At 70.6% G+C, this 95356-nt stretch carries 132 protein-coding genes and 1 tRNA gene; 108 read left to right on the top strand and 25 right to left on the bottom strand.

Annotated features, from left to right (window positions below):
• The first annotated feature begins 96 nt into the window (after positions 1–96).
• The 30 genes from ABZ374_RS30510 to ABZ374_RS30365 all read left to right on the top strand — a co-directional run bounded on the left by ABZ374_RS30510 (position 97) and on the right by ABZ374_RS30365 (position 17799).
• On the top strand, positions 97–780 hold the full coding sequence (locus ABZ374_RS30510) for a hypothetical protein (RefSeq protein WP_360317030.1): 684 nt from the start codon (positions 97–99) through the stop codon (positions 778–780).
• Complete coding sequence (locus ABZ374_RS30505; protein WP_360317027.1) at positions 777–1121, top strand: HIT domain-containing protein; 345 nt, start codon at positions 777–779, stop codon at positions 1119–1121. Before ABZ374_RS30510 ends, ABZ374_RS30505 begins: the two co-directional genes overlap by 4 nt.
• Before the next feature lie 179 nt (positions 1122–1300).
• Positions 1301–1843, top strand: a complete 543-nt coding sequence (locus ABZ374_RS30500; protein WP_360317024.1) for a single-stranded DNA-binding protein — start codon at positions 1301–1303, stop codon at positions 1841–1843.
• A 129-nt stretch (positions 1844–1972) separates the two neighbouring features.
• Positions 1973–2269 (top strand): hypothetical protein, encoded by a 297-nt coding sequence (locus tag ABZ374_RS30495; RefSeq protein ID WP_360317021.1) that lies wholly within the window; start codon positions 1973–1975, stop codon positions 2267–2269.
• Complete coding sequence (locus ABZ374_RS30490; RefSeq protein ID WP_360317018.1) at positions 2269–3015, top strand: hypothetical protein; 747 nt, start codon at positions 2269–2271, stop codon at positions 3013–3015. The genes ABZ374_RS30495 and ABZ374_RS30490 overlap by 1 nt, the downstream gene beginning before the upstream one ends.
• Positions 3012–3413: a hypothetical protein gene (locus tag ABZ374_RS30485; protein ID WP_360317016.1), complete on the top strand. Its 402-nt coding sequence runs from the start codon at positions 3012–3014 to the stop codon at positions 3411–3413. Before ABZ374_RS30490 ends, ABZ374_RS30485 begins: the two co-directional genes overlap by 4 nt.
• A gap of 32 nt (positions 3414–3445) precedes the next feature.
• On the top strand, positions 3446–3631 hold the full coding sequence (locus ABZ374_RS30480) for a hypothetical protein (protein ID WP_360317014.1): 186 nt from the start codon (positions 3446–3448) through the stop codon (positions 3629–3631).
• Positions 3601–4122: an SLOG family protein gene (locus ABZ374_RS30475; RefSeq protein WP_360317011.1), complete on the top strand. Its 522-nt coding sequence runs from the start codon at positions 3601–3603 to the stop codon at positions 4120–4122. Before ABZ374_RS30480 ends, ABZ374_RS30475 begins: the two co-directional genes overlap by 31 nt.
• Entirely contained in the window at positions 4119–4304 is a 186-nt protein-coding gene (locus ABZ374_RS30470; protein ID WP_360317008.1) for a hypothetical protein, read from the top strand. The genes ABZ374_RS30475 and ABZ374_RS30470 overlap by 4 nt, the downstream gene beginning before the upstream one ends.
• Positions 4305–4527: 223 nt before the next feature.
• Complete coding sequence (locus ABZ374_RS30465) at positions 4528–5187, top strand: hypothetical protein (RefSeq protein ID WP_360317006.1); 660 nt, start codon at positions 4528–4530, stop codon at positions 5185–5187.
• Entirely contained in the window at positions 5184–5591 is a 408-nt protein-coding gene (locus ABZ374_RS30460) for a hypothetical protein (protein WP_360317004.1), read from the top strand. Before ABZ374_RS30465 ends, ABZ374_RS30460 begins: the two co-directional genes overlap by 4 nt.
• Positions 5588–6229, top strand: a complete 642-nt coding sequence (locus ABZ374_RS30455) for a vWA domain-containing protein (RefSeq protein ID WP_360317001.1) — start codon at positions 5588–5590, stop codon at positions 6227–6229. The genes ABZ374_RS30460 and ABZ374_RS30455 overlap by 4 nt, the downstream gene beginning before the upstream one ends.
• Positions 6226–6831, top strand: a complete 606-nt coding sequence (locus ABZ374_RS30450) for a hypothetical protein (protein ID WP_360316998.1) — start codon at positions 6226–6228, stop codon at positions 6829–6831. Before ABZ374_RS30455 ends, ABZ374_RS30450 begins: the two co-directional genes overlap by 4 nt.
• A complete protein-coding gene (locus ABZ374_RS30445) occupies positions 6828–7394 on the top strand; it encodes a 3'-5' exoribonuclease (protein WP_360316995.1) in 567 nt (188 codons plus the stop codon). The genes ABZ374_RS30450 and ABZ374_RS30445 overlap by 4 nt, the downstream gene beginning before the upstream one ends.
• Before the next feature lie 35 nt (positions 7395–7429).
• Positions 7430–8212, top strand: a complete 783-nt coding sequence (locus ABZ374_RS30440) for a LuxR C-terminal-related transcriptional regulator (RefSeq protein ID WP_360316992.1) — start codon at positions 7430–7432, stop codon at positions 8210–8212.
• A 41-nt stretch (positions 8213–8253) separates the two neighbouring features.
• Positions 8254–9030, top strand: coding sequence for a VWA domain-containing protein (locus tag ABZ374_RS30435; RefSeq protein ID WP_360316990.1), 777 nt, complete (start codon positions 8254–8256; stop codon positions 9028–9030).
• 302 nt (positions 9031–9332) lie between these two features.
• The gene (locus tag ABZ374_RS30430) at positions 9333–9548 is read left to right on the top strand and encodes a hypothetical protein (protein ID WP_360316988.1); all 216 of its coding nucleotides are present in this window, start codon (positions 9333–9335) and stop codon (positions 9546–9548) included.
• Between the two features lie 22 nt (positions 9549–9570).
• Complete coding sequence (locus ABZ374_RS30425; RefSeq protein ID WP_360316985.1) at positions 9571–10656, top strand: RNA ligase (ATP); 1086 nt, start codon at positions 9571–9573, stop codon at positions 10654–10656.
• On the top strand, positions 10653–11249 hold the full coding sequence (locus tag ABZ374_RS30420) for a hypothetical protein (RefSeq protein WP_360316983.1): 597 nt from the start codon (positions 10653–10655) through the stop codon (positions 11247–11249). The genes ABZ374_RS30425 and ABZ374_RS30420 overlap by 4 nt, the downstream gene beginning before the upstream one ends.
• A complete protein-coding gene (locus ABZ374_RS30415; RefSeq protein ID WP_360316980.1) occupies positions 11239–11439 on the top strand; it encodes a hypothetical protein in 201 nt (66 codons plus the stop codon). The genes ABZ374_RS30420 and ABZ374_RS30415 overlap by 11 nt, the downstream gene beginning before the upstream one ends.
• 89 nt (positions 11440–11528) lie before the next feature.
• The gene (locus tag ABZ374_RS30410) at positions 11529–11702 is read left to right on the top strand and encodes a hypothetical protein (protein ID WP_360316978.1); all 174 of its coding nucleotides are present in this window, start codon (positions 11529–11531) and stop codon (positions 11700–11702) included.
• The gene (locus ABZ374_RS30405; RefSeq protein ID WP_360316976.1) at positions 11699–12514 is read left to right on the top strand and encodes a tRNA(His) guanylyltransferase Thg1 family protein; all 816 of its coding nucleotides are present in this window, start codon (positions 11699–11701) and stop codon (positions 12512–12514) included. Before ABZ374_RS30410 ends, ABZ374_RS30405 begins: the two co-directional genes overlap by 4 nt.
• Positions 12511–13716, top strand: a complete 1206-nt coding sequence (locus tag ABZ374_RS30400) for an RNA ligase (RefSeq protein ID WP_360316973.1) — start codon at positions 12511–12513, stop codon at positions 13714–13716. Before ABZ374_RS30405 ends, ABZ374_RS30400 begins: the two co-directional genes overlap by 4 nt.
• Before the next feature lie 5 nt (positions 13717–13721).
• Positions 13722–14606: an AAA family ATPase gene (locus ABZ374_RS30395; protein WP_360316971.1), complete on the top strand. Its 885-nt coding sequence runs from the start codon at positions 13722–13724 to the stop codon at positions 14604–14606.
• Complete coding sequence (locus tag ABZ374_RS30390; RefSeq protein ID WP_360316969.1) at positions 14593–15261, top strand: hypothetical protein; 669 nt, start codon at positions 14593–14595, stop codon at positions 15259–15261. Before ABZ374_RS30395 ends, ABZ374_RS30390 begins: the two co-directional genes overlap by 14 nt.
• Positions 15258–16202, top strand: a complete 945-nt coding sequence (locus ABZ374_RS30385; RefSeq protein ID WP_360316966.1) for a hypothetical protein — start codon at positions 15258–15260, stop codon at positions 16200–16202. The genes ABZ374_RS30390 and ABZ374_RS30385 overlap by 4 nt, the downstream gene beginning before the upstream one ends.
• Positions 16199–16981, top strand: coding sequence for a hypothetical protein (locus ABZ374_RS30380; RefSeq protein ID WP_360316963.1), 783 nt, complete (start codon positions 16199–16201; stop codon positions 16979–16981). The genes ABZ374_RS30385 and ABZ374_RS30380 overlap by 4 nt, the downstream gene beginning before the upstream one ends.
• Positions 16978–17220 (top strand): hypothetical protein, encoded by a 243-nt coding sequence (locus ABZ374_RS30375; RefSeq protein WP_360316960.1) that lies wholly within the window; start codon positions 16978–16980, stop codon positions 17218–17220. The genes ABZ374_RS30380 and ABZ374_RS30375 overlap by 4 nt, the downstream gene beginning before the upstream one ends.
• 46 nt (positions 17221–17266) lie before the next feature.
• Positions 17267–17554, top strand: a complete 288-nt coding sequence (locus ABZ374_RS30370; RefSeq protein WP_360316957.1) for a hypothetical protein — start codon at positions 17267–17269, stop codon at positions 17552–17554.
• A gap of 8 nt (positions 17555–17562) precedes the next feature.
• Positions 17563–17799 carry a hypothetical protein gene (locus tag ABZ374_RS30365; RefSeq protein WP_360316954.1) on the top strand — a complete coding sequence of 79 codons (237 nt, stop codon included), beginning with the start codon at positions 17563–17565 and terminating at the stop codon, positions 17797–17799.
• Between the two features lie 699 nt (positions 17800–18498).
• Here ABZ374_RS30365 and ABZ374_RS30360 read toward each other — a convergent pair.
• The 5 genes from ABZ374_RS30360 to ABZ374_RS30340 form a co-directional block, all read right to left on the bottom strand.
• Positions 18499–19326, bottom strand: coding sequence for a DUF4238 domain-containing protein (locus ABZ374_RS30360; RefSeq protein ID WP_360316951.1), 828 nt, complete (start codon positions 19324–19326; stop codon positions 18499–18501).
• 103 nt (positions 19327–19429) lie between these two features.
• On the bottom strand, positions 19430–19615 hold the full coding sequence (locus tag ABZ374_RS30355; RefSeq protein WP_360316948.1) for a DUF397 domain-containing protein: 186 nt from the start codon (positions 19613–19615) through the stop codon (positions 19430–19432).
• Positions 19543–20487, bottom strand: coding sequence for a DUF5753 domain-containing protein (locus ABZ374_RS30350; protein WP_360316946.1), 945 nt, complete (start codon positions 20485–20487; stop codon positions 19543–19545). The genes ABZ374_RS30355 and ABZ374_RS30350 overlap by 73 nt, the downstream gene beginning before the upstream one ends.
• A complete protein-coding gene (locus ABZ374_RS30345; protein WP_360316944.1) occupies positions 20484–21029 on the bottom strand; it encodes a GIY-YIG nuclease family protein in 546 nt (181 codons plus the stop codon). The genes ABZ374_RS30350 and ABZ374_RS30345 overlap by 4 nt, the downstream gene beginning before the upstream one ends.
• A gap of 14 nt (positions 21030–21043) precedes the next feature.
• Positions 21044–21400 carry a hypothetical protein gene (locus ABZ374_RS30340; protein ID WP_360316941.1) on the bottom strand — a complete coding sequence of 119 codons (357 nt, stop codon included), beginning with the start codon at positions 21398–21400 and terminating at the stop codon, positions 21044–21046.
• Between the two features lie 101 nt (positions 21401–21501).
• On the opposite strand from ABZ374_RS30340, the gene ABZ374_RS30335 reads away from it, so the two are divergent.
• The 12 genes from ABZ374_RS30335 (at position 21502) to ABZ374_RS30280 (ending at position 27866) form a co-directional block, all read left to right on the top strand.
• Complete coding sequence (locus tag ABZ374_RS30335; RefSeq protein WP_360316939.1) at positions 21502–21744, top strand: hypothetical protein; 243 nt, start codon at positions 21502–21504, stop codon at positions 21742–21744.
• 77 nt (positions 21745–21821) lie between these two features.
• Entirely contained in the window at positions 21822–22184 is a 363-nt protein-coding gene (locus ABZ374_RS30330; RefSeq protein ID WP_360316936.1) for a hypothetical protein, read from the top strand.
• Positions 22185–22230: 46 nt separating this feature from the next.
• Positions 22231–22653 carry a hypothetical protein gene (locus ABZ374_RS30325; protein WP_360316934.1) on the top strand — a complete coding sequence of 141 codons (423 nt, stop codon included), beginning with the start codon at positions 22231–22233 and terminating at the stop codon, positions 22651–22653.
• A gap of 40 nt (positions 22654–22693) precedes the next feature.
• Entirely contained in the window at positions 22694–23029 is a 336-nt protein-coding gene (locus tag ABZ374_RS30320) for a hypothetical protein (protein ID WP_360316931.1), read from the top strand.
• A gap of 53 nt (positions 23030–23082) precedes the next feature.
• Entirely contained in the window at positions 23083–23412 is a 330-nt protein-coding gene (locus tag ABZ374_RS30315) for a hypothetical protein (RefSeq protein ID WP_360316928.1), read from the top strand.
• A gap of 162 nt (positions 23413–23574) precedes the next feature.
• On the top strand, positions 23575–24942 hold the full coding sequence (locus tag ABZ374_RS30310; protein ID WP_360316926.1) for a DUF2637 domain-containing protein: 1368 nt from the start codon (positions 23575–23577) through the stop codon (positions 24940–24942).
• Positions 24943–25010: 68 nt separating this feature from the next.
• Positions 25011–25235 carry a hypothetical protein gene (locus tag ABZ374_RS30305; protein WP_360316923.1) on the top strand — a complete coding sequence of 75 codons (225 nt, stop codon included), beginning with the start codon at positions 25011–25013 and terminating at the stop codon, positions 25233–25235.
• A gap of 138 nt (positions 25236–25373) precedes the next feature.
• Positions 25374–25766, top strand: a complete 393-nt coding sequence (locus tag ABZ374_RS30300) for a hypothetical protein (RefSeq protein WP_360316920.1) — start codon at positions 25374–25376, stop codon at positions 25764–25766.
• Positions 25767–25931: 165 nt separating this feature from the next.
• The gene (locus ABZ374_RS30295) at positions 25932–26327 is read left to right on the top strand and encodes a hypothetical protein (protein ID WP_360316918.1); all 396 of its coding nucleotides are present in this window, start codon (positions 25932–25934) and stop codon (positions 26325–26327) included.
• Between the two features lie 164 nt (positions 26328–26491).
• Positions 26492–26884, top strand: coding sequence for a hypothetical protein (locus tag ABZ374_RS30290; RefSeq protein ID WP_360316915.1), 393 nt, complete (start codon positions 26492–26494; stop codon positions 26882–26884).
• Between the two features lie 173 nt (positions 26885–27057).
• Positions 27058–27441 carry a hypothetical protein gene (locus ABZ374_RS30285; protein WP_360316913.1) on the top strand — a complete coding sequence of 128 codons (384 nt, stop codon included), beginning with the start codon at positions 27058–27060 and terminating at the stop codon, positions 27439–27441.
• Between the two features lie 131 nt (positions 27442–27572).
• The gene (locus ABZ374_RS30280; RefSeq protein WP_360316911.1) at positions 27573–27866 is read left to right on the top strand and encodes a hypothetical protein; all 294 of its coding nucleotides are present in this window, start codon (positions 27573–27575) and stop codon (positions 27864–27866) included.
• A gap of 37 nt (positions 27867–27903) precedes the next feature.
• Here the strand turns inward: ABZ374_RS30280 and ABZ374_RS30275 are convergent, their stop codons facing one another.
• Complete coding sequence (locus ABZ374_RS30275) at positions 27904–28095, bottom strand: hypothetical protein (protein ID WP_360316908.1); 192 nt, start codon at positions 28093–28095, stop codon at positions 27904–27906.
• Positions 28096–28300: 205 nt separating this feature from the next.
• On the opposite strand from ABZ374_RS30275, the gene ABZ374_RS30270 reads away from it, so the two are divergent.
• The 5 genes from ABZ374_RS30270 (at position 28301) to ABZ374_RS30250 (ending at position 32046) form a co-directional block, all read left to right on the top strand.
• Entirely contained in the window at positions 28301–28750 is a 450-nt protein-coding gene (locus ABZ374_RS30270) for a hypothetical protein (RefSeq protein ID WP_360316905.1), read from the top strand.
• A 693-nt stretch (positions 28751–29443) separates the two neighbouring features.
• Positions 29444–29590: transfer RNA gene (locus tag ABZ374_RS30265), tRNA-OTHER, on the top strand.
• A 109-nt stretch (positions 29591–29699) separates the two neighbouring features.
• Positions 29700–31292, top strand: a complete 1593-nt coding sequence (locus ABZ374_RS30260) for a TROVE domain-containing protein (protein WP_360316902.1) — start codon at positions 29700–29702, stop codon at positions 31290–31292.
• 94 nt (positions 31293–31386) lie between these two features.
• Complete coding sequence (locus tag ABZ374_RS30255) at positions 31387–31716, top strand: hypothetical protein (RefSeq protein WP_360316900.1); 330 nt, start codon at positions 31387–31389, stop codon at positions 31714–31716.
• A 111-nt stretch (positions 31717–31827) separates the two neighbouring features.
• On the top strand, positions 31828–32046 hold the full coding sequence (locus ABZ374_RS30250; protein WP_360316897.1) for a DNA-binding protein: 219 nt from the start codon (positions 31828–31830) through the stop codon (positions 32044–32046).
• 156 nt (positions 32047–32202) lie between these two features.
• On the opposite strand, the gene ABZ374_RS30245 is transcribed toward ABZ374_RS30250, so the two are convergent.
• Positions 32203–32748, bottom strand: a complete 546-nt coding sequence (locus ABZ374_RS30245) for a hypothetical protein (protein ID WP_360316894.1) — start codon at positions 32746–32748, stop codon at positions 32203–32205.
• Positions 32749–32807: 59 nt separating this feature from the next.
• On the opposite strand from ABZ374_RS30245, the gene ABZ374_RS30240 reads away from it, so the two are divergent.
• The 20 genes from ABZ374_RS30240 (at position 32808) to ABZ374_RS30145 (ending at position 43441) form a co-directional block, all read left to right on the top strand.
• On the top strand, positions 32808–33212 hold the full coding sequence (locus ABZ374_RS30240) for a hypothetical protein (protein ID WP_360316891.1): 405 nt from the start codon (positions 32808–32810) through the stop codon (positions 33210–33212).
• A 408-nt stretch (positions 33213–33620) separates the two neighbouring features.
• Positions 33621–33899 carry an HNH endonuclease gene (locus ABZ374_RS30235; RefSeq protein ID WP_360316888.1) on the top strand — a complete coding sequence of 93 codons (279 nt, stop codon included), beginning with the start codon at positions 33621–33623 and terminating at the stop codon, positions 33897–33899.
• 31 nt (positions 33900–33930) lie between these two features.
• Positions 33931–35217 (top strand): DUF4082 domain-containing protein, encoded by a 1287-nt coding sequence (locus tag ABZ374_RS30230; RefSeq protein WP_360316885.1) that lies wholly within the window; start codon positions 33931–33933, stop codon positions 35215–35217.
• A 10-nt stretch (positions 35218–35227) separates the two neighbouring features.
• Complete coding sequence (locus ABZ374_RS30225; RefSeq protein WP_360316882.1) at positions 35228–35530, top strand: hypothetical protein; 303 nt, start codon at positions 35228–35230, stop codon at positions 35528–35530.
• Between the two features lie 12 nt (positions 35531–35542).
• A complete protein-coding gene (locus ABZ374_RS30220) occupies positions 35543–35806 on the top strand; it encodes a hypothetical protein (RefSeq protein ID WP_360316879.1) in 264 nt (87 codons plus the stop codon).
• Complete coding sequence (locus ABZ374_RS30215) at positions 35803–36105, top strand: hypothetical protein (protein WP_360316877.1); 303 nt, start codon at positions 35803–35805, stop codon at positions 36103–36105. The genes ABZ374_RS30220 and ABZ374_RS30215 overlap by 4 nt, the downstream gene beginning before the upstream one ends.
• 43 nt (positions 36106–36148) lie before the next feature.
• The gene (locus ABZ374_RS30210; RefSeq protein ID WP_360316874.1) at positions 36149–36850 is read left to right on the top strand and encodes a hypothetical protein; all 702 of its coding nucleotides are present in this window, start codon (positions 36149–36151) and stop codon (positions 36848–36850) included.
• Positions 36847–37086 carry a hypothetical protein gene (locus ABZ374_RS30205; protein ID WP_360316871.1) on the top strand — a complete coding sequence of 80 codons (240 nt, stop codon included), beginning with the start codon at positions 36847–36849 and terminating at the stop codon, positions 37084–37086. The genes ABZ374_RS30210 and ABZ374_RS30205 overlap by 4 nt, the downstream gene beginning before the upstream one ends.
• Complete coding sequence (locus ABZ374_RS30200; protein WP_360316869.1) at positions 37083–37670, top strand: methyltransferase domain-containing protein; 588 nt, start codon at positions 37083–37085, stop codon at positions 37668–37670. The genes ABZ374_RS30205 and ABZ374_RS30200 overlap by 4 nt, the downstream gene beginning before the upstream one ends.
• A gap of 50 nt (positions 37671–37720) precedes the next feature.
• Positions 37721–37879, top strand: a complete 159-nt coding sequence (locus ABZ374_RS30195) for a hypothetical protein (protein ID WP_360316866.1) — start codon at positions 37721–37723, stop codon at positions 37877–37879.
• Positions 37876–38781, top strand: a complete 906-nt coding sequence (locus tag ABZ374_RS30190) for an NAD-dependent epimerase/dehydratase family protein (RefSeq protein ID WP_360316863.1) — start codon at positions 37876–37878, stop codon at positions 38779–38781. Before ABZ374_RS30195 ends, ABZ374_RS30190 begins: the two co-directional genes overlap by 4 nt.
• Before the next feature lie 104 nt (positions 38782–38885).
• Positions 38886–39338: a hypothetical protein gene (locus tag ABZ374_RS30185; RefSeq protein WP_360316860.1), complete on the top strand. Its 453-nt coding sequence runs from the start codon at positions 38886–38888 to the stop codon at positions 39336–39338.
• Positions 39335–40033: a galactosyltransferase-related protein gene (locus ABZ374_RS30180; RefSeq protein WP_360316858.1), complete on the top strand. Its 699-nt coding sequence runs from the start codon at positions 39335–39337 to the stop codon at positions 40031–40033. Before ABZ374_RS30185 ends, ABZ374_RS30180 begins: the two co-directional genes overlap by 4 nt.
• The gene (locus tag ABZ374_RS30175) at positions 40018–40686 is read left to right on the top strand and encodes a hypothetical protein (protein WP_360316855.1); all 669 of its coding nucleotides are present in this window, start codon (positions 40018–40020) and stop codon (positions 40684–40686) included. The genes ABZ374_RS30180 and ABZ374_RS30175 overlap by 16 nt, the downstream gene beginning before the upstream one ends.
• 27 nt (positions 40687–40713) lie before the next feature.
• Entirely contained in the window at positions 40714–40887 is a 174-nt protein-coding gene (locus ABZ374_RS30170; protein ID WP_360316853.1) for a hypothetical protein, read from the top strand.
• 3 nt (positions 40888–40890) lie between these two features.
• Positions 40891–41082: a hypothetical protein gene (locus ABZ374_RS30165; RefSeq protein WP_360316851.1), complete on the top strand. Its 192-nt coding sequence runs from the start codon at positions 40891–40893 to the stop codon at positions 41080–41082.
• 91 nt (positions 41083–41173) lie between these two features.
• A complete protein-coding gene (locus ABZ374_RS30160; RefSeq protein WP_360316848.1) occupies positions 41174–42217 on the top strand; it encodes a hypothetical protein in 1044 nt (347 codons plus the stop codon).
• Positions 42214–42900 (top strand): hypothetical protein, encoded by a 687-nt coding sequence (locus tag ABZ374_RS30155; RefSeq protein WP_360316846.1) that lies wholly within the window; start codon positions 42214–42216, stop codon positions 42898–42900. The genes ABZ374_RS30160 and ABZ374_RS30155 overlap by 4 nt, the downstream gene beginning before the upstream one ends.
• Positions 42897–43151 (top strand): hypothetical protein, encoded by a 255-nt coding sequence (locus ABZ374_RS30150; protein WP_360316843.1) that lies wholly within the window; start codon positions 42897–42899, stop codon positions 43149–43151. Before ABZ374_RS30155 ends, ABZ374_RS30150 begins: the two co-directional genes overlap by 4 nt.
• Before the next feature lie 50 nt (positions 43152–43201).
• On the top strand, positions 43202–43441 hold the full coding sequence (locus ABZ374_RS30145) for a hypothetical protein (RefSeq protein WP_360316841.1): 240 nt from the start codon (positions 43202–43204) through the stop codon (positions 43439–43441).
• 19 nt (positions 43442–43460) lie between these two features.
• Here the strand turns inward: ABZ374_RS30145 and ABZ374_RS30140 are convergent, their stop codons facing one another.
• Together ABZ374_RS30140 and ABZ374_RS30135 are read right to left on the bottom strand one after the other, a co-directional pair.
• Positions 43461–43700, bottom strand: a complete 240-nt coding sequence (locus ABZ374_RS30140; RefSeq protein WP_360316838.1) for a hypothetical protein — start codon at positions 43698–43700, stop codon at positions 43461–43463.
• A gap of 101 nt (positions 43701–43801) precedes the next feature.
• Positions 43802–44212, bottom strand: a complete 411-nt coding sequence (locus tag ABZ374_RS30135; protein WP_360316835.1) for a hypothetical protein — start codon at positions 44210–44212, stop codon at positions 43802–43804.
• Positions 44213–44317: 105 nt separating this feature from the next.
• Here ABZ374_RS30135 and ABZ374_RS30130 point away from each other — a divergent pair, with 105 nt between their 5' ends.
• The 32 genes from ABZ374_RS30130 (at position 44318) to ABZ374_RS29975 (ending at position 70768) form a co-directional block, all read left to right on the top strand.
• Complete coding sequence (locus tag ABZ374_RS30130) at positions 44318–44485, top strand: hypothetical protein (protein ID WP_360316833.1); 168 nt, start codon at positions 44318–44320, stop codon at positions 44483–44485.
• A gap of 11 nt (positions 44486–44496) precedes the next feature.
• Positions 44497–44793 carry an HNH endonuclease gene (locus tag ABZ374_RS30125; RefSeq protein WP_360316831.1) on the top strand — a complete coding sequence of 99 codons (297 nt, stop codon included), beginning with the start codon at positions 44497–44499 and terminating at the stop codon, positions 44791–44793.
• Between the two features lies 1 nt (position 44794).
• Entirely contained in the window at positions 44795–44995 is a 201-nt protein-coding gene (locus tag ABZ374_RS30120) for a hypothetical protein (RefSeq protein ID WP_360316828.1), read from the top strand.
• Positions 44996–45024: 29 nt separating this feature from the next.
• Positions 45025–45279: a hypothetical protein gene (locus tag ABZ374_RS30115; RefSeq protein WP_360316825.1), complete on the top strand. Its 255-nt coding sequence runs from the start codon at positions 45025–45027 to the stop codon at positions 45277–45279.
• Positions 45276–45671 (top strand): hypothetical protein, encoded by a 396-nt coding sequence (locus ABZ374_RS30110; protein ID WP_360316823.1) that lies wholly within the window; start codon positions 45276–45278, stop codon positions 45669–45671. Before ABZ374_RS30115 ends, ABZ374_RS30110 begins: the two co-directional genes overlap by 4 nt.
• Positions 45668–45871, top strand: coding sequence for a hypothetical protein (locus ABZ374_RS30105; RefSeq protein ID WP_360316820.1), 204 nt, complete (start codon positions 45668–45670; stop codon positions 45869–45871). Before ABZ374_RS30110 ends, ABZ374_RS30105 begins: the two co-directional genes overlap by 4 nt.
• A gap of 479 nt (positions 45872–46350) precedes the next feature.
• Positions 46351–46977 carry a bifunctional DNA primase/polymerase gene (locus ABZ374_RS30100; protein ID WP_360316817.1) on the top strand — a complete coding sequence of 209 codons (627 nt, stop codon included), beginning with the start codon at positions 46351–46353 and terminating at the stop codon, positions 46975–46977.
• A gap of 80 nt (positions 46978–47057) precedes the next feature.
• Positions 47058–47489 carry a hypothetical protein gene (locus tag ABZ374_RS30095; protein ID WP_360316814.1) on the top strand — a complete coding sequence of 144 codons (432 nt, stop codon included), beginning with the start codon at positions 47058–47060 and terminating at the stop codon, positions 47487–47489.
• 267 nt (positions 47490–47756) lie between these two features.
• A complete protein-coding gene (locus tag ABZ374_RS30090; protein WP_360316813.1) occupies positions 47757–48083 on the top strand; it encodes a hypothetical protein in 327 nt (108 codons plus the stop codon).
• A gap of 441 nt (positions 48084–48524) precedes the next feature.
• On the top strand, positions 48525–50183 hold the full coding sequence (locus ABZ374_RS30085; protein WP_360316811.1) for a terminase: 1659 nt from the start codon (positions 48525–48527) through the stop codon (positions 50181–50183).
• Between the two features lie 28 nt (positions 50184–50211).
• Positions 50212–51642: a phage portal protein gene (locus tag ABZ374_RS30080; protein WP_360316808.1), complete on the top strand. Its 1431-nt coding sequence runs from the start codon at positions 50212–50214 to the stop codon at positions 51640–51642.
• Positions 51623–52468 (top strand): hypothetical protein, encoded by an 846-nt coding sequence (locus tag ABZ374_RS30075; protein ID WP_360316805.1) that lies wholly within the window; start codon positions 51623–51625, stop codon positions 52466–52468. The genes ABZ374_RS30080 and ABZ374_RS30075 overlap by 20 nt, the downstream gene beginning before the upstream one ends.
• 92 nt (positions 52469–52560) lie before the next feature.
• The gene (locus ABZ374_RS30070) at positions 52561–53211 is read left to right on the top strand and encodes a hypothetical protein (protein WP_360316802.1); all 651 of its coding nucleotides are present in this window, start codon (positions 52561–52563) and stop codon (positions 53209–53211) included.
• A 13-nt stretch (positions 53212–53224) separates the two neighbouring features.
• The gene (locus tag ABZ374_RS30065) at positions 53225–54181 is read left to right on the top strand and encodes a phage major capsid protein (protein ID WP_360316799.1); all 957 of its coding nucleotides are present in this window, start codon (positions 53225–53227) and stop codon (positions 54179–54181) included.
• Entirely contained in the window at positions 54178–55194 is a 1017-nt protein-coding gene (locus tag ABZ374_RS30060; protein WP_360316796.1) for a glycosyltransferase family 4 protein, read from the top strand. Before ABZ374_RS30065 ends, ABZ374_RS30060 begins: the two co-directional genes overlap by 4 nt.
• A gap of 13 nt (positions 55195–55207) precedes the next feature.
• Positions 55208–55618 (top strand): hypothetical protein, encoded by a 411-nt coding sequence (locus ABZ374_RS30055; RefSeq protein ID WP_360316793.1) that lies wholly within the window; start codon positions 55208–55210, stop codon positions 55616–55618.
• Positions 55618–55980, top strand: a complete 363-nt coding sequence (locus ABZ374_RS30050) for a hypothetical protein (protein ID WP_360316790.1) — start codon at positions 55618–55620, stop codon at positions 55978–55980. Before ABZ374_RS30055 ends, ABZ374_RS30050 begins: the two co-directional genes overlap by 1 nt.
• Before the next feature lie 16 nt (positions 55981–55996).
• Positions 55997–56335, top strand: a complete 339-nt coding sequence (locus ABZ374_RS30045) for an HK97 gp10 family phage protein (RefSeq protein ID WP_360316788.1) — start codon at positions 55997–55999, stop codon at positions 56333–56335.
• A complete protein-coding gene (locus ABZ374_RS30040; protein WP_360316785.1) occupies positions 56332–56721 on the top strand; it encodes a hypothetical protein in 390 nt (129 codons plus the stop codon). Before ABZ374_RS30045 ends, ABZ374_RS30040 begins: the two co-directional genes overlap by 4 nt.
• 68 nt (positions 56722–56789) lie before the next feature.
• Positions 56790–57380, top strand: coding sequence for a phage tail protein (locus ABZ374_RS30035; RefSeq protein WP_360316782.1), 591 nt, complete (start codon positions 56790–56792; stop codon positions 57378–57380).
• Between the two features lie 106 nt (positions 57381–57486).
• Positions 57487–57939 (top strand): hypothetical protein, encoded by a 453-nt coding sequence (locus ABZ374_RS30030; protein WP_360316779.1) that lies wholly within the window; start codon positions 57487–57489, stop codon positions 57937–57939.
• Between the two features lie 80 nt (positions 57940–58019).
• Positions 58020–58346 carry a hypothetical protein gene (locus tag ABZ374_RS30025; RefSeq protein ID WP_360316776.1) on the top strand — a complete coding sequence of 109 codons (327 nt, stop codon included), beginning with the start codon at positions 58020–58022 and terminating at the stop codon, positions 58344–58346.
• Positions 58347–58381: 35 nt separating this feature from the next.
• Positions 58382–63631 carry an NlpC/P60 family protein gene (locus tag ABZ374_RS30020; RefSeq protein WP_360316774.1) on the top strand — a complete coding sequence of 1750 codons (5250 nt, stop codon included), beginning with the start codon at positions 58382–58384 and terminating at the stop codon, positions 63629–63631.
• Positions 63632–63634: 3 nt separating this feature from the next.
• Complete coding sequence (locus ABZ374_RS30015; protein ID WP_360316772.1) at positions 63635–65860, top strand: hypothetical protein; 2226 nt, start codon at positions 63635–63637, stop codon at positions 65858–65860.
• 1 nt (position 65861) lies between these two features.
• On the top strand, positions 65862–66971 hold the full coding sequence (locus ABZ374_RS30010; protein ID WP_360316770.1) for a DUF5047 domain-containing protein: 1110 nt from the start codon (positions 65862–65864) through the stop codon (positions 66969–66971).
• The gene (locus tag ABZ374_RS30005) at positions 66971–67222 is read left to right on the top strand and encodes a hypothetical protein (RefSeq protein WP_360316768.1); all 252 of its coding nucleotides are present in this window, start codon (positions 66971–66973) and stop codon (positions 67220–67222) included. The genes ABZ374_RS30010 and ABZ374_RS30005 overlap by 1 nt, the downstream gene beginning before the upstream one ends.
• 57 nt (positions 67223–67279) lie before the next feature.
• Entirely contained in the window at positions 67280–67861 is a 582-nt protein-coding gene (locus ABZ374_RS30000; RefSeq protein ID WP_360316766.1) for a hypothetical protein, read from the top strand.
• A gap of 56 nt (positions 67862–67917) precedes the next feature.
• A complete protein-coding gene (locus ABZ374_RS29995; RefSeq protein ID WP_360316764.1) occupies positions 67918–68157 on the top strand; it encodes a hypothetical protein in 240 nt (79 codons plus the stop codon).
• Positions 68154–69317: a peptidoglycan-binding protein gene (locus ABZ374_RS29990; RefSeq protein ID WP_360316762.1), complete on the top strand. Its 1164-nt coding sequence runs from the start codon at positions 68154–68156 to the stop codon at positions 69315–69317. Before ABZ374_RS29995 ends, ABZ374_RS29990 begins: the two co-directional genes overlap by 4 nt.
• Positions 69314–69781, top strand: a complete 468-nt coding sequence (locus tag ABZ374_RS29985; RefSeq protein ID WP_360316760.1) for a hypothetical protein — start codon at positions 69314–69316, stop codon at positions 69779–69781. The genes ABZ374_RS29990 and ABZ374_RS29985 overlap by 4 nt, the downstream gene beginning before the upstream one ends.
• Before the next feature lie 16 nt (positions 69782–69797).
• Positions 69798–70145, top strand: a complete 348-nt coding sequence (locus ABZ374_RS29980; protein ID WP_360316757.1) for a hypothetical protein — start codon at positions 69798–69800, stop codon at positions 70143–70145.
• Positions 70142–70768, top strand: a complete 627-nt coding sequence (locus ABZ374_RS29975; protein WP_360316755.1) for a collagen-like protein — start codon at positions 70142–70144, stop codon at positions 70766–70768. Before ABZ374_RS29980 ends, ABZ374_RS29975 begins: the two co-directional genes overlap by 4 nt.
• 58 nt (positions 70769–70826) lie before the next feature.
• Here ABZ374_RS29975 and ABZ374_RS29970 read toward each other — a convergent pair whose 3' ends face one another.
• The 4 genes from ABZ374_RS29970 to ABZ374_RS29955 all read right to left on the bottom strand — a co-directional run bounded on the left by ABZ374_RS29970 (position 70827) and on the right by ABZ374_RS29955 (position 73574).
• Positions 70827–71081: a hypothetical protein gene (locus tag ABZ374_RS29970; RefSeq protein ID WP_360316752.1), complete on the bottom strand. Its 255-nt coding sequence runs from the start codon at positions 71079–71081 to the stop codon at positions 70827–70829.
• 65 nt (positions 71082–71146) lie between these two features.
• Entirely contained in the window at positions 71147–72358 is a 1212-nt protein-coding gene (gene tgmC, locus ABZ374_RS29965) for an ATP-grasp peptide maturase system methyltransferase (protein ID WP_360316749.1), read from the bottom strand.
• Positions 72359–73306: an ATP-grasp ribosomal peptide maturase gene (gene tgmB / locus ABZ374_RS29960; RefSeq protein WP_360316746.1), complete on the bottom strand. Its 948-nt coding sequence runs from the start codon at positions 73304–73306 to the stop codon at positions 72359–72361.
• A 7-nt stretch (positions 73307–73313) separates the two neighbouring features.
• A complete protein-coding gene (locus ABZ374_RS29955; protein WP_360316744.1) occupies positions 73314–73574 on the bottom strand; it encodes a putative ATP-grasp-modified RiPP in 261 nt (86 codons plus the stop codon).
• Between the two features lie 182 nt (positions 73575–73756).
• Here ABZ374_RS29955 and ABZ374_RS29950 point away from each other — a divergent pair, with 182 nt between their 5' ends.
• Positions 73757–74512 (top strand): GntR family transcriptional regulator, encoded by a 756-nt coding sequence (locus ABZ374_RS29950; RefSeq protein WP_360316741.1) that lies wholly within the window; start codon positions 73757–73759, stop codon positions 74510–74512.
• A gap of 16 nt (positions 74513–74528) precedes the next feature.
• Here ABZ374_RS29950 and ABZ374_RS29945 read toward each other — a convergent pair whose 3' ends face one another.
• Positions 74529–75125: a hypothetical protein gene (locus ABZ374_RS29945; protein ID WP_360316738.1), complete on the bottom strand. Its 597-nt coding sequence runs from the start codon at positions 75123–75125 to the stop codon at positions 74529–74531.
• A 153-nt stretch (positions 75126–75278) separates the two neighbouring features.
• Between ABZ374_RS29945 and ABZ374_RS29940 the strand changes: the two genes are divergently transcribed.
• On the top strand, positions 75279–75680 hold the full coding sequence (locus ABZ374_RS29940) for a hypothetical protein (protein WP_360316735.1): 402 nt from the start codon (positions 75279–75281) through the stop codon (positions 75678–75680).
• A gap of 60 nt (positions 75681–75740) precedes the next feature.
• Here ABZ374_RS29940 and ABZ374_RS29935 read toward each other — a convergent pair whose 3' ends face one another.
• The 6 genes from ABZ374_RS29935 to ABZ374_RS29910 all read right to left on the bottom strand — a co-directional run bounded on the left by ABZ374_RS29935 (position 75741) and on the right by ABZ374_RS29910 (position 80979).
• Positions 75741–76547 carry a zinc-dependent metalloprotease gene (locus ABZ374_RS29935; RefSeq protein ID WP_360317033.1) on the bottom strand — a complete coding sequence of 269 codons (807 nt, stop codon included), beginning with the start codon at positions 76545–76547 and terminating at the stop codon, positions 75741–75743.
• 160 nt (positions 76548–76707) lie between these two features.
• Positions 76708–77715: a hypothetical protein gene (locus ABZ374_RS29930; RefSeq protein ID WP_360316732.1), complete on the bottom strand. Its 1008-nt coding sequence runs from the start codon at positions 77713–77715 to the stop codon at positions 76708–76710.
• Entirely contained in the window at positions 77712–78143 is a 432-nt protein-coding gene (locus ABZ374_RS29925; protein WP_360316729.1) for a transcriptional regulator, read from the bottom strand. The genes ABZ374_RS29930 and ABZ374_RS29925 overlap by 4 nt, the downstream gene beginning before the upstream one ends.
• A gap of 70 nt (positions 78144–78213) precedes the next feature.
• Complete coding sequence (locus ABZ374_RS29920) at positions 78214–79119, bottom strand: hypothetical protein (RefSeq protein ID WP_360316728.1); 906 nt, start codon at positions 79117–79119, stop codon at positions 78214–78216.
• A 39-nt stretch (positions 79120–79158) separates the two neighbouring features.
• Positions 79159–79686, bottom strand: coding sequence for a helix-turn-helix domain-containing protein (locus ABZ374_RS29915; RefSeq protein ID WP_360316725.1), 528 nt, complete (start codon positions 79684–79686; stop codon positions 79159–79161).
• 603 nt (positions 79687–80289) lie between these two features.
• A complete protein-coding gene (locus ABZ374_RS29910; protein WP_360316722.1) occupies positions 80290–80979 on the bottom strand; it encodes a haloacid dehalogenase-like hydrolase in 690 nt (229 codons plus the stop codon).
• 98 nt (positions 80980–81077) lie between these two features.
• Between ABZ374_RS29910 and ABZ374_RS29905 the strand changes: the two genes are divergently transcribed.
• The 3 genes from ABZ374_RS29905 to ABZ374_RS29895 all read left to right on the top strand — a co-directional run bounded on the left by ABZ374_RS29905 (position 81078) and on the right by ABZ374_RS29895 (position 83460).
• Positions 81078–82289, top strand: a complete 1212-nt coding sequence (locus ABZ374_RS29905) for a helix-turn-helix transcriptional regulator (RefSeq protein ID WP_360316719.1) — start codon at positions 81078–81080, stop codon at positions 82287–82289.
• Positions 82290–82382: 93 nt separating this feature from the next.
• Positions 82383–82886 carry a hypothetical protein gene (locus ABZ374_RS29900; RefSeq protein ID WP_360316716.1) on the top strand — a complete coding sequence of 168 codons (504 nt, stop codon included), beginning with the start codon at positions 82383–82385 and terminating at the stop codon, positions 82884–82886.
• A gap of 265 nt (positions 82887–83151) precedes the next feature.
• Positions 83152–83460, top strand: a complete 309-nt coding sequence (locus ABZ374_RS29895) for a hypothetical protein (protein ID WP_360316713.1) — start codon at positions 83152–83154, stop codon at positions 83458–83460.
• 789 nt (positions 83461–84249) lie between these two features.
• On the opposite strand, the gene hpnH is transcribed toward ABZ374_RS29895, so the two are convergent.
• Positions 84250–85254: an adenosyl-hopene transferase HpnH gene (hpnH, locus tag ABZ374_RS29890; protein ID WP_360316710.1), complete on the bottom strand. Its 1005-nt coding sequence runs from the start codon at positions 85252–85254 to the stop codon at positions 84250–84252.
• Between the two features lie 138 nt (positions 85255–85392).
• On the opposite strand from hpnH, the gene ABZ374_RS29885 reads away from it, so the two are divergent.
• Positions 85393–86001, top strand: a complete 609-nt coding sequence (locus tag ABZ374_RS29885) for a TetR/AcrR family transcriptional regulator (RefSeq protein ID WP_360316707.1) — start codon at positions 85393–85395, stop codon at positions 85999–86001.
• A 39-nt stretch (positions 86002–86040) separates the two neighbouring features.
• Here ABZ374_RS29885 and ABZ374_RS29880 read toward each other — a convergent pair whose 3' ends face one another.
• The 4 genes from ABZ374_RS29880 to ABZ374_RS29865 are packed head-to-tail and all read right to left on the bottom strand — an operon-like array spanning position 86041 to position 90451.
• The gene (locus tag ABZ374_RS29880) at positions 86041–87513 is read right to left on the bottom strand and encodes a penicillin-binding transpeptidase domain-containing protein (protein WP_360316704.1); all 1473 of its coding nucleotides are present in this window, start codon (positions 87511–87513) and stop codon (positions 86041–86043) included.
• Positions 87510–88892: an FtsW/RodA/SpoVE family cell cycle protein gene (locus ABZ374_RS29875; RefSeq protein WP_360316702.1), complete on the bottom strand. Its 1383-nt coding sequence runs from the start codon at positions 88890–88892 to the stop codon at positions 87510–87512. The genes ABZ374_RS29880 and ABZ374_RS29875 overlap by 4 nt, the downstream gene beginning before the upstream one ends.
• 54 nt (positions 88893–88946) lie before the next feature.
• Entirely contained in the window at positions 88947–89729 is a 783-nt protein-coding gene (locus ABZ374_RS29870; protein ID WP_360316699.1) for an ABC transporter permease, read from the bottom strand.
• Complete coding sequence (locus ABZ374_RS29865) at positions 89726–90451, bottom strand: ABC transporter ATP-binding protein (protein WP_360316696.1); 726 nt, start codon at positions 90449–90451, stop codon at positions 89726–89728. Before ABZ374_RS29865 ends, ABZ374_RS29870 begins: the two co-directional genes overlap by 4 nt.
• Positions 90452–90610: 159 nt before the next feature.
• Between ABZ374_RS29865 and ABZ374_RS29860 the strand changes: the two genes are divergently transcribed.
• The 3 genes from ABZ374_RS29860 to ABZ374_RS29850 all read left to right on the top strand — a co-directional run bounded on the left by ABZ374_RS29860 (position 90611) and on the right by ABZ374_RS29850 (position 94850).
• Positions 90611–91864, top strand: a complete 1254-nt coding sequence (locus tag ABZ374_RS29860) for a histidine kinase (protein WP_360316694.1) — start codon at positions 90611–90613, stop codon at positions 91862–91864.
• Complete coding sequence (locus ABZ374_RS29855) at positions 91861–92511, top strand: response regulator transcription factor (protein ID WP_360316691.1); 651 nt, start codon at positions 91861–91863, stop codon at positions 92509–92511. The genes ABZ374_RS29860 and ABZ374_RS29855 overlap by 4 nt, the downstream gene beginning before the upstream one ends.
• A 218-nt stretch (positions 92512–92729) precedes the next feature.
• Entirely contained in the window at positions 92730–94850 is a 2121-nt protein-coding gene (locus ABZ374_RS29850) for a hypothetical protein (RefSeq protein WP_360316689.1), read from the top strand.
• Positions 94851–95356: the final 506 nt, after the last annotated feature.

Genomic DNA, 95356 nt, shown 5'->3' with positions numbered 1-95356 from the left:
CGTCACCACCCGCGACGGCCTCATCGTCATCGGCTACCAGGCCGACCAGCCCCCGACCGCCCAGCGCTCGGCCTTCATCGGCGAGGAGCCGCAGCAATGACCGAGCCCACCGCCGACCCGCACCGCCGCCGCCTCGACGCCATCGCCGGCAACGCCGTCGGCACCGCACTCAACACGGCGACCCCCGAAACCGGGGAGCGCTGGTGGTTCTCCCTCAGCCTCCGCGAGCACGTCGGCCGCGCCGTCGTCCAGGCCCTCGTCGACGCCGGCGCCATCCCGCCCCCGCCCGCCGACCTCGACACGCCGCGGCACACCGCCGGTGCCATCACCGACGACCAACTCGCTGCGCTGTACGGGGAGATCGACTGGTTGCACGCCGACCTGATCGCCGAGCAGAACCACAACGGGGAGACCTGCGAGGCCGTCCAACGGGCCGACCGGTTCGAGGCCGCCGTGCAGCGCGTGCGGGACGCGCTGGAGTCCGTGGGCAGCACCATGGCGAGCGACTCTCGCGACTGGGGAGTCGACCGCCGTGACGCCTGGCTGTGGGGCATCCTCCTCGGCTGGGACTGCGACGACGTGCACGCCCACGACGAGACCTGCATCAACGCCCTCGACGAGGTCGCGGCCAAGGCGCGCTTCAGCCCCGAGCTGGTCGCCACGATCCGCCGCCATCGTGCGGCCGTTCGCGCTGTCACCGCCCTGGATGCCCAGCCCGAGCCGGCGGCGGACACCGACACCGCGCCCCTCACCGACCACCGGCCCAAGGAGCAGAAGTGACCTGCGTGTTCTGCGAGATCGCCAGCGGTGCCGCGCCCGCCACCTTCATTCGTGAATGGCGCGATGCCTTCGCGATCGTCCCCCTTGACCCGGTCGCTCCCGGACACGTCCTCGTCATCCCCCGCGAGCACGTCGCCGACATTGCCGAGGACCAGTTCGTCAGTGGCGCGACCATGCAGCGCGCGGCCGAACTCGCCGACGAGGTGGGCGACTGCAACGTGATCACCAGCCGGGGCCGGGCGGCGACCCAGACGGTGTTCCACCTCCACCTCCACGTCGTCCCCAGGACTGCCGGAGACGGCCTGACGTTGCCGTGGACCGGCCAGGCGCGCACATCCTGATGCGCCGAGGGCCCGCGCTCGACCCAACCTGGACGGGGAACGCGGGCCCGGCACCGGTCGGAGGGGGCCGACCGGAGCAGGGACGCTACGCCCGACCTGCGCCGATCGCCATAGAAAGATCCTTTCGAGATCCGACCGAAATCGGACAGAAACCAACCGAACACCAGGAGGGCCGCCTGATGGCAGGCGAAGTAGTGATCACCGTCGTGGGCAATCTGACCGCCGATCCGGAGCTCCGGTTCACTCCGAGCGGTGCGGCTGTCGCGAACTTCACGGTGGCGTCCACGCCGCGCACGTTCGACCGTCAGACGAACGAGTGGAAGGACGGCGAAGCGCTGTTCCTCCGTTGTTCGGCCTGGAAGCAACTCGCGGAGAACGTCGCGGAATCCCTCCAGCGCGGCACGGGCGTCATCGTCCAGGGCCGGTTGAAGCAGCGGTCGTTCGAGACCAAGGAGGGCGAGAAGCGGACCGTCGTCGAGTTGGAGGTCGACGAGATCGGGCCGTCCCTGAAGTGGGCGACCGTCACGGTCATGAAGGCCGGTCGCGGTGGTGCCGGTCAGGGTGGGTACAGCGCCGGCCGGCAGCAGGGCGGCGGCGGATACGCCGGGACGAGCACGCAGTCGACGCCTCCGGCGGACGACGCGTGGGCGACGCCTGCGGGCCCCGGTGCCGCGCCTTGGGGCAACCCGGCCGGCGGCTACTCGGACGAACCGCCTTTCTGACAGCGGTGGTTCCCGGTGGGGCGACCATCACCGCCCCGCTCCGATTCGAATCCAAGGAGTAACCCGTTGACGAAGCATTTGGTACTTGAAGATCGGGCTCAGCCCGACAGGACCGTGCGTATGGGTCCGATGGCGCTCACTCCTCTGATCACGGAGGACTACTGGATGTTCCGCGTGCGGCTCAGTCCCTCCCAGGCGATCGTGGCGTTCCCCAAGTTCGGCACAATCGGGATCGGCTTCGCGGTCGAGGAGTCGAGCTGGAACACGAACCTGCCGTACACGTGCGAGACGGAGCGGATCTACGAGCACATCGCCCGCAACAAGGGCGACGAGTCCATCACCTGTGAGGACTGTGTCGCCGCGATCCGCCTGATCCAGGACGCAGTCGAGGACGCCGTTGCGGCCGAGTCGGGCGGTGCCGCGTGATGCACGACGACATTGCCGAGCGGTTCAAGCGCGAGACGGCAAAACACGAGATGACGATCCTGCACGACGCCGGTTTGTACCGGCACCTGCACTTTGCGAAGCCGGCGCCGGAAGGCTCCATGTTCTGGTGGGAGTTGGTCACCTGGCCTGGTTGCCTCGCGGTACGGGGCGACATGGGCGGCGAGTGGATCTTCACACGGCACTCGGACATGTTCCCGTTCTTCCGAAGCGACGGCGGCCGGATCAATCCGCATTACTGGTCCCAGAAGACCGAGGCCGGCCGGCTCTCGTGCCAGGTGTACGACGAGGCGGTGTTCCGGCAGGTCGTGACCGAGCACTTCGTGGACGCGGTCCGTTTCGGCGAGGTTCCGCGTGGCATGGGCAAGGCGCTTCGTGTCGAGGTTCTGGATCAGGACCTGAGCAACGAGGCGGAAGCGCGGTCGCTGCTGGAGGAGTTCGAGTTCGGTGCCGTGTTCAAGGCGTCGTGCCTGTGCGGGGAATCGACCGAGTTCGCCGAGCGGAGGAGCGCCGAGCTTTGGCGCTGCTGGCATATTCGCGACGAGAACGCTCGGCGTGCGCACGTGTCGTCCGTCGACCGGGTGGAGGGATATCGTTTCTCGGACGTGTGGGAGTGGTCGTTCCGCGACTACGACCCGTCTTTCCTGTGGGCGTGCCATGCGATCGTGGCCGGCATCGCCCGGTACGACGCCCACCGGTCGGCGTCCGTCGGTGAGGCTGCCGCGTGACCCCCGACGACTACGGCGCTTTGGAGGCCGAGGCCACCGACGAGCCAGCGTTCTCCAACTCCGACGAGGGCTACGGGTGGATGGATGCGAACTGCGCGTCGTGCGTGCACGAGCGGCCGACGCGCGAGGGACGGGACGGGGACGGCTGCCCGCTGATCCTGCTCGCCTTGGTGGGCAGGCGGCCGAGGCAGTGGGCGGACGGGCCGCGCACGCCCGACGGGCTGTACACGATGGCGACGCAGTACGTGTGTGCCGAGCGGCGCGAGGAGGCGGCGCCGGGCGAGACCGAGCCGGGTACGGCGCGACGGCCCATCCCGGAAATGGCCGGCCAGGTGGCGCTATTGCCGCGTGAGGCGTGCGCCGGGCCCGTCTCGAATGCGGTCGGTGGTGCGTCGTGACCGGGACCGCGGTGGTTGTGAAAGCGTCACCGGTGCCGTCCGTCACGGGCAGCGAACTGGTGCACTGGTGTTGCTGTGATCCGGATGTCGGCCTGTGCGGTGCGGATCTGCGTGGCATGGGTTGGGCCGCGGACGACGTGGACGTCGACTGCGTCGTGTGCATCGACCTGGCGGAGGTGGATCTTCCGTGCGGATCGAACTGCCCGCTCGCATCGTGACCCCGGCCGCGCCCGTCGGGGTCGTCCGCGTGATCGTGACGGGCTCCCGCGACCACGCGGACTGCGACATGGTGATCCGCGGCCTCGTGCGCGTGCGGTACGCCCATCCCGGGGCGCGGTTGGTCGTGATGCAGGGGGAGTGCCCCACCGGGGCGGATCGTTGCGCCCGGCATTTCGTGACCCAGGCCCGTGCGCGGTTCGGCTGGGACGTGGTGGCTGAGCCGTACCCGGCGGACTGGGACTCGTGCGGCGACGACTGTCCGCCGAGACCGCACCGGGTGCGCCGCCGGCCCGGGGACACCATGCACCCGGGCGTGCTCGCCGACTACTGCCCGGGAGCCGGGCCCAGGAGGAACGCCCACATGGTCGCGGCCGGCGCCGACGTCGTGCACGCCTACCCGTCGCGGCGCTCACGGGGGACCCGCAACTGCATGCGCCTGGCCGGGGCCGCAGGCATCTTGGTGGTGGAGTTCGCGGGAGCGCGGACGTGATCGCCGTCGTGATCCTGGCCGTGGTCTACGGGCTCGGCCTGTGTGCCTGGGTGGCGCTGTTCGGCACGGCGGCACAAGCCAACCCGCAGGCGCTCGCTCTCGCCGGCGCCGTCTGCGCCGTGGCGTGGCCGGCCGCGCTCATCGCGGCGGTTCTGGTCCGGGCCGCGCAGCCCCGGCGCTGACCGTCGGGCGGCGAGCCGGCTCCCGGAGCGATTGTGCGAATCACTCGCCCAAATTGTGCGATCAATTGGGCTTGAGTACTTGTGTGCGCACAAATTTGGGCGTCTACTAGTACCCGTGACGCCCAACGAGGCGAAGCGAACGCCACTCCGCCGGCGAACCGCCGGCCCGATCCCCGACGGTGCCGCGCCACGGCCCCGGGATCGCCTCATCAAGGGGATGCCCATGGGAACTCGCGTCTTCGGTGACGGCACCGCGGCCCACAGACACGCCAGGCCGCCCATCCCCATCGTGCTCGAACACCTGTCCCGGCAGGGTGGGTACGCCGTTCCCTGGATCAGCCTGCGGCACCGTGACGGCACGGCGATCCTGGGCGTGGTCGACCACGACCGTGTTCGCACGGCCCTGGTCGACCGCTGGTGCCAGACGTGCGGGCGCCCGCTGCGGGACCGCATCGTGGTTCTCGCCCGGCACCAGGATTTCGCCTTCGGGTGGGTGTCGGAGCCGGGAATGCACCCCGAATGTGCGTTCTATTCGACTTCGTCATGCCCGATGTTGACGGGCGTGCTGCCCCGGCACCGCAGCCACGCCCCGGCCGCGATGCGGGAGCCTTGCGGCAACCCGCTCTGCGACTGCCGCGCATGGGGGCCGCCGGACGACTTCCCGGGACGCGCGGAGCAACCGGCGGAACGCTGGTTCGCGATCTGGCTCGACCCCGCCGGATACAGGATCGACACGGACCCGGTGACCGGCCGGCCGGCGGTGAGTCTCGCGGGCATCCGCCCCCTGACCATCCGCCCGCTCCCGGCCACCGGCGCCACGGCCGACGAAGCTCGGACGCTCAAGGCCGGCTTCGCCTCGCTGGCGTTCCTGGCGGGCTTGTGACGCGCGGCGCCGGGCGCACCCGCGGCTACAGGCCCGGCGATTCCGAGCTTCGGCCCGGCAAGACCGTCATCGCATTCGGCGAACGCACCACCATCTGCGGTGCGTGCCGCGCGCACCGACACCAGGCGTGCTGGGCGCACACCGCGGCCCTGGGCCTCGGCGGGGAGGCCGGCTGCCCGTGCGGCTGCCACGTCCCCGTCGACGACCCGATCGTCACCGACGAGGCCGTCACCGACATGGAACGCCACGGCACCCTCGCCGAGTTCGTCCGGACCCAGCAGGCGTGGTGGCACGGCAGCGGGCCCCTGCACATGGGCGACCTGTGCTCGCGCTGCCTGGCCAGGCGCGCGGCCCGAACCGGCAATCAGACCGCACTATCCATCGACACGGGAGAGTCCTCGTGAGCAAACCCCACCGGCGGCACATCGTGCTAATCGTGGACCGCTCCGGATCCATGGACCAAACGCGCACCGACGCGGAAGGCGGCCTCCGGGCCTTTCTCAAGGAGCAGGCGAAGGCGCCCGGCGACACCACGGTGACGCTCGTCCAGTTCGACACCCTGATCGAGACCGTCTACGAACACCGCCCCCTGGCCGAAGTGCCCGACTACAGGCTCGAACCTCGCAGTTCGACGGCGCTCCTCGACGCGATCGGCATCACCGTCGCCCGCGAGTCCGGGCGCATCCGGAGCGCGCCCGAGGAGGAGCGGCCCGACGAGGTAGTCGTCGTCATCCAGACCGACGGCCACGAGAACGCGTCGCGCGAATACACCCCCGACGGCATCCGGGCGCTGATCGAACGCATGCAACAGCCCGACCCCGGCTGGGTGTTCGTGTTCCTGGGGGCCGACCAGGACGCCATCAAAGCGGGCGGGCGCATGGGATTCCGCGCCGACACCTCGATGAGCTACAGCGGCCGGAACACGGTCGACTCCCTCAAGCGCGCCGGAACCATGGTCGCGCGCGGCAGCGAGACCGGCCTGTACGGCTTCACCGACGACGAACGCAGGCAGGCCATGCCGGAAGGCGAGTCCGACCAGTGAGCCCCGACCTCACCAAGTGGCCGCTGCTCCTGGTCGACGGCAACGACGTCACCCCGGAGCAGGCCGACGAGATCCTCATCCGCACCGCCAACCCCTACTACCTGCGCACCAACGACCGCGAATGGGATCGACAGGTCGGTGACGTCCTCGGCAGGGAGGTGCGCGGCCACGGACTCGCGGAACTCGTGGCGGCAATCGAGCGCATGCGAACGATCCCTCTTGAGTACCTCTACAACTCCCGGATCTCGTCGTCCTGGGTGGGAGGACCGCACGGCTGGTGCGACTGGGACGGGCGGATCGGCTGCTGCACCTACAACATCGGAAAGTGGCCCTCGTTCGAGCAGGTCACCGACGAGTGGACGCTGATCGCCCAGGCGTTCCCCTACCTGAAGTTGACGGCGCAACTGGTCGCCGACGAGGGCACCGGCGACCTTGTCGCCGAATGGCGCGTCGCGGACGGCAGGGTCGAGGTTCGCAACCCGCAGGAACGCATTCCGGGGAACGCCCTCGTCGACATCGGCGCCTTCCTGAGGCCCGGCTACGAGCGGGGCGTCGACATCGACCGCCTCCGTAGTGCGCTTGCCAGGGTGGCCGACCGGTGACCGCCGTCGACTACGACTTCGAGTTCATCGAGGACGGGCGCACGATCCGCTCGATCAGCATCGGCATGGCCGCCGACGACGGCCGCGAGTACTACGCCGTCGTTCGCGACATGGACACCATGTACGCCGCCGTCCGACACCCCTGGCTGCGGGCGAACGTCCTCCCCTCGCTGCCGATCGCATCCGTCTACGTGGACGAATGCCCGGACGTATGGGACTGGGACGACGAACACCCGGACAAGCCTCGGGTCAAGCCGGTCGAAACGATCGCCGACGAGGTCCGCGCATTCCTCCAGGCCACACCCGACCTCGAACTGTGGGCCTACTACGGCGCCTACGACCACGTGTGCTTGGCCCAGCTCTTCGGAACCATGGTGCAGCTTCCCGGCGGGATCCCGATGTTCACCAACGACATCGCGCAGGAGGCACATCGCCTCGGGCTGTCGACGGAGGACCTGCCCCGACAGCCGGCCGGCCTGCACCACGCGCTCGCCGACGCGCGCCACAACCGCGTCCGACGCGAGTTCCTGCGCCGCTACGCCGCCGAGCACTTCGACAACTGACCACCACACGTTCGACCGCCCGAGGGGAGCGGACCATGACCACACCACCGCCGCGACTGAGGGATCACGTGCGCGCCCGGCTCCTGGACGAGGCGGATCGCCGCGACATGCGGGTCAGCGTGGCCGAGATCGACCGCCTTGCGCTCGCCGCGTTCGGCGCCGTCCTGGAGTCCGCACCGGCACGCCTGGAGAACCGGACCTCCGTCGCCGACCTGCACTGGCGCGAGGCCCAGGTACTGGAGGGCGTGGGGCGCAGCCTGAGCAACGCCCGCATCGCGGCGGGTCTCGGCGTGAGCGAGGAGACCGTCAAGGCATATCTCCGCAGCCTGATGGCCAAACTCGGAGCGCACACCCGAATGCACGTCGTGCTGATCGCCCTCACCAGGGGCCTCCTGCGCCTGGAGGATCTCATCGAGCCGGCCGCGGCGACCGTCGCCGCCGACACCGCAGGCGGGCGGATCGAGCACGGCACCCTCGCCGGCCACGAGGCCCACCTCGCCAACGGCACCGCGCCGTGCACCCGTTGCCACGCCGCGCACTCCTACCGGCCGTCGGCGCCGCCGCGCCGGCACCCGGGGGCCGCCGAGGTCATCGCACGGCACAGCGTTCGCGACGGCGACCACGTGGTGTGGCTCGGCCCAGCGAAAACCGTCGCCATCAACGGCCGGCAACACGGCCCGGCGCGAGCCTCGTGGCTGGTCCACGTCGAACGCGTCCCGCACGGCCGGGTGCAGGCCGCGTGCGAGATGCCGGCCTGTATCCGCCCGGCCCACCTGATGGACGCGGCCGACCGCCAGCGATCCAAGACGCCCGCCTGAACCGCCACACCCCACCGCCTTCATCGTCAAAGGAGTTCCCCATGTCGTTGTTCACCCGCAAACCCAAGAGCCCGACCCCATCACCGGTTGCGGACACCGCGGCCGTCCACCGCACTTCGACCGGGCCGGCCGTCGACCTCGCCAAGATGGAGGCCACCGCGCCCGGCTTGGTGAGCCTGTACAAGAGCGCCGGCGTGTCTCTGTGCAAGCAGGGCCTCGAAGGTTCCCGCGCCGCCGTCTACCTCGTCCTCGACTACTCCGGCAGCATGCAGGGCTTCTACGCGGACGGCAGCGTGCAGGCGTTCGCCGAGCGCGTTTTGGCCGCCGCGGCCCACTTCGACGACGACGGCATCGTCCCCGTTGTCTTCTTCGGATGGGACGCCCACCGCCCCGAGAGCATCGCCCTGGACTCGTACCAGGGCCGGATCGCCGCACTCATGCGGGGCCGTGAGTGGGGCAGCACGAACTACGTCGCGGCCATGGAGGCCGTCTGCGCGCACTACCGCGCGTCCGGGGCCACCGACCCGGCGCTCGTGATCTTCCAGACGGACGGCGCGCCGGACCATATTCGCGACACCGAAGCCGCCCTGCGGGACATGTCGAGCCTGCCGATCTTTTGGCAGTTCGTCGGCTTCGGCCGGGACGACTTCCGGTTCCTGCGCAACCTCGACACCCTGAGCGGCCGACTGGTCGACAACGCCGGTTTCTTCGCCGCCGGGGCGGCTCCCCGGGCCATGCCCGACGGGGAGCTGTACGACAACCTCATGGGCGAGTTCCCCCAGTGGCTGCGGGACGCGCGAACCGCGGGTGTCCTGTGAAGGAACCGCGCAGGCGCAATCCGCGACGCGGGCATCACGCGTGGAAGGCGATCGTCGGCGGGGCCCTGTCGGGTGCGGTCGCACTCATCTTGTTTCGACTTTCCCCGGCCTTCCTTGTGGTTGCTGTGTGCCTGATGATCGGCGGCTTCCTTTGGGGAGGGTGGCACGACCGGAGCGCCTGCGACATCTGCGTCCGTCACGCCCCGGTGAACGGCGCAGTCGAGGCATACGAACTGCGCCCGGTCCTGGCCGTCTTCCACGCCCTCCGAAGGCCGTGGGTCGTGGGTCCGTACATGGCCTCCATGTTTGCCGGACTCATCGTCGTGGCGCTGGTCGCCGAGTCCTGGGCGCGCTGGTTCTATCCGGTACCGCTGCTCGTCGTGGCGATGACCGAAACCCTCGCGCGACTCCACGCACCGGTGCGCCCGTGGTGCTACCGGTGTCACCCGAACGGCGACGGAGGCGGCCACGACGACCTCGCCGACGCCCCCACACCCACGTCGCCGCCGACCCGCTGACCCCATCCGCCGAAGGGTGCCCATGTCCACGCTCCGCGTCACCGCCGAACGGCTGACCGTCCACCCCCACCCCAACGCCGACGCCCTGGAGCTGGCCCAGGTCGGCCTCTATCGCGCGGTCGTCCCGAAGGGCGTCTACGCCACCGGCGACGTGGCGCTGTACATCCCCGAGCAGGCGATCGTCCCCGAACCGCTGATCGAGGAGCTCGGCCTGACCGGGCGCCTGGCGGGCCCCGAGCACAACCGGGTCCGGGCGATCCGGCTGCGCGGCGAACTGTCGCAGGGCATCGTGTGCCGCCCGGCCGCGCTGATCGACACGGACCTGGAGACCGCGGCGCTCGACGACACCGACTTCGCCGACCGGCTGGGGATCACCAAGTGGGTGCCGCCGATCCCCGTGCACATGAGCGGCGAGGTGGCCCCGGCTGCGGACCTCCTGCCGTGGATCGAGATCGAGAACATCCGGCGCCACCCGGACCTGTTCACGCCCGGGGAGCGGGTGATCGCAACCGAAAAGGTCCACGGCACGGCGTGCCTGTACACCTACGTGGCCGCCACCGGCGAGAGCTTCGTGTCCTCCAAGGGCTTCGGCTCCAAGTCCCTGGCGCTCGTGCGCAACGACGACAACCTGTACTGGCGAACCGTCCTCGCCCACCGGGTGCCCGAGATGGCCGCCCGGATCGCGGGCGGCTTCGGCGCCACGCGGGTGGGGATCTTCGGCGAGGTGTACGGCGCCGGCGTCCAGGACCTGGCCTACGGCGCCAACGCGAAGAAGACTCCCGGCTACGCGGTCTTCGACGTCGTCATCGCCCACGAGGACGGGCCGCCGCAGTGGTTCAACGCCTGCATGCTGCCCGCGGTCGTCGACTGGAACGGCACTGCGCTGCCCGTGGTGCCCCGCCTGTACGACGGCCCCTACGACGAGGCCGTCCTGCTGGCTCTCGCCGAAGGGACGGAGACCGTCTCGGGCACCTCGGCCCACGTGCGGGAGGGCATCGTCGTGCGGCCCTACCGCGAGCGGCACAGCCCGATCCTGAACGGCCGCGCCATCGGCAAGATCGTGTCGCAGGCGTACCTGACCCGCAAGGGCGGGACGGAGTACGAATGAGCGAGCCGGCCGAGCTCTACGCAGCCGTCCGCGAGGCGATCATCGACACGGTCGGTGACCGCTCGCTGCCGATCACGGCCTACGACGTCTCCTGCCTGGTTCAGGCGGTGACCACCGCGATCGGACACCACTACCGACCCCCGACCAACGCCACCACGCCGGCCCCACGAGAGGCAACGGGCAAGGTTCTCGGGCCGATTCCGCACGGAACCGCCGCGGGCTACCGCCGAGAGGCATACCGCAAGCTTCCCCATTGCGACCCGTGCCGAAAGGCCATGGCTGCGGCCCGGGCCGAACGGCGCGCCCGGCCACCGGAGGAACGCACCGGCCGCAAGGCCGCCACGACCCTCGCCGAAATCGTCGCCGAGTGCACCACAGCCGAGGGCGACCACCTCGTGTGGTCGGGCGGCCAGGTGCGCTGGCAAGGGGAGAGGCTGACCGGCGCCCAGGCAGCCTGGAAGGTCCACCGTTCGCGCCCCTACGTCGGATACATCCGGCGGAACTGCAAGCGGCCCGACTGTGTGGCCCACCAAACCGATCAGCGGGACCGGGAGTTCGAGGACGCCGTCATGGGGGCCGGTCATGCCGGCTGATCCCATCACCGAATTGAGACGAGCCGCCGAACTCCTCGCGGCCGACGGCGATCCGGTGAGCGGTGCCGTCGCGGCCTGGCTCGACGGAGTGGCGGAACGCATGGTCGCCGGCGGCTGGGTGCTGATCCCCGACCGCAACCATGCGCTCAAGATCGCCCGCGCCGTTTCCCGCCGGACGCCTGCGCCCTGACGCAACGGGGCCCGCCTCACTGGGGAGAGGCGGGCCGCCGCCCACGCTACCCCCGACACCCGAACCCTTTGTCCGCATTGGAGAAACCCGTGCTGCGCTTCGCACTCGGCGCCTTGGTCGGCACCCTCACCGGCGCGATCGTCGTCCACCTCACCGACCGGCCCACCCTGGCCGCCTTGGCGGGTCTGGGCGCGGCCTGCCTGATCTGGTCGTGGCGCCTGCTGATCGACGCGATCGACGACGTCCTGGATGTGCTGACGTGAGCGACTCCACCGGCCTGGGCGACCGGATGAAACGCTACGAGACCGCGACCCGCGCCGTACTTCCTCCGCGCACCTACACCGTGCTGCGGGTCGACATCCGCAGCGGGCACTCGTACCTGCGCGGCGCAGACCGGCCGTTCGACGAGCAGTTCATGCGCCACATGGATACCGTCGCCGAGGCCCTGTGCGCCGAGGTCTCCGGCGCCGTCCTCGCCTACACCCAGTCCGACGAAATCTCCGTCCTGTACACCGACTTCGGCTCCGAGCACACGCAGCCCTGGTTCGGGGGAGTCCTCGCCAAGCAGGTCTCCATCGCCGCCGCGTGCGCCACCGCGGCGCTGAACGCCGCCCGACCCGGGAAGCGGGTCATGTTCGACGCCCGCGTATTCACGCTGCCGAACGCCGTCGAAGTGGCGAACTACCTGATCTGGCGCCAACGCGACGCGGTCCGCAACAGCATCTCCATGGCCGCGCAGGCCCGGATCCCGCACAAGCAGCTCCACGGCGTCAACGCCAAGCAGATGCAGGAACTCCTGTGGTCCCGGCACGGCATCAACTGGACCGACTACCCCGACGGGGCGAAACGCGGCCGTCTGACCGACCGCCACACGGGAGAGCGCGAGGTCACCTGGACGCACAAGCGGACCGGCGAGACACACACCGAGACCGCGGCGCACTCCTGGTGGGAGACGGCCGCCGCGCCGCACTTCACCACCGAGCCGAACGGGTTCCTCGCCGAGGCCATTCCCGAGGCACCGCGGTTCGACCCGAGCGCCCCGGCGCAGAACACGACGACGGAGGTACGACAGTGAGCTCGCGACACGATCCCGCCGACGTGTTCGTCGGCCCGGCCCAGGCGTTCGGGAAGGCGGGAGCACCGACCCCGGTGACCCTGTCGCCTCTGCACCTGTCCGACCTGTTCCCGCTCGCGGACCTCGAAGCGGAGATCGCCAGCGGGTACGTCACGCGCAAGCCCCACCCGGAACTTCCCCTCGCCATCTACACCTACGCTCCGACGTGCCAGTTCGAGAACCGTTGGAACCCGGTCACGATGCGCTGCCGCGGACTGGTCGCCGACGACGACGGGCGAATCGTCGCCCTCCCGTTCCCGAAGATTTTTCTCGTGTCGATGCACGGCCAGGGCCATGAGTTCGCCCCGCCGCTTCCCGCCGGCCGGCCGTTCGAGGTCTACGACAAAGCGGATGGTTCACTCGCGATCACCTTCCACTACGCCGGGCGCTGGCACGTCGCCACGAAGGGCTCGTTCGCATCGACACAAGCCCTGTGGGCACAGGCCCACATCGACACCGCCGACACCTGCGACCTCGACCCCGACATCACCTACCTCGCCGAGATCATCTATCCGGAGAACCGCATCGTCGTCGACTACGGCGACCGCAAGGACCTGGTTCTCCTCGGCGCCTACCGGCCGACGGACGGCACCGAACCGGCCCTTGCGGACGTCGCGCCGCACTGGGCACGCATCGGCTCCGTCGTGCGGTCCTGGGGCACCACCGGCTACCTCGGCGGCCTGGAGGCGATGGCCGCCGCCAACCAGACCGTTAAGGGCGATGTCGTGTCCGGCATCGCAGCAGAGGGCTTCGTCGTCCGGTTCGCGTCCGGCCTGCGCGCGAAGATCAAGTTCGCGGACTACCTGGCCCTGCACAAGCTGTACACCGGCACCAGCGAACGCACGATCTGGGAAGCCCTCGCCGCCGGCCGCGACATCGGCGAACTCTTCGACCGCATCCCCGACGAGTTCCGCGACTGGGTGCACGGCGTGGCCGACCGGCTGACCGCCCAGGCCGACGCCTGGATCCGCAACGCGGTCGCGGCCTACACGGCCATCGGAACCTGCCCCGACCGCCGGACCTTCGCCGACCGCGCCAAGGACTCCCCCTACCGCGCGGCCCTGTTCATGCTCCTCGACGACCGGGACATCCGCCCGCTCGCCTGGAAACAGGTGCGCCCCAGCGGCGCACTCCCGTTCACCGCGGCCGACCCGCAGGAGTGACCCTCGTGCCCACCGTTCACCTCACGACCGGTCTACCCGCCTCGGGCAAGACCACCCTCGCCCGCACCCTCGACGGGCTGCGGTTCAACCTCGACGACTACCGGGCCATGATGGGCATCACCGGCGGCGCCTGGACCCGCGACGTGGAGAAGCACGCCGTCGCGGCGATGATCGCCTCGGCCGGCGCCGCTCTCGCCGCCGGCGAAGACGTCATCCTGGACAACACCCACCTCACCCCGTACCTGCCCACCCGCTACAAGAACACATTCCATACGGCCGCGTTCGTCGTGCACGACCTGGACGTGCCCCTCGTGGACTGCATCCGACGCGACGCCGAACGCGAGGCGCCCGTCGGTGAGTACGTCATCCGTCGCCTCTACGCCGCGCACATCAAAGCCACCCGCAACGGCTGGCGGCTCACCGACGAGTGGATGAACGACCACGTCGTGCCCGCCCCGTACATCCGCGACGACCGCCTCCCGACAGCGGTCATGTGCGACATCGACGGCACCCTCGCCCTCAACGAGGGCAACCGCGGCCCCTACGACTTCAGCCGGTGTGGAGAAGACGCCCTCAACAAGGCGGTCGCCGACGAACTCGCCCTGCATGACCGGGCCAATCACATCGTCGTCCTGCTTTCCGGGCGCGGCTCCGAGTACCGCCCGGAGACCGTCGCGTGGCTCGCCGCCCACGGAGTCGCCTACGACGAGTTGTGGATGCGGCCGGTGGGCGACACGCGGCGGGACGACATCGTCAAAGCCGAGCTGTTCGACAAGCACGTGCGCAACCGGTTCGCCGTGCGCTTCACCCTGGATGACCGCGATCGCGTGGTGGCGCTGTGGCGGCGCATGGGCATCCCCACCTGGCAGGTCAACTATGGATCCTTCTGATGCACCCACCTGCGCCGTCTGTGGCTACGCCTTGCACGGCGACCAGCTCGACCGCGTGGCCTGCCGCCGCTGCGAACTCCGGCTCGACGGGCAACTCGAATCCCTCCCCGGCCACTACGACGCACTCGCCGACGCTCTCCTCCCCGGGGCCCAGGCCGACAGCACGCCGGTGTCCGGAACGCGCACCCCGCCGCTGCCCGTCCGGCTCGAAGCGCTGAACCTCCGGGCGCCCGGAGGCATGGTCACGATCCTCACCGACTGGGAGGACGACTGGCGCCGCCTCTACGGCTGGCAACCCGCCCGCGCCCGCGGCCGTGCCGAGGAAACCCTGGACGGGGCCGTGCGGTTCCTGCGCAACAACCTCGGGTGGGCGTGCCGTCAACACCCGGCCATCGGCGAGTTCGCGGGCGAGATCGGCGAACTCGTCGCACGCTGCAAGGCCGCCTGCGGCGCGCGCAGCGACGCCAAGTACATCGGCGACTGCCCCGGGCCCGACGACGACCAGGAGTGCGGCACGCGCCTGTACGCCGACCCCTGGATGGACTTCATCCGATGCCGCCGATGCCGATCCGAATGGCCGCGATCCGAATGGATCGGCCTCGGCACACGCATGCACGGCGGCACACCACCCACCCCGAACAGGATCGCCTCATGAGTCGCGAAGTACGCCGCGTTCCGCTCGACTTCGACTGGCCGCTGGAGAAGGTGTGGGGCGGCTACATCACCCCCGAAAGGCTCGTGGAGGACTCCTGCCCGGACTGCAAGAGCGGCCGATCACCGCACGCCGAATACCTCTACGGCCTGTGGTACGGCCACGTGCCGTTCGATCCGACGAGCACCGGCTCGACTCCGCTGCGCCCCGACACCCCGGCGGTGCGGGCATTCGCCGAACGCAACATCGCCCAATCGCCCTCCTACTACGGCACCGGCGAGTTCGCCGTGGTCCGTGAGGCGCAACGGCTCGCGGACCTGTGGAACGGCATGTGGAGCCACCACCTGTCACAGACCGACGTCGACCTGTTGATCGAGGGCGGTCGACTGATGGATCTGACGCACACGTGGGATCCCGAGGCGCGTCGGCAAAGGAGGATCGAACCCCCGGTGAGGCCGACCGCCGAACAGGTCAACGAATGGTCCCTGATCGGTTTCGGACACGACGGCATCAACGCCCACATCGTGATCGGCGCCCGCTGTGAACGCGACGGCTTCGACGACACCTGCCGCACGTGCGAAGGCCACGCCACGATGGAGAAGTACCCCGGGCAGCGCGCCGAGGCCGAAGCGTGGGAGTGGACCGAGCCGCCCCAGGGCGATGGCTGGCAGTTGTGGGAGACCGTATCCGAAGGGTCGCCCATATCACCCGTGTTCGTGTCGGCCGACGAGTTGGCCGAGTGGATGACGCTGCCCGAACGCGGCTGGAAGAGGCTCTCCCGCGACGTCGCCAGACGGTTCGTCGGCGAGGGCTGGGCCCCGACGTTCATGGGCGTGTCCGGAGTCGGAGTCGTATCGGGCGAGGCATATGTCGGCGGGTTCGTGAACCCCGGCACGGTTCCCGACGACGCATCCGACCTGACGGTCGACGGGGGTGGACAGTGAGCCGCGTCTACTTCCACAGCCCCTCGGGCGAAGCCGAGTTGTACGGAACCGAGAGGGCATGGTGCGCCGGCCTCGTCGAGCACATCGCCCTCGGCGCCCTGAACACGCGCTTCAACCGCGAGCACCTCACCACCCTCCTGCCCACAGGGCACTATCTGCACAACGTTGCCACACGGAGCTGGGAGTCGTCCTACGCAACGGCATTCGCTGTCGGGGACGACGCGGTCGAGTACGAGGGCCACCCGATCAGCACCTTCTCGCTCGCCCTCAACACCGCAATCGCGCTGGGCAACGAGCAGGTGCGCCTGGCCGCGCGCATCCACGGGCAGTGCGAACTCCACGCCTGGGTCGACGGGCCCAATCGCGCATGGCTGGCGGAAATCGTGCAAGGCGGCCTCGAAGCGGATCTCTACCGGCCGGGGGCGGGATGGGAAGACGTCGCCGGCCTGCTCCTGGCGCGGAACGACGAACCCGTCGTGATGTCGTTCTCCGTCAGCGACTCGTTTCCGAACTTGTACATCGCCGGCTGGGAGCCGCCTCCCGAGCGGGCCGAGGACGACGACGCAGGGGAAGCCTGGTACGACCTGCCGGACGAGGAGCAGTGGGCCGCCGCCATGAGGGGCCTCAGGGCCCAGAAGGGTCACCTTGAGGTGCTTCCCGAGAACCCGCGTGCCTGGAGGTTCGGCCACGGACTCTCCGTCTTGGACATCGTCGCCCCCGACTGGGAGCAGCGGATCCGCAAGGCCCTCCGTCTCGATGAGCAGGAAGGCACACGGTGACTGAGCGCCACGCCGGCTACCTGATCACCCTTGACCGCGACATCCGCGAGGACGACGCCGAGGACGGCGTCCTGGTGGCACTGCGCATGATCAAAGGCGTTGCGTCCGTGACGCCGGTGCAGGCCGACCCAGCCCTCCACATTGCCGAAGAGCGGGTACGGGGAGCGATCCGGTCGCAACTCGTCGAGGCCGTATCGGCAGTACTGGACAAGCCCACCGAGGTGAGGGGCCGTCGATGACCCCGACCGAACACACCGACCACGACGACTCGGAGACTCGAATCACATGAGCAGCACCAACCCGCCCCTCGACCACGGCAACGACATGCAGGACGGCTACGCCTACCCGTCACACGGCCCCGGAGTCCGCGTCGACCTGATCGAGGCCGTCCTCGCGGCCTGGGCCCGCATCTCGCCGACGGGCGACCCGGCGACCACGCTGCGGTCCGTGAACGACGGCGCCCTCAACAGGATCGACAACCTCGCCCGGATCACCGCGACCGCAGTGGCGGTGGCCATCGAACGAAACTCCGGGCCGAGCCACTCAGCCCCCGACGCCTCGCCGAGCGTATGACTGTCCTCGTGACGGCCGCCGTCGTGGTCGGCTCGATCACCACGTACATCCTCGTGGCGATCTGTGTGGCACGCTTCCGATACAGACGAGAACTCGCCTCCGGGATCTACCCCTACGCCCTGGACGACGCGCTCGCGTTCGGGTTCTTCTGGCCCATCACCGTGACCGTGTCCGTGCTGTTCTGGCTACCCCGGGTGGCTCGGAAGGTCGTCAGCCACGGTATCGAACCGAAGAGCGACGCGTGACCGGGCGGCCCGCTCGCGCCGCAGGGCGGCCCCGACCCTGGATCTTCAAGGATGAGCCCGAGAACGGTGATTGGGCGAGTGCTCCGTGGGAGTGGACGATCCCCGGGCGCCGGTGCGATATCGACGGCGGGGACCTCAGGAACCGCCTCTGGATCATCGTCTACGCGAACGCGCTGATCCACGCCGCGCGCTGCCCGGTCGCGCGCCGGGCGACCATCGAGACACCCGTAAACCCGCCAGAGCAATCGTGACGGACGTGGCCTTCGACGCCCTCGGACGGCTCCAAATCGCCTGTCGACGCCATGGATTCGGCTGCCGCGTGCCCTGGGGCTACGACGAGGAGCACGCCGACCAGGACCACCCCTACTCCCTCGATCAGCTCGCCGAGCGCAGCACAGGGCCGGACCGGTACGCGTACCCCGACCACGACGCCTACCTCGCCGGCTGGGCGCTGTGGCTGGCGATCCGACGAGACGGCGTTCCTCACGCGCGAGGAGCGGCGCGCGAGGAACGCCGTCCGGATGGCGCCAGCGCGGGCCCGGATCATTGCCTGGGGTCGGGAGTCGGACATCGACGTCACCGAACTGCTCGCGGTCGTCGATGAGATGTGACGGACGTCAGGAGGTGAGTGGCGTCCTCGGCTTGGGTCGGGACATCCCTTTGACGCACCTGGGAAGGTCCGATCGGGGCGGTCGCTCGTCAGGTGTCGTCGAACAGTGACTGCTCGGATCCGAGGAACGCACTCGCAGTGAATGGTTGGGCTCGGGCGGGCGAGCGCTGCCCGCGCAGCATCGCGGCATCGTCGGGGTGGGCCACGACGAACCTCCGCGAGTGGGCCCAGGTGACGGCATTGAGCGATCGGACCCAGTTCGGCCGCAGGTACCGATGATCGAACCCGCCGGCACTCGGGGCGATCCAACCCAGAAGCGCAAGGCGCGGATGCAGCGGCAGAAAAGTACCGCCGTGCTGACGTCCCGCGTCGTCGACAACGAACACCTGCCCGTATCCACGATCGTTCAGGATGAACCGGCGCGCCTGGGGCGGACTGTGCAGGAATCGCCACCGGTGCATGCGCAGGGCTCGCTGGTTATGCAACAACTGATGGATGCGGGCCGCGTGGACCAGGTCGCCATGGAGCGGCGGCAGGCCCCGTGCGGTGCGGACTGCGTTGTTCGACGCCTCGAACCCGGGGTGACGCACACCCAGGGCGGCGGCGTGCTCGACGAGGACACGTCGATCCTGTTCCGTTTCGCAGCCCGAGGCCGCTCGTTCGATCGCCTTCGGAAGGTACGGCTCGACAATGCGCCACACGTGCTCGACCCGATCGGGATCCATCCCGGGCGCAGGCTGCTTGAGTCGATACATACGTTTGCTGTAGCCGATGCCGGAGGCAGAGGACTCCAAGACCTCGGACCCGTCCTGCGTTCGATACACGACGACCGCGTTGCGCGCCCTGCGGTCCGGGCCCAGGCGGCCGAACCCGCCGATGAGTGCGGCCGGCAGGTAGTGCTGCTTCTTGCCCGACATGATCGGACGATCCCACGAGCAGAGCGCGAGTGTGGGTGAATTCCTTGAGGGGCACATGCGGAAGGGCCTCCGCAACTCGGCCGCGGAGGCCCCTTCGAAACACTCAGCCCAGGCGGCTGGCAAGCATCGCCCATGCAACCGCCGGTACAGCAATCACCGGCGACCGCATGTCCTTGCTGTCCCGCACACCCACCTCGGCACCCAGGCGCGCTACCTCTACACAGGCGTCGTTCCCGCTGTGGCTGGACTTCCGCCACCCCGGTACGCGCTCATCTCCAGTGCCGTACATACGTCCCGCCTCCGCAAATCGACCAACTCCAGGGACGCCTCCGGCGACAGCGCAGCCTCCACCAGCCGATCGAACGACGCCCGGAACACGCCGATGTCGTCGGGCCCGTCGACCAACTGAGACCCCGTCAACTGCTCCAGCCACGCCGCGAAGTACCCCGGCTCAGTCTCCATCATCATCATCGGAGACGACACCGTGAACGGCGACGTCAACGGCAACACCTGAAACCGGAGCAGCGGCCACCGCGACGCCATCGACAGTACGTGCCCGAGCTGCTCCGCCAACACCGGCAGACCACCGATCGGATGGTAGAGCGCCGCCTCCGACACCACGAACCAGGCCGGCACGCCCCGCTCCGCGAAGTCCGCCGCGCGTGCCAGACGAATCCGCAACCGCTCCGCAGCCACCGCCGGCGACAGGCCCGGCTCGTGCATGTGGATCGTTGCCAGCGCGCACCGCGGCGACTGGAGCACGCCCGGGAACCGGAGCGTCTCGTAGCCGAACACGCTCAACGCGCTCTCCTCCAGGCGCATGAGCCGGCGCAACCGGTCCGGCACGCCGTTCAGGAGGTCCCGCATACCCTCACCGCGGTCGCCCTCCTCGGCCTCCGTCTCGAAGTCCAACGGCCGGAAGCCGAGTTCGGCGAGCCTGCGCCCGAACATCGCCTCCAGGACGTGCTGGTAGACCGCGGTGGGCCGAGGCGGGTTCGCCGACTCCCACCGGCGGATGTTCCGCACCGAGAGACCGACGGGGTGACCGAGGACGCTCGCAGCCTCCTCGAACGCCGCGGCGAACTCGGCCTGCGAGTACCAGCCCATGGCCAGCCGCGCGGCGACCAGGGCGGGATTGCCGGGGGTGTGGGTGCGGGTCATGACGTGGCCTCCGTCCGGGGTGCGCGGAGCGACTTGACCGTTGGCTTTCGCTGACGCGGAACCTTCTTGTCTCCGGCCAGGTTGCGGAGGGTTTGGCTGGACCAGGGCGTGTGCGGCGCCACGCGGTCAGCGGACACTCCCGCCCTGATCTCGTCGATGATCACGGCTTCGAGATCGGCCCGAATCTCGGTGAAGTCGCGTTCGACGGCTCGGAATGCGGCGACCTGCTCGATCAGGCGTGTCGGAGGTACCCACTGTCGGGCCGCCCGAGCCGGGAGTACGACCGGTGCCTGAGGGGAGTGCCCGCAGGTGGCGTTCCACAGCGGCGACTCGCTACTGATGGCTGCGACTTCGGCATCCCGTGCCGCCTCGCGGGTGGGGAGCCACTCGACCTCGCGCATCGCCACTGTGGACCACCAGGGCTGGTCGCTGGCGTGCTGAGCCCAACGTGCCGTGAGGTTGTTCGTGATGCCGACGTACAGGAGCCTGCTCTTCCCGTCGGAGAGGCGGTAGACCGCTGTGCGGCCCTGGTGGACGACCATGGACATCCTTCCGGTCAGCCGGAGGGTGGGTCCCCGGCTGGGTCTGCTTTGATCGATTTGACGGTTGCGGCGCGCTTGAGTGGGACGCCGTACTCGTTGGCGATGCCGCGCAGGGTCTCGTAGGACCACGGCACGAACTGCTCCACGTCGCGGGTTGTGACGTCCGGCAGTCTCAGGTCCTCGGCGCAGGCGGCCCGCAGGTGTTCACGCGCCTGGTCGAACACCTTCTGGGCCTTCTCGAAGTTGCGCAGTGCGGCCTGCAACTCGGGTGAGGGGCTGTAGTCGCGTTTCATGCAGGTGATCTTCGCATGGGCAACTTGTTCAATCTCGTTGTCCATGCCGCCCTCTGTTGTGCCGACGCTACGCTTCACGGGTTCTCCTGACAAGTCGTGTGAACAATCTAGCTTGAACAAGCTACTTGTCATAGACTGGGATCCGAAGCACCCGGTGATGCCGACCGAAGGGGCCCGCCATGTCCGACACCCTGTTCCGCTCCGCCGACCTGATCGAGCCTTACGACTTGGTCGTGTATGCGGGTTCGAAGCCGGAGTTCCACGGCTTCTACGAGGCCGTCCCGTGCTACTGCCGTTCCTGCCTCCGGCACTTCGCGCGGGGTGGTAGCGACACGCGGTACGAGCTGGTGGACCCGTGGGGCGAGTCGGCGCAGTTGCGCTGCGTGCGCAGGGAGTCCATTCGGCCGGCGCACCTCGGCTGACCGACCCCGCCCGGGGCGGTACGACCGCCCCGGGCTTCCGAGTCCTCGTCCGATCCGCATTCTCGAAGGGGAAGCACATGTCCTACGACCTGTTGATGGTGGAGCCGGCCGGGCGTTCGGACGAGGGCTGGTTCAGCATGGCGGGCGAGAACATGGCCGCCGTGCGCGGCGCCATGTCGGACCTGGGCATGGTCGTGCCGTCCCCGGACGGCGTGGACGAGTGGGGCGAGGCGCCCCTGCCCGTGGGCATCCCCGCGCACAAGCTGTCGGCGAACGGCGGCTGGTTGGTGACGCCGCGCGAGATCTCGGCGGCGCTGCTGGCCTACTCGATGGCGTCGCCCATGGACCGGGCGTCCGCGCGCGGTGTGTACGGGCGTTGGGACGAGTGGGTGTTGTTCCTGGTGGATGCGTGCGAGGTGGGTGGGTTCCGTGTCGAGTGAGTGCATCATCCGGACGACGTTCCGGTATGTAGTGGGGCGTTCCTTCGTGGTCATCGAGACCCGGGGGAACGGCCCGAAGATCCAGGCCGTGCACACGAAGAAGTACCTGGCCGCGATCCACGCCGAACAGGCCGCCTACGCCGACGAGTTGGAGGCGAACGACGGCTACCCGCCGGCGATCGAGGCCCTCCGCGCGAAGAAGTGGCGCCTTACGCACGGCCACACGGCGAGCGGGGGCCGGCCGACGGTCCCGCGTCCGTCGGCCACGGCGTTCGCGCCGGCGTCGTGGGTGGAGTGGACCGACGCCGGCACGGGTGCGCTTCGGCGCGGCGTGGTGGTGGGTCCGGTCGAGAAGAGCGCCGTGTCGATCGTGCCGGCGGACGGCGGGGAGATCGTCACGGCCGATCGGCTTCGTGACGGGGTGTTCGTGGAGGGCGCGGCCGTGGCGCCGATTCCTGCGCCGAAGTGAACCGGGGCGTACAACCGTTCGGGAGATGGAGGAGAGGGTGATGGGGCGGATTCTGAGGACGCTGGGCCTGGTGTTGGGGGCTCTGGCGGACGGGTTGTTGGGGGAGCCGGGTTGTCCGCCGGGCATGGTGACGGTGGACGCGTACCTGCGTGCGGCTGGCGCGTCGGGGGAGTGGCGGGCGCGGTGGTCGCCGACGGTGGGCCGGCTTGCGGCGGACGCCTACCGGGCGCGGACGGGTGCGGAGCCGGAGTGCGTGAGGGAGTGGCACAACGGGGCGTGGCGGTCGGTGTACGCCTATCCGTTGACGCACGTGGCGCGGATCGAGGCGGCGTGGGCGGACTGTGCGTTCCTGCCTGCGGCGGGGGGCCGGGTGTGAGCGGGCCGAGTGTCGGTGCCATGGACGTTGCTTGGCGAGGAGGGGAGGACGAGATGGGGCACACGGACGACTACACCGGTCGGATCACGATCGACCCGCCGTTGAGTGCGCGTGAGACCGCGCGGGTTCGTCGGGTGGACGGTGTGGGTGCGGACGAGGTGCGGGTGGTGGTCGACGAGGGTGTGGGGGTGGGCTTCGAGTCCGCCGGCGCCGAGCACGGCTACTACGTGACCGAGGGTCTGGCGCTGATGGTCGAGGCGTGCGCCGTTCCCGGCCGCACCTTCGGCGGCTACCTGGAGGGTCTGAACTACATGGGTGTGTGGCGGTTGGTCGTCCGTGGCGGTCGGGTCGTCCGGATCGCGCCGGCGTGGCCCGACGCGTAGGTCGCGTCGTTCGAGAGTCGTCCTGTTGCCCGCCCCGTTCGGGGCCGTGCCACGGTCCGTGGCGTGGGTGCCCGGGGGGATCACAGACATGAGCAGGGCCCCGGGTCGGTCGAATTCGAGGTCGCCGGCCGGGGCCCCAAAGACACGGGAGTGTGCACTCCGATGTCCCAAGAACAAGACCCTAGCCACACCGATGGCGCGGGCGCCACGCGTGCAGGGCGGTGGCGCCACGGGCAGTGGCTTCCCGTTGCCGCGGCGTGTGCCGCCGATGCCTTCCTGGGGTTCCTGGCGTTCCGGTTGTCGTTCGCGGCGTTGACTGCGATCGCGACGGAGCACGGTGTGGGGGCCGATATCGCGTGGATGTTCGCGGTGATGGTGGACGGTGGCGCGATGACCGGCACGGTGGGTGTGGTGATGGCGAAGCGGTCCGGTCGCGCGGTCGGGCCGTATTGGTGCGTGGTCGCGGGGTCCGCCGGCGTGAGCCTGGCGTTCAACGTGGCGCACAGCGACGGTACGGGCCTGGGTGTGGCGATCGCGGTGACCCCGCCGCTCGCCCAACTGGTGGCGACCGAGCTTCTGGTGCGGTTGTTGCCGGAGCCCGATGCCGTGCCCACCGGCGCGCAGCTCGCCTCGGTCGAGCGTGCGGTGGCGTTGGCGGTGGGGGCGGCGGACCGGGCCCGGGAGAGCCTCGCCCTGGTCGAGCGGGCCCGGGAGGCGGTCGGCGTCGATGTGAAGGCCGTGGCGAAGGAGGCGGCCGGCGTGGCAGCCCTCGAAGTGGGCGCGGTCGTGGAGCGGGCGGAGCGCGCGGCCGATACCGCGTTGGGGGCGGCGGAGCGCGCGGCCCAGGTGGTGGCGTCGGCGCACGCGGAGGCGGCCGACGTGCTCGATCGTGTGGGGACGGCTGCGAAGCACGTGGCGCGTGACGCCACGGTCGTGGCGCAGGCCCGTGAGGGTGTGGCGGTCGAGGCCGCCGAGGTGGCGCGGTGCGCGCGGGAGGTGGGCGGACACGTGGCGCGGGCGGAACACCTCGCGGACGGGGCCGTGGCGGCGGTGGCCGAGGCGGCCGAGGTCGCCGCTCGTGATGCCACGGTCGTGGCGCGGCGGGCGGCGGACGCTGCCGCCGGTGCGGTCGACCGGGTCTCCGGGCACCTGGTCGACGTCGGCGCGGCGAAACGGCTGGAGGTCGAGGAACGTGCCGCCGCGGCGCGGGAGGTGGAGCGGCTGGTGGCCGCGGCCCTGTCGCACGCGCGGACCGCGGAGGCCGCCGCCGAGGTGGCCGCGGAGGCCGCGACCCGTCCTGCCGCGGATGCCGGCCCGTATCCGGTGGGCACGCCGGAGCGGGTGGTGTACGACCTGTGGTCGGCCGGCGGGCGGTGGCCGGAGGAGAGCGAGATCCAGGTCGCGTTGCGCGCGGTGGGTCTGGGGGCGAGTCGGCAGCAGGCGCAGAAGAAGCGGACGCTGGTCGGCCGGGACTTTCCGAAGCTTCCGCGCAAGCGGGAGCAGTTGGAGTTGGCCGGCGCCGGGCGTTGACGCCCGGTGTCGGATGAGGGGCCGGCGCGGCCGTCGTGGCCGCGCCGGGTCGACGAGATGGAGGAATCGTGTTCGAGACCGTGCGCATGCCCGTGACGGTGTTGCTGGTGGTGGGGGATCGGGTGGAGTTCACGACGCCCGATCGTGACCACAAGGACCCCATGACGGAGCCGCTCGCGAGGGTGCTGCCGCTGGTGGAGCACTTGGGGCTGAACGTGCGGACGCTGCCGGGTACGAGGCTGGTGGCGTTGATCGACGGGGCGGGGGACCTGGTGGGCTTGGAGCGCCCGTGAGTGGACGAGTGACGGCCGAGCCGGATCACTCACGAAAGACTGTTGCACTTCTCTAAATAAGTGTGTCATACTTGAGGTGTCGGAGGGGGTCGCAAGCCCCCACCGACAGGGATGGTTGACAACTCGAAAGGGGAAGTCGTGGACAACGACGACTACATGGGGGAGGAGGCCCAGAACCTGGGCCTCGAACTCCTGCGGGTGTACGAGATCATCGTCACCGTTCTGGGGATGCTGCCCCTGCCGATCGTGGCGCCCAGCCTCGTCGAGGGTGAGGCGCCGCGCATCGAGGACATGGTCGCCGCGACCGAAAGGGCGTGGATGATCGTTCCGGAGCAGGTGTTGACCCCGGAGATCGTCAGGGCGGCGTTGCAGACCGCGATCACCCACTGGCTGGTGGCCATGGACCTGATCGCCAGGTTCACCCACACCGGTGACAGGTGGACGGTCGCGGGAACGCTGCTCAACCTCGGATCCGCCGAAAGGGCCGCCGACTTCGCGGCGGAGGCCCTGATGGACCTGGCTGACGAGTAGTCCACTCGCCGCCCCGGCAGCCGGCCGGGGCGGCGAACCCTCCCAGGATTCATCCATCCCGATGTGTTGCACTTCCCTAAATAAGTGTGTCATACTTGAGGTGTCGGAGGGGGTCGCAAGCCCCCACCGGCGCCGGATGGTTGACAACTCGAAAGGGGAAGTCCGATGGACGAGAACGACAACTCGCGGGAGTACCTGCGCCTCCTGGCGCGGGTACTGGGGGTGTACCGGGTGATCGAGCTGGCGGCTTCGCTGCTCCCGATCCCGATCACCCTGCCGGACGTCGACGGGGACCCGCAGCCGCCGCTGGAGGACGTGATGTTCTCCGTGCGCCGGGCCTGGGTGCTCCTCCCGGAGCAGATCGGGGCCTCGGAGATCGCGCAGGCCGCCTTGCAGTCGGCCCTCACCCACTGGCTGGTCGCGGTGGACATGCTGGCGCTGCACGCCAACGACGACGAGGGGGAGGAGTGGCGCCTCACCGGCGCGCTGTTGAACCTTCGATACGCAATGGCGGGGGCCCGGTTGGCCGTTGAGGAGCTGAGCGAACTCGCGGACGAGTAGTCCACAAGCCGCCCCGGCAGCCGGCCGGGGCGGCTTCCCCATGCTGCGATCCACCCTGAATCGAGTGTTGCGCTTCTCTAAATGAGCGTGTCATACTTGGGATGTCGGAAGGGGGTCGCAAGCCCCACCGGCAGGGATGGTTGACAACTCGAAAGGGGAACACCGTGGACGACAGCGGATTCGGTGAACTGGAGGCCGACGCGGCGGTACGCCTGCGCCGCGTCTACGTCCTGTGGATCGCGGTCATGGCCGCACTGCCGATCCCGATCATGCTGCCCCGCGCGGAACCGCACTTCGTGGACGCGTGGCACACCGCCCTCGGGCGGGCCTGGGAACTGGTCGCCGACCAGCCCCTGGAGGACGGCGGGAAGGCGCTCGCGCAGACCGGGATCGCCCACTGGCTGGTCGCTCACGAGCAGCTCGCCGGCTTCCTACGCAGCCGGGACGAGCTGTGGCGGATCACCGCCGTCACGACCAACATCCACTACTCCGGAGTGACAGCCCTGTCCCTGGGCGAGTCGCTCGGCATCGACATCGAGGAGGACGACGACAACTGATCCGAACCCCGCCGCCCCGGCCGCGAGCCGGGGCGGCGGGGGCCCGCGAACGCGAAGAGCCGGCGGGGGTGGGCCGAAGCCCACGGACCGAGGTCCGTCGCAAACCCCCACCGGCTCGGGATGGCCACAACCCACGGGGTCGTCTGGGACGACCGGAAGGATGCAACGCCACCATGGTAGACAACGCCCGCCTCACCACGACAGAGATCGCCACGAAGTACGGCCGATCGCTGAGTACCGTGCAGACCGACTGGACCCAGCACTCCGAGTGGCCCGAGCCCGTGGGCAAGCGCGGCAAGTGGTTCGTGTACGACGCCGAAGCGGTCGAGCGCGTCGTGCGCGAGCACCTCGGCCGGCCGGCGACCACCGGCCTGGACCCCGGCACGCTGTACACGCTCCAGGAGGCCGCCGACGCCCTCGGCACCACCTACGGCGCACTGCGGTCGCACAAGTCCCGCAACAAGGCCCTGTACGAGCCGGCCGACGACGACGAGAACGGCGTGGACCGCTGGTACGGCGCGAGGTTGGAGAGGATCCACGCCAAGCGCCGCCGCTAAGCGCGACCCACACCCCGCCCACCCCGGCGCCCCGGGCAACGCGGGCGCATTACTCCGACGTGAGATCGCCTCGCCGCGATTGCACGGCTTGCCCATTCGATTGCCCAACCCGAAGACGAATGAGGACCAGGATGACCTTCGAGAAGCACGAGGCCGCAGCCATCGCCAAGATCGCCCTCCAGTACCACAAGCTCAGCGCGGAGGGAGTGATGTATTCGGGCGGCCCGGTCAACGCCGAGACGATCAAGGTGGTGGCCGGCGCCGTATCGGACAGCCTGGACGTCGACCAGATGCTGAGTGGACTGGCCAAGAGCGGGAATCCGGCTCGACTCCTGCGCAGTCTGCTGGCGATCTCGTGGGCCCAGGGGTTCAACACCGGCAGCATGTACGCGGAGGGCCGCGACGCCCCGAACTCGTCCGGTTGAGCAGACTGTTCTTCGACGACGCCGTCCGCAGAACCGACTACTCGCCCAACTGCGCCCGCAGATCCGCCGCCTCCCGCTGCGCCGCGGCGAGGTCGGCCATCATCCGGCGGGTGCCCTCCGCCACGCCTGCGTCCCACGCCTGTCGAACCAGGGCCTCGGCTTCCGCCTGACCCAGGCCGGTGGCCCGCATGACTCGTTCGGTCAGTCGCACGATCGGATGCTCTCCCATCCCTCCAGCACAGGTCCACGGGCGCCCGCCGGCCACACAGGAGCCGGACCGCACGCCCGAACGGGTGACCCCGTGCCGGGCCGTGGTCATACACCTGCCGACGACGAAGATGCGAGGGAACCGCATAAATGCGGTTCCCTCGCCTGCTCGGCATGGCTGCGCCGATCATGGTGCTCGCCGGTCCGCTCACGCTCCGAGGAGACCCGTGACCACCACTGCCGCCATCCGCTTCGGCGCCGTCGCCGCCGTCCTTTTGGGCGCTCACCAGGTCGGCGACTACTGGATCCAGACCCACGGCCAGGCCATGGCCAAGGGCAAGCCCGGCCGCGAGGGAGCCACGGCCTGCGCCGCGCACGTGGCCACCTACACCCTCGGCCAGGCCGCCGCACTCGCCGCCGCCGACCGCTACCTCCGCCTCGGCCTGACCTGTCGCCGGGCGGCGGCCGGGCTCGCCGTGTCGGCCGCCACGCACTATTACGCGGACAGGCGAACGCCACTCGCCGCCCTCGCAAACCGATTGGGCAAAGGGGAGTTCCATCGGCTCGGGCAGAGCGCCGGCTGCCTCGGCACCGGCGCCGGTGCCCTCGACCAGTCTTGGCACCTCGGTTGGTGCACCCTCGCCGCGGCCGTCGTCGCCGGCCCCGGCCGCCGCTGATCCCCCTACGTTCCGTCCAACTCGGCACACACGTCCCGCATGCGGCGTTTACCGACCACTGCGCCGACGCCGTCGTCCAGGTACTCGGCCGCAGAGTCGTCACGCCGTAGGCCACCGGAGGCCGATCGGGACCGCCCTGCGCAACCCGCTGCGCAGCCCCCTCGGGAACCCCCTGCCGAGGCCCCTCCGCAGCCCCCTCCCGAACCCCCTCACATCTGCGGCGGCCCACCGGGCACCCGATTCCTTCCACAGGACGTCCGCCCAGGTCACATGCCGTCCGCCCCATTCGGCTCGAACGAGGCGAGCCCCCTCCGCAGCCCCCTGGGCAGGGGGCTGCGGAGGGGGCTGCCCAGGGGGTCAGGGGTAACGCGCGATTCCCCTGCCCCTTCCCCTGCCCCTGCCCCGGGCCCCAGCCCCCGCCCCGCGCACGCGCGCGAACCGCCGCCGCTGCGTCGGACGGGCCGCCCCCAACGCACCGCTCGGGCACGGAAATTGCGTGTCCGCCCCTCCGGACAGCGGTTAGGGTGGTGAACGTCCAGGTGCGCAGGCCGCCGGCTACTTCTTTCGGTGAAACCGCCGCAGGCCGTCTCCGATCTCTGGACCTCGACAACTTCACACGCACCTCCCGGTGCGCAGGCAACGGATACTTCATTTGCAAGTCGCGGGTTCGAGTCCCGCTCGGCCGCCCCAGGGCAGTCGGTAGCTCAGTTGGTAGAGCAGCAACCCAACACCGTTGCCGTCTTCGATCTCGGGAGGACGACGTCGCGGGTGCCCGGTGCGCAGGCCGGGAATTCTTCCGCTGATAACGGGGTGGTTCCGGGTTCGAATCCCGGTCGGTGACTCTCGGGTCGCCGGTAGCTCAACGGCAGAGCACCTTGAACGCCCAGCCGCCTTGATCTCGGGCACCCACGCGACGCACGACCTCCCCCCACCCTCCGGGGAACGCCACATGTCTCGCTTCAACACCCGCACCGCACGACCTGCCGTGCTCTCACCCGTGACCACGACCGGGCGCACCACGACGAACCACCAGGGCGCCGTCGGCCACCTCCGCGACGCGCGCAGCGAACTGTTCCTGCTCGCCGTCGCCAACTTCGTCGGCACCGACACGTTCTACGAGACCGGCGGCACCCGCGACGACCGCTACACCCGGCTGATCCACACCGTCGCGGTCGAGGACCCCACCTGGCTCCTGGGCCTGCTCAGGTGGCTGCGCACCGACGCCAACATGCGTACCGCGGCGATCGTCGGCGCCGCCGAGATGACCCGGGCCCGCCTCGACGCCGGCGCACACGGCCACTCGCGCCAGGCGATCGACGCCGTACTGCTGCGCGCCGACGAGCCCGGCGAACTGCTGGCCTACTGGACCGCGCGCTACGGCCGCAACATCCCCAAGCCGATCAAGCGGGGCGTCGCGGACGCGGTTCGGCGCCTGTACGGCGAGCGTTCGCTCCTCAAGTACGACACCGAGTCCAAGGGCTATCGCTTCGGCGACGTCCTCGAACTCGTCCACGCCTCGCCGAGCGCACCGTGGCAGGGCGACCTGTTCCGACACGCCATCGACCGCCGCCACCGCGCTGACGCCGAGATCCCCGGCCACCTCGACGTCCTCGCACGCAACGTCCACCTGCGACACGCGGCGCGCCTGAACCCTGCGGCGCTCCTGGACGCGGACGCCCTCGCGGCGGCAGGCATGACGTGGGAGGACACGCTGTCCCTCGCGGGCGACCGGGTCGACAAGGCCGCCCTGTGGTCGGGCCTGTGGCCGTCAATGGGCTACATGGCCCTGCTGCGGAACCTGCGGAACATGGACCGGGCCGGAGTCCCGGACGACGTCGCCGAGGCCGTAGCGGCCCGGCTGGCGGACCCGGAACAGGTCGCCCGGTCCCGCCAGTTCCCGTTCCGGTTCTACGCGGCGCACACCGCCGTACAGTCGCTGCGCTGGGGCCACGCCCTGGAGAAGGCGCTGCGGGCCTCGCTGGCGAACGTGCCGGCCCTGCCCGGCCGCACCCTCGTCCTGGTCGACCAGTCGCCGTCGATGTTCCCCGGCTACCACTTCTCGACCCCGAACACGAGCGACATCACCCCCGCCGACCAGGCGAAGCTGTTCGGTTCGGCGCTGGCGCTGCGCGCGGCCGACGCCGACCTGGTGGGCTACGGGATCGAGAACTACGCCGTGCCGTTCCACCGGGGCGACGCCGTCCTGACCGTCATGGGTCGCTTCCGCATGGAGGACGGCACCGACACCCCGGCCGCCGTCCGTGACCACTTCAAGGGCCATGACCGCGTCGTCATCGTCACCGACGAACAGACCGGCAACATGTGGACCCGGACCCCCGGGCTCACGGTCGACTCGACCGTCCCGGCCCACGTGCCCGTCTACACCTGGAACCTCGCCGGCTACCGGGCCGGGCACGCCCCCTCGGGGGCGGCGAACAGGCACACCTTCGGCGGCCTGACCGACGCGGCGTTCCGGATGATCCCGTTGCTGGAGTCCGGGCGAAGCGCGACCTGGCCCTGGGAGCAGCGCGCGGCGGCGTGATCGGGGGGTGGGTGGATCTTGGATTCCGCCCACCCCGCCGGCACCATGGCAGGCCCGTGCCGCGAGCGCGCAGCCGATCGGCGAAGGAGCCACCATGGCGGAGTTGTCAGGCAGATACACCGGGATCCTCGCCCCTGGCGGCGAGAACTACACGATCGCGCACACCGCCGAGATGGGCGGCCTGGACGCCATGGACCTCACGGCGGTCGATGACCTGCACACACGCATTCGCGAGCAGGTACCGGGATATGCCCCCCTGGTGTTGTCCGGCCGCTATTTCGGGCGCGCGCTCGGTCCTGCCGGTGACAGACAGCTCTACGTCGTTTCCGACGCGCCTTTGATCGATGAACAGAACGCCGTCCTCGACCGCTTCGCCGAGACCGGCGAATGGCCGTGGTTCGAGCGCGGGCACGCGGATTCCTGACGGGCGACTTGCGCCCGACGCCGAGTGAACATACTCTCTGCTCTACTGGTGATCTTGCACTCACAGGGCCGTCCGCAAGGGCGGCCTTTTCGCATGTCCGGGGGTGGTTCGATGCCTCCCGAGATGTACCTGGTCGACGACCAGGTCGCCTCCGACTGGACCGGTCGACCGGTGGGCACCATTCGCCGCTGGGGCCTGGAAGGCCGCTTGACGAAGCACGTGATCGGCCCCCACAAGGTCCGCTACGACATCCGCGAGTTGACACCCTGGGATTCGAGTAACGGGCCGATGAAGGCCCCGCCGAAACCCCAACACGCCGCGGCGGCCTGACCGTTCACCAACGCCGCACCGCGGCATCCCCGAACTCGACGCCCCGCCCGAACTCCCGGGGCGTCGACCCCTCTCGCGGGCGGCGGAGGCCGCTCCGACACCGCTGGTTGTGGCGCAGCCTGGTGTCGTCGAGCAGGCCCCCGCCCGCGAGTTCACCTACGGCGCAGACGCCGGCCGCACGTGGTTGTGCTGGTCGGTCTCCCACGTGGTGCCGTCTACGCCGACGAACGTCACGGTGGGCGGCGATGCTTCGAGCGTCGCCTCCGAAAGCGACGGCGAGTCCAGGAACGCCGTGCGTCCGGGACCCAGGAACGCGACGGGAACCCCCATCCGGATCTCCCGCTCGTTCGCCGTGCCGGTGACGAGCGCCTCGGCTGTCGGATATCCCTCGCCGAAGCGCGCGTTCACCTCGCTGATCGGCTGATCGCTGTTGTTGACGACGCACACGCGCCAGGTGTACCCGCGCATGCGCGCCTGCACCCTGACCATGCGGGCCTGCGCAGTGCGCCGGTCCTCGGCGTCCTGGATCAAAGCGGCCCGTTGCAGCGCCAGGACATCGGACTGTTCCTCGATGAACGCCTGTTGGGCGGCGATCTGCCGGCGCTGACTGTTCAGCGTCCAGAAGGCGGCCCAGGCCGCAAGGGACGCGCCGATGGCGCCGATCCACGTGGGCGCATCGCCCCACTCGATGTCGTTGATCACCGGCGCAGCGTAGGGCTCCGCCGCACGGAAGTCCCGGTTTCCCGGATACGGAGGGCCCCATGGCCAACTCGCTCTACCCCTCGGCCAAGCAGGCGTTCCTGTCCGCCGGCATCAACCTGACCTCCGACACCGTCAAGGCCGTTCTGGTCGACACCGGCGCCTACACCTACAGCGCGGCCCACGCCAACCTGTCCGACGTGCCCGCCCCCGCGCGCATCGCCACCTCCGGCGCCCTCGCCTCCAAGACGATCACCAACGGCGTGTTCGACGCAGCCGACGTGACCATCACCGGCGTCACCGGCACCACCGTCGAGGCGATCGTCGTCTACAAAGACACCGGCACCGCGTCCACAAGCAGCCTCATCGCCTACATCGATTCGGGCACGGGACTCCCATACACGCCCAACGGAGCGGACGTAACGATTTCATGGGACAACGGGTCCAGTCGGATCCTAGCCTTGTGAATTCGATAGAATGACCCCGTGAAAACCTGCATCGAATGCGGTTCGATATTCAAACCGAATAGCAATAGACAGACGTATTGCTCGGCGCGATGTCGGAACGGGTCGACCGAGTGTGCCGGGTGCGGCTCGATATTCCAGCGGACCGGAACCACGGGGCGTGGTCAGCGATACTGCACCACAACGTGTTGGTATCGCCATGGTGCGGTGAAGCCACGGCCGGCATGTCTCATCTGTGCGGCAGCGATTCAGCCGGGCCGTCGCAAGTACTGTTCCACCAAGTGCGCATCCGAGGCATTGCGTGCGCGTCGGACTTCGTTCACCTGTGCGACGTGTCAAGGCACGTTCATTGCCAAGCAGTCGTCCGGGCGGAGATATTGCTCACGGTCGTGCGGGGCCATCGGCAAGAACATGACGGGTGTTCGAGTTTGCCCGGAGGGCACCCGACGGGCCACCAGCAGCGGCTACGTAATCATCAAGGTGCAAGGCCACTGGGTATTGGAACATCGGCTCGTCCTAGCCCAATTGCTTGGCCGCGATCTGCTTCCTGCCGAGCGCGTCCATCACAAGAATGGACGACGTGACGATAATCGCCCAGAAAATCTGGAGCTTTGGCGGATCAAGACCAAGGATCCGGCGGGCATTCGGGCGAGCGACTACCACTGCGCCGGGTGTCGCTGCCACGAGTGAGCCTCGGGGAATTGCCAGCCGGGGGTGAACCGTGGCCGACCTCAGCATCTGGAACCACGCGACCGTCACGGGCCCGGCCACCTCCGAGGCCGAGGAGACCCCGGTCTCCCTGGGGACCGAGTTCATGCTCTCCGCAACCGGCTGGGTCAAGGCGCTCCACTACTGGCGGGCCACCGTCGCCGAGACCGGAACTGTCACCGGCTCCGTCTACCTCGCCGCGACCGGCGTCGAAGTCGCGGGAACCGTCGTGACGTTCACGCCGACCGGCACCGGTTGGCAGACCGCGACGATCACCACGCCCGTCCAACTCACGGCCGGCGTCCGGTACATCCTCTCGATCCACCACCCCTCCCGCTACGCCGCCGGCGTCGCCGCCTACTGGTCCACCGGACCCGGAGCGAGCGGACACACCAACGGCATCCTCACCGCCCCGTCCAACGCCGCCATCGCCGGCGCACCGCTGGGCCAGGGCCGCTACGAGTACGGGCCGACCCGCCAGGCGCCCGCGAGCACGTTCAACGCGAACAACTACTACAGCGACGTGACCGTCACCGACGTCGACCCCAACGGCACCACCCTGGGGCCCACCGGCATCGCCTCGACCGCGACCCCGGGCACTCCCACGCTCACCCCGAGAACCGTCACCCTCGGCCCGACGGCCATCGCCTCGACCACCGCGGCCGGGACACCCACCGTCACGCCGAACACGGTCACCCTTGCGCCCCAGGGCATCCCGCAGACCTCCGCAGTCGGAACGCCGACGGTCACCGCGGCCACGCTCACCCTGGGCCCGACGGGCATCGTCCCCGCCGCCGCCCTCGGTGCTCCCGGCGTCACCGCGCGGGCCGTTCTCGGCCCCACCGCGACCGACACCACCGCGATGGTCGGCGAACCCGCCGTCACTCGCGAGAGCATAACCATCTCGCCCTCCGGCACACCGGCCACGACCGCGACGGGCACGCCCGGACTCACCGCCGCGGCGACCCTGGCCCCTGCCGGCACCCCCGCCGATTCCGACGCCGGCGCACCCACGCTCACCCCGGGAACCGTCACTCTCGGCCCCACCGGCATCCCCGGCGGAACCTCCACCGGGACGCCCACGCTCACCGGCACCGTCGTCCTGCACCCGTCCGGCATCCCGGCCACCGCAACGGTCGGAACCCCCACCGCCGCCCCGGCGCCGGTCACCCTGCACCCGACCGGCATCCCGACCGGCACGACCTTCGGCAGCCCCACCGTCCGCGCGGCCGGCGACCACAGCCACGACATCAGCCTGGGCGCGCTCGCGGACCCGTGGAACCTCGGCGCCCTCGCATGAGAGGCACCGCGTGATCACCCTCGTAGAAGTCCGGCGCAACCGCCTCACCCGCAAGCACCTTGCCGTCCCCGTCGCCCGCGCCGGCGCCGCACCCGACCACGGCTGGGGCGTCGAGTTCGCGTTCGTCGACCGCGACACCCGACCCGCCGAAGCCGACTGGACCTCGGGGGAGTGGGACGGCCCCAGGGCGCAGATCCTCGTCGGACCCGAGGGCACCGTCACCCCTGCCGTCGGAACCCACGTCGTGTGGCTGCGCATCGACGCACCACCCGAACTCGTCGTCGAACCCGTCGGCATCCTCGCCATCACCTGACGGAGCCACACCGTGCCCGACACCGCCCCTCGCCGCATCCGCTGCCGGATCCCCTACACCGTCCAGGCCCATCCCGACGGCCTGCCCGTACCCCTCATCGAGGACCTGGCCCGCAAGAGCTTCGCTCGCGCCGGCGTCACCCTCCCCGAACACCCGGCCCTCGACGTGCGCACCGCCGACGAGGACGAACTCGCGGTCATGTTCCTCGGCCGCACCCACGAGGGACTGGGCGCCCACCTCGTCGAGTACGCCATCGACACCGCGGAACAGCCGTGACGCGCCTGCCCGAGAAGCTTGTCGACCTGGCGGTCCATCGCGATGTTGTGGTCGAAGCCCTGACCTGTCTCAAGCTTCTCGACGCCGTCGTCGTCGATGCACGCGTCGAGGCCGACGAAACGGTCCGCATGTGCCTCCGCATGCGCAACGTGCCCGAGGGTGCGGAGGTCCTGTCTCCCTATTTCACCGTGACATGGCCGTCGTTCGACTTGACGGATCCGTCGCCGGGAGAGGTCCGCCTCGCCGGCGTCACCTGGTACCGCGCCGACGGCACGCAGTTGACGACCATCGAACGCTGACCCACCCGCCGCGCCCCGGCGCCCGCCACCCGACGGAGCAGCAGTGACCCGCGACCTCCTCGTCATCGTCCCCACCCGCGGCCGACCCCACGCGATCGCCGACCTCCTCGACACCTGGGACGTCGCGGACGGCACCGACCTCCTCCTGGGCGTGGACGACGACGACCCCGAACTCCCCGCCTACCGCGCCCTCGTCGACGCCCACAACGAACCCGCCGTGTTCCTGGCGGTCGGCCCCCGGCTGCGCCTGGGCGGCACCCTCAACGCCCTTGCCGCCGACCACGCCCCCGGGTACCGGGCGATCGCGTTCATGGGCGACGACCACCGGCCCCGCACCACCGGCTGGGACGCCGCGATGCTCGCCGAGCTCGACCGCCTGCGCGCCGAGCGCGGCGCAGGGATCGTCTACGGCGACGACGGCCTCATGCACGAACGCCTGCCCACCGCGGTCGCCATGACGAGCAACATCGTCACCACCCTCGGCCGCATGGTCCCGCCCGGCCTGATCCACCTGTATCTGGACAACTACTGGCTCGACCTCGGCCGCGCCCTCGACGCCATCACCTACATGCCGCACGTCCTCGTCGAGCACCTGCACCCCAGCGCCGGCAAAGCAGCCTGGGACGAGCGGTACGACGAGGTCAACGCGCCCGCGATGTACGACGCCGACAAGACCACCTACGAGGCGTTCGACGCGGGCGGCGGCATCGAGAACGACGCGGCCCGGATCCGGAGTCGCACGTGAGCATCATGACGTGCCGAGGCTGCGGTGCGACCAAGCCGGGACCTGATGGCACGCCGACCGACTGCTTCCCCTCGGAGCACTGCGGCCAATGCCCACCATGGCGGTGCGAGACCTGCGGCGACATGTGCTCGGCTTCGGACTTGTGCGGCTGCTGGATCACGTTCGAGGGCATGGCCTTCGCCGACGTCAAGGCCCACCTGGCCGCGGCCGGCTTCGACGTCGGGGTCCCGTCGTGACCGAGCACCGCCTGTTCTCCGAAGGCACCATCCCCGAGCACACCCGACCGGACTGGTACGCCGACCGCGACCGGGCGCCCCACCTCGAACAGGCCGCCCACGGCCTGCGCCTGCGCACCGCCGCCGACTTCGTCGTCCGAGCCGGCGTCCGAGCCGGCGTCACGACCGTCGTCGACCTCGGGGCGGGCGACGGCGGCCTCCTCAGCCTCCTGCCCGAGCCGTTCATCGGCTGGGGCTACGACCTCCAACCCACTAACGTCACTGCGGCTTGCGACGAACGCCGTGTCGACGTGCGCCTGGGCGACGTCGTCGAAGGCGACATCGAGTGGGGCGACATCGCCGTCGCCACCGAGATGCTCGAACACCTCGTGGATCCGCATGCGTTCGTCCGTCGCATCGCCGAACACTCACCGATCCTCATCGCCTCCTCGCCGTGGGGCGAAACCTCGGACGACCACTACGAGTTCCACACCTGGGCCTGGGACCGGGGCGGCTACGCCGCCCTCCTGGAACAGGCCGGCTACGCGATCCGCGCGCACACCCTTGTCGGTCCGTTCCAGGTCGTCGCCGGAGTCAGGGCGTAGACCCACCCGCATCACCCGCATCACTGCCGCCCGCCCTCTCGGAGGTACGCATGCCCGCCGATCTCGGCACCGTCGTCGTCCGCTGCCCCACCTGCCACCAAGACGTCGATGTCCTCCTGCGGGTGGTCGAGTTCAGTCCCGCTACCAGCATCGAAGTCGCCCCGGAGTTGGACCACACCTGCGCCGGGCCCGCAGAGGAGACCGCGTGAGGGTCCTCCTGACCGGCTCGGAGGGCTTCGTCGGCCGCCACCTGCGCCGCGCCCTGGAGGACCGCGGCGACGACGTCACCGGCATCGACCTCGGCCGCGGCGGCATGGACTGCCTCCACCTCTTCCGCCGCGGCGACCACGGGGCCGTAGACGGCTACGCCGCCCTGCCGACCCACTACGATCTCGCCATTCACTGCGCCGCGATCGTCGGCGGGCGCCGATCGATCGACGGCAGCCCCCTGTCGATCGCCACCAACCTCGCCCTGGACGCCTGGTTCTTCCGCTGGCTGGTCGACCGCCACGGGGCCCGCCGCGCCGTCTACTTCAGCTCCTCGGCCGCCTACCCCATCGCCCTCCAGGGGCCCGATGGCCGCGTCCTGGTCGAGTCCGACATCGACCTTGCCCACCCCGAACTCCCGGACCAGACCTACGGATGGGCCAAGCTGACGGGGGAGCAGCTCGCCGCCCACGCCGAAGCCGCCGGCGCCCGCGTCCACGTGTTCCGGCCGTTCTCCGGCTACGGCACCGACCAGGACGCCGCGTATCCGTTCCGGGCTTTCGTCGACCGCGCGCGCCGGCAGGCCGACCCCTTCGAGATCTGGGGCGACGGCAACCAGGTCCGCGACTGGATCTACATCGACGACATCGTCGCCGCGGTCCTCACGGCCGTCGACCAGGACGTGCCCGGCCCGGTCAACCTCGCCACCGGACGCGCCACCTCGTTCAACGAGTTCGCCGACATGGTCACTGCCGAAGCCGGCTACCGGCCCGCGATCCGGCACGAACACGCCGCGCCGCGCGGCGTCGCGTACCGGGTCGGCGACCCGACCCGCATGAAGTCGTTCCACGTCCCGCAGATCACCCTGGAGGAGGGCATCCGCCGGGCCCTCGCGGATCGATGACGCCGCTCCCGCTCAAACGTCTTGTCTGCCGCACGGCCGGACACCGCCCGGTAGTCGCCGGCGCCGCCCCCGCCTTCCCGAGTGGTCGTCACGAGCGGTGGGTCGTGTGCGCACGCTGCGCGGGACACCCCGAACCGCGCGGCACCCTCGACCCCGACCACTGGCCGATCGGGAATCCCTACGCCGGACGCTTCGACGAGGCCCAGGAGGTCGGCGGCCTCGGATGGCAGGCGATAGCCGAGGACGGCCGGTACTTGCTGGACCCGCGCAACCCCGGCCGATGGCCGGGCGGCCCGAACCGGTGTGGCCTGCGGCGGCTCGCGCTCGCCGCGCTCCTCGACCGGATGGGCGCGCGGCCCGTCGCCATCACCCTCCGCATCGGCGGCATGCGGGCCAAGTGGGCCCACGGCGCCGCCGACACGCCGCTGCTCCTGGACGAAGTGGACGCCTACCTGAACGCGCTCCGAGAGGCGGCATCGCCCCGCCGGCGCCGCGTCCGGGTCAAGGCACGCGCCGCGCTCGCGACGCATGGGGTGATCGATACCGACTGGTGGTGAACGTGAACACCGTCGTCGTCCTTCCCTGGCGCGCCGTCGGCCCCGCCCGGGTCCGCAATCACGGCCACGTCCGCGCCTACCTGCGGGACCACCTCCCGCACGCCACGCACCTCGACGCCGACAGCGGACACGAGCCGTTCAGCCGGGCCGGTTCACGCAACCTGGGCATCCGGGTCGCTGCCGACCACGGCGCCGACATCGTCGTCCTGTGCGACGCCGACACCCTCCCCGACCCCGACGCCCTCCACGCCGCGATTGAGGGAGCAGCCGACGGCCGCCTCCACCTCCCGTACACCTGGTACCGGGGTCTCTCCGAGGACGGCACCGCGGCCTACCTGTCCGGAGCGCCGCTCGCCGACTGCGCCACCGAGCTCACGATGACCGGCTCCACCGGCGGCGTCCTGGTTGCCCGACCCGACGCCTGGGCCCTGGCGGGCGGCATGGACGAACGCTTCACCGGCTGGGGATGCGAGGACACCGCGTTCCTCGCCGCTGCGGACACCCTCCTCGGGCATTCCGTTCGTCACCCCGCGCAGATCGTCCACCTGTGGCACCCCAAAGCCGACGGCCCGAGCGCCGGGCGCGACGCCAACTACGCCCTCCTGGGCCGCTACCGCGCCGCCGAGGGCGACCCGCCGGCGATGCGCGCCCTCATCGACGAGCGACGGGAGGCGCAGCGATGCCCGTCCCCCTGATCGTCCTCACGAACGGCCGCCGCGACTGCCTGGAGCAGACCATGCGCGCCGTCCGCCGGCACCTCCACGGAGTCGCCCACGTCACGATCGTCGACGACACCGGCGACGCCGACCACCGCGCGTGGCTCAGCGACACCTTCACCGCCGACGTCGTCCCCGTCGACCCGGACGCGCCCGCCGGCTACTGGCGCGCCATGCGCACCGTCTGGGGCATCGCCGCGGGGGAGCGGGCGATCGCCTTCTGGGAGGACGACTTCGTCCTGGAGACCCACGTCGACCTCGACGCGCTCACCGCGGTGCTCGACACCCACCCGTACCTGACGCAGATCGCCCTGCTGCGCCAACCCTGGTTCGGCAACGAGCGCACCGCCGGCGGCCTCATCGAAGCCCTGGAAGCCCAGGGCAACGAATTCGTCGAGCGCATCGACGGCGAGCGCGCGTGGATCGAGCACCGGGCCTGCTTCACCGGCAACCCGAGCGTCATCCCCGCCGCCACACTCGCCCACCCCTGGCCGGACGGCGCATGGTCCGAATCCCGCTTCGGACGCGACCTGTTCGCCGACCCCACCACCCGCGGCGCCTACTGGGGCCGCCGCGCCGACCCGCCCCGCGTGCGCCACATCGGCCACCAACGCGCCGGCACCGACTACTGACCGCCACAGCACCGGAGAACGCGCCACATGACCTGGTTCCTGTACGTCCTCATCGGCTATTTCATCCTGGGCGCCATGGTCACCATGGCCATAGTCGGCAAGCCCCGCTTGCCGATCACCAACGGTGCGGCGATGTTCGTCGTCCTCGCGAACGCCGTCATCACCGTCGGCCTCGTAATGACCCTCGCCGAGCTTCGCTGACCCATGACCGAGCCCACCCCAGGCGCCCGCCGCGAACTCCGCCCACCGACCATCGACGAGGCCCTCACCAACGCCGCGCGCCTCCTGGACGGCGCCGAGTTCGCGATCGGCAACCCCGCCACGGCGCAGCGCCTGGACGAACTCGCGTGCACCTGGCTCAACATCGCCCGGTTCCTCCACGACCGCGAGTCCTGACCGCCACACCACCGACGCCCGCGGCCTGATCACCGCGGGCAGGGCGCCCCGACGACCGAGCGTCGGGGCCCCACACCCCTCGGGAGCACCCATGCACTGGCACACCATCGACTACCGCAAGCGCGACGGTGGCACGCCACCACATACCCTCCTCCACCGAGGCTTCTGGCTGCACCTCCCCCGCGCCACCCCCGTGTGTCGCCTGCTCGGCCACAGGCCGGTCGTCGACGGCACCACCGGTGTCCTGCCCGGCGAACGCGGCAGCAGGTGGGTGTGCTGCGACCGCTGCGGCATCCGCTGCAACCCCCAAGGGCACCTCGACCCGCTCCGCTGGGACATCGGCGACCCCTACGACGGTGACCACCACGCACCCGCCGGCGCACCCTCGTTCGCCGCGCTGCCGACGCGCGTCCCCGCCGACCAACTCCCCGGCCCCTGGGCCGCCGACCCCACCGGCGTCATCGGCGGAGAACTCGTCGTCGGCACAGGCATCCTCGGGACCGGCTTCGACCTCAAGCTGGGCAACGGCGGCAGCGAGCAGACCCTCGCCGCGAGCATCAGCCTCTACCCCCTCGGCTCCCTCTACCTCCACACCGAGGGATACGGCACCTGGCTGCAACGCCGCCTCAACCCCACCGGGTACAACTCCAAGGTCGTCAGCCTCCACGCCTACATGGGCAAGCTCTGCTGGAAGCTCGGCACCAACCGCAACGAATGGTCAAAGGACACCCCGCGCTGGCGCGACGGCCACATCGTCATCGACCCCCGCGACCGCATCCTCGGCCCGCGCCGCCACACCTACGACAGGGTCGGCGCCCCCGTCACCGCCACGGTCCGCATGCCCCACGGCGACGACCACCAGGTCACCCTCCAACTCGAACGCTGCACCACCGGCCGCAACAAGGGCCGCAAGACCACCTCGTGGTCGGTCGACTGGGACTGCCACGGCATCCCCTCGCGGCCCGACGGCACCGGACGGTACATGGGCTCCGCCGTCACCGTCTCCGACCGCTCCGTCGAAGCCGGCACCTGGCCCCACCACGCCACGGCCGCCATCGCCGCCTCGATCACCACCAGCCGCGACCGCCACGGCTGGCCGGCCCCGACCCCCGCACCCGCCAGGGAGGCAGCATGAACATCACCGTCGCCATCCCCTGGCGCGACACCAGCCCCGCCCGCGCCCGCGCCCACGAGCTCGTCCTCGACCACTGGGAGCGGCTGCTCCCCGAGGCCGACCTGATCGACATCGATACCGACCACGAACCGTTCTGCCTCAGCGCGTGCCGCAACGCCGGAGTCGCCCTGGCCGAGGAGCGCGGCGCCGACGTCGTCATCCTCGCCGACGCCGACACCCTCGCCGAGGAACAGCCCGTCCGCGCCGCGGCCACCGCGGCGCGGACCTCCGGCCTGGTCCACCTGCCCTACACCGAGTACCGCTCGCTCCGCGGCGACGGCACCGCCCAGTACCTGGCGTCGGTGCCCCTGCCCGACTGCAACGCCTTCGTCGTGGGCGGTGCCTGCTCCGGCATCTACGTCACCACCCCCGCCACCTGGTGGGCCCACGGCGGACAGGACGTACTCTTCCGTGGCTGGGGCTTCGAAGACGCCGCCTGGTTCACCGCACACACCACCCTGCTCGGCGCCGAACCCGTCCGCCACGACGGACGCGTCTACTCGCTCACCCACCCCAGCGCGGTCAAGGAAGGCGAGCAGTACACGGCTAACGCCGCACGCTGCCACCGCTACCACCAGGCCGCCGGCGACCCGGACGCCATGCGCGCCCTCATCGCCGAACCCCTCGCCACGGAGACCGCGTGAACACGGGCACCCCCGTCACCTACACCTGGACCGTCACCTACCTCGGCGACACCACGACAGCCCCCTACACCGCCACCGTCGAAGCGGTCGACGCCGTGGACGGCGGGACCACCGGGTGGATGCGCTTCCGCGACGCCTCCGACGACTACGTCCTGATCGTCCGCACCTCCGAGATCCGCAGCATCCGCCGCGGCGCACCGGTGAGCGGCGCGGGCGGGGGAGCGGGCGGCATCGCGCCGGGGGAGGGCTGACCCGTGCGCATCCGCCACGACACCCGGACCGGCCTCGCGCAGGAACACCGATGACCACCTTCCCCGCCGGGCCCATCCTCGACGGCCTCGGCGTCACCGTCGACCTGGAGGACGGCGACCTGCCCGCGGGCGCGGTGGTCCTCCTCAAGGTGGTCGACCGCGACGGCGAGGTCAGCGTCGGCATCGCCGACAGCGAGGGCAGCACCTGGCTCGACCAGCTCGCCCTCGTCACCGCCGCCCGCGACATCATCGGCCAGGCCCGCTACAGCGGCCCCGAGTTCGACGACTGACCCCAGGGGGCCGGGTGGGTCACTCGGAGCCGTCAGGCGCCCCCTCAGGGTCGCGCAGGGCGCGCCTCCTCAACTCGTTGATGTACGCCCTGGTCTTCCCCAGCTCGCGACCCATCGCCGCGGCGTTCCCGCCGAACTCGGTGACCAGGCCCTCGTGGATCGCCTCCGCCCGCCGCTGCGCCGACTTCTCGGCCAGCACCCGCAGCCGCTCCTGCTCCCGGTCCTCGTCCGCCACGCGCTCGCGCCATGTCCCGCCCATCACGTCCTCCGTACCTCCGGCCCCTCGGCCGGCCTCGTCCGCTCCCGTACCGGCAGGGCGGGCGAACCGCCGGCGGGGGATCGGCCCGCCGGCCCCGGCGGTCAGGCCGCCAGCACCTCGAACACCTCGTCCGGCCCGCACGAGGTGCCGATCTCGCCCCCGAAGGCGTCCACCAGGGTCAGCCGCACCCAGGTCGGGAAGGCCACCGCGCCGGCCACCCGCACCTCGCTCGTCCCGCCCATGCCGTCGTCCTCCAGCATCCGCATCCCGACCTTCAGGTCCCGACCCTCGACCGGGCGCATCACCCGCGCCGGCGCGGCCACCGGGGCGGCCGGCGCGCCGGCCTTCGCGGTGCGGCGGGCGCAGGTCTTGCAGGTCGCCCGGCCGTGGCCCGCCTCCAGCGCCGCGTTCACCGGGCGACCGCACTCGGTGCGGCCGTCGAGGCGAGCGTCGTGGGCTACCTTGCCGCGGCCGACGGTGACCTGGGCGGTGGTGGCGGTGGTGGGGTTCATCGTGGGCTCCTCGGTTCGCTGCTTCCCTGCCGGTTCCACCAAGGTAAGCCCCGGGGTGTACGTGTGTCAACCCCGGGGTTTACATCATCTCGACGGGAACCCCGAATGACCACGCCCACCCCCGCCCAGCCCGCCGGCCACGACCACATCGCCGCCGCCGAAGCCCAGCTCACGGCAGCGATCACCGCCCAACTCGCCGCCCAAGAGGCCCTCCTCCAGGCCCGCGCCCAGGCCATGCCGCCCGACCTCGGACCGGACCGGACTCCGCACTGAACGGAGGCGCCATGCCCGGCGGATGGACCGACAGCACCAGGCGCACCCGCCTCCCCTCCGACTGGCCCGCCCGCTGCGCCGCCGTCTACGCCCGCAACGGCCGCACCTGCCACGTCTGCGGCCTGGACGGCGCGAACCAGATCGACCACATCGAACCCGGCGACGACCACTCGCTCGACAACCTCGCGCCCATCCACGACGACCCCTGCCACCGCGCCAAGTCCAGCGCCGAAGGCCGCCGCGCCGCCGCGGCACGCCGAGCCGAAGGCCGCTACCCCGAAGAACCACACCCCAGCCACAGGACCTGACATGCCCCGCTACGTCATCAACGCGTCCGTTCCCGAAGCCTGCGTCATCATCGAGAGCGACGACTTGCAGCTCGCGGAACTCACCGACTGGGCCGTCTTCGAGGACGGCAAGGGCACCCTCTTGGCGGTGCCCCGCGACCAGGTCCACTCGATCCAACGCATCGACCCCGAAGGCACCCCACCGCCGACACCGGAGCCCTGACGCTCGCCCCACCCGGAGGTGACACCACCATGGCCACACGCAGCCGAAGCCGCGGCACACCCGGCAACGCCGCCACCCTGCGCGCCTACTGGACCGCCGGCCAGGGAGGCACCGCCGAGATTCGCTGGAACACCCCCGGCGATCACACCAGGTGCACCCGGCAACTCCGCAAGTACCTCGGCCCCCGCGCCGCGGCCTACTGCGCCCGACTCCACCGCGACATGACCGGCGTGTGGCCCGGAGACCGGCGCAACATCGGGCGGCGCCCCGGCCGGCGACGGTGATCAAACTCCCCCGCCTCCTTCGCCGGCGGCACCCCCGCGCGGACGACACCGCCCGGGCCCTGCTCTCCCCGGCCTACGTCCTGTGCTCCCACTGCGGCGCAGCACGCGGCGGCGACCTCACGATCGAAGCGATCGCCTGGGCCGGAACCCACTGCCCGGCGGACGCCGACCGACACCGCCTCGCCCTCGACGGCAACCCCGCATACACCGACACCTGGCTGCACCGCCGCGGCTACCGCATCGACCCGCAGGGCGCACCGCTGCACCTCGACCCCTCGCGGATCCCGATCCGACGCGCACGCGAGCCCGTTCTCGTGGCGCGCGTCGGCAACACCCTGGTCTGGGACGGCGAGCGCATCACCGTGGCGACCGAGCGGGAGGCGCAGGCATGACCGACGACCGCGTCCTCCACGTCACCCCGACCGCCGACCTGGTCGACCACGCGCTCGACGACGACTGCGTGTGCGGGCCCAGGGCGGAGCGGGTCGTGCGCGCCGACGGCACCGACGGATGGGTGATCGTCCATCACTCACTCGACGGACGCGAGCCCGCCGAGCAGGCGACCGACCCAACCGACCCGAAGGCACCCTGAGTCCGCCCACCCAGGTGGGCTGCGGGTGGTCGGTCGGCAGTCCACCCGACACCGGGTCGAGCCCATCCCAACCGTGGTGTCGGGAGCGTGACACCAGCGACCTGGACGATCAAGGTCGAGCCAACCAACCGATGTGGTCGATGACTGACGCGACGGTTGGGTTGGCTCGGCTGCAACCAACCGGGTCGACCGGGCGATGCCAACTCGGTTGGCCTGGCGAATGCCAACCGAGTTGGCATGATCGAGCCACCCGAGGTGGCCAACAGTGTTGGCCTACCGAGGTGGGGGGATACCCCCCTGGCCCAAGATCGCTTCATCGGGCCGTTTAGCACCTGACCGTCTGTACGGGTTATCGGGCCCGTGACCTGCGGAAATGCAGAGAGGTCTAGACCACTCTGGGAGGGTCGCATTGCGAAAGATCATGGAACATGCAGGTCAAAGCCTAGATAGCCGTTAACACGACCTGCTAGCCTGATTGCATGCCCCAGACCACCTGCGTCCACTGCTCGGGCCCGCTGCCCCTGCCGCGCCGGTCGGACATGCGGTACTGCTCCGGCAGTTGCCGCGTCCTGGCCACCCGCAGGCGAAAGGCCGCCGAGGCCGCACGAATCCGGGCCGAGCGAGCCGGGGGAGTGCCCGCCGAACTGCGCGCCAAGGCCCGCTGGGTGCGCCACGTCAACAAGCGCCCCACCCGCTGTGACCTGCCCCGATGGGCGTCCGTCACGGACCCCTCCACCTGGTCCGACCACGCCGCCGCAGTGGACTCCACCGTCGGCGACGGCATCGGCTTCGTCCTCACCCGCAGCGACAACATCGTCGTGATCGACCTGGACCACGCCGTCGAGGACGGCCGACTCCTGCCCTGGGCGCAGCGCATCGTCGACGCCCTGCCCGCGACCTACACCGAGCGCGGCCGGTCCGGTACCGGCCTGCACCTGTGGTTCCGCGGCACCGTCCCCGCCGGCCGGCGCATCCGCCGCGGCGAGATGGCCGTCGAGGTGTACGCCGACGGCCGCTACATCATCCTCGGCGACCGCGTGTCCGGTACGCCGCTCGACCTCGCCGAACTGCCCGACGCGGCAGCGGTGATCGCCTCGCTCGTGTAGCGCCCCGGTGGCGCGCCGGTCGGGGCACTTCCTGTCTCCGACCGCCCGCCCAGGAGGCGGGCACGACCCCGGAGGTCACCATGGCCGCTTCCCGTGGGCCGGTTCCCAAGCGCTCCGAGGAGCGCCGCCGGCGTAACAAGTCCGACACCCCGATCGCCAGGGTCGAGACCTCGACCGAGCCGCTTCCGGCCCCCGAGCCGGATCCGGGTTGGCACCCGATTGCCCGCGACTGGTTCCTGTCCCTGTCCGAGTCCGGGCAGGCCGTGTTTTATCAGCCGTCCGACTGGCAGACGGCGCGCTACGTGGCCGAGGCCATGCATACGAACCTCTCCCAGGGCCGTTTCTCCGCGCAGTTGTTCGCCGCCGTTACCGCCGCGATGTCGAACCTCCTCGTGACCGAGGGGGACCGGCGCCGCGTCCGCGTCGAGCTGGCGCGCCGCACGTCCGGCGCGCCTGAGCAGCCGGCCGGCGTGACCGCCATCGCCGACTACCGCGCTTCGATCGGGGGTTGAGATGAGGCACACCTTCGTTCCCGACTGCCGCCCCCGAGGCCCGCTTGCCGAGGCCGCCGTTGTCGGCTTCGGGACGATGGCTGCCGCGCGTCGCCCGATCCCGGTTCAGCCGGAGTTGCAGAAGGCGAGGCAGGTGCGGGAGTTCGTAGCGTTTTTTGCGGACGAGCCGGTGGGGGACTGATGGATGCCCGAGCGGCCATACGCCGACATGTGGCACGGGCATTGGCGCCCTCCGAGTCGGAAGAACACCCTGTTTGTGATGAGCGGATGATCACCCGCCTCGAAGACGGCGCACAGCTTCCCGACAGCCGCGACATCGCACGCTTGACGGAAGCGCTGGGCGGCCACGTCCTCGTTGACCACGACGGCCTCATCGACCGGAAGAGACTGGACGAACTCAACGCCGAGGCCGAGCGTTCGCGCGCGGAGGAGACGCACTACTGGGACGCCGAGGACATGCTCTCGGCCGAACGACTCCTCGCAGTGGTGAATACGCGTCCGACCCTCACGACCACCAACGCCTACGAAGACCTGCGGGCGGCGTGGGACAAGCTCGCCGCCGACCCCTACAACTGGGGCGGTCCTCCACGATGACGAGGCTCCTGATCTGCGCGGCCGACTCCAGGGAAGCGTTGCGCTGGGCCCGCTCGCGGCGCCTTGAGCCCGGCTCCTACCGGACGACGATCGGTCAGCGGGCCGAGCACGGTCTGCGGGGTTACAGCGATGTCGTGTATGTAGTGCTCCCTGGCTACTGGCGTTCCGTCCCCCGCGGTGACGCCTTGTACGTGAGCCAAGTCCTTGACCACAGGGTCGCGCGCGAGCCGGACCCGATCACACGGACTGTGGGCGACGGCGACGAGAGGGTGTTCGTCGCCGGCGCAAGGGCCAAGGTCGAGCCCCTTCTGTGCGTTCTCGAAGCCGGAGGCCATCGTGCCCCGGCCCGCGGCTGACCTCGCGGCCCTCGAACTTCCCCCGGACAGAATCGAACCGGTCTGCATCGGCCCCACGTGGAAGCGCGGACCGGACGGCAAGTTCGTGCTGCCTGAGTTCACCCTCGGGTGGCACGCGCTGTCGTGGACGGCGACGAGCCTCCAGCACGGCGGCGGCAAACCGTGGCGGTACACGCCCGAGCAGGCCCGGCTGACGCTTTGGTGGTACGCGGTCGACCCGGAGACGAGCCAGTTCGTCTACCGCGACGGCGTCCTCCAGCGCCTCAAGGGCTGGGGCAAGGACCCGATGGTCGCCACCTGGGCGGCGTTCGAGTTCATCGGGCCGTGCCGCCCGTCCGGGGAGATCGCCGAGGAGGGTAACCCGCTGGGCGTTCCGGCGGGGCAACCCGTCGGGATGCAGCACCCCGAGGCGTGGGTGCAGCTCGCGGCGGTGTCCCAGGACCAGACCCGCAACACGATGACCCTGTTCCCGGGCCTGTTCACGAAGGCGACCATCGAGGCGCACCGGATCGACCTCGGCAAGGAGATCATCTACGCCGACAAGGGCCGCGCGCGGATCGAGGCCGTGACCTCCTCGCCGCGCGCCCTCGAAGGTGGGCGGCCGACGGCCACGTACCCCAACGAGACGCACCACTGGATCCAGGCGAACGAGGGCCACGAGATGGCCGCGGTGATCGAGCGCAACGGGACCAAGTCGCCCGACGGCATGAGCCGCAACTGTGCGATCACCAACGCTTTCAACCCGGGCGAGGACTCGGTGGCCGAGCGCACGCGCGACGCCTTCGAGTCGATGTCCGCCGAGGAGGCGATCGAGGCCGGGATCTTCTACGACTCGCTGGAGGCGCCGCCGGAGGCCAAGCTCTCCGCAGACTGGGCGCCGAAGGTCCTGGAGGCGGTGCGCGGCGACTCCACGTGGCTGTCGATCCCGCGCATCGTGAAGTCCATCCTCGACAAGCGGAACCCGCCGAGCAGGTCGCGCCGGTACTGGTACAACCAGGTCGTCGCGGCCGAGGACGCGTGGTTGTCCCGGCAGGAATGGGACGCGTGCAAACGCGAGGACATCGAAGTCCTCGGCGGTGAACGCGTCGTCATGTTTTTCGATGGCAGCAAAAGCGACGACGCCACCGGGTTGGTGGGTTGCCGCGTGTCCGACGGGCACGTGTTCACGGTCGGGGTGTGGCAACGGCCCTCGGGCCTGCCGGCCGACGAGCGCTGGACCGTACCCCGCGAGGCGGTGGACGGCGTCGTGGACGCCGCGTTCGCCCGCTGGCGGGTCGTCGCCTTCTGGGCGGACCCGGGAAGCGGCGAGGACGACACCGGCCAGCTCTACTGGGACGGCTACATCGACGACTGGGCGCAGCGGTACGGGAAGAAGCTCCTGCTGCACGCCGTGGCGTCCGGCCCCAAGCGACACGCGGTGCGGTGGGACATGGGCGGCTCGACGTCCGCGAACCAGGAGGCGTTCACCGGCGCGGTCAAGCGCACGCGCGCGGACATCCTGGAGCGGTCCCTGACCCACGACGGGAATCGGCGGCTGCGTCAGCACGTCGTCAACGCCCGCCGTCGCACCAACCGTTGGGGCTACACGATCGGCAAGGAACACCGCGAGTCGGCCCGCAAGATCGACCTCGCGGTGTGTGCGGTCGGAGCCAGACACATGCGCCGGATGTTGATGAACAGCCCGGCCTGGACCAAGACGACCAAGCGCACACCCGGCAAGGGCCGGGTCATCGTGCTGCGCTGACGACCCACACGCGGATTGGCGGTGATCCATGGCCGCCGACATCGTCTCCCTGCCGTCGACGTACCTGACGGACGATCAGAAGCAGCTCATGGCCGTGATGCGGCAGGAGCTGCACATGAACCGGTTCAAGCTGAAACTGCGCGACGCCTACTACGAGGGCCAGCAGTTGATCCGGGACCTGGGCATCAGCATCCCCCCGCAACTCAAGGGCCTGCACACCGTCATCGGGTGGCCGCGCATCGGCGTCGACGCGTTGGAGCAGCGCCTCGACCTTGAGGCGATGCGGTGGTCAGACGGCTCCGACTCCTCCGAGCTGGAGGAGATCGCCGAGGCGAACGACCTGTACGACGAGTCGAGCCTGGGGCACACCGACGCGCTGATCTACGGGCGCGGGTACATCACCGGCGGTTCGTCGTGCGAGTGCGGCGGCGCCGCGTGTGACGACTGCCCGCCGCTGCTGACCGTCGAGTCGCCGCTCGACATGACGATGCTGTGGGATCCGCGGTTGCGGATGGGCCTGTCGGCGCTGCGGGAGTGCGTGCAGGACGAGGAGCGGATGTCCGTCCTCATGCTCCCGGACACGACGATCTGGACGATCCCCACCGAGAACGGGGACGAGATCGTCGACCGCGACGACCACGGCCTGGGCATGCTGCCGGTGCTGCGCCTGGCGAACCGGCAGCGCACCGGCGACCGGATCGGCAAGTCCGAGATCACCCCGGACGTCATGTCGATCACGGATGCGGCGTGCCGGCGTTTGCTCGGTATCGAGGTGGCGGCGGAGTTCCACGGTGCTCCGCAGCGGTACATCCTCGGTGCGTCGGAGTCGGCGTTCCAGGACGCCGAGGGTCGTGCGATGTCGGCGTGGGAGACGTACATCGGTCGCATGCTCGCGTTGGAGCGCGACGAGGACGGCAACATCCCCGAGGTCGGCCAGTTCAGCGCGCACGACCCCAGCGGCCAGACGAAGATCATTGACTTGTATGCGCGGATCATGGCGACCCAGCTCGGTCTGCCGCCGCACATGCTCGGCTACACCTCGGACAACCCGGCCTCCGCCGACGCGATCCGCTCCGCCGAGTCGATGCTCGTGAAGAAGGCCGAACGCCGCATCCGCCGGTTCGGCCGAACCTGGGCCCAGGCGATGCGCCTGGCGCTGTGGATCCGCGACGGCGAACCCCCGGACAAGTCCCGGCGGATCGAGACCGTGTGGCGCAACCCCGCCACCCCGACGGTGGCGGCCTCCACGGACGCCGCCGTCAAGCTGGTCCAGGCCGGCGTGCTGCCGCCGGACTCGGACGTCGTCCTGGAGATGGTCGGCCTGACCCAGTCCCAGCAGCAGCGGGTGCGTGCCGACCGGCGCCGCCGCGGCGCGTCGCTGCTCCTGGAACAACTGGGTCGGGACCTGCCGGGCGTCCCCGTCGGCGCGGGAGTGGCCGATGGCCCGCCGGATCTCTGACGGCTCCTCGGCCGCGCGCCGGTTGCGCACCCAGCAACGCGGCATGCTGCGGCTGCTGTTCCGCGACATTCGGGCCCGCATGCGTGTGCTCGATCCGGCGCGGCCCGCCACGGCGCGGCCGTGGATCCAGGGCATCGCCGTCGAGGTCGACCGGTACGCGCAGATCGCGGCCGAACTCGCGGCGCGCGCCTACGAGGCCGAACGCGAGGCCGCCGCACTGCGGTCGACGTTCCGGCCCGAACTCGCCGACAGCCCACCGACGGAACAGATCGAGGCGACGCTGAGATGGGCCGCCCACGACGTGTGGACGCCCCCGGACCCGGAGCCGTCGGGCCCCGACGACGGCAGACCCCACTCGGCGCGCATCGCCGAACGCCTCCTCGCCCGCGTGCAACAGCGCACCGAGGCCGCGGCCGGGCGCCTCGCCCTGGACGCCGGGCGGCGCACGATCGTCGAAGCAGTGGAGCAGGACCCGGACGCGCGCGGCTGGTACCGCTCGGCGCAACCCACCGCGTGCGCGTTCTGCCGGCTGATGGCTTCCAGGGGAGCCGTCTACAAGACGCGCGGAACAGCCGGCGCCGACGCCAACGACGGCTTCGAGGGCGGCGGCCGGTTCAAATATCACAACGACTGCGCGTGCGTCGCGATGCCCGTGCTGCGCGGCGACGTGTTCGCCCTGTCGCCCGAGGCGACCGAGTGGGACCGCATCTACTACGAGTTCGCGGCCCCCCACCCCGGCGACCAGCTCCGGCGGTACCGCATCGCGATGCGCCTGATCGACGAGGGACGCACCCCCACGCCCGAGGACTTCGGCGACCGTCCCTGACCCCCTATGCCCGCCGTGCGTGAGCACGGCGTTCTCCAAAGCCCGCCCCGGTGGCGGGCTTTCGCATTTCCCGCCCCAGGAGGGCCCACCGCATGAGCACCCCCATCGAGCCGACCCCCGCCCCCGAGCAGGACCCGGTCGAGCCCGTGACCCCTCAGGACCCGGCCGTCGAGCCGGTCGAGCCCGTCACCCCCGAGCCCCAGGCGGGCCCGACGGACCCGTGGGTCGACCCGGACGCCGCGCGCAGGGAGATCGAGAAGCTGCGACGCGAGAACGCGGCCAGCCGGACCAAGGCCAAGGACCGCGACACCCTCGCGGCGAGGGTCGCCGAGTTCGAGCGGGCCCAACTCTCCGACCAGGAACGCCTCCAGGCGCAACTGGCCGAGGAGCAGAAGCGGTCACAGGCCCTTCAGGACCGCACGGTGCGAGCCGAACTGCGCGTCGCGGCCTCGGGGTTCGCCGATCCGGAGGACGCGGTCGCGTACCTCAAGGACCGGCTCGACACCTATGTCGACGCGCAAGGCGACGTCGACGAAGCACAGATCGCGGCCGATCTGGCGGACCTCCTGGAGCGCAAGCCGCACCTGGCCAAGGCCGCCCCGGCCGCGACGCCCGCAGAGCCCGTGTCCCCGCGCCGTCCGGCGCCGGACCGCACGCAGGCCGCGGGAGCCAACCCCACCCGCACCTCCACCCCCGGCGACGAGTTCGCCGAGTGGTTCAACAGCGCGGCCTTCGGCCGCTGAAAGCAGGGCCCCGATGGTGGCTACGCCCCCGATCAAGCTCTCCAATGTCGACGCGGCACTCCTGCCCCGCATCCTGACGGGGCCGATCTTCGAGAAGAGCGTCGAGCAGTCCGCGGTGATGCAGCTCTCGAACCAGATCCCCCTGGCCATGGACGCGACCACGAGCATCCCGGTGCCGCTGGACGTGCCCACCGCCGACTGGGTCGGTGAGGCCCAGAGCAAGCCGATCTCCACCGGCGCGGTGGCGATCAAGACCATGTCCGCCAAGAAGATCGCCGTCCTCATCCCGGTCTCCATGGAGGTCGCGAAGACCAACGCCGGCGGCCTGTGGACGCAGCTCCAGAAGGACCTGCCCACGGCCTTCGCGCGCGCCTTCGACCACGCGACGATCCACGGCAAGACCATGCGCGGCGCGCCCGGCCCGTTCCCGGACTACCTGGCCCGCACCACCGCCTCGGTCACGCTCGGTACGGCCGCCCAGAACAAGGGCGGCATCTGGGCCGACTTCGTGGCCGGCATGGAGAAGGTCGTCGACAACGACTACGACCTGACCGGTTTCGTCGCCGACCACCGGCTCAAGCCGAAGATGCTGCTGGCCACCGACGTCAACGGCCGTCCGATCTTCGTGGACACCCTGACGCCGGGGACGAACACCGCGCTGGGCGGGTCGCTCCTGGGCGAGCCGCTGGCCTACTCCCGCGCGATCAGCGGCAAGCAGCGCCGCCAGTCCGCCAGCGTCGACACCGGCCTGCGGATGATCGGCGGCGACTTCACCCAGACCGCCTACGGCGTCGGCATGGACATCACCGTGCGCATCTCCAACGAGGCGACCTACATCGACGAAGAGGGCGCCGTCCACAGCGCGTTCCAGGAGAACCTGGTCCTGCTGCTCGCGGAGGCGTACTACGGCTACGTCCAGGGCGACGACGACGCGTTCGTGAAGTACGTCGGCACCCCGTCCGGTTCGTGACGACGCAGGCGGCGAGGCCGCTGCGCATCGTCGCCCGCATGGGCCAGTACCCGCCCGACCACAACGCCGGCGGCGAGATCGCGACCCACGCCATGCTGCGCGCCCTGGTGGCGCGCGGCCACGACGTGTCGGTGTGGCTCGCCCGCTACGGCACCACCGCGCGGCCCTACGAGGTCGACGGAGTGCGGGTCGTGCCGTTCCAGGCCCGGGAGGATTTCGACGCCGCGCTGCGCAGGTCGCACGCGGTCCTGGGCCAGTACGAACTGGTCCCGGCGACACGAGCGTTGGCGAACGGCTACGGCAAACCGCTGATCGTTCCCGTGCACACCTCGCGTCAGCCCACCCTGCGGAACCTGGTGACGGGCACCACCGCGCTGGCCGTGCACAACTCGCAATGGGTCAGGCGGGAAGCCGACGCGCTCCTCGCCGAGCAGGCGGACGCGACGCGCCCGAACGTCTCGATCGTGGTGCGGCCCCCGGTGGCCGCCGCGGACTACGCGACGACACCGGGGGACCGGGTCACCCTGGTCAACCGCTGCCACGAGAAAGGCGGCATGGTCCTGCGGGCGCTCGCCCAACGCATGCCCGACACACGGTTCCTCGCGGTCACCGGCGCCTACGGCGAGCAGGTCTCCTACGCGGGCCAGGGCAACGTCGAGGTCCTCGACCAGGTGTCGGGAGCCGCCGCGATGCGCGATCTCGTCTACGCCCGCTCCCGGGTGGTGATCATGCCCTCGACCTACGAGTCGTGGGGCCGCGTCGCCGTCGAGGCGATGGCCTCGGGCATCCCCGTCGTCGCCTCACCCACGCCCGGCCTGCACGAAGCCCTCGGCTCCGCCGGAATCTTCGCCGACCCGGCCGACATCGACGCGTGGGAGACGGCGCTCCGCGGCCTGGACGATCCGGCCGCCTGGCGGACCGCGTCCCGCAGGGCGCTCGCCCGCTCGGCCGAACTCGACCCCACCGAGGACCTCGCCGCGTTCGTAACGGCCGTGGAGGCCATGACCCCCTGAGCGGAGGTACACCGTGGCGTTCACGCCTCCCACCGCCGAGGACCTGGGCCTGTACCTGAACCTCGGCGAGATCGAGGGCGCCCGCGCCGACCTGATGATCCGTCAGGCCGTGCTCCTGTGCGAGTCGATCGTCAAACCCCTGCCCGACGCGGCCTCGGTCGTCGTGCTGTCCGCCGCAGGCCGCGCCTACGCGAACCCCCAAGGGGTCAGCTACGAGACGATCGGCCCGATCAGCGTGCAACGGCCCCAGGCGGGCCTGTACCTGACCAAGGCCGAGAAGTCCGCGCTCAAGGCCATGGCCGGGCGCGGCGGCGCGTTCACGATCGACCCGACACCCGAGGACGCAACCCCCGTCCCGACCTTCCCGATCGACGACGACGGCTGGTGGGGCCTCGACTGGGAGCCCGGCTGGGGGTGGATCTGATGGTCTTCCCCGTCCCGCACGGCGTGACCCTGACGCGGATCCGCACCGGCCCGTCGTCCGGCCGCGACCCCTACGGCAAACCGATCCCCGGCCCCGACGTCGAAACCGACCTGCACGGCTGCGTCGTGACACCCCGTCAAGCCGCCCCGTCCCCCGGAGGGACGGAGCAGCAGGCGCGCGACACCGTCATCAAAGGGCTCACCGTCTACGCCCCGCCCGGCTCCGACGTCCGCACCACCGACCGGTTCCGCCACCGCGGCCAGGTCTACGAGGTGACGGGCGAGGCAGGCGACTGGGGTCCCTCGCCGTTCACCGGCACCGAGGGCTGCGTGCAGTTCCTCCTCGACCGCATCACCGGCTGACGACGGGAGGCGCACCGTGCCCACACGCTTCAGGGGCGACATGAAGGGCGTCGGGGAACTCCTGCGCTCGCAGATGATGCTCCGCGAGATGATCCGCCGTGCGCAGGCGATCAGGAGCGCCGCCGAGGCCATGGCCCCGGTCAGCACGCGCATGGACGACCACCACACGGGCCTGTACAAGGCTTCGTTCAAGGTCATCGTCACGGACCGCGGCGCCCGCAGACACGACCGCGCACAGGCCACCGTCCACAACTCCGCGTGGTACGCGGCGTGGGTGGAATACGGCGCCGAGGGCGGTCGCGGCGGCGGACATCACGTCCTGCTGCGCGCGGCGCTGGCGGCAGGTGGCGGATGAGCGCGTTCCCGGACGTCGAGGTCCTGCTGATCGCCTGGCTGGTCGCCGCCCGGCCCGACACGGTCTGGGCCGCCGAACTCGACAACGACCTCCTCGCGGACCTGCCGTGCGGCCAGGTGGTGCGCGTGGGCGGCGACGACGACGGGGTTCGGCTCGATCGGGCCCTGGTCGACGTCGACGTGTACGCGGCCACCCGGGCCCAGGCCGCGGGCATCGCCGCGTGGACTCGTGCATCCCTCACCCGGGACCTTCCCGGGCAGGTGGTCGCGGGGGCGGTCCTGGGGCGCGTCTCCACCGTGTCGGCGCCCGGGTGGCGGCCCTACGAGAACACCGCGTTGCGCAGGATCGGCGCCACCTACGAGGTGTTTTTCCACCCCGCCGCCTGACGCGGCCCCACTTCCCCTCCTTCCGGCCCCGCCGCGCGCGGGGCTCTTGCATGTCTGGAGACACCCCGATGCCATCCCTTGTGATCCCCCGTGACGCCGACGTGACGATGGCGGGCACCAACGGCGGGGGCTGGGTCGCCCCGCTGGGCACGACCAAGCCGGCCAGCCCCCTCGCCACGCCCCCGGGCCCCTGGGCGGCCCTGGGCCGCCTCACCGAGGACGGTCTCGTCCGCGGTTTCGACGAGGACTCCACCGAGTTCCGGTCCTGGGGGCAGACGAGCCCGTTCCGGACGATCATCACCAAGTCCAACCGCACGTTCAAGGTCGCGTGCCAGGAGATCAACCGGCCCGCGGTGATGAGCCTGTGGAACCGGATTCCCGAGGGCTCGCTGACGCCGGACGGCGACGGGCTGATCAACTTCGCGGAGACCGCGACGCCGACCCCCGACCGGCGCGCCTGGTGGTTCGTCGTTTTGGACGGCGCCACGTTCCGCGGGTTTTACATCCCGCAGGGCGAGATCTCCAACCGCGAGGACGAGACCTACAAGAACGACGAGTTGGCGATCTACAACATGACGATCACCGCCTACCCGGACGACGCCGGGAACACCGTCTACCACACCATCAAGGCCGCCGTCGTGGACAGCCCCAGTAGCTGACCGGACGTCACCGACCGGTGGGCGGACGGCACTTCGCGGGACCGCCCGCCCACCGCACACACCTCCCGCGACCCGCGACCCGCGAACACCCCTCAGGAGTACACCCATGAGCGACAGCCCCATGCAGCCGTATGTCAACCTCGACCGCCCCCAGTCTTTGCCGGCACCGGAACCGCGGTACGAGTCCGTCCGCGAGCCCCTCGCCGCCGAGGGCGCGAGCCCCGCGGCCCTGGCCCAGGAGGTCGAGGCCCTCAACCCCACCGGCTACCTGCGCACGGAACTCGCCGGCACCGTCGACGGCGAGACCGTCGTGCACGAGGTCGTCGCGCTCATGCCCGGCAAGTGGAAGGCGTCGACCATGCGCGTCCTGCAACAGGGCGACATGGACGCGTTCATGGCGGCCATCCTCACCCCGGACAGCCTCGACGCGTACTTCGACCTGGACCCCGACCAGGACCAGATCGGCGACTTCATGGCAGACCTGTCCGCGAAGGCCGGCGAGTCGGTGGGAAAGTCCGGTGGACGACGGAAGTCTGTGACGCGTATGCGGAGGAAGTAGAAGCCGACCTGAGCTTCTACAACCGAGTGGACCTCCTCGACGTCCACCGGGGTCTCCTGACATGGCGTCAGGTCCGGGTGATGATCGAGAAGCTCCCGCCGGAATCCGCGACGTGGACGGCGATCCGCAACGACGCCCCCGAGCCCACCGCGGACGACGAGCCCGCCCGCCTACCGGAGCAAGGCCGCTGGTCCCAGGCCGAGATGCTCCTCGCGGGCGTGCTGGAAGCGATCAGGGACCTGCATCACCACGAGATCTGCGTGAACTGGGACACCAAGAGGGCCCCCCGTCCGCCGGCGCCGCCGCGTATCCGCCGGCCCGGTTGGCGTCCCCCCGCGACGACGCTCGCTCCATCTCCCGCATGGATGAGCGCACACCTCGACGCGATGCTCGACGGCCTCGCGTGACCCACATCTGAACCAGCGCGAGGAGGTGACTCCTCGTGCCGATCACGGTGGGCACCGTCGAAGTGCACGTGATTCCCAACACCCAGGGGATCCTGAACCGGTTGCGTGCGGGCATCCTGCCCGCGGCGAACACGGTCGGCACCGAAGCCGGCCAGCAGATGGGCAACCGTCTCACCCAGGCGCTGCAAGTACAGGTCGTCGGCGCGGGCATCCGCATCGGCACCCAACTCGGTGAGGAGATCTCCCGCGAACTGCGCCGCACCGTGCGCGACGCGCTGCCGGACACCATTCGCACCAGTGGAAAACTCGCCGCCGCGCAGGGCGGTCGCGCCGGCGCCGAGACCGGCGGCGCGTTCTCCCGCGAGCTGAAGACACGCGTCGAGGCCGCGGTCCGCAGCCTGCCCAACATCAAGGTCGGTGCGAACACCAGCGAGGCCGAGTCCGACCTCCAGGCGCTGCGCGTGCGGATGGAGTCGCTGCGCGACAAGCGCATCGGCATCGACATCGGCGCCGACGAAGCCCGCATCGAGGCCGAGAGCCTCGAAGCCGAGCTGCGCCGGCTCGGCGCGATCAGCCCCAATGTGCGTGTCCAGGTCGACACCGCGCGGGCGATTGCCGAGCTGGAGGCGATGCGCGAGCAGATCCGGCTCGCGACCCTCAAGCCGTGGGAGGTTCGGCTCGAAGTCGACGGCGGCTTCGGTGCGCGGCTCCGCGCGGCCGTGCAGGCCGCGCAGGCGTCGCTGCCGAACATCAACATCGACGCCAGCACCGCGCCCGCACGCGCCCGACTCCAGGGCCTGCGCGCGGAGTTGGAGCAGCTCCGGGACGTGCGGATCGGCATCGACATCGATGCCGCCGCAGCCCAGGCCAAGATCGACTACATCCGGGCGGAGCTGGCCAAGCTCGGGATGAACGAGAACATCGATCTCGACGTGCGGGTCGACGCGACGCGGGCGCGCAACGAACTCAGGGCCGTCCAGGTCCAGGCCGACATCCTGGACCGCAAGCGGATCGACATCCCGATCCACACCGGCTCGGCCATGAGCAACATCCTGCAATTCGCGGCCCTGCTGGCCACGTTGACCGTGCCTCCGGCCATCGGCGTCCTTGCCGCGGGCCTGGGCGCGATCACCTCGGCCGCGTTCGCCGCGGCCGTCGGCCTGGGCGCGGTCGCCCTGGTCGCCGTGCCCGGCATCATGAAGATCGCTGGCGCGTTGCAGGCGCAGAAGGCCGCCAACGAGGCGGCGGCCACCGCATCCGGCAAGTCCGGTGCGGCGGCGGCACAGCAGGCGATCCAGGCGCAGCAGCAGGCGCTCCAGATGGAGGGCGCGCAGCAGTCCCTGACGCAGGCGTACCGGCAGGCCGCGCAGCAGCGCGAGCAGGGCCTGCGGCAGGTGGCCGCGGCGCAGCGCGCCGTTGTCGACGCGCAGGCGCAGGCCGTACAGCGCACCAGGCAGGCCGAGCAGCAGCTCGTCGACGCGCAACGCGACTCTCTGCGTGCGCAGGTCGCGCTCACCGACGCCCGCAAGGCGGCGCGCCTGGAGCTGGAGGACATGAACTCCCGGCTCGCCGGGGCGGCGCTGGACGAGCGCAGCGCGGTCATTGCGGTCGAACGGGCGCAGCAGCGCCTCGCGGCGACCCGCGAGGCCGGCGCGGTGGTGTCGAAGCTGGACCGGGAGGAGGCGCAGCTCGCCTACGACGAGGCGGTCCAGCGGCTGGAGGACCAGCGGCGCGACACCGGGCGTTTGCAGGAGACGGCTTCGGCGGCGGCCAAGGCCGGCGTGGAGGGCTCCGAGCGGGTCGTCCAGGCCAAGGAGGCCGTGGCCCAGGCCGATCGGCGCACCGCCGAGGCCGCGGCAGGGGCGCAGGCAGCGCAGACCGAAGGCGCGCGGGCCGTTGCCGACGCGCAGCAGCAACTCGCGGACGCGCAGCGCCAGGTCGCCGAGGCCGCGCAGCAGTCGGCCGACCAGATCACGTCGGCCCAGCGCGGCATCCAGTCCGCGCAACTCGCCGCAGCCGCGGCGGCGCAGCAGGCCGGTGCCGGCATGGATGCGGCGGCGACGGCCGCGCAGAAGTACCAGGACGCGCTCGCGAAGATGAACCCGTCGCAGCGGGCGACCTACGACGCGGTCCTGCGGCTCAAGGATGCCTTCAAGCAGTGGTCCGACGCGCTGTCGCCGGCGGTGTTCCCCCTTCTCACGCGGTTCGTCGACGGGCTGACCAGGACCCTGCCGACCTTGACGCCGATGGTCCTGGCGGCGGCGGACGGCATCGGCCGCCTGATGGATCGGGCGTCGCGCTCGTTCGCGCGCGACCCGTTCTGGGCGAGTTTCAAGGCCGACCTGACGGTCGCGATGCCGCGGGCGATCGAGGGTGTCGGCGTCTCTTTCGGCAACCTCTTCCGGGGGATCGCCGGGATTTTCGACGCCTTCAATCCGCACATGGATTCGATCGCCACCCGCATGGAGCGGGCGACGGGTCGGTTCGCGAACTGGGGCACCAAGCTCAAGGGATCCCCCGAGTTCGAGCGGTTTCTGGCGAACGCCGCCGCGAACGCCCCCCTGTTGAAGGAGGCGCTCGCGGCCATGGGCCGGGCGCTCGCGGACGTGAGCAACGCCCTCGACCCGCTGCGCGGCCCGTTCCTGGAAATCCTCACGGCCGTCTCGAAGTTCATCGGATTCCTGGCCGAACACATGCCGGGACTCGTGCAGTTCCTCGTGCTCTACGCGATCGCGTGGCGCGCGATCAACACGGCCATGGCCATCAACGCGGCCCTGAGCGCGGCGACACCCATGGGCCTGATCGTGACCGCCATCGCCGCGGTGATCGCGCTCATCGTGCTGCTCATCCTGCACTGGGACAAGGTCGAAGCGGCCTTCGTGTGGGTGTGGGAGAAGGCCCTCCGGCCCGTGTTCGGCTGGATCGCGGACGCCGCCACGGCCATGTGGCGCGACGGCATCAAGCCGGCCGTCGACGGGATCGTCGAGGGCTGGAACGCCGTGGCCGCCGGAGCGGACTGGCTCTGGCGGAAAGTCCTTTCGCCCGTGTTCGACGCCATCGTCACCGGCGTCAAGATCCTCGCGGCGATCATCGCGGTGATCCTCATCGCACCGCTCCTCATCGCCTGGCGCATCCTGGGCGCGCTCACGATGTGGCTGTGGCGGGACATCTTCGAGCCGGCGTTCACCGGCATCGGGATCGCCGCCTCCTGGGTGTGGACGAAATTCCTCAAGCCCACGTTCGACGCGATCGTCACCGGGCTCGGCTGGGTCGGCGACCGGCTCGCGGAGCTGTGGCACGGCGTGTTCGAGCCCGCGTGGGCCGGCATGTCCCTGGCCGCCTCCTGGGTGTGGGCCAACATCCTCAAGCCGATCCTCGACGGGCTCGGCGCCGGATTCGGCTGGGTCGGCGACCGGCTTGCGGAGCTGTGGCACGGCGTGTTCGAACCCGCGTGGTCGGGCATTGCCGCCGCCGTGGACTGGGCGTGGAACCGGATGATCTCGCCCGCGTTCGATGCGGTCGTCGGCGGCATGAAATCCGTCGGCTACTGGGCGCAGGATCTCTACCAGACCGGAATCAAGCCCTGGTTCGACAAGATCGGTTCGATCGTCGACAGCACGATGACCAACGTCCAGAAGGCGTTCCGGGTCGCCGTCGACGGAATCTCCATTCTCTGGTCGCTGTTCAAGGAAATCGTCGCGGCACCGGTTCGGTTCGTGGTGAACCAGGTCTACGACAACGGAATCAAGCGCGTCTGGAACTGGGTCGCCGACAAGGTCGGTCTCCCGTCGCTTCCCGACGGGACAGCCGGGTTTGCGAGCGGCGGCATCTACCCGGGATACACCCCCGGGCGGGACATCGGCCTCGCCGCGGTATCCGGTGGCGAGGCCATCATGCGTCCGGAATGGACGCGTGCGGTCGGCCCCGGATTCGTGAACAGCATGAATGCCGCCGCGCGTTCCGGCGGCGTGTCCGGCGTGCGTTCCGCGCTCGCGGACACCCCGATCGTGGGCGCCTATTCGTGGGGCGGAATCGTCGGCAGCGTCGTCGACACCGTCACGAGCGGAATCGACGCGATCCCGGGGGCGTCCTGGGTCCTCGACAAGGCCGCGTCCCTTTCCCGGGGATTCCTGGCCGCGTCCGTCGACGTGGCGATGGAGCCGGTGCGGGCCATGATCGGCCGACTCCCGGGCGACAGCGCCTGGTCGAAGATCTCTCGGGCCGTGCCCAACAAGGCGATCGACGGGGTCGTCGACTGGATCCGCGAGGACGACCGCAAGCAGTCTTCCTCGGGGGTGGGGATCGCGGCCATGGCGCTGCGTGACGCGATGACGTATGCGGGCGTGCCCTACCTCTGGGGCGGTACCACCCGCGCGGGCATCGACTGTTCCGGTTTGACCCAGGCCGCCTACGACGCGGTGGGCGTCCAGATCGGCCGCACCACCTACGACCAGGTCAAGCGCGGACGGCACATCGACATGAAGGATGCCGTCCCCGGCGACCTGGTGTTCGAACAGTTCGTGGGTCCGAGCCCGTCGCACGTCGGCATGTACATGGGCCCGGGGCGGCTGTGGAACGCGCCTCGGCCGGGGCTGGGCGTCAGCGAGTCGCCGATCGTGAACGTGGTCGACGTCCGCCGTATGGCCTCCGACGTGATGGCCGGTGCGGTCACGACGTTCGGGGACCTCGCGGGATGGCTGCGGGCGGCTCTTGCGGCGACCGGTTCCCCCGCCGAGTGGCTGGCCCCGCTGACGACCATCGCGCAACACGAATCCGGCGGGAATCCGCGCGCGGAAAACCACTGGGACTCGAACCAAAGGTACGGCGGGACGTTCGGTCTGATGCAGACCATTCCGCCGACGTTCAACGCCTACAAGTTGCCCGGCATGGACGACATTCTGAACCCGATTCACAATGCAGTCGCCGCGATCCGCTACATAAAGGCGAGGTGGGGAACTCCTTTCAATACTCCGGGACTTCGTTCCCTCGCCGCCGGTGGAGGATACCGGGGCTACAAGTCGGGCGGTATCGTGCCGCTCGCATTCGACTCCGGTGGATATCTTCCGCCGGGTCTGAATCTGACCTACAACGGCACGTCACGGCCCGAGCCGGTATTCACCGGCGCGCAGTCCGACGCGCTCTTCGCGGGTGTGCGCGGGGGAGACGGCGGCTCGTTCACGGGCGAACTGCGGCTGTCCTCGGGTGAATTCCTGGGAATGGTCGACGGCCGGATCCGACGCTCCACCGACGAACTGGGCGAGCGCCTGGGCATGGGCAGGGGGTGACCGGTGGCCATCACCACGAACCTCCTCGACGCGAACACCTCCGGTTTCGAGACGACCATCGGGACCTGGACGGCCGGGGCCAACACCACCGCCGTCCGGGTCACCGGCGCCTGGTACACCGGCGCCGCGTGCATGCGGCTCACGGCGACCGCGAACGGGTCGGTGGCCGCGACCACGGGCGCGGTGCCGATCACCGCCCTCGCCGAATACCTGACCTACCTGTTCACCGCGAACACCGCCGCGGTCGCCGGGCGCACGGTCACCCTCACACTGACCTGGCTGGACGCCTCCAACGCGACGGTGGGCACCTCGGTCGGGACGACCCCCACCTCGATGCCCGCGTCCACCGCGTGGGTGACGCCCCCGACCTACGCGGACGCGCCGGCCCCGGCGACCGCGACCCAGGTGAAGCTCACGATCACCGTGACGGGGATGCTCGCGGGCGGCCAGATCCTGGTCGACGAGGTCGGGCTCGGGCCGCCGGTCCTGCAAACCGGCAACCTCCTCTCCTACAACGACCAGTCCGTCGAGATGGACGCGAGCGGCTGGACCGCGTCCGTGAACTGCGCGGCAGCGCGTTCGTCCGCCCAGGTCGTCGAGGGCTGGTACTCGCTCGCGATCACCGCGACCGCGTCCGGCGACGTCCAGGTCCGGTCGGCGGCAACACCCGCAGTGGCCCCCGGGGTCGAGTACTTCGGATACTTCTTCATCCGCACCCCCATCGCCCTGTCCGTGAAGGCGGAGCTGTGGTGGTACGACGCGTCGAACTCGCTGGTGGGCACCACCAGTACGAGCGTCACCACCGCAGTGACGACCTGGCAGCGGCTGGGCGTGTCGGCGAAACCTCCCGCGACCGCGACCAAGGCACGCCTCGTCGTCCGGCCGCAGGCCACCGCCGCGGCCCAGGTCGTCCACGTGGACCAGATGACGATCCGCGCGGCGCCGTTCAGCGTCGCCGGCAACCTCCTGCCGTTCGCCGCCGAGTCCATGGAGTGCGACCTCGCGAGCTGGACCGCGGTCACCAACGCGTCCATCGCACGCACCACCGCGCAGTTCGCAGCCGGGTTCTGGTCCCTGGAGATCACCACCCCGGCCGCCGGACAGGCCCGCGTCCACACCACCGGACTGGTGCCGGTCGTCGCCGGCACCTACTACCTGGCGAGTCAGAGCTACCGGTCGGCGTCCGCCGGCCCGATGTGGACCGACATCGACTGGTACGCGAGCGACGGTGTGACCTGGCTGGGGAACGCCACCCCGGATCAGGACCTCGGGCAGGCACCGGGCGCCTGGTTCGCCAACATCATCGGCCGCAAGGCCCCGAACAATGCGGCGTGGGCCCGGGTGGTGTCCCTGCCGCAGTCCACCGTTGCCGGGCAGGTGTGGTGGATCGACGCCGTCGGCCTCGTGCCGGGTGCCCCGCCCTACGAGCTGACCGCCCACCCGGAGACGGGGTCGGCCACGCTGACGATCAGGAATGCGAACTCCGGCGGGGCGACCACGATGACCGTGCACCGCGTCGATCCGGACGGCACCCGCTCGCCCGTCCGGGGATACGGCGGCGACCTGGAGGGCGTGCCCGTGCCGGGCGCGGTCATGGTCGTCACGGACCACGAGGTCCCGCTCGGCGTTTCGATCCGCTATGAGTACATCCGTCACGTGCCCGGACCCCCGGCCAAGGATCTCGGCACCGGCACCACGAGCATCACCGTCGCCCCGCCGGCGGACCCTTCGTATGTGTGGCTGTCCGACCCGGGACAGCCCGCCCGCTCGATCCGGTTGATGATCGAGAAACCGCCGGACTGGACGTTCGGCATCGCGCGGGCGGTGTACCGGATCCGCGGGCGCGCCGACCCGATCGCGCGCTCCGACGTGCGTCAGACCGGGGAGGGCGACCTCGCGGCCTACACCTGGAGCCCCGACGACGACACGCTGCTGCGATTCGTTCTCGCCCCGGGGCACGTCCTCCTCCTGCGGGCGCGCCCGGGCTGGGGCCTGGACTACCTGTACGTGTCCGTCGGCGCGGTGCAGTCACCGCGCCTGGTGCAGATGGGCTCCGAACCCGGCCGCCGCTGGACGCTGCCCCTGACGATCGTCGCCCGGCCCGCCGGCGGCATGGTCGGATCCGCGTCCCGAACCTGGCAGACCGTCAAGGACGACGGGACCGCACCCACCTGGGCCGCGGTGCTCGCCAAGTACCCGACGTGGCTGGACACGCTCCAGGGGGTGTGAAGTGCTGACCGTCACCCCCGGGTTCCTGCCCGCGCTCACCGCGAGCCACAGCCCGGCCGGGAGGGTCGACGTCCTCCAGGGCGCCACCCTCCTGCTCGCCGGCGTCCCCTACGAGGACGGCACCGTCACCGCCGACGCCGGATCCGACGTGCGCTACTCGATGACGCTCACCGTCGCCGACCCGGCGCTCCTGCCGTTCGACCCGGCCGACCCCCTGGCGCCCTACGGGCAGGCACTGCATCCCTACCAGGGCCTGACGTACACCGACGGCAGCACCGAGGTCGTCCCCTGCGGCATCCACGTCATCACCCAGGTGTCCGGAGACCGCGACGAGGGACCGGTCACCGTCACCGCCAAAGGCCAGGAAGTCGTGGTCCAGGCCGCGAAGTTCACCGGCTCGTGGGACACGCGGGGCCTCGCCTCCCACGTCGACGCGATCTCCGCGGCCGTGCTCGCGGTCATGCCGACCGTCGTCGTCGCGGACCGCACCACCCACGACCGCACCCCCGCCTACCGGGTGTGGAAGGCCGGCGACGACCGCTGGTCGGCCTGCCGCGAACTCGCCAAGGCGGTCGGCGCTGCCTGCTACTTCGACGCGATCGGCACACTCGTCGTCGCCGACCTGCCGCCGGCGCCCGGCGACGCGACACCGGTGTGGGACGTCGCCGCAGGGCCCGGCGGGGTGCAGATCTCCGCCGGCTGGGGATTGTCCTCCGACCGCCTCTACAACGGCGTCCGCGCATCGGGCCAGAACTCCACCGACAACGCCGCGCCCGTCACCGACCTGGTCGTCGACGCCGACCCCGCCAGCCCCACCCGCTGGGGCGGCCCGCTCGGGCAGCGCCTGCTCACCTACGAGTCGCCGCTCCTGGTCACCGGCGGAGACTGCACCGTCGCCGCCGAAGGGCTCCTGCGCACCGGCATCGGCCTCAAGACCACCGTCGACCTCGAATCGATCCCCAACCCCGCACTGGAACCGGGGGATTGCGTGCGCGCCGTCTACGCCGACGGCACCCGCACCCTGCACATCGTCCGCTCCCTCACCATCCCCCTCGGCGACGGGCCCTGCTCGATCAAAACCATGTCCGCGGCCGACGACCCGGAGCCCTGATGGACCTCGCCGACATCATCCACGACGTCGTGCGCCGCCTCATGGACGAATCGTCCGCCGACTGGCGCATGGGCACCGTCACCGCCCTCACCCCCGACTCCACCGCCGGAACCCTCCTGGTCGACATCGGCGGCGGCACCACCGTCAAGGCCCGCCGCGCCGCGACCTACACGAGCCCGGTGGTGGGCGACCGCGTATGGGCGGACCGCAACCGCCTCGGCGAATGGCGCGTGACGGCCAAGCTCGCCTGAACCTCACCGACTTCCCCTGCAACGCCCGGAAACCACGAGTCCGGGTGGAGGTGACGCATGCCCGCAACCGACAAGTACGGCCAGGAGATCCCCTACTCGCTCCTCACCGACGCCGCCGACGCCCAGCAACTCGGCAAGGGCATCGCCGACGCCGCAGCCGGGCGCTCCGTCATGCGGTTCGCCAGCGCCGCCAATCGCGGCGCCACCCTCGCCGGCGACTCCGCTCCGCAAGAAGGCATGGTCGCCTACCTCAAGGACGCGGACCGCCTGGACTACTACGACGGCGGGAACTGGCTGCCCCTGACGCCCGGCCCCTGGATTCCGTTCCCCCTCGCGTCCGGCATCTCCTACAACACCGGCAGCCCCGCATACCGACTCGTCAACGGGAGTGTCGAGTTGCGCGGCACGCTGCGCCGCACGGACGGCGACGGATTCGCCGCCGGCACCACCATCCACCTGGGCACCCTGCCCGGCGGCTACTGGCCCGGCTACTACCGCTACTACATCGTCGCCACCGAATGGGCCACCCAGATCCACGCCCGCCTGGAGATCGACCCGACCAACGGCTGGATCAACGCCCTCGTCCTGTCCGGCGCGCCTCACTGGATCGGCATCGACGGAGTCTCCTCCAGCCTCTGACCCCCCTCGCCCGCCCCCGACCACCGGCCGGGGGCTTTTCCATGCCCGGAGCACCCATGCCCGACTACCACGCCGCGATCGTCCACCCCGGCGACGACGTCCCCGACACGTACTGCGGTGTCGTTCCCCGATCCCACGTCGACACCGTCCTGGCCGCGTGCGAAACCGACCCCGACCGCTCGCCCAAGTCCGGCCGCGACGGCGGCATCTACGTCCTGCGCGCCGACGGCGACCTCGACCACTACCTCCCCACCGACGCCCCCGCGCGTCCCGACACCACGGCGGCGACCCCGTGAGCGGACCCTCCTACATCAGCGGAGCAGAGCGGCTCGGCCCCGACTCCGGCGGCTCCATGGACACCCCCGACCTCCCGCCCCGCGCGGTCTGGCACACCGTCGAATCACCCGCCGGCAGCGGCTGGTTCAGTTCGATGGCGTCCTACCTCAAGCGCGAATCCGTGTGGCCCCAGGTCCTCTACGACCCCGCGTCCGACCGCCTCGGCCAGTTCACCGCCCTCGACACCTCCGGCCGGGCCCTGCGCAACGACGGCGGCTCGCGGACCAACCGGACCGGGCGCGTGTGCATCCAGGTCGAGGTCTGCGGGCGCGCCTCCCAGCCCTGGACCGACGGCTTCGACCCCGCGTCGAAACCGAACTTCCTCAGGCTGATCGGCGCCATACGCGCCTGGGGCATCCCCGACGTGTGGCCGGCCGGCGCCCCGCAGCGCTACCCGGGCGACCACGACGACCGCGACCGCGCCACCTGGCTGGGCCGCGGCGGCCACTATGGGCACTCGCAGATCCCCGGGAACGACCACGGCGACCCCGGCGCGATCGACATCACGAAGGTCCCGCCGAGCGGCACCGCAACCCCCGGACCCGGCACCCCGGGACAGGCCGCACCCGCCCGCTACCAGGTCACCATCGGCGGCCTGACCTACGGCTACGGCGCCCACGGCGACCACGTCACCGCCGTCGGCCGCGCCCTCGTCGCCCGCGGATTCGGCAGCCACTACCGGCAAGGCCCCGGGCCGGACTGGTCCGACGCCGACACCGAGAACTACGCTGACTACCAGCGCTCCCTGGGCTTTTCCGGATCCGACGCCGACGGAGTCCCCGGAGACGGCTCCCTCCGCAAACTCCTGGGCACGCTGCCCGGCACCGGCACCACCACCGTGTTCCTGGCCCACCTGCTCGAAGCCGAACGCGCGGACATCCCCGCGCCGGACGGCCACACCACCCACAAGGCCGAAGTCCTGGTCGTGGAGAAAGCGCTCGCTGCCGAGGGCCTCCTGGACGCCTCCCGCGTCGACGGGTCCTGGGGCACCAAAACCCGCACGGCCTACGCCGGTTGGCAACGACGCCTGGGCTTCACCGGCCGCGACGCCGACGGCACCCCGGCCATCCGCTCCCTCACCAGGCTCGGCGCCGAACACAACTTCGAGGTGATCGCATGACCCGCACCTTCGCCCGGTACCTGGCCGACCTGGCCGAACGCACCGCCGCCACGTTCGTCCAGGCATTCGCCGCGGCGCTGCTCCTCGGAGCCCACTACGACCTCTCCGCCGCACAGGCCGCCGCCCTGGCCGCGGTTCCCGCCGGAATCGCCGTGATCAAGAACGCCATCGGCGCGTTCCTGCTGCGCCGCACCGCCGACCCGACACCGCGCACCGGCGCCGCATACCTGGTCGACCTCGCCGAACGCACCGTGGCAACCTACGCCGAGGCGTTCGCCGGCGCGCTGATCCTGCACGGCACCCTGTCGATGTCGGTCCTGGACTCCGCGCTGTACGCGGCCGTCCCCGCCGCGCTTGCCGTCCTCAAGGGCGGACTCGCGCGGTTCGTCGGCGACTCGGCGACCGCGGCGTTCCTGCCGGCCGAGAAGGACCCGGGCGGTCCGCTCGGGTCGCGACCGGCCTGAGCGGGCGGGTGCGGCAATGCCCGATGAGCTGACCGTCGGAGAGCTGGGCAGATCGATCGACGCCCTCCGCGGCGAACTCCGCGACGGCATGGCCGCCCTGAACGCACGCCTGGACCGGGTCGTGTCCACCGAGGTGTACGCCCTCCAGAGCGCCCACACCGACCGCCGCATCGAGGAACTCGCCCGCGAGCTGGAGAAGCTGCGCACCGAGGCCGGCCGCCTCGAAGACGATTTCGAGGCGTATCAACGCGCCGAACAGGAACGCCGCGAACGCGAGCGACAGACCCGCCTGTACTCGGCGATCATTCCGATCCTCCTGGGGGTGCTTGCCGTGGCGGCAACGATCTGGGCGGCGATTCGATGAACGAACAGGTCGCCGTGCCCCGTCGACGCCTGCGCGGCGCCGAGTGGCTCGCTGTCGTCACCATGCTCCTCGCGCTCGCCGGCGCCGGCTGGCTGGCCGTCCAGGTCGTCCAACTCTCCGCCGAGCTGCGCGACGCCAACCGCGCCCGCGACCAACTCGCCACCCAAGTACAGGGGATGGGCGGCACCCCCGTCGCCGGCCCGCCGGGCAGCCGCGGGGACGCCGGGAAGTCCGGCGAGCCCGGACCGCCCGGCGAACAGGGCCGGGACGGCGCTCCCGGCGCGCCCGGAATCGACGCCACGGGACCGCCCGGACCTCCCGGCATTCCCGGAGTCCCGGGCGTCGACGGCCGGGACGGCACCTCCGCGACCGGCCTGCCCGGCGTCGACGGCGTGGTGGGCGCGGCAGGCCCGGCGGGACCTCAGGGCGAACCCGGACCGCCCGGCCCGGCCGGCGTCGGGGAGCGCGGGGCGACCGGACCATCCGGACCACCCGGACCGCCGGGCCCCGCCTGCCCGAGCGACTACGGCCTCGCCACTCCGACATGGGATCCCGACGCGCTCGTGTGCTCGCGCACCACGCCCACCGGAGCACCGCCCTCGACGTCCTCCCGACGCAGATGAACGAACGGCCCCTTCGGCACCCGGATCCGGGTGCCGAAGGGGCCGCTTTTCGCGTGCTTCAGAACGTCGAGGAGGAACCCACGAGTCGGGCGGCGACCGCCGCGACGGCGAGGCGCGCGACCTCCTCCACCGTGCGGTCCTCCCCTTCGGAGGCGGCGCGCAGCAGCGCGGACGCCCCGCCCGGATGACCACCGGTCCAGGCGTCGACGACCACCCCGACCAGATCCGCGCGCACACCGATCCCGTGGGGCCCGTATACGTAGTCGTCCCGCTGCGGCGACGCGAACGTGTAATGGAAGAGGCTGCCGGTCATGGGCACAGCTTCGCAGGCCCGGTACCTCCGTGCACCACACTCGCGGGTGAAGCCCGTCGGTCCGCCTACGACCGCGGCAGAACGAAACGCAGGCCGGACGCGGCGTGCCGAACGGACTGCTCGTCCTCGTCCACGGTCATCTCGAACTCGGTCAAGGCGGCGGATCCCGCCGCCTGCCAGGCGAGCACCGCGTGCTCGATCCGATCCCACAGGCGCACGGGCCCGGCCTGGGTGGCGATCCAGTGGTCGCCCTGCGGGCCGACGGCGACCGACGAACCGCTCGTGGTGTCCACGAGGAACACGGTCCCCTCCGCGTGGTCCGCCGGCGCGACCATCTGCGCGCCGGGCGCGGCGAGTTGCGCCACGAAGCGCGCACGAAAGGCCGTCTCCGTGGCCTGGCCGTAGAAGGCCGGGGAGAGGGCTGTATCGCGGACGGTCCTTTCGTCGTCCTGCTTCGCCCTCATCGCCCAGTGGTAGGGGTTGCCCGGTGCGGGCGCGGCGTCGCGGCGGGCGGGCATGAACGATACGGTGCCCGGGAGCAGCCGCCCGTGCGCGCGGTCGCCGTCGACGGTCAGCAGGACGCGCGCGTAGCCGTCGCCCCAGCCGCCGAGGGTGGTCAGGATCCTGCCGCCGGGCACGGTCTGTTCCAGCCAGGCGTTGGGAACTCGGCGCACCGAACAGGCCGCCACGATGCGGTCGTAGGGGGCGGCCGGCCAATAGCCCTGAAGTCCGTCCGCCGTGGCCAGCCACGGCATGTAGCCGAGGCCGTGCAGAGCGCCGGCGGCCCGATCCAGGACCGAGCCGTCCACGTCGACCGAGGTCATCAGGTCGTACCCCAGTCGGTGGCACGCCAGCGCTGTCGAATAGCCCGTGCCCGTGCCCACTTCCAGGACGGCGTGACCGTCGCGGATGTCGGCGTCCTGCCACATGCGCACGACCAGCGACGGCAGCGTGGACGAGGACGTGAGGTGCCCGCCGATGCGGGGAGTGGGATCGGTCCAGTCCGCCGGCACTTCGTCGAGCTGGGTGATCAGGGTCGTGTCGCTGTGGACGGCGTCCAGCCAGGCGGCGCGGTCGGACGCCGGGGTGACCGGCTCCCAGCGCGTGCACCCGTCCAAGGTGCCCGAGTCGCGGTAGAAGCCGGGGACGAACGCCTCGCGGGGGATGTCCTCCACGGCCGTCCGCCAGGCGGGGTCGGTGAGTTCGCCGGCCTTCTCCAGCCGATCGGCGAGGCGCTCACGCAGGGCGCGCGTGGCCTCCGGGTCGATGCTGTCCATTCACAGTCCTCTCTGGAGCACGTCCGCGAACGCGGCGGCCATCGCGTCTGCGCCGGGGAGCCACGCCCACTGGCCGTTCGCGTTGCACTCGTAGAACACGATCTCGCCCGATGCGGTCACGCCGAAGTCGAAGCAGCCGAAGATCAGGCGGAACTCGTCCAGGTAGGCCCGCATGGCGAAGGCCAGGCGAGGCGGGGTGGGGACCGGGATGCAGGTGGCCTCCTCGGCGTTCGCGCGCCAGTCCATCAGGGCCGACTCGATGCGCACGGTGAAGGCTGCGGCACCCACGACCGTCACCCGCAGGTCGGCCACCTTCGGCGTTCGGGCCTGGAGCAGATGAGGCATCGCTACGATCGTGGCGTCCAGAGATTCCGGATCGATCTGCTGGGCCCAGATCGTGCGGGCCTGACCTGCGTGGATGCGAGGCGAGCGGAGCGGCTTGTAGACGACGGGGCCGTGCGCGGCGGCGAACTCCCGTGCGGCGTCGAGGTCGTTGGTGATGAGCGTCGGGGGAACCGCGAAGCCCAGACGGGCGGCGGCCTGGAGCTGTGCCGGTTTCAGTTCGGCGCGGGCGATGTCGGCGCTGTGGTTCACGTACAGGCAACCGGGCAGTGCGGAGAGCACTCCGCCGAGTCCGTAGCGGGCCTCGTTCTCGGCAAACGCGGCGTCCGGTCCGTCGAGATGTGCGTAGGCGGTCGAGTAGGGGGAGGGGCGTCGGTAGTAGAGGGAACGCGCACCGGACAGGTCGAGCCGGCGGGAAGGCGTGGCGAGGCGCCCCGTCCAGCCGGTCGTGTCGCCGCCGATGCGGGCGTCCAGGACCAGTTCATCGCCGATGTCCGCGGGGTCGAGCCGCACGACCGGCACGTGCCGGTCGTGCAGTTCCTCGATCACCCAGTCTGCGGTCGTGTCGTGTATTCCGGTCACGACCACCACGGGCCTGTCGACCATGGCCGTCCTAGTCCGGCACGTGGTCCGTGACGCTGTCGTCCTGGGACTGCCGCTGAGGGCTGCTGCCGTCGCCGCCCCCGGACATGCTCGCGGTGCTGGTGTCCTGGCTCGTGCCGTGCCTGCCCATCTCCACACGCAGCCCTGCCGCGTCGAGGTAGAGGACGCGCTGGGTCTCGGCGTCGAGTTCGGTGCGGACGTAGGGCGCGGGTGCGCAGGGACGGGGCCGGCTCATCAGCCGCAGGGCCCAGGGGATGGTCGTGTTGCTCACTCGATCCTCCGTATCGCCTGGGTGCGGCCGGTGGGCCGACCACACCGATTACGTCGAAGAGTGCCTCTTCGGGTGCTCTCCGTGATCATGGGGACGATTAGTCCTAGTTCTAATGTCCGCCTTGACGCGGTGTGCGTCAATAGAGCTAGGACAATCAATTTTCTCGATCATGGAGGGCCGTCATGTCCGCCCCCGCGTACCTCTCCCTCGCCGCCGAGCTGCGCCGCGCCGTCCTGGACGGGACCTACCTGCCCGGGACGACGCTTCCCCGCATCGTCGACCTGGCCACCGAGCGGGGCATCGCCAAACAAACCGTCCGCGAGGCCGTCGCCCTCCTCGAATCCGAGGGCCTGGTCGACGTCGTCCGACGGCGAGGGACCGTGGTCCGCGAACGCACCACTCCCAAACGCCTCGTCCGCACCCGCAGGGTGTACCGGGACGACATCGGCTACTACTTCGACCCCACCGCCCAGGGCTGGCGCGCACTGGAGACCCCAACGGTCGGCTGGGCACCCGCGCCCCCGGACATCGCAGCCGGCCTCGGCGTCCGACCCGGGGAGGACGTCCTCGTCCGGGACCGGATCATCGGCGAACCCGAGACCCGAACGCCGATGCAGATCGCCACCAGCTACCTGCCTGCCGCGATCGCCCGCGGAACCCGCCTGGCCGAGCCGGACACCGGCCCCGGCGGAATCTACGACCGCCTCGAACAGGACCTCGGCCATCGTCCGCTCGCGTGGGAGGAGACCATCGGCTCCCGCATGCCCACGCCCACCGAAACCCGACGGCTCGGACTACGCCCGGGAACGCCCCTCCTGCGCATCACCCGCACCACGACCGGACCGGACGGAACCGTCGTCGAGATCAACGACACCCGCATGTCGGCGGATCTGTTCTCGGTCGGCTACGCCGTCGAACGCCATCCCGAAGCCCGATGAGCGAACGACCCTGTCCTCACACCGGCGGTGCGGGCAGGGAGCCGTTCACCACTACGTCCGACGGTGTTCCGGCGCCGTCGAGAACGGCGATCGTGATCCGGAATCCGGAGGCGACCGTCGGCGGGACCGAATACGAGACGGTGCCCTCTCCGGTTGCGCCCGGCGCCACGAGGCCCGCGAGTTTCTTCTCCTTGACACTGGCCCAGTCGGTGTAGGCCGCAACCCCGCCCGACGTGGTCCCCACGACCTCCCGCACGAACACATGCGACAGATCGAACGGTGCGTCGCCGCGGTTCGTCACGCTGATCCGCACCCGGGCCGGCAGGGCTCCGCCCGACAACGATGCCGCGTTGACCTGCCCGTTGGGCGTCGAGGCAAGGACCCCGGTGAACACGGGTAGCAACTCCGCATCGGTCGTCACCTCCAGGCCACCGGACAGGACGACCGGTCTGCCCAGGACTCCCGCAGGTGCCGACGCGGCCGTGCCGGGCGGCTGGGTGACGCCGGGGTTCACCGGCGTTTCCTTCGTGTGGTCGCCGCCGCCCGAACTGCATCCGGCGAGCGTGGCGGCGAGCAGGACGGCGCCGATCACCGCGGTGGTACGTGAGCGCATGGACCCCCCCAGGTCGTAGGTGCCGGCACCGTACCGTCGGCGGCGATCACTCGGCAGGGCGATCACCGAATCGCGACGCGCCCGTACCGCGGCAGTGACCTGCGGGTCGGGCTCCGGTTGCCGGCGCACGGCAGGATGCGATCATTCGAACGTATGAACGATCACGACGATGTCACTCCCGACTGGGAGCAGCCCAGCCGGTTCGACGTCGCGCGCCAGAAAGCCCGCCACCGGGCCGGACCCGCCAGCCCGAGGCCGTCGCCCGCCCTGGACTCCCGCACGGCGGAGGCTTTGTACGAGATGTGCCCGCCGGGCTACCGCGACCACGAGGTCCTGCGCCGCTATCCGAGGCTCCTGATCCGCCTGGCACGGCACCACTTGGAGGCGGAACTCGCCGAACTGCGGCAGGGCTACTCGGACCTACGCCGAGAACTCAAGGACCACGTCCCGGTACACGTCATCCCGCAGGCCCTCGCGACTTACCGCAGAGAGGCACGGGAGATCCACCGCGCGTTCGAACGCATTTCCGACATCGAGCGAACCTTGGACCGCTGACCACGCACGAGCCCCCGCTGCTCCCCTTTGTGGGCGGCGGCGGGGGCAGCTTGCTGTTTCTCAGGCTGTGGCCTTGACCCGAGTGACCCATTGGCCAGGATCGGCAATCTCGGACGCCGTGGGAACGAGCGAAGGGTCCGCCCATGCACGATTCACCATGCCGATCCCGCCGTGCGCGACTGCCTTGCTCACGAACTGCTCTCCCTCCTCGTAGTTGCGCTGCGGTGGCAGGACGGGCAGGCACCGGCACAGCAGAACGGTTCCCCGCGTCCGCAGCGAGGACTTGCCGGGATGTGGAATCGAACCGAGTACCTGCTCGCTGACACGCCGATGGACCCACGTCGCGTGACCTTCGGCAAAGATCGAGACCTCCGGGAGGTCCGCCTTCGCCTCCAGCAGGGTCCGGCATCTTGCGGCCACCCAGGGAGCCGAGCCGTTCTGTACGACATGGCCCAACTCGTGTGCCATGTACATCCGCAGCAGGTTGTCGGTGGTGCGCTGGTGTGACCAGACTCGTGGCAGTACAAGAATCTCGGGTGTCCCGTCGGTACCCTGGATGGTTTGGCCGTTGATGACCGGCCACATGACCCGGCGTACCGCGTAGAGGAACCCCGGCAGCATCCGCGAGGCCATGCGGACCACTTGGCGTTCCTTGTCCGTGGCATCGGGGGCGAGGATGTGCTCGCCCGCGAAGACGGAGCGGGCGAACTTCGCGAAGTGCCGGGCGGCTTGCTTCGGGCTGACCAGCCGGACCACGACGTCGGTCACGGGGAGTTCGCAGACGTCTTCGACCGAGCCCACGACGTCGTTCACGGCGCTTCGTACACGGTGCTCGGCCGCCTTTCCGATGCCGACCTCGTCAACCACGTCCAACCGAACCATTGGGTACCCGTCTCTGGATGGCGGGCCGATTCCCGCCTCGGAGTCCGTGACGCTAGCCGCCGCCACGCGGTGCCCGGTCGCTGTCGGGTCATGTGCACTCGGACGAGTGATCTCGGGCGACGGCCGGAGTGCGGACGCTTCCCCGTCACCGGCGGAGCACGTTGACGAGCTTCTCGGGATCCAGGATTGGCGCACCGTCGGGCCCCTTGGTGTGGGGGTCGATCCAGATGGGGCGGTGCTCCTCGCGAGAGGCGTAGTACTGGTTGCGCCAGTGCCCACGCACGATCCACCGGTGCCGGTAGGCGCGCCCGACGTCCTGCTCGCCCCGGGCAACGGGCGCCGCGTTGCGGTGGCGTAGTTGCACACAGCGAACCGTGCCGAGCAGGTTCGGGTCGATGCGGGCGATGCGCTTCTCCGAGGCCCGCGGGGCGCGCACGTCCTCGACGGTGCTCAGGGTTTGCCCCATGAGGAGCCAGGTGACGACGAGGGCGCGTTCGGCTTGTTCCTGTCGGGTGGCGGAGCGGGAGAGGTCTTCGAGTTCGGTGAGGCTCATGTCGGTGGTGTCGTCGGGGCTGGTGAGCCAGCCGGGGATGCGGCCGAAGGGGAGGTATCCGCCGGACATGGCCACGAGCATGGCCGGGTTCGTCCGGATGATGTGTGTGGTCTCGGCGGGGGTGAGGTCGCGGATGCCGGCGCGTGGGTCGCCCTGGGCCATGTAGTGCGCCCAGTCGTCGCGGTGGACCCAGGTGCGGATGTGGACGCCGCCGCCGTGGACGGCCCAGGAGATGCCGACGATGGGAGCGCCGACGAGGTTGCCACCTTCGTGGGGGTCGGTGGCGGGTTCTTCCCAGGCGAGGAGTCCGTGGGTGGCGGGGAGGTCTTCGGGGTGGAGTCGGTAGGCGGGCAGGGCGGCGCCGGCGGCGACCGCGAGGCGGGTCATCGGGGCGTTGACGGCGAACAGTTCCGCGATGCTCAACGCGCGAGCCCAGTCGTCGGCGGCTTGGCGTTCGGTGTTGGCCAGGGTGGGTTCGTGGCCGCGGGCCCAGATGGCGGGGCCGCCTTCGGGGCCGGGGTCGCGGAGCCAGGCGACGAGGTCGGCGCGGAGTTCGGGGAGGTGGCGGGCGAGGACGGGGGGTGCGGGTTTGATCGTCATGTCGAGGCCGGGTTTCGGGTGTCGGGGGCGCCGCGGCGCCGGTCGACTTCGGGTCCGGACGTGGTGGAGTAGCGGATCTCCAGGTCGGGAACGCGTTCGGCGGCGCGGGCGACGGCGTGGCGGTGCCAGGAGGCGGGCTTGTCGCCGTTCGGGTCGGCGGCGCGGTAGTCGGCGTCGGTGCGGTGCACGATCGCGACGGGGTGTTCCTGCGCGGAGAGTTCCCGCACGAGGCTGTCGACGAAGGCGTCGGTCTCGGTCGCGAACGCGAGGACGCGGGTGCGGACGTCCTCGGGGATGGGGCGGGTGCCGCGTTCGTAGCGTCGGGCGGATCTGGGGTCGATGCGCAGGTGGGCGGTGAGCCATTCGCCGGTGACGCCGAGCCTGTCCCGGGTGAGACGGAGTTCGGCGTCGGTCATGGGCCTGTTCATATGGAAGCTCCTCGTGCGGGCGGTCCCCGGCCGCGGCGGCGACCGGGGAGCATCCTGGGGTGGGTGCGTGTCAGGCGGAGGGAGCGCCGTCGATCACCTCGGCGCGGAGGGTGTCGTCACCGTGAATGTTGATCACCCACAGGGTCTCGTCGTCCCGGCGGACGATCGCCACCTGGCGCTCGGGGTTGGGGACTTCCTCGCTCTCGACGCGAATCCCGAACCCGAGGCGCTCGGCCTCGGCGATCCACTGCTCGGTCGCCTCTTCGGCCCAGTTGGTGCCGTCGTCGAAACCGGTGCGGTCGAGGGAGATCGAGAAGCAGTCCGGGGTCGGACCGGAGTCCTCGGCCTCGGCGGCTTCGGCCTTGAGTTCGTCGCGCAGCCCGCCCAGGTAGGTGTCGACGCCGTCGAGGACGACGACGTCGCCCTCGCCCGCCCCCGCCATGCTCACCCGGATCTCCTCCTCGATCTCGTCGAGGCGTTCGTCGGTGGTGTCGGCGGTGATGCCGTACTCGGTCACCTCGTCGCCGTTGGTCGCGCCGTCGACGTCCCACACGGCGACCAGGTCGGCCTCGTCCCACGGCACGTCGACCAGCGCCTCGATCGCCTCCTCCGCGGCGAGGGCGTCCTCGCCGAGGCGGGCGACGTGGTTGTTGCCGTCCCAGTACTCCTCCCAGTCGGCGAGGATGCGGTCGGCGAGCGGCGCGATCCGCTTCATGAAGGCGTTGGCGGCGTCGGCCGTGGGCACGCTCAGCGTCAGGTGCTCGCGCTGCGACACGTCCCAGCGGCGCTCGAATCCGTGGTGGACGCTGAACGGGACCGCGTTGCCGATCTCGGCGTTGTACGAGGCGAGCAGCGTGCCGTTGCGCAGGTCGAGTTCGATGTACGCGGGCTGGGCGGTGATCTCGCCGTCGTAGCGGCGGTACAGCTCGGCGGGCTCGGTGAGTTCGACGACGCGGACGGTGGCGGTGGCGTTCATGGTGATGGTGCTCCTGTCTCTGTTGTGTGGTGGAGCGGTTCAGAGGGCGGCGATGGCGGCGCGGATGCCGCTGTAGATGGCGTCCCACACGTCCTCGCGGGTGGCGACGCGGGACTCGGTGATCCCGAAGCGGCAGTGGAGCTTGCCGTCGGCGGCGTCGAACCAGACCTTGTCGATGGAGCCGAGGATCTTGTACGCCTGGGAGTTCGAGATGCGCTCGCCCTGGTAGGAGGCGGAGGCGATGTTGCCGGTGTTGTAGCGGCCGGTCTCCAGGCCCGCGTAGGTGGCCCAGTCGTTGAGGTAGACGCGGTCCTTGCCGGCCTTGGTCCAGCGGCTGCCGCCGATGGCGACCATGTTCTCGACGCTGAAGACCACCGGCTTGGGCGCGGCGGGCTTGGCGCGGCGGATGCCGAGGGCGACGCGGTGGGCGAGGCTGGCGGCGTCGATGGCCCAGCGGCGGCCGATCTTGCGGGCGGCGACGGCTCCGAAGCGGCACCAGTGGCGGACCGTCGCGAGGGTGACGCGGGCCTGGTCTGCGGCTTCGGCGGTGGTGAGGTCGGTGTTCATGGTGGCCGTTCCTTCCGGCTGGGTCTGGGAGGGCTCCCTGACCTCATGACCGCAACACTAGCGGTCCTAAATTAGGACCGCAACGGGTTCGGGTGGATCGCATCAGGCATTCATCCGAACGAGTGAAGATCCAACTCACGTCCACAGCCCCCGAGTTGCCCACAGGCCGGTTCGACCGGCCCGCTCCCGTCCCTCCACCCGCCACGCTCTCCCCACGGGCCACCCGGCCCACCTGGGAGGCGTCATGTGGGACGTGGTGGCCGCGCTGATCAGCGCGGCGGGCTCGGTGGTGTCGGTGCTGGCCGCTCGCCCTACTCGGAGCGGGCCTCCCGCGCCCGGTGAAGTGCGACGGCGGCGCCCCGCACCTCGGCCTGGAGCCGGTCCCTACTCACTCACCAGGCGGAGTGGGCGGTGACCGCTGCGTGGGCGGCGCTCTGCCGGGCCTGGGCTGCGTCGGACGTGGGGGTGTCGCGCATCTCGACACTGTACGAGGCCGGTCCGACAAGTCCGCCGAGCGATGTGGACCGACGGTCGCCGTGCCCGTGGATGGGGTCGCCCCAGGCGTAGGGATCGCGGGCCATGGCCTGAGGTGGCGGAGTGCCGCTACCGACAGACGAGTTCGACCAGGGCTGCGGTTTCGGAGAGATCCGCAAAGACGTGGTCCGCGCCACTCAGGGCATCCCTACCGCTTGCTCCCGTGGCGACGGCGATTACCCGGGCGCCGCCTTCTCGACCCGCGTCCACGTCCGCCGGTGTGTCTCCGATGATCACGGTGTTGGTCTCGTCGAACAAGATGCCGTAGCGCTGTCCCGCGAGTTCGCGGGCGGCACGTACCAGCTCGGGCCGCGCGGTGTGGTCGTCGCCGTAGGCCCCGAGCGCGAAATCGATGCGCTCGTCCAACCCGAACACCTCCAACTTGACGTGACTGACGGCGCGCGGATTGCCGCTCACCACGGTCTGCACGACGCCTTCCTGCTCGTCCAAGGCGGCGAGAGCGGAGGCGGCGCCCGGTAGGGCGTGGCCGCGCTCGCGCATTTCGGCAGCCCGCCCCCGGTAGCCGTCGGCCAGGGCGTTCGCGAAGTCGGCGAAGTCGAACGAGTCCGGGGCGAGGCCGTGGAGGCGAGCGGTGTCGGCGAAGATCACCTGTTCGGTGCGCCCGTGCACACTCGCCTGCTCGCGCATGGACACGCCGGTGACCTTATGGAAGGCGTCGGCGAACACCTCGCGGCCGACGCCTCCGGTGTCGATCAGGGTGTGGTCGATGTCCCACAGGACGAGACGATGGCGGGGCATGGTCACTCTCCGGGTGTGTATCGGTCCGTCCGGCCAGCGTCGCATGGTCTGCCCGCCTACCGTGGAGCCAAGCCCGAATACGTGAAGCGAGGATCGGAATGAGCCCTGCGAGCGACATCCCCATCGGGGAACGCGTGCGCTTCTACCGGACACGACGCGGTAGGACACAGGCGGCCGTCGCGGGCCTCGCTGGCATCGCAGAGGACTACCTCTCACAGATCGAACGCGGCCTGAAAACCCCGACGATCGCCGTTCTCCACACCCTGGCCAAGGAGTTGGCCGTCCCGACCTCCGCGCTCCTCGGAGAACCGCAACAGGCCCAGGAGGATCGAGTCCGCAGCGGGCTGGACGAGGTGGAGAAGGCGCTGATGGGCCTCCGTCCCTTATCGGCCGACTCGTTGCCCGACCTACCCGCCCTACGGGACCGTGTCGAAACCGCATGGCGCACCTACCAATCCTCCCCGACTCGGTTCTCCGACACCGGCCTTCTCCTGCCACCGCTGATCGCCGACGTCGACAACGCGCTGCGCACACGGAAGGCCCCGGGCGAGACACGCCAGCGCCGCGACGCACACCGCATCGCCGCCGACCTCTACGCCCTGCTCCGGACCTACTGCAAACGGACCGGCCGCATGGACCTGTCCCTGCTGGCCGCCGATCGGGCTCGACGCTCGGCGCAGGAGGCCGACGATCCCCTGCGCATGGCAACATCGGACTGGAACCTCGGACACGTCCTCCTCGCGGACGGCGAACCCGAGGGAGCCGAACTCGTGGCCCGCCGCGCCGCGGCCGAACTCGGGGACTGGCAGACGTCCCCCGACCTGGCCGCACTCTACGGATCCCTGCACCTGGTCGTCGCGGTCGCGCTGACCCGGCGCCGCCGCTGGTGGGAAGCTCGCAGCGTTCTGCGTGAGCACGCTGCCCCCGCCGCCCGGATCACCGGTGACGGCAACGTGCAATGGACCGTGTTCGGGCCGGCGAACGTCCTGATGCACGAGGTCTCCATCGAGATGGAGGCGGGCCAAACGGGGGCCGCACTGCGCATCGCCCAGGGCGTGGACCCCTACGCGATGCCCTCGATCGAACGCCAGGCGACCCACCTTCTCGAACTGACCCGCTGCTACGAACAACGACGGGAGGACCCTGCCGTGCTCCTGCACCTGAAGGAAGCCGAGCGTGTGGCGCCCGAGGACGTGCACAACAGCCTCCTGGTGCGGGAGCTGGTGCGAGGGCTGCGGCAACGGGCGCGGCCCTCCTACTCGCGGGAGGTCGCCGCGCTCGCGGCGCGCATGGGCATGCTCGCGAACTGACCGAGCTGCGGGGCTGCCCGAACCCACAGCTCGGGTAGCCCCCCTCGTTCCTACCTATGGTGCCTTCGTCGGTTGTCGATCGAAGGAGCCGAAGTGGAAGACGAGCAGGTCACCGAGTGGTTCGACCGGGTCGGTACCTCTCCCGGTGTCGGAGGCATCGCCAGCCAGCTCCACGGACCACGAGTTCGAGTCGTCTGCGTCGGGCCCCTGTTCGACGTCGTCGTGGTCGGAGCGGACCTCGGGCGAGAAGCATGTTCGCTCCTCAAGGCCGCCGACGACCTCGGCCCCGTCGTGGGCACCGAGTTGGGCAGGCTGTCGTTCCTCGTCGAGCCTCGCAACAGTGAGCGGTGGCACAGCCTCATGGCCGAATCCGGCCTCGCGGACATCGCGCCGACACGGTTCCTGTCCACGGGGACGTACATGTGGCTGCCCACCCCACAGCCGCCATCCGCCCCCGAGCAACCGATCGCCTGGTGGGTCGAGCATCCCCGGATGATCCACGGCGACGTTCGCCTCACGGACGGGGCGCGCCTGTGCGCAGCCATCGGGATGGCCGTGCACACGCTTGCGGCCGGCGCACTGCCCGAAGGAAGTTGACCTTCCCGCTCCGCCCGGCCCCAGGCTGCCGGCGGGCCGGTATCCGCCGAAGGACAGCCATGCACGCACCGACTGGTCCTCCGTGGGCGGTCGGCGAATGGGTACGGCACTGCTCCCTCACCCACCGCCGCGGTCCCGTCCTCCACGCCCTCCACACCGACGAGGGCTGGCTGATCACCTACGAAGTAGCCGGTCCGCAACGCCCCTACACGATCGCCGACCCGGCAACCGACCTGACGACGACGAGCCCACCTGCGGAGAGCCCATGGCCCAGCCCCAACCCGACTGGAAACTGCTCGACTACGAGTACGACCCCGGACTGTTGAGAGCACGGTACGAGCTGCCGGACGGAAGCTGGGAGTTCCAGACGTTCGCCGTCCCGGAACACACCCTTCCCGCGCTGGTCGCCGCACTCCTGGCGCACGCCGATCAGAACGAACGCACGGACATCCTGCGCGATGAGGTCGCCCGCAACGACGAGATCATGTCCAAGCGGTACGCGGCGATGCCGGGGAACGTGAACCCGCCGTCCTGGTTGCCGGCGTTCATGCGCGGGGGCAACACGCTGCGATAGCCCTCAAATTCCGGATGCACAGTCGGGTTTCGTGCCGAATGGGATGCTCCCAAAAATCCGAGGATGTCCCGACACGCAACCCATCGAGCGGAGTCCAACCCGCCGGTAGAACCCCCTCCTGTGGGTCGTCGCCGGTAGAACGGTTGGGTTCCTTTCCGGCGGGATCACGACCCGACCCGGCCGGAGAAAGTTCCGGAGGTTGTCCCCCCGAGCGCGTCGAGGCGGTTCCGCACAGGATTGCCGCCCTCCCGGGGCCGCCTCGACGCACCCGCGTCCGACCGCACATCAGCGGCCGGGCGCGGGCTTTTTTGTTCCGTTCAGATCGGGAGAATCCTGGGAGATTTTTGGGAGACGACCAGGGTGGTCGGATCCCCCGTGGATCGGGTGTCGATCACCATCCGATTTGATGCGCCGACGTCCAGGAGCGTTCCTCACCAGGCGATTCGCCCGTCGGAGGCTTGTTCACCTGCACCTTCGCGGGAGGTTCCTTCGAGTGCCCGGTTGCCGGTGAGGGGTGACCGGGCTTCCCAATCGATTGTTGCGGAAGCACGAACCGCATTCCCGACGGTGCATGCCGGACGAGTTGCTCGTTGTCGCGCACGCTCGTCTCGAACTCCGTCACGGCGAACGATCAGGCCGCTCGCCATCCGAGCACCGCGTTTTCGATGCGATCCCACAGACGATCGGGCCGGACCGGGCGGCGACCCGGCCGTCGGGGTGTGGGACTCCGGTGTGTCCGCGTCGGCGCGGCGGGGTCGACGGGGGTGGGCCGTCGACCCCGGGGTGGGATCAGCCGGCGACGACCGCGCGGAGGCTCTCCTTGAGGGAGCCCATGGTGGCCAGGACGGCGGTGGGTTCGTAGCCGCAGTGCGCCATGCAGTTGTCGCAGCGCGGGTCCTTGCCGCGACCGTAGTTCTCCCACTCGGTGTCGGTGAGCAACTCCTTGTAGCTCTGCACGTAGCCGTCGCCCATCAGGTAGCAGGGCTGCTGCCAGCCGAGCAACGAGTAGGACGGGATGGCCCACGGCGTGCACTCGAAGTCGCGCTTGCCCTCCAGGAAGTCCAGGAAGAGCGCGGAGTGGTTGAGCCGCCACTTCTTGCGGTTGCCGCCGGCGAACGCCGACGCGAACAACTTCCGGGTCTGCTCGACGCCCAGGAAGCGGTTCTGCACCGGGGCCTTCTCGTAGGCGTAGGCCGGGGAGATCTGGATCCGGTCGACCTTGAGGTCGTCGTTGAGGAAGTTCAGCACGTCCACGATGCTCTCGGGGGAGTCCGTGTTGAAGAACGTGCTGTTCGTGTAGACCTGGAACCCGGCGGCCTTGGCCATCTTGACCGCGGCCACCGCCTCGTCGAAGACGCCTTCCTTGTCCACCGCCTGGTCGTGCTTCTCGCGCAGGCCGTCGATGTGCACCATCCACGCGAAGTTCTTGTTCGGCTTGAACTTGTGCAGGTGCTTGGGCAGCAGCACGGCGTTGGTGCAGATGATCACGAACTTCTTGCGCTTGAGCAGTTCCTCGACGATCAGGTCGATCTGCTTGTGCATCAACGGCTCGCCGCCGGCCAGCGACACCATCGGCGCGCCGCACTCCTCGACGGCCGCGACGGCCTGCTCGACCGACATGCGCTTGCGTAGGACGTCGTGCGGCTGCTGGATCTTGCCGCACCCGCCGCACTTGAGGTTGCAGGCGAACAGCGGCTCGACCTCCACGATCATCGCGAACTTGTCGACCCGCTTGATCTTCTGCTTGACCAGGTGAGTGCCGATTTTCACAGCCAGGTTCAGCGGCAGGCCCATGCCCTCGCGTCCTCTCTATCCCCGAACCCGGGGGCGTCGGCGTCCGCTGAACCTCGACTCGGCGTGGCGTCGTTGCCCGGGTGTGCCCGATGATGACAACATCTTCAACATACAGGCTGTACGTCACGTGGGGGTTGTATGGCGGTCACGCGTCGGGCACAACATGTCGCGGACACCCGTGCGGCCCTGTTGGCCGCCGCGCGTGAGCTGTTCGCGACGCAGGGTTATGCACAGACCGGCACCGAGGAGATCGTGGCCGGCGCCCGGGTGACCCGGGGTGCGCTGTACCACCACTTCAAGGACAAAGCCGATCTGTTTCGCGCGGTCATGGAGACCGTCGCGGCGGAGGCGGCCGAGACGCTGGTCGCCCACGAGATGCGTCATGCCCAGGAGCACCCCAGCGAACCATGGGATCAACTGCGGCACGGATTCCAGTCGTTCCTGGACGTGTGCACGACCGGGGACTTCCAGCGGATCGTGCTGGTCGACGGGCCGGCGGTGCTCGGGCCCGGGTCGTGGGACGCGCTCGTGGACGAGCACGGCCACGGGTTGTTGGCCGCGTGGTTGCGGCAGGCGATGGACAACGGCGAGATCGACGAGTTGCCGGTGCCGCCGCTGGCCCGGCTGTTGGCGTCGCTGATCTCGGAGGCGAGCATGTACACCGCACGGGCCGCGGACCCGGCGAACGCCCGGCGCGAGGTGGGCCAAGTGATCGACCGGGTGCTGGCCGGGCTGCGCAAGAGCTGACGCGGCGCGGGAGCCGGCGCGGCGCGTCAGGCGGCGGTGTCATCGGGCGGCCAGCACGGCGGACATCACGGCCTTGGCGATCGGGGCGGCGAGGCCGCCGCCGGTGATGTCGGCGCGGTCGGCCGAGCCGTCCTCGACCACCACGGCGACCGCCACGGCGGGTTTGGCGGCGGCGTCGGCCTTCGCGTAGGCGATGAACCAGGCGTAGGGCACGGCCCGGTTGTTCTCGCCGTGCTGCGCGGTGCCGGTCTTGCCGCCGACGACGGCGCCGTCGATGCGCCCGTTGCCCCCGGTGCCGGTGGTGACCACGTCCTCCATCATCTTCTGCAGTCGGCGCGCCACCGGCGGAGCGACCGCCCGGGCCAGGGCTTCCCGGTCGGTGGTGTGCACGATGCTGCCGTTGCCGCGGGTGAGCCGCTCGACCAGGTACGGCCGCATCACCTCGCCGTCGTTGGCGACACCCGCCGCGACCATCGCCATCTGCAGCGGGGTGGCCCGGGTGTCGAACTGGCCGATCGAGGACAGCGCGGTCTGCGGGCGATCCGGATTCCGCGGGAACACGCTCTCGGTGACCGCGACCGGGATCCGCAACTTCGGGTCGTCGAAGCCGAACGCCCTGGCCTGCCGACGCATCACCTCGGCGCCCATGTCGACCCCGAGCTTGGCGAACACGGTGTTGCAGGACATCGCCAGCGCGTAACGCAGCGACGCGTCGCGGCAACCGGAGACCTCGTTGCCCAGTCGGGTGCGCGACTCGGGCAGCGGATAGGGATCGGGCGAGGTGGTCGGCTCGTCCGGATCGGCGACCGTGCCGGAGGCGAGCGCCGCGGCGGCGGTGACCACCTTGAAGGTCGAGCCCGGGGGATAGGTCTCGCGCAGCGCACGATTGAGCATCGGCCGGTCGGGGTCGGTGTCCAGCGCCGTCCATGCGGTCCGGGTCGCCTTGTTGGCACCGGCCAGCCGGCCCGGGTCGTAGGACGGCGTGCTCACCAGGGCCAGGATCGCGCCGGTGGTGGGGTCGAGCGCGGCCACCGCGCCCTTGTTGCCGGTGCTCGCGAGACCGGCGAACGCGGCCTGTTGGGCGGCGGGCAGGATTGTGGTGGCGACGTTGCCGGCGGGGCTGCGCCGGCGGGTGATCGCGGTGATCACCGGCCAGGCGCCCAGGCGCGGATCGGTGCCCGCGAGGAGGTCGTCCTCGACGCCTTCGAGCAGGGTGGCGCCGTAGAGCTGGGACGCGTAGCCGGTGACCGGGGCGTAGAGCGGGCCGTCGGTGTAGTTGCGGCCGTAGGCCAGGTCGGAGGTGCCGGCGGTGTGTGGCGAACCGGTGATCGGCCGCCCGGCGACCAGGATGTCGCCGCGCTCCTGCTGGTAACGCACGATCTGTGGGCGGCGATTGCCCGCCATGTGGTCGTAGGCGTCGGCCTCGTGCGCCATCAGCCAGGTGGCATTGCCGAGCAGTGCCAGGAGCAGCAGCAGACAGAAACCGGCGGCTCGCCGAGCGGTGACGATCACGCGGGCACCTCCTCGTCCTCGGGCAACAGGCTCGGCTCCTCGATCGGCGCGGGCGGCCGGCGGCCGCGGTCGCTGACCTTCATCAGCAGGGCGATCAGGGCCCAGTTGGTGACCACGGACGAGCCGCCCTGGGCAAGGAAGGGCATGGTCATGCCGGTAAGCGGAATCAACGCGGTCACCCCACCGGCGACCACGAACACCTGGATGGCCAGCACGGCGGAAAGCCCGTAGGCGAGCAGCGAGCCGAACGGGTCCGGCGCGGTCAGGCCGGCCCGGAAGCCGCGGGCGACCAGGAGGGCGTAGAGCACGAACAGCGCGGCGATGCCGGTCAGTCCGAGCTCCTCGCCGACGGTGGCCAGGACGAAGTCGCTCTTGGCGGCGAAGCCGACCAGGATCGAATGCCCCAGGCCGAGGCCGGCACCGAGCAGGCCACCGGCGGCGAAGCAGAACAGCGACTGGGCCAGTTGGCCCGCGCCGAGCCCGGCGTGGATGCTCGCGAACGGATCCAGCCAGTTCTGCACCCGGCTGTGCACGTGGGGTTCGGCGGAGCCGACCACGAACGCACCGAGGGCGATCAGGATCAGGCCGACCAGGATCCAGCCGATCCGGGCGGTCGCGACATAGAGCATCACCACGAACGCGCCGAAGTAGAGCAGAGACGTGCCCAGATCGCGCTCCAGGACCAGGATGCCGACCGAAGCCAGCCACACCGCGACGACCGGGCCGAGGTCGCGGCCGCGCGGCAGGTTCACACCGCAGAACCGGCGGCCGATCATCATCAGCGTCTCGCGTGTGGTGGCGAGGTAGGACGCGAAGAACACGACCAGGACGATCTTGGCGAACTCGCCGGGTTGCAGCGAGAAGGGGCCGAGCCGGATCCACACCTTGGCGCCGTTGATCGCCGGGAAGAAGACCGGAACGATCATCAGGAACAGGGCCACGGCCGCCGCGAGATATGCGTACTTGCCCAGGGCGCGGTGATCGCGCACGGCGATCATCACCACCGCGAACAGGATCACCCCGATGGCCGACCACATCAGTTGCGACGGCGCGGCCTGCACCTTCGGTGTCTCCAGGTCGAGTCGGTAGATCAGGACCAACCCCAAGCCGTTGAGCAGCGCGGCGATGGGCAGCAGCACCGGGTCGGCGTACGGTGCGAAGCGACGCACCAGGATGTGTGCGACCAGCACGAGAAAACCGAGCCCGAGGCCGTATTTCGCGGTATCCGGCGGGATCGAGCCGTCCATGGCCAGACCGACGTTCGCATAGGCGAAGACGGGGACCAGGACCGCGAAGACGAGCAGCAGGAGTTCGGTGTTGCGCCGGGTGGGCGGCAGGGGTTCCCCTGCCGCCGTTTCGCGCCGCCGCCATCTGGACATGCGCTCTGGAATGCCCACAAGTGACCCTGGGTAACCGGAGGGGCGCACCTGGTGTCAGGCGTCGCGCCGGCGCACCACGATCATCGCGAGGGCCGCGGCGACGATCGCCCAGCCGGCCATCACCGCCAAGCCCGTCCACGGATCGAGTTCGTTGGCGTTGAAGTCCCGCAGCCGCATGATGCGTTGCCCGGCCCGGTCCGGCAGGAACCTGGCCACCTTGCGCACCCCCGGTATCGCGGTGAGCGCGGTGGTGCCCAGCAGGACCAGCGGCATCAACACCCCCAGCGACGCCATCGGCGTGCGCAGCACGAAGGTGACGCCGGCACAGATCACCGCCAACAGCAGCAGGTAGGCCACCTGACCGAAGGCCGTGCGCCAGGTCTCCGCGGCGGTCAGCGAGATGTCGCCCTCGGGCAGGAACACCCGGGCCGACAGCGTGCAGGCCAGACTCGAGACGACGCCGGTGGCCAGCGCCACCGCGGTGATCACGGTCAACTTCGCGGCGGCGAACACGCGGCGATCGGGCACCGCCGCGAGCGAGGCGTGGATGGTGCCGCTGCCGTACTCGCCGGCGACGACCAGCACCGCGAAGGCCACCATGGCCAGGTGGCCGATGTTGATGCCGTAGTGCACGAGAGTGAAGGGGTCGTATTCCGCGCCGTCCTCGCGACGTTGGCCCTCGGCGACGAACGCGTCGACCAGTATGCCGATGCCCGCCGTCAGCGCCACCACGACCACCGGCAGCCATCGGGTCGAGGGCACCGAGCGGAGCTTGGTCCATTCGGCATGAAGCGCGGCCGGGAACGCACCGCCGACCTGTGTCGTTGCCGTGCTCACGCGCGGCCACCTCCCACGAACTGCTCGTGTCCGGCGGTCAGCCGGAGATAGACGTCTTCCAACGACTCGCCCTCGCCGACGAACTCGGCCAGCGAGGTGTCGGCCAACAACCGACCGGCGGCGATCACCACGAGATGATCGGCCGTCAGCGCCATCTCGCTCATGAGGTGGCTGGACAGGAACACCGTGCGCCCCTCGCCGGCCAACGACCGGATCAGGTCGCGGATCCACCGGATGCCCTCCGGGTCGAGGCCGTTGACCGGCTCGTCGAAGATCAGCACCCCCGGATCGCCCAACAACGCGGCGGCGATGCCCAGCCGTTGGCGCATCCCGAGCGAGTAGGTGCCGGCCCGACGCCGGGCCGCGTCGGTCAGACCGACCCGGTCGAGCACCTCGTCCACCCGGGAGTCCGCTATGCGGTTGGACCGCGCGAGGTAGAGCAGATGGTCGCGGCCCCGGCGGCGCCGATGCACGGCTCCCGCGTCGAGCAGCGCTCCCACATGGCGCAGCGGCTCGCGCAACTCGCCGTAGACCCGGCCGCCGATCGTCGCGGCACCGGCCGTGGGGCGGTCCAGGCCGAGCACCATCCGCATGGTGGTCGACTTGCCCGAGCCGTTGGGACCCAGGAAGCCCGTCACCGTGCCGGCGGCGACCTCGAAGTCGAGGTCGTCCACCGCGAGGACGTCGCCATAACGCTTCGTCAGGTTGCGGATGCGGATCATCTGCTGTGCTCCCTCGGCTGCTTCGGAGTGGGCGCCGCCCGGTTGCTGCGGTGCCTCAAGACTGCGATTCCGGGGCCCCGCGCCGGATCCCCCAACCGTGGGGACGCTCTCCCCCGGCCGGGGGAGGTCGTGCTCGCGGCGACCCGGCAGGATGGCCGCATGTCCCGGATCGCGCCGCTTCGCCCATCGCTCACCCACCTCGTCCGGCCGCTCGTCGCGCCGACGACGTACACGCGGGCCTTCCACCTGTTCACGGCGCTGGCCCTGGGCGTCGCGGTCGCACTGGTGTACCCCGGCCTGGAGGGGGACAGCGGCGCCGCCGACGGCCTGGCGCTGCTGGTCGCCCCGATTCCGATCCTGGTCGCGTTCGGGCTGCTCGCCGAGGCGCGCCGGTTCGAGGGGTTCCTGGCCAGGTTGCTGCTGCGTCCCGGCGACGAGAGCGACATCGTGGTCACCCGGTCCCAGGGCTGGGCGGATCGGTGGCGCACCGCACTGTGGCTGGTGCTGCGGGTCGACCTGGCCTGGCTCGGTCTGGCGCCCACCGGCCACGCGGTGTTCACGGGGGTCGCGATGATCGTGGCGCCGGGCACGGACGGCGGCATGGAGTTCGGCGGGCTCACCTTCGCGGGCGGTGCCGGGCACTGGTGGCTGATCCCGCTCGGCCTGCTGCTCATCGTCGGGGCGCTCTACTACCTGGCCGGCGTGGGTTGGCTGCTCACCCGGCTCGGCACCCGACTGCTCGGACCGTCCGCGAACGAACGCCTCGCGACAGCCGAGCGGCGGACCGAGCAACTGCTCGAACACAATCGACTCGCCCGTGAATTGCACGACTCGATCGGTCACGCCCTGTCGGTGACGGTGCTTCAGGCCGGCGCCGCCCGGCAATTGCTCGACAGCGACCCCGGCTTCGCGAACCGGGCGCTCGAAGCGATCGAGGAGACCGGCCGGCAGGCCCTGGAAGACCTGGAACGCATGTTGTTGTTGTTGCGTGACGCACCGGAGCCCGCCGCGCCTCGACCCGGCCTGCCCGAGCTCAAGCTCCTGATCGACGGCACGCGCGGCGCGGGAGCCCCGGTCGAACTGCGGGTATCGGGCGCCCTCGACGCGGTGCCGGCGGTGATCTCCAGGGAGGGCTACCGGATCGTGCAGGAGTCGCTCACCAACGTGCTGCGGCACGCGGGCCCCGTGCCGGTCGACGTCACCGTCACGGTGGACGACCACGACGTCGAGCTGCTCGTGCTGAGCAGCGCGCCCGCGGCGGTAGGGGAGCGGCGGGTGGTCGGCGCCGGCAGCGGCAGCGGTCTGCGCGGCATACGCGAGCGGGCCGCGTTGCTCGGCGGCGAGGCCACCGCCGGTGTGCACGAGGACTATTGGCGGGTGCATGTGCGCCTACCTCTACGGTGGGCGTCGTGACGATCAGGATCCTGCTGGTGGACGACGACGAACTGGTCCGGGCGGGTCTGCGGGCCATCCTGGGCGCGCAGCCCGACTTGGAGGTCGTGGGCGAGGCCGACGACGGCGCGGGCGTGCTCTCGCTGGTGCGCTCGCTGCGCCCGGATGTGGTCGCGATGGACGTGCGGATGCCGCGGGTGGACGGGATCCAGGCCACCCGGGACCTGCTCGCCCATCTCGACCAGCCGCCCAAGATCCTGATCATCACCACCTTCGAGAACGACGAATACGTCTACGAGGCGCTCCGGGTGGGAGCGCACGGCTTCCTGCTCAAACGGGCCCGCCCTGCCGAGATCACCGGAGCGGTACGGGCCCTGGCCACCGGAGACTCCCTGGTGTTCCCGGCCAAGCTGCGGGCGTTGGTCGAGCGCCACGGGAAGGCGGCCGGCGGCGACGCGGTGGCCCGGGCCAATCTCACCGACCGGGAGGCCGATGTGCTGCGGGCGATGGCCCGGGGGCTGAACAACGCCGAGATCGCCGCCGAACTGTTCCTGGGCACCGAGACGGTGAAGAGCCATGTGAGCGCGCTGCTGGGCAAGTTGGGGGCCCGCGACCGCACCCAGGCGGTGATCGCCGCCTACCAGTCGGGTTTCGTCGGACCGGGCTGACCGTCGGATCGGCCGAGTTCGAAGGTCGAGTCCGCAGGCCGGATCGACACGATCGCCGGCACCGCCGGACGGTGCGACCGGCGTGAGCACATGGCAACACAAAAATAGATGTTCGTATTAGGTGTGACCCCTCCCGACGGTGCTCGTTGGCCATCATGCGCACGGGCCCCGTACCGATTCGCGGGCGCCGACCCGGGCGCGGCGAGAGGGGATCCCACATGCGACACGGTGGCGACGAGAGCACACCCGACCCGGCGGCCCGAGCCGGTTCGAACGGCCCCGACGCGGGGGCCGATCGAAGCGATCGGAACGAGCGGAGTGTCCGGCGGCGGGCGCGGCGGGCCCGGGCCGATCTCGTCGACCTGTGCCGACGCCGGCTGGAGCAGGGGGCGGTGCGCCGCACCGAGGCCCTGGTGGTCGGGCGCTACCCCGAACTCGTGCGGTTGGCCTACCTGATCCTGCCGCCTGCGATGGAGCGACACCGGCGGGTACTGGCCGCGCACGCCCTGGTCCAGGACGCACTGCCCGGCCGGCTGCGCGATCGCGGACGCCGCCCCGGCGTCGTGGAGATGAGCGAAGCCGATCTCGTCCGGCTGCACGTCGTGCGTGGTGCGCTGCGCCCGAACCGATCCGGCCGGCATCGGGTGTTGCTGCCGCAGGTCTGGGGTCTGCGGCTGTTCCCGCCGACCGGCGACGCGGACGAGCCGGCGATCGAGCAGGCGCTCGGCCGGTTGTCCGGCCCGGCCCGCGCGTTTCTCGTCCTGCGTGTGCTGGACGGCCTGGACCCCGTCGAGGCGGGCGAATTCCTGCTCGCCGCCGGCGTCGAGGACGTCCTGGCCGCCGAGACCGAGGCGGATGCCGGCGGACCCGCGCTCCGCCCGGCCGGGCATCCGGACGGGCCCGGCTTAACCCCCGACGTGCTGCGCGCCGACCCGTTCGACCCGTGCACCCTTCGGGCCACCCCGTCGGACCTGCTGCGCCGTCGGCGCCGTCGGCACCTCGCGCTGGGCGTCCTGGCCTCGGCCACCGCCATTGCCACGATCGCCTGGTACACGATGAGCGGGAGCGAACCCTCGACCGGCGACGGCGGCCGGGCCGACCGGGCCACGTCCGCCGCACGGGTGGTCGGTGGTCCGCCGCGATCGATTCCGGCCGGTGCCTGGGTCGGCACGACCCGACTGGACTTCGACGTGTGGTCCACCCGAGGAGCCCGGGCCGGCGACGAGGCGTTGACCCGACGGGCGATGCGGGCCTGGGCCGACCCCGACGACGGCACCGCGGTCACGCTCGGCCGGGGCACCGCCGTCGGTCCGCCGACGGGCGTCCCGCGTGTGCTGTACGCGGGCGACGTCGCGGGGGCGACCGTCGTGCTCCTCGCCGACGGCACGCGCCTGGCCCGCTATACCGACGACCACGGCAGGCGCACCCTCGACGTCGCCGCGGCCGACGACTCGGACGAGCGCTCCGCCTCGGCCGTGGTGCTTCGCCGCGATCCGGCCGGGGTTCGCATGTTGCTCGCGCCCTGGGTGGACGAGGCCGCGGTGCGGGACCTGCGGCGGCCCGAGGACAAGAGCAGGCCGCTCGCGATCACCGGCGGCGTCACGGCTCCGATGCCCGACCCGGGTACGGCCGGGAAGGGCTGCGTCACCGTGCCGGTGCTCGAACTGCTGGCCAGGCGCGCCGCCGACAACCATCCCTACCTGCTCGCGGATCTGGGCGAACTGTCCGCGACTCACCTGACGTACATGCCGCCGCCGGAGTACGCCCACACCGGGCGGCCGTCCGAGGCGGCGTCGAGCGAACGTGCACTCGGCGTGTGGTCGCGGACCGCGTGCGCACTGGAGACGTTGCGTGGCCGGGGGCTGCGGCTGGTCAACAACTGGGAGTTCGCGCACTTCGACCTGCCCGAGGCGGCCGGGGAGGCGATGTGGTCGTGCCTGCACGCGTTCGACCGCAGGGGTGGTGGCGACGTGGTGGTCCAGTTCCTGCCGCCGGGGGCGAGTGCGACGGGCGCGCAGACGGTGAACCGGCTTGTTGATTCGCCTGCGTGCAGTCGTTCCGGCAACGACATCGTCACTTCGACGTGGTGGCGCTCGCGGACGGGCGCCTGGTATTTGGTCGCGGCGGGGACGCGGGATGTGGTGAGGGTGGTGGTGTCGGGGGTGGTTTCCGGGGTTGGGGAGGGGCGGCAGGTGGTGGTCAAGGGGGCGGGTGGGGGGCTTTCGGTGGGGTCGGTGGGGTCGGTGGGTTCTGCAGGTCCGGCAGGTCCGGCAGGTCCGGCGGTTCCGACGGTGGTGGGGAACTTGCGGAACGGGGGGACGGTTCGGGGGCTTGGGTAGGGGGTGGGTTGTGGGTGGGGTGGGCGGGGTGGAGTTGCGAGCCGAATTCGGTGGTCGGGCGTGGTTGTGAGTGCGGCGAGCCGGTGGACTGCGGTCGCAGGTCGGGCCCGACATCCGGGCTTGGTTGCGAGCGGAGTGAGTCGAGAGACCTGAGGCGCGAGCCGAATCGGACATATGGGGCTTGCTTGCGAGCGGAGCGAGTCGAGAAGCCCGAGGCGTGAGCCGGACTCCACAGCTGGGCCGGGACGCGAGCGCAGCGAGCACGGTGGCCCCGGTCGTGAGCGGAACCGGCGGGACGGCCCGGGTCGCGAGCGTAGCGAGCGGGTGGGCGGCTTTCGGCGATGCAACGCTGCTTCTTGTCGGGCGCCTTCGGCGCCGGCTCGCGAGGGGCCACTTTTTTGTTCCGTCGCAGGCTCCTCCACAAAAAAGTGGCCCCTCGCTCGTGACTTCGTGTCCCTTCGCTTCGCTCCGGGCCACGAAGTCAACGTTTTGCGGCTCCGCCGCTC

Origin of the sequence: Embleya sp. NPDC005971 (assembly GCF_040629175.1) — a bacterium.
GTDB lineage: Bacteria > Actinomycetota > Actinomycetes > Streptomycetales > Streptomycetaceae > Embleya.
This window is presented reverse-complemented; position numbering and strand designations above follow the sequence as displayed.

Excerpts from the sequence above, each read along its gene's own strand:
- ABZ374_RS30510 (WP_360317030.1), top strand. The coding sequence starts at position 97 with ATGACCGAGCCCACCGCCGACCCGCACCGCCGCCGCCTCGACGCCATC.
- ABZ374_RS30500 (WP_360317024.1), top strand. The coding sequence starts at position 1,301 with ATGGCAGGCGAAGTAGTGATCACCGTCGTGGGCAATCTGACCGCCGAT.
- ABZ374_RS30495 (WP_360317021.1), top strand. The coding sequence starts at position 1,973 with ATGGCGCTCACTCCTCTGATCACGGAGGACTACTGGATGTTCCGCGTG.
- ABZ374_RS30490 (WP_360317018.1), top strand. The coding sequence starts at position 2,269 with ATGCACGACGACATTGCCGAGCGGTTCAAGCGCGAGACGGCAAAACAC.
- ABZ374_RS30465 (WP_360317006.1), top strand. The coding sequence starts at position 4,528 with ATGGGAACTCGCGTCTTCGGTGACGGCACCGCGGCCCACAGACACGCC.
- ABZ374_RS30440 (WP_360316992.1), top strand. The coding sequence starts at position 7,430 with ATGACCACACCACCGCCGCGACTGAGGGATCACGTGCGCGCCCGGCTC.
- ABZ374_RS30435 (WP_360316990.1), top strand. The coding sequence starts at position 8,254 with ATGTCGTTGTTCACCCGCAAACCCAAGAGCCCGACCCCATCACCGGTT.
- ABZ374_RS30430 (WP_360316988.1), top strand. The coding sequence starts at position 9,333 with ATGTTTGCCGGACTCATCGTCGTGGCGCTGGTCGCCGAGTCCTGGGCG.
- ABZ374_RS30425 (WP_360316985.1), top strand. The coding sequence starts at position 9,571 with ATGTCCACGCTCCGCGTCACCGCCGAACGGCTGACCGTCCACCCCCAC.
- ABZ374_RS30420 (WP_360316983.1), top strand. The coding sequence starts at position 10,653 with ATGAGCGAGCCGGCCGAGCTCTACGCAGCCGTCCGCGAGGCGATCATC.
- ABZ374_RS30415 (WP_360316980.1), top strand. The coding sequence starts at position 11,239 with ATGCCGGCTGATCCCATCACCGAATTGAGACGAGCCGCCGAACTCCTC.
- ABZ374_RS30390 (WP_360316969.1), top strand. The coding sequence starts at position 14,593 with ATGGATCCTTCTGATGCACCCACCTGCGCCGTCTGTGGCTACGCCTTG.
- ABZ374_RS30385 (WP_360316966.1), top strand. The coding sequence starts at position 15,258 with ATGAGTCGCGAAGTACGCCGCGTTCCGCTCGACTTCGACTGGCCGCTG.
- ABZ374_RS30370 (WP_360316957.1), top strand. The coding sequence starts at position 17,267 with ATGAGCAGCACCAACCCGCCCCTCGACCACGGCAACGACATGCAGGAC.
- ABZ374_RS30360 (WP_360316951.1), bottom strand. The coding sequence starts at position 19,326 with ATGTCGGGCAAGAAGCAGCACTACCTGCCGGCCGCACTCATCGGCGGG.
- ABZ374_RS30355 (WP_360316948.1), bottom strand. The coding sequence starts at position 19,615 with ATGTACGGCACTGGAGATGAGCGCGTACCGGGGTGGCGGAAGTCCAGC.
- ABZ374_RS30350 (WP_360316946.1), bottom strand. The coding sequence starts at position 20,487 with ATGACCCGCACCCACACCCCCGGCAATCCCGCCCTGGTCGCCGCGCGG.
- ABZ374_RS30345 (WP_360316944.1), bottom strand. The coding sequence starts at position 21,029 with ATGGTCGTCCACCAGGGCCGCACAGCGGTCTACCGCCTCTCCGACGGG.
- ABZ374_RS30335 (WP_360316939.1), top strand. The coding sequence starts at position 21,502 with ATGTCCGACACCCTGTTCCGCTCCGCCGACCTGATCGAGCCTTACGAC.
- ABZ374_RS30330 (WP_360316936.1), top strand. The coding sequence starts at position 21,822 with ATGTCCTACGACCTGTTGATGGTGGAGCCGGCCGGGCGTTCGGACGAG.
- ABZ374_RS30320 (WP_360316931.1), top strand. The coding sequence starts at position 22,694 with ATGGGGCGGATTCTGAGGACGCTGGGCCTGGTGTTGGGGGCTCTGGCG.
- ABZ374_RS30315 (WP_360316928.1), top strand. The coding sequence starts at position 23,083 with ATGGGGCACACGGACGACTACACCGGTCGGATCACGATCGACCCGCCG.
- ABZ374_RS30310 (WP_360316926.1), top strand. The coding sequence starts at position 23,575 with ATGTCCCAAGAACAAGACCCTAGCCACACCGATGGCGCGGGCGCCACG.
- ABZ374_RS30295 (WP_360316918.1), top strand. The coding sequence starts at position 25,932 with ATGGACGAGAACGACAACTCGCGGGAGTACCTGCGCCTCCTGGCGCGG.
- ABZ374_RS30285 (WP_360316913.1), top strand. The coding sequence starts at position 27,058 with ATGGTAGACAACGCCCGCCTCACCACGACAGAGATCGCCACGAAGTAC.
- ABZ374_RS30280 (WP_360316911.1), top strand. The coding sequence starts at position 27,573 with ATGACCTTCGAGAAGCACGAGGCCGCAGCCATCGCCAAGATCGCCCTC.
- ABZ374_RS30275 (WP_360316908.1), bottom strand. The coding sequence starts at position 28,095 with ATGGGAGAGCATCCGATCGTGCGACTGACCGAACGAGTCATGCGGGCC.
- ABZ374_RS30260 (WP_360316902.1), top strand. The coding sequence starts at position 29,700 with ATGTCTCGCTTCAACACCCGCACCGCACGACCTGCCGTGCTCTCACCC.
- ABZ374_RS30255 (WP_360316900.1), top strand. The coding sequence starts at position 31,387 with ATGGCGGAGTTGTCAGGCAGATACACCGGGATCCTCGCCCCTGGCGGC.
- ABZ374_RS30250 (WP_360316897.1), top strand. The coding sequence starts at position 31,828 with ATGCCTCCCGAGATGTACCTGGTCGACGACCAGGTCGCCTCCGACTGG.
- ABZ374_RS30240 (WP_360316891.1), top strand. The coding sequence starts at position 32,808 with ATGGCCAACTCGCTCTACCCCTCGGCCAAGCAGGCGTTCCTGTCCGCC.
- ABZ374_RS30235 (WP_360316888.1), top strand. The coding sequence starts at position 33,621 with ATGACGGGTGTTCGAGTTTGCCCGGAGGGCACCCGACGGGCCACCAGC.
- ABZ374_RS30195 (WP_360316866.1), top strand. The coding sequence starts at position 37,721 with ATGCCCGCCGATCTCGGCACCGTCGTCGTCCGCTGCCCCACCTGCCAC.
- ABZ374_RS30175 (WP_360316855.1), top strand. The coding sequence starts at position 40,018 with ATGCCCGTCCCCCTGATCGTCCTCACGAACGGCCGCCGCGACTGCCTG.
- ABZ374_RS30170 (WP_360316853.1), top strand. The coding sequence starts at position 40,714 with ATGACCTGGTTCCTGTACGTCCTCATCGGCTATTTCATCCTGGGCGCC.
- ABZ374_RS30165 (WP_360316851.1), top strand. The coding sequence starts at position 40,891 with ATGACCGAGCCCACCCCAGGCGCCCGCCGCGAACTCCGCCCACCGACC.
- ABZ374_RS30160 (WP_360316848.1), top strand. The coding sequence starts at position 41,174 with ATGCACTGGCACACCATCGACTACCGCAAGCGCGACGGTGGCACGCCA.
- ABZ374_RS30155 (WP_360316846.1), top strand. The coding sequence starts at position 42,214 with ATGAACATCACCGTCGCCATCCCCTGGCGCGACACCAGCCCCGCCCGC.
- ABZ374_RS30145 (WP_360316841.1), top strand. The coding sequence starts at position 43,202 with ATGACCACCTTCCCCGCCGGGCCCATCCTCGACGGCCTCGGCGTCACC.
- ABZ374_RS30140 (WP_360316838.1), bottom strand. The coding sequence starts at position 43,700 with ATGGGCGGGACATGGCGCGAGCGCGTGGCGGACGAGGACCGGGAGCAG.
- ABZ374_RS30135 (WP_360316835.1), bottom strand. The coding sequence starts at position 44,212 with ATGAACCCCACCACCGCCACCACCGCCCAGGTCACCGTCGGCCGCGGC.
- ABZ374_RS30130 (WP_360316833.1), top strand. The coding sequence starts at position 44,318 with ATGACCACGCCCACCCCCGCCCAGCCCGCCGGCCACGACCACATCGCC.
- ABZ374_RS30125 (WP_360316831.1), top strand. The coding sequence starts at position 44,497 with ATGCCCGGCGGATGGACCGACAGCACCAGGCGCACCCGCCTCCCCTCC.
- ABZ374_RS30120 (WP_360316828.1), top strand. The coding sequence starts at position 44,795 with ATGCCCCGCTACGTCATCAACGCGTCCGTTCCCGAAGCCTGCGTCATC.
- ABZ374_RS30115 (WP_360316825.1), top strand. The coding sequence starts at position 45,025 with ATGGCCACACGCAGCCGAAGCCGCGGCACACCCGGCAACGCCGCCACC.
- ABZ374_RS30105 (WP_360316820.1), top strand. The coding sequence starts at position 45,668 with ATGACCGACGACCGCGTCCTCCACGTCACCCCGACCGCCGACCTGGTC.
- ABZ374_RS30100 (WP_360316817.1), top strand. The coding sequence starts at position 46,351 with ATGCCCCAGACCACCTGCGTCCACTGCTCGGGCCCGCTGCCCCTGCCG.
- ABZ374_RS30095 (WP_360316814.1), top strand. The coding sequence starts at position 47,058 with ATGGCCGCTTCCCGTGGGCCGGTTCCCAAGCGCTCCGAGGAGCGCCGC.
- ABZ374_RS30090 (WP_360316813.1), top strand. The coding sequence starts at position 47,757 with ATGATCACCCGCCTCGAAGACGGCGCACAGCTTCCCGACAGCCGCGAC.
- ABZ374_RS30080 (WP_360316808.1), top strand. The coding sequence starts at position 50,212 with ATGGCCGCCGACATCGTCTCCCTGCCGTCGACGTACCTGACGGACGAT.
- ABZ374_RS30075 (WP_360316805.1), top strand. The coding sequence starts at position 51,623 with ATGGCCCGCCGGATCTCTGACGGCTCCTCGGCCGCGCGCCGGTTGCGC.
- ABZ374_RS30070 (WP_360316802.1), top strand. The coding sequence starts at position 52,561 with ATGAGCACCCCCATCGAGCCGACCCCCGCCCCCGAGCAGGACCCGGTC.
- ABZ374_RS30065 (WP_360316799.1), top strand. The coding sequence starts at position 53,225 with ATGGTGGCTACGCCCCCGATCAAGCTCTCCAATGTCGACGCGGCACTC.
- ABZ374_RS30050 (WP_360316790.1), top strand. The coding sequence starts at position 55,618 with ATGGTCTTCCCCGTCCCGCACGGCGTGACCCTGACGCGGATCCGCACC.
- ABZ374_RS30040 (WP_360316785.1), top strand. The coding sequence starts at position 56,332 with ATGAGCGCGTTCCCGGACGTCGAGGTCCTGCTGATCGCCTGGCTGGTC.
- ABZ374_RS30035 (WP_360316782.1), top strand. The coding sequence starts at position 56,790 with ATGCCATCCCTTGTGATCCCCCGTGACGCCGACGTGACGATGGCGGGC.
- ABZ374_RS30030 (WP_360316779.1), top strand. The coding sequence starts at position 57,487 with ATGAGCGACAGCCCCATGCAGCCGTATGTCAACCTCGACCGCCCCCAG.
- ABZ374_RS30025 (WP_360316776.1), top strand. The coding sequence starts at position 58,020 with ATGATCGAGAAGCTCCCGCCGGAATCCGCGACGTGGACGGCGATCCGC.
- ABZ374_RS30005 (WP_360316768.1), top strand. The coding sequence starts at position 66,971 with ATGGACCTCGCCGACATCATCCACGACGTCGTGCGCCGCCTCATGGAC.
- ABZ374_RS30000 (WP_360316766.1), top strand. The coding sequence starts at position 67,280 with ATGCCCGCAACCGACAAGTACGGCCAGGAGATCCCCTACTCGCTCCTC.
- ABZ374_RS29995 (WP_360316764.1), top strand. The coding sequence starts at position 67,918 with ATGCCCGACTACCACGCCGCGATCGTCCACCCCGGCGACGACGTCCCC.
- ABZ374_RS29985 (WP_360316760.1), top strand. The coding sequence starts at position 69,314 with ATGACCCGCACCTTCGCCCGGTACCTGGCCGACCTGGCCGAACGCACC.
- ABZ374_RS29980 (WP_360316757.1), top strand. The coding sequence starts at position 69,798 with ATGCCCGATGAGCTGACCGTCGGAGAGCTGGGCAGATCGATCGACGCC.
- ABZ374_RS29975 (WP_360316755.1), top strand. The coding sequence starts at position 70,142 with ATGAACGAACAGGTCGCCGTGCCCCGTCGACGCCTGCGCGGCGCCGAG.
- ABZ374_RS29970 (WP_360316752.1), bottom strand. The coding sequence starts at position 71,081 with ATGACCGGCAGCCTCTTCCATTACACGTTCGCGTCGCCGCAGCGGGAC.
- tgmC (WP_360316749.1), bottom strand. The coding sequence starts at position 72,358 with ATGGACAGCATCGACCCGGAGGCCACGCGCGCCCTGCGTGAGCGCCTC.
- tgmB (WP_360316746.1), bottom strand. The coding sequence starts at position 73,306 with ATGGTCGACAGGCCCGTGGTGGTCGTGACCGGAATACACGACACGACC.
- ABZ374_RS29950 (WP_360316741.1), top strand. The coding sequence starts at position 73,757 with ATGTCCGCCCCCGCGTACCTCTCCCTCGCCGCCGAGCTGCGCCGCGCC.
- ABZ374_RS29945 (WP_360316738.1), bottom strand. The coding sequence starts at position 75,125 with ATGCGCTCACGTACCACCGCGGTGATCGGCGCCGTCCTGCTCGCCGCC.
- ABZ374_RS29940 (WP_360316735.1), top strand. The coding sequence starts at position 75,279 with ATGAACGATCACGACGATGTCACTCCCGACTGGGAGCAGCCCAGCCGG.
- ABZ374_RS29930 (WP_360316732.1), bottom strand. The coding sequence starts at position 77,715 with ATGACGATCAAACCCGCACCCCCCGTCCTCGCCCGCCACCTCCCCGAA.
- ABZ374_RS29925 (WP_360316729.1), bottom strand. The coding sequence starts at position 78,143 with ATGAACAGGCCCATGACCGACGCCGAACTCCGTCTCACCCGGGACAGG.
- ABZ374_RS29920 (WP_360316728.1), bottom strand. The coding sequence starts at position 79,119 with ATGAACGCCACCGCCACCGTCCGCGTCGTCGAACTCACCGAGCCCGCC.
- ABZ374_RS29915 (WP_360316725.1), bottom strand. The coding sequence starts at position 79,686 with ATGAACACCGACCTCACCACCGCCGAAGCCGCAGACCAGGCCCGCGTC.
- ABZ374_RS29910 (WP_360316722.1), bottom strand. The coding sequence starts at position 80,979 with ATGCCCCGCCATCGTCTCGTCCTGTGGGACATCGACCACACCCTGATC.
- ABZ374_RS29905 (WP_360316719.1), top strand. The coding sequence starts at position 81,078 with ATGAGCCCTGCGAGCGACATCCCCATCGGGGAACGCGTGCGCTTCTAC.
- ABZ374_RS29895 (WP_360316713.1), top strand. The coding sequence starts at position 83,152 with ATGGCCCAGCCCCAACCCGACTGGAAACTGCTCGACTACGAGTACGAC.
- hpnH (WP_360316710.1), bottom strand. The coding sequence starts at position 85,254 with ATGGGCCTGCCGCTGAACCTGGCTGTGAAAATCGGCACTCACCTGGTC.
- ABZ374_RS29885 (WP_360316707.1), top strand. The coding sequence starts at position 85,393 with ATGGCGGTCACGCGTCGGGCACAACATGTCGCGGACACCCGTGCGGCC.
- ABZ374_RS29875 (WP_360316702.1), bottom strand. The coding sequence starts at position 88,892 with ATGTCCAGATGGCGGCGGCGCGAAACGGCGGCAGGGGAACCCCTGCCG.
- ABZ374_RS29865 (WP_360316696.1), bottom strand. The coding sequence starts at position 90,451 with ATGATCCGCATCCGCAACCTGACGAAGCGTTATGGCGACGTCCTCGCG.
- ABZ374_RS29860 (WP_360316694.1), top strand. The coding sequence starts at position 90,611 with ATGTCCCGGATCGCGCCGCTTCGCCCATCGCTCACCCACCTCGTCCGG.
- ABZ374_RS29850 (WP_360316689.1), top strand. The coding sequence starts at position 92,730 with ATGCGACACGGTGGCGACGAGAGCACACCCGACCCGGCGGCCCGAGCC.